The sequence below is a fragment of the Halopseudomonas sp. L-58 genome, from assembly GCF_056859475.1.
Genome location: NZ_JBSXON010000056.1, coordinates 56696 through 139186, shown reverse-complemented (window position 1 = coordinate 139186; position 82491 = coordinate 56696). Strand labels below are relative to the sequence as shown.

83 protein-coding genes and 2 tRNA genes (1 of these 85 running past the window's edge) are annotated in these 82491 nt (G+C 61.9%); 40 read left to right on the top strand and 45 right to left on the bottom strand.

The features are described from left to right. Positions 1–235: 235 nt before the first annotated feature. Positions 236–853 (top strand): class I SAM-dependent methyltransferase, encoded by a 618-nt coding sequence (locus AC13EY_RS08665; RefSeq protein WP_228246608.1) that lies wholly within the window; start codon positions 236–238, stop codon positions 851–853. Positions 854–923: 70 nt separating this feature from the next. On the opposite strand, the gene AC13EY_RS08660 is transcribed toward AC13EY_RS08665, so the two are convergent. Continuing rightward, positions 924–2585 carry a long-chain-fatty-acid--CoA ligase gene (locus AC13EY_RS08660; RefSeq protein ID WP_228246609.1) on the bottom strand — a complete coding sequence of 554 codons (1662 nt, stop codon included), beginning with the start codon at positions 2583–2585 and terminating at the stop codon, positions 924–926. A gap of 231 nt (positions 2586–2816) precedes the next feature. Between AC13EY_RS08660 and AC13EY_RS08655 the strand changes: the two genes are divergently transcribed. Genes AC13EY_RS08655 through AC13EY_RS08635 form a run of 5 tightly spaced genes read left to right on the top strand, consistent with a single transcriptional unit; the run spans position 2817 to position 7464 of the window. Then, entirely contained in the window at positions 2817–4358 is a 1542-nt protein-coding gene (locus AC13EY_RS08655) for a 2-isopropylmalate synthase (protein ID WP_228246610.1), read from the top strand. Further along, entirely contained in the window at positions 4358–5119 is a 762-nt protein-coding gene (locus AC13EY_RS08650; protein ID WP_233048347.1) for a hypothetical protein, read from the top strand. Before AC13EY_RS08655 ends, AC13EY_RS08650 begins: the two co-directional genes overlap by 1 nt. Next, positions 5116–5568, top strand: coding sequence for a ribosomal protein S18-alanine N-acetyltransferase (rimI, locus tag AC13EY_RS08645; protein WP_088273139.1), 453 nt, complete (start codon positions 5116–5118; stop codon positions 5566–5568). Before AC13EY_RS08650 ends, rimI begins: the two co-directional genes overlap by 4 nt. A gap of 4 nt (positions 5569–5572) precedes the next feature. Next, a complete protein-coding gene (locus AC13EY_RS08640) occupies positions 5573–6472 on the top strand; it encodes a DMT family transporter (protein WP_233048346.1) in 900 nt (299 codons plus the stop codon). After that, on the top strand, positions 6472–7464 hold the full coding sequence (locus AC13EY_RS08635) for an isocitrate/isopropylmalate family dehydrogenase (RefSeq protein WP_233048345.1): 993 nt from the start codon (positions 6472–6474) through the stop codon (positions 7462–7464). The genes AC13EY_RS08640 and AC13EY_RS08635 overlap by 1 nt, the downstream gene beginning before the upstream one ends. A gap of 66 nt (positions 7465–7530) precedes the next feature. Here the strand turns inward: AC13EY_RS08635 and AC13EY_RS08630 are convergent. The 10 genes from AC13EY_RS08630 to AC13EY_RS08585 all read right to left on the bottom strand — a co-directional run bounded on the left by AC13EY_RS08630 (position 7531) and on the right by AC13EY_RS08585 (position 17683). Beyond that, positions 7531–7607 (bottom strand) — tRNA-Met (locus tag AC13EY_RS08630). A gap of 123 nt (positions 7608–7730) precedes the next feature. Next, a complete protein-coding gene (locus AC13EY_RS08625) occupies positions 7731–10664 on the bottom strand; it encodes a DUF748 domain-containing protein (RefSeq protein WP_335600843.1) in 2934 nt (977 codons plus the stop codon). Between the two features lie 184 nt (positions 10665–10848). Then, a complete protein-coding gene (ychF, locus tag AC13EY_RS08620; protein ID WP_228246615.1) occupies positions 10849–11949 on the bottom strand; it encodes a redox-regulated ATPase YchF in 1101 nt (366 codons plus the stop codon). A gap of 37 nt (positions 11950–11986) precedes the next feature. Further along, on the bottom strand, positions 11987–12562 hold the full coding sequence (pth, locus tag AC13EY_RS08615) for an aminoacyl-tRNA hydrolase (RefSeq protein WP_088273889.1): 576 nt from the start codon (positions 12560–12562) through the stop codon (positions 11987–11989). A 44-nt stretch (positions 12563–12606) separates the two neighbouring features. Next, positions 12607–13227: a 50S ribosomal protein L25/general stress protein Ctc gene (locus AC13EY_RS08610; protein WP_088273143.1), complete on the bottom strand. Its 621-nt coding sequence runs from the start codon at positions 13225–13227 to the stop codon at positions 12607–12609. A 93-nt stretch (positions 13228–13320) separates the two neighbouring features. After that, positions 13321–14262: a ribose-phosphate pyrophosphokinase gene (locus tag AC13EY_RS08605; protein WP_088273144.1), complete on the bottom strand. Its 942-nt coding sequence runs from the start codon at positions 14260–14262 to the stop codon at positions 13321–13323. 120 nt (positions 14263–14382) lie between these two features. Then, positions 14383–14457: transfer RNA gene (locus AC13EY_RS08600), tRNA-Gln, on the bottom strand. A 29-nt stretch (positions 14458–14486) separates the two neighbouring features. Further along, complete coding sequence (gene ispE / locus AC13EY_RS08595; RefSeq protein ID WP_233048343.1) at positions 14487–15338, bottom strand: 4-(cytidine 5'-diphospho)-2-C-methyl-D-erythritol kinase; 852 nt, start codon at positions 15336–15338, stop codon at positions 14487–14489. Further along, positions 15335–15952, bottom strand: a complete 618-nt coding sequence (lolB, locus tag AC13EY_RS08590) for a lipoprotein insertase outer membrane protein LolB (RefSeq protein WP_233048342.1) — start codon at positions 15950–15952, stop codon at positions 15335–15337. The genes ispE and lolB overlap by 4 nt, the downstream gene beginning before the upstream one ends. Positions 15953–15955: 3 nt before the next feature. Further along, positions 15956–17683: a tetratricopeptide repeat protein gene (locus AC13EY_RS08585; protein WP_233048341.1), complete on the bottom strand. Its 1728-nt coding sequence runs from the start codon at positions 17681–17683 to the stop codon at positions 15956–15958. A gap of 237 nt (positions 17684–17920) precedes the next feature. On the opposite strand from AC13EY_RS08585, the gene hemA reads away from it, so the two are divergent. The 6 genes from hemA (at position 17921) to AC13EY_RS08555 (ending at position 23252) form a co-directional block, all read left to right on the top strand. Beyond that, positions 17921–19216 carry a glutamyl-tRNA reductase gene (hemA, locus tag AC13EY_RS08580; protein WP_233048340.1) on the top strand — a complete coding sequence of 432 codons (1296 nt, stop codon included), beginning with the start codon at positions 17921–17923 and terminating at the stop codon, positions 19214–19216. Continuing rightward, entirely contained in the window at positions 19213–20298 is a 1086-nt protein-coding gene (gene prfA, locus AC13EY_RS08575; protein WP_228246620.1) for a peptide chain release factor 1, read from the top strand. Before hemA ends, prfA begins: the two co-directional genes overlap by 4 nt. After that, positions 20295–21128, top strand: a complete 834-nt coding sequence (gene prmC, locus AC13EY_RS08570; RefSeq protein ID WP_233048339.1) for a peptide chain release factor N(5)-glutamine methyltransferase — start codon at positions 20295–20297, stop codon at positions 21126–21128. Before prfA ends, prmC begins: the two co-directional genes overlap by 4 nt. Next, positions 21121–21870: a molybdopterin-synthase adenylyltransferase MoeB gene (locus AC13EY_RS08565; protein WP_233048338.1), complete on the top strand. Its 750-nt coding sequence runs from the start codon at positions 21121–21123 to the stop codon at positions 21868–21870. Before prmC ends, AC13EY_RS08565 begins: the two co-directional genes overlap by 8 nt. Then, positions 21867–22652 (top strand): glutamate racemase, encoded by a 786-nt coding sequence (murI, locus tag AC13EY_RS08560; protein WP_233048337.1) that lies wholly within the window; start codon positions 21867–21869, stop codon positions 22650–22652. The genes AC13EY_RS08565 and murI overlap by 4 nt, the downstream gene beginning before the upstream one ends. A 75-nt stretch (positions 22653–22727) precedes the next feature. Continuing rightward, positions 22728–23252 carry an acyloxyacyl hydrolase gene (locus tag AC13EY_RS08555; protein ID WP_228246624.1) on the top strand — a complete coding sequence of 175 codons (525 nt, stop codon included), beginning with the start codon at positions 22728–22730 and terminating at the stop codon, positions 23250–23252. A gap of 9 nt (positions 23253–23261) precedes the next feature. Here the strand turns inward: AC13EY_RS08555 and AC13EY_RS08550 are convergent, their stop codons facing one another. The 9 genes from AC13EY_RS08550 to AC13EY_RS08510 form a co-directional block, all read right to left on the bottom strand. Further along, a complete protein-coding gene (locus AC13EY_RS08550) occupies positions 23262–23801 on the bottom strand; it encodes a DUF2878 domain-containing protein (protein ID WP_228246625.1) in 540 nt (179 codons plus the stop codon). Between the two features lies 1 nt (position 23802). Beyond that, positions 23803–25083, bottom strand: coding sequence for an SAM-dependent methyltransferase (locus tag AC13EY_RS08545; RefSeq protein ID WP_228246626.1), 1281 nt, complete (start codon positions 25081–25083; stop codon positions 23803–23805). Further along, positions 25064–25882, bottom strand: coding sequence for a DUF1365 domain-containing protein (locus AC13EY_RS08540; RefSeq protein WP_228246627.1), 819 nt, complete (start codon positions 25880–25882; stop codon positions 25064–25066). The genes AC13EY_RS08545 and AC13EY_RS08540 overlap by 20 nt, the downstream gene beginning before the upstream one ends. After that, the gene (locus AC13EY_RS08535) at positions 25882–27129 is read right to left on the bottom strand and encodes an NAD(P)/FAD-dependent oxidoreductase (RefSeq protein WP_228246628.1); all 1248 of its coding nucleotides are present in this window, start codon (positions 27127–27129) and stop codon (positions 25882–25884) included. Before AC13EY_RS08535 ends, AC13EY_RS08540 begins: the two co-directional genes overlap by 1 nt. Then, positions 27129–27905: an SDR family NAD(P)-dependent oxidoreductase gene (locus AC13EY_RS08530; RefSeq protein ID WP_228246629.1), complete on the bottom strand. Its 777-nt coding sequence runs from the start codon at positions 27903–27905 to the stop codon at positions 27129–27131. The genes AC13EY_RS08535 and AC13EY_RS08530 overlap by 1 nt, the downstream gene beginning before the upstream one ends. Next, complete coding sequence (locus tag AC13EY_RS08525; protein ID WP_228246630.1) at positions 27902–28333, bottom strand: nuclear transport factor 2 family protein; 432 nt, start codon at positions 28331–28333, stop codon at positions 27902–27904. Before AC13EY_RS08525 ends, AC13EY_RS08530 begins: the two co-directional genes overlap by 4 nt. Next, positions 28330–29751, bottom strand: coding sequence for a deoxyribodipyrimidine photo-lyase (phrB, locus tag AC13EY_RS08520; protein ID WP_228246692.1), 1422 nt, complete (start codon positions 29749–29751; stop codon positions 28330–28332). The genes AC13EY_RS08525 and phrB overlap by 4 nt, the downstream gene beginning before the upstream one ends. A 63-nt stretch (positions 29752–29814) precedes the next feature. After that, the gene (locus AC13EY_RS08515; protein WP_228246631.1) at positions 29815–30780 is read right to left on the bottom strand and encodes a YbgA family protein; all 966 of its coding nucleotides are present in this window, start codon (positions 30778–30780) and stop codon (positions 29815–29817) included. A 119-nt stretch (positions 30781–30899) separates the two neighbouring features. After that, a complete protein-coding gene (locus AC13EY_RS08510; RefSeq protein WP_228246632.1) occupies positions 30900–31886 on the bottom strand; it encodes an NAD(P)/FAD-dependent oxidoreductase in 987 nt (328 codons plus the stop codon). A gap of 196 nt (positions 31887–32082) precedes the next feature. Here AC13EY_RS08510 and AC13EY_RS08505 point away from each other — a divergent pair, with 196 nt between their 5' ends. Continuing rightward, positions 32083–32976, top strand: coding sequence for a TIGR01777 family oxidoreductase (locus AC13EY_RS08505; protein WP_228246633.1), 894 nt, complete (start codon positions 32083–32085; stop codon positions 32974–32976). A 42-nt stretch (positions 32977–33018) separates the two neighbouring features. Beyond that, positions 33019–34041, top strand: coding sequence for a ferrochelatase (gene hemH, locus AC13EY_RS08500; RefSeq protein WP_228246634.1), 1023 nt, complete (start codon positions 33019–33021; stop codon positions 34039–34041). Between the two features lie 42 nt (positions 34042–34083). On the opposite strand, the gene AC13EY_RS08495 is transcribed toward hemH, so the two are convergent. Continuing rightward, complete coding sequence (locus tag AC13EY_RS08495) at positions 34084–34716, bottom strand: LysE family translocator (protein ID WP_228246635.1); 633 nt, start codon at positions 34714–34716, stop codon at positions 34084–34086. A gap of 63 nt (positions 34717–34779) precedes the next feature. Between AC13EY_RS08495 and AC13EY_RS08490 the strand changes: the two genes are divergently transcribed. The 6 genes from AC13EY_RS08490 (at position 34780) to AC13EY_RS08465 (ending at position 40831) form a co-directional block, all read left to right on the top strand. Beyond that, entirely contained in the window at positions 34780–35745 is a 966-nt protein-coding gene (locus AC13EY_RS08490) for a 2-hydroxyacid dehydrogenase (RefSeq protein WP_228246636.1), read from the top strand. Between the two features lie 163 nt (positions 35746–35908). After that, positions 35909–36370: a type IV pilus modification protein PilV gene (gene pilV / locus AC13EY_RS08485; RefSeq protein ID WP_228246637.1), complete on the top strand. Its 462-nt coding sequence runs from the start codon at positions 35909–35911 to the stop codon at positions 36368–36370. Beyond that, complete coding sequence (locus AC13EY_RS08480; protein ID WP_228246638.1) at positions 36367–37140, top strand: PilW family protein; 774 nt, start codon at positions 36367–36369, stop codon at positions 37138–37140. The genes pilV and AC13EY_RS08480 overlap by 4 nt, the downstream gene beginning before the upstream one ends. Continuing rightward, on the top strand, positions 37133–37585 hold the full coding sequence (locus AC13EY_RS08475) for a pilus assembly PilX family protein (protein WP_482877628.1): 453 nt from the start codon (positions 37133–37135) through the stop codon (positions 37583–37585). Before AC13EY_RS08480 ends, AC13EY_RS08475 begins: the two co-directional genes overlap by 8 nt. Beyond that, positions 37566–40436 (top strand): pilus assembly protein, encoded by a 2871-nt coding sequence (locus tag AC13EY_RS08470; RefSeq protein WP_482877627.1) that lies wholly within the window; start codon positions 37566–37568, stop codon positions 40434–40436. The genes AC13EY_RS08475 and AC13EY_RS08470 overlap by 20 nt, the downstream gene beginning before the upstream one ends. After that, positions 40433–40831 carry a type IV pilin protein gene (locus AC13EY_RS08465; protein WP_228246641.1) on the top strand — a complete coding sequence of 133 codons (399 nt, stop codon included), beginning with the start codon at positions 40433–40435 and terminating at the stop codon, positions 40829–40831. The genes AC13EY_RS08470 and AC13EY_RS08465 overlap by 4 nt, the downstream gene beginning before the upstream one ends. 6 nt (positions 40832–40837) lie before the next feature. On the opposite strand, the gene AC13EY_RS08460 is transcribed toward AC13EY_RS08465, so the two are convergent. Together AC13EY_RS08460 and upp are read right to left on the bottom strand one after the other, a co-directional pair. Next, positions 40838–42085, bottom strand: a complete 1248-nt coding sequence (locus AC13EY_RS08460; RefSeq protein WP_228246642.1) for a uracil-xanthine permease family protein — start codon at positions 42083–42085, stop codon at positions 40838–40840. Continuing rightward, positions 42085–42726, bottom strand: a complete 642-nt coding sequence (gene upp, locus AC13EY_RS08455) for a uracil phosphoribosyltransferase (RefSeq protein ID WP_088273170.1) — start codon at positions 42724–42726, stop codon at positions 42085–42087. The genes AC13EY_RS08460 and upp overlap by 1 nt, the downstream gene beginning before the upstream one ends. 164 nt (positions 42727–42890) lie before the next feature. Between upp and AC13EY_RS08450 the strand changes: the two genes are divergently transcribed. The 3 genes from AC13EY_RS08450 (at position 42891) to AC13EY_RS08440 (ending at position 44301) form a co-directional block, all read left to right on the top strand. Beyond that, positions 42891–43448, top strand: coding sequence for a hypoxanthine-guanine phosphoribosyltransferase (locus AC13EY_RS08450; protein WP_088273171.1), 558 nt, complete (start codon positions 42891–42893; stop codon positions 43446–43448). A gap of 3 nt (positions 43449–43451) precedes the next feature. Further along, a complete protein-coding gene (locus AC13EY_RS08445) occupies positions 43452–43940 on the top strand; it encodes a hypothetical protein (protein WP_228246643.1) in 489 nt (162 codons plus the stop codon). Between the two features lie 67 nt (positions 43941–44007). Beyond that, a complete protein-coding gene (locus AC13EY_RS08440; protein WP_088273173.1) occupies positions 44008–44301 on the top strand; it encodes a PA4642 family protein in 294 nt (97 codons plus the stop codon). On the opposite strand, the gene AC13EY_RS08435 is transcribed toward AC13EY_RS08440, so the two are convergent. Further along, positions 44298–44513: a hypothetical protein gene (locus AC13EY_RS08435; RefSeq protein WP_228246644.1), complete on the bottom strand. Its 216-nt coding sequence runs from the start codon at positions 44511–44513 to the stop codon at positions 44298–44300. The two genes, AC13EY_RS08440 and AC13EY_RS08435, sit on opposite strands and share 4 nt — an antisense overlap. Before the next feature lie 175 nt (positions 44514–44688). Here AC13EY_RS08435 and AC13EY_RS08430 point away from each other — a divergent pair, with 175 nt between their 5' ends. After that, the gene (locus tag AC13EY_RS08430; RefSeq protein WP_088273175.1) at positions 44689–45273 is read left to right on the top strand and encodes a YajG family lipoprotein; all 585 of its coding nucleotides are present in this window, start codon (positions 44689–44691) and stop codon (positions 45271–45273) included. Between the two features lie 59 nt (positions 45274–45332). Here the strand turns inward: AC13EY_RS08430 and AC13EY_RS08425 are convergent, their stop codons facing one another. From AC13EY_RS08425 to gatC, 5 genes are all read right to left on the bottom strand, one after another. Continuing rightward, positions 45333–47381, bottom strand: a complete 2049-nt coding sequence (locus AC13EY_RS08425) for a BCCT family transporter (RefSeq protein ID WP_228246645.1) — start codon at positions 47379–47381, stop codon at positions 45333–45335. Positions 47382–47537: 156 nt separating this feature from the next. Continuing rightward, positions 47538–47930 carry a septal ring lytic transglycosylase RlpA family protein gene (locus tag AC13EY_RS08420; protein WP_228246646.1) on the bottom strand — a complete coding sequence of 131 codons (393 nt, stop codon included), beginning with the start codon at positions 47928–47930 and terminating at the stop codon, positions 47538–47540. A gap of 56 nt (positions 47931–47986) precedes the next feature. Continuing rightward, a complete protein-coding gene (gene gatB / locus AC13EY_RS08415; RefSeq protein WP_228246647.1) occupies positions 47987–49435 on the bottom strand; it encodes an Asp-tRNA(Asn)/Glu-tRNA(Gln) amidotransferase subunit GatB in 1449 nt (482 codons plus the stop codon). Positions 49436–49449: 14 nt separating this feature from the next. Next, positions 49450–50901: an Asp-tRNA(Asn)/Glu-tRNA(Gln) amidotransferase subunit GatA gene (gene gatA / locus AC13EY_RS08410; RefSeq protein ID WP_228246648.1), complete on the bottom strand. Its 1452-nt coding sequence runs from the start codon at positions 50899–50901 to the stop codon at positions 49450–49452. Positions 50902–50931: 30 nt separating this feature from the next. Beyond that, positions 50932–51219, bottom strand: coding sequence for an Asp-tRNA(Asn)/Glu-tRNA(Gln) amidotransferase subunit GatC (gene gatC / locus AC13EY_RS08405; protein WP_088273180.1), 288 nt, complete (start codon positions 51217–51219; stop codon positions 50932–50934). A gap of 306 nt (positions 51220–51525) precedes the next feature. Between gatC and AC13EY_RS08400 the strand changes: the two genes are divergently transcribed. The 8 genes from AC13EY_RS08400 (at position 51526) to tldD (ending at position 62352) form a co-directional block, all read left to right on the top strand. Next, positions 51526–52566, top strand: a complete 1041-nt coding sequence (locus tag AC13EY_RS08400; RefSeq protein ID WP_088273181.1) for a rod shape-determining protein — start codon at positions 51526–51528, stop codon at positions 52564–52566. Positions 52567–52706: 140 nt separating this feature from the next. Continuing rightward, positions 52707–53597, top strand: coding sequence for a rod shape-determining protein MreC (gene mreC, locus AC13EY_RS08395; RefSeq protein WP_269688620.1), 891 nt, complete (start codon positions 52707–52709; stop codon positions 53595–53597). After that, on the top strand, positions 53587–54060 hold the full coding sequence (mreD, locus tag AC13EY_RS08390) for a rod shape-determining protein MreD (protein WP_228246649.1): 474 nt from the start codon (positions 53587–53589) through the stop codon (positions 54058–54060). Before mreC ends, mreD begins: the two co-directional genes overlap by 11 nt. Beyond that, complete coding sequence (locus tag AC13EY_RS08385; RefSeq protein WP_228246650.1) at positions 54050–54631, top strand: Maf family protein; 582 nt, start codon at positions 54050–54052, stop codon at positions 54629–54631. The genes mreD and AC13EY_RS08385 overlap by 11 nt, the downstream gene beginning before the upstream one ends. A 62-nt stretch (positions 54632–54693) precedes the next feature. Continuing rightward, complete coding sequence (rng, locus tag AC13EY_RS08380) at positions 54694–56151, top strand: ribonuclease G (protein ID WP_228246651.1); 1458 nt, start codon at positions 54694–54696, stop codon at positions 56149–56151. A gap of 15 nt (positions 56152–56166) precedes the next feature. Further along, a complete protein-coding gene (locus tag AC13EY_RS08375; RefSeq protein ID WP_228246652.1) occupies positions 56167–60060 on the top strand; it encodes a YhdP family protein in 3894 nt (1297 codons plus the stop codon). Continuing rightward, entirely contained in the window at positions 60060–60917 is an 858-nt protein-coding gene (locus tag AC13EY_RS08370; protein ID WP_228246653.1) for a carbon-nitrogen hydrolase family protein, read from the top strand. Before AC13EY_RS08375 ends, AC13EY_RS08370 begins: the two co-directional genes overlap by 1 nt. Further along, complete coding sequence (gene tldD, locus AC13EY_RS08365; protein WP_228246654.1) at positions 60910–62352, top strand: metalloprotease TldD; 1443 nt, start codon at positions 60910–60912, stop codon at positions 62350–62352. Before AC13EY_RS08370 ends, tldD begins: the two co-directional genes overlap by 8 nt. A gap of 216 nt (positions 62353–62568) precedes the next feature. On the opposite strand, the gene AC13EY_RS08360 is transcribed toward tldD, so the two are convergent. Beyond that, positions 62569–63051 (bottom strand): asparaginase domain-containing protein, encoded by a 483-nt coding sequence (locus tag AC13EY_RS08360; protein ID WP_228246655.1) that lies wholly within the window; start codon positions 63049–63051, stop codon positions 62569–62571. A 31-nt stretch (positions 63052–63082) separates the two neighbouring features. Here AC13EY_RS08360 and AC13EY_RS08355 point away from each other — a divergent pair, with 31 nt between their 5' ends. Together AC13EY_RS08355 and AC13EY_RS08350 are read left to right on the top strand one after the other, a co-directional pair. After that, a complete protein-coding gene (locus AC13EY_RS08355; RefSeq protein WP_228246656.1) occupies positions 63083–63394 on the top strand; it encodes a GIY-YIG nuclease family protein in 312 nt (103 codons plus the stop codon). A gap of 54 nt (positions 63395–63448) precedes the next feature. Further along, positions 63449–64384, top strand: a complete 936-nt coding sequence (locus AC13EY_RS08350; protein WP_228246657.1) for a glutathione S-transferase family protein — start codon at positions 63449–63451, stop codon at positions 64382–64384. Between the two features lie 33 nt (positions 64385–64417). Here the strand turns inward: AC13EY_RS08350 and AC13EY_RS08345 are convergent, their stop codons facing one another. Further along, positions 64418–65158: a hypothetical protein gene (locus tag AC13EY_RS08345; protein WP_228246658.1), complete on the bottom strand. Its 741-nt coding sequence runs from the start codon at positions 65156–65158 to the stop codon at positions 64418–64420. Positions 65159–65359: 201 nt separating this feature from the next. Between AC13EY_RS08345 and AC13EY_RS08340 the strand changes: the two genes are divergently transcribed. Beyond that, a complete protein-coding gene (locus tag AC13EY_RS08340) occupies positions 65360–66319 on the top strand; it encodes an ABC transporter ATP-binding protein (protein WP_228246659.1) in 960 nt (319 codons plus the stop codon). Continuing rightward, entirely contained in the window at positions 66316–67077 is a 762-nt protein-coding gene (locus AC13EY_RS08335; RefSeq protein WP_088273194.1) for an ABC transporter permease, read from the top strand. Before AC13EY_RS08340 ends, AC13EY_RS08335 begins: the two co-directional genes overlap by 4 nt. 411 nt (positions 67078–67488) lie before the next feature. Here the strand turns inward: AC13EY_RS08335 and AC13EY_RS08330 are convergent, their stop codons facing one another. The 6 genes from AC13EY_RS08330 to AC13EY_RS08305 all read right to left on the bottom strand — a co-directional run bounded on the left by AC13EY_RS08330 (position 67489) and on the right by AC13EY_RS08305 (position 74541). Further along, positions 67489–67779, bottom strand: coding sequence for a carboxypeptidase regulatory-like domain-containing protein (locus tag AC13EY_RS08330; protein WP_482890407.1), 291 nt, complete (start codon positions 67777–67779; stop codon positions 67489–67491). A gap of 69 nt (positions 67780–67848) precedes the next feature. Continuing rightward, the gene (gene yejK / locus AC13EY_RS08325; protein WP_228246660.1) at positions 67849–68856 is read right to left on the bottom strand and encodes a nucleoid-associated protein YejK; all 1008 of its coding nucleotides are present in this window, start codon (positions 68854–68856) and stop codon (positions 67849–67851) included. A gap of 62 nt (positions 68857–68918) precedes the next feature. Beyond that, positions 68919–71837, bottom strand: a complete 2919-nt coding sequence (locus AC13EY_RS08320; protein WP_228246661.1) for a valine--tRNA ligase — start codon at positions 71835–71837, stop codon at positions 68919–68921. Positions 71838–72025: 188 nt separating this feature from the next. Continuing rightward, entirely contained in the window at positions 72026–72517 is a 492-nt protein-coding gene (locus AC13EY_RS08315; RefSeq protein ID WP_088273197.1) for a hypothetical protein, read from the bottom strand. A 3-nt stretch (positions 72518–72520) separates the two neighbouring features. After that, positions 72521–72952 (bottom strand): DNA polymerase III subunit chi, encoded by a 432-nt coding sequence (locus AC13EY_RS08310; protein ID WP_088273198.1) that lies wholly within the window; start codon positions 72950–72952, stop codon positions 72521–72523. A gap of 95 nt (positions 72953–73047) precedes the next feature. Then, positions 73048–74541, bottom strand: coding sequence for a leucyl aminopeptidase (locus tag AC13EY_RS08305; RefSeq protein ID WP_228246662.1), 1494 nt, complete (start codon positions 74539–74541; stop codon positions 73048–73050). A 151-nt stretch (positions 74542–74692) separates the two neighbouring features. Between AC13EY_RS08305 and lptF the strand changes: the two genes are divergently transcribed. Both lptF and lptG read left to right on the top strand, forming a co-directional pair. After that, positions 74693–75796 (top strand): LPS export ABC transporter permease LptF, encoded by a 1104-nt coding sequence (lptF, locus tag AC13EY_RS08300; RefSeq protein WP_228246663.1) that lies wholly within the window; start codon positions 74693–74695, stop codon positions 75794–75796. Then, complete coding sequence (gene lptG / locus AC13EY_RS08295) at positions 75783–76844, top strand: LPS export ABC transporter permease LptG (RefSeq protein ID WP_228246664.1); 1062 nt, start codon at positions 75783–75785, stop codon at positions 76842–76844. The genes lptF and lptG overlap by 14 nt, the downstream gene beginning before the upstream one ends. A 97-nt stretch (positions 76845–76941) precedes the next feature. On the opposite strand, the gene AC13EY_RS08290 is transcribed toward lptG, so the two are convergent. From AC13EY_RS08290 to folM, 6 genes are all read right to left on the bottom strand, one after another. Beyond that, on the bottom strand, positions 76942–77436 hold the full coding sequence (locus tag AC13EY_RS08290; RefSeq protein ID WP_228246665.1) for an RDD family protein: 495 nt from the start codon (positions 77434–77436) through the stop codon (positions 76942–76944). A 3-nt stretch (positions 77437–77439) separates the two neighbouring features. Further along, positions 77440–77781, bottom strand: coding sequence for a HopJ type III effector protein (locus AC13EY_RS08285; RefSeq protein WP_228246666.1), 342 nt, complete (start codon positions 77779–77781; stop codon positions 77440–77442). Then, positions 77778–78080 (bottom strand): DUF1244 domain-containing protein, encoded by a 303-nt coding sequence (locus AC13EY_RS08280; RefSeq protein WP_104739040.1) that lies wholly within the window; start codon positions 78078–78080, stop codon positions 77778–77780. Before AC13EY_RS08280 ends, AC13EY_RS08285 begins: the two co-directional genes overlap by 4 nt. Before the next feature lie 103 nt (positions 78081–78183). After that, the gene (gene folX / locus AC13EY_RS08275; protein ID WP_088273205.1) at positions 78184–78558 is read right to left on the bottom strand and encodes a dihydroneopterin triphosphate 2'-epimerase; all 375 of its coding nucleotides are present in this window, start codon (positions 78556–78558) and stop codon (positions 78184–78186) included. A gap of 2 nt (positions 78559–78560) precedes the next feature. Continuing rightward, positions 78561–79124: a GTP cyclohydrolase I FolE gene (gene folE / locus AC13EY_RS08270; RefSeq protein WP_088273206.1), complete on the bottom strand. Its 564-nt coding sequence runs from the start codon at positions 79122–79124 to the stop codon at positions 78561–78563. A 17-nt stretch (positions 79125–79141) separates the two neighbouring features. Next, complete coding sequence (gene folM, locus AC13EY_RS08265) at positions 79142–79855, bottom strand: dihydromonapterin reductase (RefSeq protein ID WP_228246667.1); 714 nt, start codon at positions 79853–79855, stop codon at positions 79142–79144. 198 nt (positions 79856–80053) lie between these two features. On the opposite strand from folM, the gene AC13EY_RS08260 reads away from it, so the two are divergent. Beyond that, positions 80054–80971, top strand: coding sequence for a MerR family transcriptional regulator (locus AC13EY_RS08260; RefSeq protein ID WP_228246668.1), 918 nt, complete (start codon positions 80054–80056; stop codon positions 80969–80971). 5 nt (positions 80972–80976) lie between these two features. Here AC13EY_RS08260 and AC13EY_RS08255 read toward each other — a convergent pair whose 3' ends face one another. Beyond that, positions 80977–81408 (bottom strand): PAS domain-containing protein, encoded by a 432-nt coding sequence (locus AC13EY_RS08255; RefSeq protein ID WP_228246669.1) that lies wholly within the window; start codon positions 81406–81408, stop codon positions 80977–80979. A 142-nt stretch (positions 81409–81550) separates the two neighbouring features. On the opposite strand from AC13EY_RS08255, the gene AC13EY_RS08250 reads away from it, so the two are divergent. After that, positions 81551–82003 (top strand): flavodoxin domain-containing protein, encoded by a 453-nt coding sequence (locus AC13EY_RS08250; protein WP_228246670.1) that lies wholly within the window; start codon positions 81551–81553, stop codon positions 82001–82003. Positions 82004–82006: 3 nt separating this feature from the next. Here AC13EY_RS08250 and AC13EY_RS08245 read toward each other — a convergent pair whose 3' ends face one another. After that, positions 82007–82491 carry the 3' portion of a Crp/Fnr family transcriptional regulator gene (locus tag AC13EY_RS08245; RefSeq protein ID WP_088273211.1) on the bottom strand. The gene runs 232 nt beyond the window's last position, so only the last 485 of its 717 coding nucleotides appear in the window; its start codon lies beyond the right edge, outside the window; its stop codon occupies positions 82007–82009.

The following is an 82491-nucleotide window of genomic DNA, read 5'->3' as shown; positions in this document are numbered from 1 at the left end:
ATACCTAGACCTAGAAATGCACATCCTTACCCTGAGGATCGCTTCGCGTCACATACCCGAGGCAGGAGCCGTATGCGGTAGTTCCGCACGTACGGATCTGTGCGGGGGGCGGCAGGTAACTGCCGTCCCTACCGCGACCCAAATACCAGCTTTTCCTCTCGCTGTCGTGACACCGTTCATCCTCTGATTTCGTCTGCCTGGTGCTAAACTGCAGCAGTGACACTTGGGAGGGGATATGGGCTTATACGATCGTTATGTTCTACCAAGATTGATCGATACCGCCTGCGGCATGGGGGATGTTATGGCACGGCGCGCGCGACTGGTGCCCCGAGCGCACGGCGAGGTGCTGGAGATCGGCATCGGTACCGGGCTAAATCTGCGCTACTACGACCCGGCCAGGGTTACGCGACTTATTGGTGTGGACCCGGCCGCACAGATGCAGGCGTTGGCGCAGCGACGCAGCGCTGACGTGGATTTCCCTGTCGACATGGTCGCTGTCGATGTACGGGGAATACACGCCGATGACCGTTGCTTCGACACTATCGTCATGACCTTCACGCTCTGCAGTATTGCCGATCCCTTGCCCGCGTTGCGGGAAATGCACCGCGTACTACGTGATGGTGGAAAACTGTTGTTTTGTGAACACGGTTTGGCTCCTGAGCCCGGTGTTCAGCGGTGGCAGCATCGTCTTACACCATGGTGGAAACCCTGGGCAGGCGGTTGTCATCTTGATAGGAATATCCCGGCATTGATACGTGACGCCGGGTTTTCAATCGAGGAAATGGGTGCCGGTTACATCAAGGGACCGCGGCCGATGACGTTCATATATGAAGGGGTCGCAAATAAGGATTGATAGACAGTTCAGTGACAACAAAAAAGCGCCCATGGGCGCTTTTTTGTTGTGGCATTTTCAAGGGCAATGCTCAGGCGCGTCCCCATTCCAGGTCCTGCAGGTGACGCCACATCAGCTTGCCTGTTGGTGACTTGGGGATGCTGTCGGCAAAAGAGACCATTTGTGGGCATTTGTACGCTGCCATATTCTCATGGCACCAACTGATGATGTCCTGCTCGCTGGTGTTTTCCTTGCCAGCCGCGAGTACCACGATGGCCTTGACTGTCTCCCCTCGGCGCTCGTGCGGCGCAGAGATGACACAGACTTCCTGGATTGCCGGATGGGCGTACATCAAGGATTCGACTTCCGCAGGCCATACCTTGAAGCCGGATGCGTTAATCATGCGTTTGACGCGGTCAACTAGGAAGAAGTAACCCTCTTCGTCGTAGTAACCCAGATCACCGGAGCGGAAGAAGCGATGACCGTCGAGTTCAATAAACGCCTCTTCGGTAGCGTCGGGGCGGTTCCAGTAGCCTTGGAATATCTGCTCTCCGCGCATGATGATCTCCCCGGTGACACCAGGCTCCACTTCCTTTAGCGTTTCCACGTCAATGACGCGTGAGTCGACACCGATGAAGGGAATGCCCAGGCACTGTGGCTTGCACGCCAACGGCGGGTTGACGTGCGTAGCAGCGATTGTTTCGGACAGGCCGTAACCTTCCATGTAGGTAAGGCCGGTTTTCTCTTTGAGTTTGGCCGCCACGGCTGCCGGCATGGCTGCACCACCACCACCAATGCCGGTGAGCGAGCTAATGTCGTACTTGTCGATATCAGGGTCAGACAGCATGTCGACGACCATGGTCGAGATGTTGCGCCAGGTATTGATCTTCAGTCGCTCGATCAGGGTGGCAGCGACCTTGCGGTCCCAGCGCGTCATGACAACCAGTGTGCCGCCGGCATACAGCGTCGAATTCATGCATGATTGCATGCCGGTCACATGGAACATCGGTACCGATACCAGGTGAATGCAGCTGTGCTGGGTGTTGACCCAGGCCGCACCATAAACGGTGGTGGCCATGACACTGTGATGGGTGTGCACGCAGCCCTTGGGGTTGCCGGTTGTGCCGGAACTGTAGGGAATGACGCACAGGTCCTGTGGCCCTGCTGTCAGTGGGCCGGGCTGCAGGCTTGCATTGAGCGCATCCTGCCATCGGGTTACACCTTCTTCGCCTGTAGCGGCCGCCGCCGGTTCTGCAACAGCTTCGGGCAGCGGCAGGTCAGTTGGCTTCCTGACGTACTCGCTGTAGGCGCTGACAATCACCTCGCGCAGACTGCTGTTGCCAATATGTGGCGCAACGAACTCGCTGAGTTCCTGGCCACACAGTGCGACCGGCGCCTGCGTGTCTTCGATCAGATAGGCCAGTTCGGCAGTACGGTTCATCGGATTGACGGGTACGACCACCGCGTTTGCCCGCAGGATGGCGAAAAACCCAATGATGTACTGTGGGCTGTTCTGCATATAGAGCAGCACCCGATCGCCAGCCTGCACGCCGGCCTTTTGCAGGTAACCGGCCAGGCGTTCGGTCTCGTCCTGAAGTTCGCGGTAGCTGATGTCGGTGCCGTAGTAATGAATGGCAGGGTGTTGCGGATAGCGCAGTGCCGAGACGGTGATGTTGTGATACAGGTTGGTTGCGGGTAGCTCCAGCTTGCGGGGTACCTGCTCCGGCCATACTGCAAAATGACGATCAAACATGCATCCAGTCTCCTGTTATTGTCGGTGCGTTATCCCGGGGAGCGCACCGACTGTTGTATTTGGGCATGTTCGCAGCATAGGTGGCGGCGGGTCCAAGGGGAATCAAACTGCACTCTCGTGTTAGCAGGCAATAAACAGCGCTTAGTCGGCGTCCCGCCGATGGGTGTGGATCGGGTATAGTTAGCGACTAAGGGTAACGCGATGACGTGACCACGGGAGAGGGCTGCAGGTATGACACAGAATCAGGTAATCATCTTCGATACCACACTGCGTGACGGGGAGCAGAGCCCCGGCGCGTCCATGACCAAGGACGAGAAGCTGCGCATTGCTCGTGCGCTGGAGAAGCTGCGCGTCGATGTCATCGAGGCCGGTTTTGCAATCGCGAGTCCCGGTGACTTTGAGGCGGTCAAACTGATCGCCGATACCATTCAGGACAGTGTCGTGTGCAGTCTGTCCCGAGCCATGGATGCCGATATCGACCGTGCGGCCGAGGCGCTGGCCGGCGCCAATGCAGGTCGTATCCATACCTTTATCGCTACCAGTCCGATTCACATGCAGCACAAGCTGCGTCTGCCGCCGGATCAGGTGGTTGAGCAGGCGGTGCGTGCGGTCAAGCGTGCGCGCAATCTCTGCCCGGATGTCGAGTTTTCCTGCGAGGATGCGGGTCGCTCGGAGATCGACTTCCTCTGCCGCATCATCGAGGCCGCCATCGACGCCGGCGCGCGCACCATCAATATCCCCGATACGGTTGGCTACGCCATCCCGCATCAGTTTGCCGACACTATCCGTCAGATCATTACCCGGGTGCCGAACGCCGACAAGGCGATCTTCTCTGTTCATTGTCACAATGATCTTGGCCTTGCGGTGGCCAACTCGCTGGCGGCGGTAACCGCGGGCGCGCGCCAGGTCGAATGCACCATCAACGGTCTTGGCGAGCGGGCCGGCAACGCTGCGCTGGAAGAGATCGTCATGGCGATCAAGACCCGTAAGGACCTGCTTAACGTTGAGACCCGCATCCAAACCGAGAACATCCTTGCGGCGTCGCGTCTGGTTTCGGGTATTACCGGCTTTCCGGTGCAGCCGAACAAGGCAATCGTAGGTGCCAACGCCTTTGCCCATGAGTCCGGCATCCATCAGGACGGGGTACTCAAGCATCGGGAAACCTACGAAATCATGAGTGCCCAGTCGGTTGGCTGGCATACCAACAAATTGTCACTTGGCAAATTGTCAGGCCGTAACGCGTTCCGTTCACGGCTTGAGGAGCTGGGTATTGAACTCAGTGGCGAGGCGCTGAACGCGGCTTTCGCCCGGTTCAAGCAACTGGCCGATCGCAAGCACGAAATCTTCGACGAAGATCTGCAGGCCCTGGTAACCGATACCCTGACCGAAGTGGAAGAGCACATTCGCCTGGTCCACCTGGAGGTTACCTCATGCATGGGCGAGATTCCGGTTGCGACGGTGCAGCTGACCGTGGATGGCGTAGAGAAGACCTCAAGTGCAGAAGGCTCCGGGCCGGTGGATGCGACGTTCAAGGCGATTGAGCAGATTGTCGGGTCGCAAGCCAGCCTGCAGCTGTATTCGGTTAATGCGATTACCCAGGGTACCGACTCTCAGGGCGAGGTAACGGTGCGGCTTGAAAAGGCCGGGCGAATCGTCAACGGTAACGGTGCTGACACTGATATCGTGGTCGCGTCGGCCAAGGCGTATATCAATGCGCTGAATCTCATGCGCGAAGGCGCTTACCGGGCTCATCCGCAAGCGGCAGACGTTTGATGTACGAAGCGACTCGCCTCGCTTACCTGGAGGCTCTGGGCGTTACCAACTGGATGCCGCGCAAACCGCTTGCGGCGGTGCCCGCGCGTGCGCCTGCACTGCTGCTGCCGGAGCCAGAGGTGTCCGCGGCGGAGGCTGAGGCTGCGCCTGCCGGGCAAAGCATCGCAGCGCCGCGCGTTGAGGTGCCAAGGCCAGTCAAACCGACAGTCGCGCCAGCTCCTGTTCCTGCTCCGCCGGCGCCGGTCCCCGAGCCGGTGAAAAAAGGCCCCGCGGCGGAGCCGGTCGCAGCGTTCTACCTGCAGCTCTGGCAATCCGGTCCGTGCATGTTGCTGATTGAAACACCCGAGCCAGGGCTGGAAAGCGCGATGCCCGGCTTTATCCTGATGCAGGACATTTTGCGTGCGGTGCAACTCCCGGACCGTCCGACACTGGTCGCTGATTTTCGCTGGCCGCTCAACCGTAACCCGCAGCTGGACCGCAGTGCTGCTGCGGCTAATCGCGGGTTGCTGGCCTTCTTGCAGGCTCGGCTGGAGTCACAGCAGATCGTTTCGGTCGGCTGCTTTGGTGTTATGAATACCCTGCTTGTTGAAACCGATCTGACCCAGGCTGATGCGTTGCTCGGCTGCGAAGAATCTGTCGACGGCTTGCCGCCCGTGTGGTTTGCGCCCAGCCTCGACAGCCTGCTCAAGCGCCCGCAGGAAAAAGCGGCGTTGTGGACGTTGTTACGCCGTGTGCGATCGCGCTGGCAGGAGAAGTCATGAGTACGTTGTCCTTTCGCCGCATGCAGGAGTCGGATCTGGATGCGGTGCTGGCGGTCGAGTTTGCCGCATTCAGTCATCCCTGGACACGCGGCATTTTTTTGGATTGCATCCGTTCGGGGCATGAGTGCTGGCTCGCCTTCAGCGGACAGCAGCAGGTCGGGCACGGCGTACTCTCGGCTGCTGCCGGCGAGTCGCATTTGCTCAACATTACCATCAAGCCCGAGAGTCAGGGCAACGGCTATGGTCTGGCGTTGCTTGATCACTTGATGCAGCAGGCCAAGGCGCGTGATGCCGAGGTTACGTTCCTCGAAGTGCGCGAATCCAACCAGAGTGCAGCGCGACTATACGAGCGTTACGGCTTTAACGAAATTGGTCGGCGCAAGAACTACTACCCGGCAGTGGGTGGGCGCGAAGACGCGCTGGTCATGGCCTGCTCGCTGATCGACTGAGCCCATGTCCAACGCACGTCGTAACGGCGCCATTGTCGGCCTGGTGATCTGCACGCTGGCTTGGGCGGGCAATGCATTGGTTGCAAGGGCCACTGCCGGTATGTTGCCGCCGATCGGCTTGTCCTTCTGGCGCTGGTTGACCGCGCTGCTGTTGTTGCTGCCATTCACCTTGCCGAGCCTGTATCGGCACCGCGATCTGCTCTCAGTGCATTGGAAACAGATCGCGATACTTGCGGCGCTGAGTATCTCCTCCTACAACACTCTCCTGTACCTGGCCGCGCAAAGCACCACCGCGATCAACATTACGCTGGTCAACACCGGCTTGCCGGTCGCTGCCTTTATCTGGTCTGTCGTATTACTGCGGCAGTGGCCGACACGGCTGACGCTGCTTGGCACATTACTGTCATTTCTCGGCTTGTTGCTGATTCTCAGCGCTGGCAAGCCATGGCAATTGCTGCAGATTGGCTTTAATCGGGGCGACCTGATAATGGTGCTGGCGGTGCTTGCCTGGGGCCTGTACTCGGTTCTGCTGCGGCGCTGGCCGGTTCCGGTGCCAGGGTTTACCTTGCTGGCGGCCATGCTGCTGTGCGGTGTACCACTGCTGTTGCCGTTCTATCTATGGGAGTTGAACGCGCACGGTAGCATGCCCTGGTCGCCTCAGGCATTCGGCGCGATTGGCTACACCGCCGTAATGGCGTCGCTGGTTGCCTACTCCGCCTGGAACCATGGCGTGCGCGTACTGGGGCCGGCAACAGCCTCACTGTTTAGTTATCTGATGCCGATATTCGCCTCGCTGCTCGGTATCTTGCTGCTGGGCGAGCAATTGCACGCCTATCACCTGGCTGGCGGTGCGCTGACGTTTGTCGGCCTGTTGCTTGCGACCTGGCAGGGACGGAAAGCCTGATGCAGCTGTGTGTTATTCCCGGTGACGGGATTGGTCACGAGGTCATACCGGTTGCCGTTTCTGCGCTCAGGCGACTGGTGCCCGGTCTGCAGACGCACGCGGCTGATGCTGGATGGGAGTGCTTTCAGCGTAGCGGCTCGTCTGTTCCGGAAGCCACGCTGGAGAGTCTGCGAGCGACCGGTGCCGGGCTGTTTGGCGCTGTCTCATCACCGGCGCGCAAGGTTGCCGGGTATCGCAGCGCCATTCTCACCCTGCGCCAACAGCTCGGCCTGAACTGCAACCTGCGCCCGGTGCGGAGCTGGCCAGTCATCTCGCCCCGCAGCGGTGTCGACATGCTTATTCTGCGGGAGAACAGCGAAGGGCTGTACGTTGGTCGCGAGCACATGGAGAGCGAAGGCATTGCGATTGCCGAGCGACAGATCAGCCGGGCGGCCTGCGAACAGTTCGCTGCGCGAATCGTCGAGGTGGCCGAACAGCGAAGCGCCCACAGGGTGACACTGGCCCACAAGGCCAATGTGCTGCCGCTAACCTGTGGGCTGTTTCGCGACACCTGTCGTCAGGTGCTCGCCGTGCACGGCTGGGAGGCTCAGGTAGACGAGCGACTGGTAGACGTTGCGGCACTGCAGCTGGTCGAGTCGCCGGAAAGCTTTGATGTGCTGGCCACCACCAATCTGTTTGGCGACATCCTGTCCGATCTGGCCTGTCACTGGTCAGGTGGGCTTGGCATGGCGCCGTCGCTCAACTGGGGACAGGGCATTGCCCTTGCCGAACCGGTACACGGCAGCGCACCGGATATCGTCGGAACCGGCCGGGCCAACCCTATTGCGGCCCTGCTGAGCGCGGCCTTACTGTTGAGATATCACTGGCAGCAACCAGAACTGGCCGCGCGACTGGATGCGGCGGTTGAGGGCTTTCTGGTCGAGGCGGGTGCAGTTGATTTTGCTGATCGCACCACAGAGATTATTGCCGACGGGGTGATCAGCAGGCTGTAGGACGACGACAGGCTATACGTGGAAACATAAAAAAAGGCCTAGCCGAAGCTAAGCCTTTGAAAAGGTTGGTGGCTACACCGGGACTTGAACCTGGGACACCAGCATTATGAATGCTGTGCTCTAACCAACTGAGCTATGTAGCCATCCGAGGCGCGCATTATTCATTTCTGCGCAAATGTTGTCAACCCTCTTTCCAAAACTTTTTTATCTGCCTTTTCAATTATTTAACCGACGCCAGTGCGCAGAGCGGATTGTGCTGTTCCGACTCAGTTGCTGTCGAGCTGCATGGGGACGCTGACGTTTTCTTCGCCGCTGTCTTCGGTAATGCTGACGTCGATCTGGAATACCCGTTCTGCCTGCATTCCCGCGCGCTCGGTCAGGTAGCCCTTGATATTGCTGGCTCGGAGCTGGGCCAGTCGACGCAGCATCAGTTGACTGGCTCGCCAGTGCGTGAGCACGGCCTGGCGCAGTCGGGTGGTGCGCTCTTCGGGTTCAAGTTCGGCCCAGTCGGTCGGCGGCTGTTGTTTCAGTTGGGTGCGGTAAATGGCTTCCAGCAGAATTGGCTTGTCCTCGTCTTCGACAACAAGCTCACTGGGGTCGGCGGGCAGTTTCTCGCCGCTGTTCTGCAGAATCTGGTACTGCAGCCGCTGATACTCGGTCTCCAGTCGCTCGGCTGCCAGAGGAGGGCCGTCCTGCTCGATGGCGCTGCGTCCCTGGACTTCGAGAATCAGGGCAGGGCGTTCCTGCAGGGCCTGAGCGAGGGTATCCAGAGCGCTTTGCGCGGTGCCATCGAGCTCGGTGCTGCCGGCCGCGAAGCTGATCTGGCTGATGTCCGCCTGGTCTCCGGATACCAGTCCGGCGATGAATTTGAACGGCGCCTGTGTTGCCCGCAATAGCAGGTTGCGCAGGGTTTGCCAGACCAGCGGCATAACGCTGAATTCGGGGTTGTTGAGATCGCCCGATACCGGGATCGACAGGTCAATGTTGCCCTTGGTGTCCTTCAGCAGGGCCACGGCCAGGCGCACCGGCAGGTCGACGGCGTCCGGGCTGTCGACTTTCTCTCCCAGTTGCAGGCCCTCCAGGAGCAGTTTGTTCTGGGCATTCAGCTGTCCTTGCTGGATGCGGTATTCCAGGTCCAGGTTCATGCGCCCCTTGCGGATGCGGTAGCCGGCGAACTTGCCGGAGTAGGGGGTCAGGGTCGTCAGCTCGACGTTGCGGAAGCGGGTAGCGATATCCAGGCTGTTGAGCGGATCAAAGGGTGTGAGCCCGCCCTTGATGGTGACGGGCGCATAGCGGTCTACGCGGCCGCTGATATCGACATTGGCAACCAGCGGACGCTGATTGTCGATGGTGCTGATCCGGCCGTTCAGCTGGCCCATTGCGGTGGCAAAGTTGGGGGTAAGGCTGAAGTCGGCAAAGTTGGCGGAGCCGTCATGGATATCGATACCGCCAATGCGCAGTGCCATTGGCGGCTTGTCGCTGGCCGGCGTGCTGGGTTCCGGCTGGCCGGGTTGCTTGACGATCAGGTCGCTGAAGTTGGTGGTCAGGTTCTCGTTGACGATGAAACGCACGTAGGGGCGTTGCAGGCTGATGCGTTCGATGCTCAGGCTGTCGCTCCGGTAGTTGATGCCGGTGACCTGCAGCTGTTGCCATTTCAGCAGATCCCGCTTGCGGTCAGAGTCCACCACATGCAGTTGGCTGACGCTGGCCTCGCCGGTGATGGCCAGGTCAAGGGGAGCGGTGCCCCGCAGCTGCAGCTTCAGGTCGCCATCCATCAGGCCGCTGCGCAACTGTATATCCACCAGTGGTTCCACGTAGGCGCGGGCGAGCTGGAGGTTGATATCTCGGCTGGCAATGTCGAGGTTGGCTGACAGCGGACGCAGATTTACCTCGCCGGCGGCACTCAGGTTGCCGTCGCCGTTCACGCCAGTCTGCAATTGGAGCCTGAAAGGTGTTGAGGCTGCGCTGTCAAAGTCGCTGATGCTGATGTTGAGCGGCGCGAGCTCCAGATTGACGTCGGTATCGGGCAGGCGGTCCTGCAGGTGCAGCTGGTAGCCGCTGAGGTCTGCCTGGGCAACCTGTAACTGCCATGCCGGTTGTGGTGCCTGTTGCGGCCTGGTTGCTTCGGTCTCTGCGTCTTCAGTGCTGGCGGAGGCGGCTGGCGCTGCGTCCTGGTCAGTTGACGGCGCGTCTTCGGTTGCCGGCTTGGGAAGCAGTGCAAGCAGATCAATCTGACCATTTTCCAGACGGGCAGCCCAGGCCTCCAGCCCCTGACTCTGGATGCTGCCAAGGCGGGCCTGGCGGGCCGCGATGTCGAGCGAGCCGTCGTTGATGCTCAATGACGGGACGCGCAGCAGGGGCTTGTCGTTGTGGTCGATGATCAGGCTGTCGAGATCAAGGCGTGCGTTGCTCAGGCGAACATCGGTGTGCTCGGACAGGTCGATGTGATAGTCGGTGCTGGCGCTGATTGCGCCGCTTTGCAGCAATAGCGGCAAGCGCTCATGCACGTAAGGCCAGACGGTCTGCAGTTTGGCAGCGTGCAAGCTGATGCGGCCGCTGGCGCGCAGAGGTGACAGGCTGAGCCGGCCATCCCAATCAAGGGTCGCGCCATAGGGGCCGGAGGCCGTCAGCCTGAGGTTGCCCTGGTTGTCGGGCAGCGTGCTGAGGTTGTGCAGCTCGAGCGAGATGGCGTCATAGGCAAACTCCACGGCCTCGGAGGGGCGCAGATCCTGGAAGTTTGCGCTGTTACTGATCAGTGCAATGCGGTCGACCAGGACCGGGAACGGTTGGGCGTTCGGGTCCTGTTCCCGGGGCTCCGATGCTGGCAGATCAAATAGCTGCAGAAGGTTCAGCCCACCCTCGGCATCAAGGCGGGCATCGACGTATGCGCGCTCCAGTTCAACGTCGGAAAGATGCAGGGCGCCATGCCAGAGGCTGTCGAGCTGCAGGTTGGCGTAGGCACGGCGGAAAGCGATCTGCGGCGCACCAGGCGCACCGATATGCAAATTCCAGAGGGTTGCTTCGAAGCTGAATGGGTTGAACTCGACGCGCTCCAGTTTGGCTGGCACCGTAGCGAACCGATTCAGCTGCTGGTTGGCGACGTGCAGGATGATCGCGGGCAGCAGCAGGGCGCCAATCAGGGTGTAGGCAAACAGGGCCGTCAGCAGTGAAACAAACAGCGTTTTCTTGCGTAAGCGCATGGGATTCTCGCAACAACATGGAGCACTGGGAGTATGGCACGGGAATCGTATGGGTGGGGCGTGAACGGGCTGCGGCTGACTGCATTGGTCTCGGTGTCAGTCCTTTGCACCGAACGAGGGGAGGTTGATCAAACAAAAAAGCCCCGGACGCGGTTGCGTGCGGGGCCTTCGACTGCCGGAGAGGTCAGACGTTGAAACGGAAGTGCATTACGTCGCCATCCTTGACGATGTATTCCTTGCCTTCCAGGCGCCATTTGCCGGCTTCCTTGGCACCGCTTTCGCCGTTGTACTGAATGAAGTCGTTATAGGCGACGACTTCGGCACGGATAAAGCCCTTCTCGAAGTCGGTGTGGATGACGGCGGCGGCCTGCGGTGCGGTGGCGCCGATCTTGACGGTCCAGGCGCGTACTTCCTTCACCCCGGCGGTGAAGTAGGTCTGCAGACCTAGCAGCTCGTAGCCGGCACGGATTACGCGGTTCAGGCCCGGTTCTTCCATGCCCATGGTTTCGAGGAACATCTGCTTTTCCTCGTCGTCATCCAGCTCGGCGATTTCCGCTTCGATCTTGTTGCAGACCGGAACCACGACCGCGCCTTCTTCCGCGGCTATCTCGCGCACCACGTCAAGATGCGGGTTGTTCTCGAAGCCTTCTTCGGAGACGTTGGCGATATACATCACCGGCTTGTTGGTCAGCAGGTGGAAACCCTTGGCCAGCTGGCGCTCTTCCGGGCTGAGGTTTTTCAGCAGCGAGCGGGCGGGCTTGCCTTCTTCAAAGTGCGGAATCAGCTGTTCCAGCAGCGCCTTCTGTGCGACTGCTTCCTTGTCGCCACCCTTGGCGTTGCGGGCAACGCGCTGCAACTGTTTCTCGCAGCTTTCCAGGTCGGCGAAGATCAGTTCCAGATCAATGGTTTCGATGTCGCGGCGCGGGTTGACGCTGTTGGAAACGTGGATGACGTTGTCGTCTTCAAAGCAGCGCACCACGTGGGCGATGGCGTCGGTCTCACGGATGTTGGCCAGGAACTTGTTGCCCAGGCCTTCACCTTTGGAGGCGCCTTCTACCAGGCCGGCGATATCGACGAACTCCATGCTGGTCGGGATGACGCGCTCGGGCTTGACGATGGCGGCCAGGGCGTCCAGGCGGGCATCGGGCATGGGGACCACGCCACTGTTCGGCTCGATGGTGCAGAAGGGGAAGTTCTCGGCACCGATACCGGCTTTGGTCAGTGCATTGAACAGGGTGGATTTGCCGACGTTGGGCAGTCCGACGATGCCGCAGTTAAAACCCATGGTGTTGTCCTCTGCCGTTGGTTCGGCGTAATGAGATTCAGGCCTTGAAGCTGTGCAGGCGTTGCATGACGGCGGTCCAGTTGCCTTCGACCATGCCCGGCAGTTCGCCGATGGCCTCGTCGATGCAGGCATCCAGCGCATCCTGCTCGGCGCGGGGCGCGCGGCCCAGTACAAAGCCGGTCACCTGTGAACTGTGGCCGGGGTGGCCGATACCCAGTCTCAGGCGGTGAAAGCCGTTGTTGTTGCCCAGTTTGGCGATGATGTCGCGCAGACCGTTGTGTCCGCCGTGTCCGCCACCTTTCTTGCACTTGACCACGCCCGGGGGTAAATCCAGCTCGTCGTGGGCAATGAGAATTTCTTCGGGTGCAATGCGATAGAAGCTCGCCAGCGCGGCGACGGCCTGACCGCTGCGGTTCATAAAGGTAGTGGGTATCAACAGGCGAACGTCCTGACCGTTCACGCTGATGCGTGCCGTCAGGCCAAAAAACTTGCTCTCCGGACGCAGGCTGGTGTTGTGCCGTGCGGCCAGACGCTCAATAAAAAGGGCGCCAGCGTTGTGGCGGGTCAGTTCGTATTCCGGGCCAGGATTTCCCAGTCCAGCGATCAACTTGATTCCCTGCGTCACAACGGGCGCCCTCTTCAGAGTCGTGCGGGAGATTACTCCGCGGACTCCTCGCCTTCAGCCGGCGCGTCAGCAGCAACGCGAGCAGCGTGGACGTTGGCAACCGGCAGGTTGTGATCAGCGCCCTGAGCCAGAGCAGTGATAGCAACGCCTTTCGGCAGCTTCAGGTCAGACAGGTGGACGATCTGATCCAGTTCAACGGCAGCCATGTCGACTTCGATGAACTCAGGCAGATCTTTCGGCAGGCAGTGAACTTCCACTTCAGTCATGGTGTGGGAGATAACGCCGCCTTTCTTGACGCCTGCACAGCTGTCTTCGTTAACGAAGTGCAGCGGAACGTTGACGGTCACTTCGTGGCCGGCAACAACGCGCAGGAAGTCAGCGTGCATGATTACCGGCTTGGCCGGGTGACGCTGCAGTGCTTTCAGCAGCACGTCTTCTTTCTTGCCGTCGATGGACAGGCTGATGACGTGGGAGTAGAAAGCTTCGTTTTCCAGGGCTTTTTTCAGTTCGCGTGCTTCCAGAGCAACGTTCTGAGGAGCCTTGTCACCACCGTAAACGATGGCGGGAACCAGATCAGCGTTACGACGCAGGCGGCGGCTCGCACCTTTCCCCAGGTCAGTACGCGCTTTCGCATTAAGAGTGAAGTCGACCATTGTAGTCTCCTTGCTAACTCACCCGGGCATTTGCGACCAACGCATCGGGTGATGGGTGATGCCCTTGCGGGCTGTTAAATCAGCGCTCGTACCTTAACGGAACATCGCGCTGATGGATTCTTCGTTGCTGATACGGCGCATGGCCTCGGCCACAATCGGGGCCATGTCCAGCTGGCGAATGCGCTCGCAGGCAGCAGCGGCCGGGGTCAGCGGGATGGTGTTGGTCACCACCAGCTCGTCCAGCACGGAATTGGTAATGTTCTCGATTGCCTTGCCGGACAGGATCGGGTGCGTGCAATAGGCAAATACCTGCGCGGCGCCGTGATCCTTCAGTGCCTTGGCGGCATGGCAGAGAGTCCCGGCGGTGTCGACCATGTCGTCGACCAGTACGCAGGTGCGGCCTTCTACATCGCCGATGATATGCATCACTTCGGACTGGTTGGCCTTGGGGCGACGCTTGTCGATGATGGCAAGATCGACACCGAGGCTCTTGGCTACGGCGCGTGCGCGCACGACGCCACCGATGTCCGGGGAGACGATCATCAGATTCTCGAAGCGCTGATCCTGGATATCGTCAATCAGCACCGGCGAACCGTAAATGTTGTCGACGGGGATGTCGAAGAAGCCCTGGATCTGGTCTGCGTGCAGGTCAACGGTCAGCAGGCGGTCAACGCCTACGGTGTCGAGCATGTCCGCGACCACCTTGGCGCTGATGGCAACGCGTGCCGAGCGCGGGCGGCGATCCTGGCGGGCATAACCGAAGTAGGGGACCACTGCGGTGATTCGCGAGGCTGAGGAACGACGCAGGGCATCAGCCATGACGATCAGTTCCATCAGATTGTCGTTGGTCGGGGCGCAGGTGGGCTGCAGGATGAAGACGTCCTTGCCGCGTACGTTTTCGTTCAGCTCGACGTTGACTTCACCGTCGCTGAATCGGCCGACGGTAGCGTCGCCCAACGGGATGTGCAGTTGACGCACGACGCGCCGTGCCAGATCGGGGTTGGCGTTCCCCGTGAAAACCATCATCTTGGACACGCAGCAATACCTTTTGTGGGTAGTGGCTAGGTGGAGAATTCAGGTCTGCGGGAATGCCGAAACGGCCTCAACCAGCCAGACTTGAACAATTCTGTAGTTGATTGCTGCCGGAGAGAAAAATGGCAGGGGCGGCTGGATTCGAACCAACGCATGGCAGGATCAAAACCTGCTGCCTTACCGCTTGGCGACGCCCCTGTATCTGTCCGGATGCACGGCTGCATCCGTCATGCTTGCTTTTGCAGTTCGCGGTGTAACGGAGAAACGTTACAACCTCTTGCTACAAAACTTCGCAGTGTGGCTGGCAACCGGGCGCGAACTTTATCAGCTTCGCGTTCGTTTGGGAAGGCCCCAAACAAGCAACTGCCAGTCCCGGTCATCTTAGCCTCACAATATTTGTTTAGCAAGATCAACGTGTTACGAATTTCAGGGTAACGCGTTGTAACGACCGGCAGACAGTCATTCCGACCACCGCCTGCGACGAAGGCCGCTAATGTAATGGGCGATGAGTTTCGCGTCAACCTCTCATCTGAAAAAATTTCAGCGGTGCTGACAGGGCAGTCCGGCGCCACTACCAGGAACCAGGGCTCTTCCAGTTCTACCGGGGTCAATTGCTCGCCCACTCCTTCGGCCCAGGCGGCATGCCCTCGGACAAAGACGGGGACGTCAGCGCCCAAGCGGATGCCCAGCTCGGCCAGTTGGTCGATGCTCAAGCCGGTTTGCCACAGGTGGTTGAGGCCAAGCAGGGTGGTAGCCGCGTCTGAACTGCCGCCACCGATACCGCCACCCATGGGCAGAATCTTGTCCAGTTTGATGTCGGCACCCAGTGGTGTACTGCTGGCCTCTTTCAGCAGGCGCGCGGCGCGGACGATCAGGTTGTCCTCCGCATCCACGCCCGGCAGGTCACTCAGCAAGGCAATTTTGCCGTCGCTGCGGCTGCTGAAATGCAGGGTGTCTCCGTAGTCGAGAAACTGAAACAGGGTTTGCAGTGTGTGGTAGCCGTCGTCGCGCTGGCCGGTAACATGCAGGAACAGATTCAGTTTGGCCGGTGCGGGCAGGCTGAGTGTCGCGGTGTTCATTCGGTGATGCCGGGTTTCCAGTCGGTGATGACCAGCGTCAGCAGCAGATCGTGACCTGATATCTGCAGACGTTGGGGAAGTTCCAGTCCGTCAACTTGCTGGTAACGGCTGTATTCGACTGTCCAGCCGCTCTGGCTGAGACGGCCCAGCCGGCTTTGGCTATCCAGCTGCAGGCGGCTGGCTGAATCCGGTGCGGGCAGGCCGCGCACCCACCAGAGCAACTGGTCGACCGGCAAGTGCCAGCCTATCTGTTCGGCGACCAGGTCTTCAGCCGAGCTGGCGGAGACGGTCGGCCGGCCGGCTACCTCCAGCGTGGTGCTGTTGCGGTCGCCCTGAATGCGGGTAGCTCCGCGCCCCAGAGGGCCTGACAGGCGGATATCGTAGTAGGCTCGGCGCTGCAGCCAGAACAGCGTGCCGCTGCCCGACTCTTGCGGGCTGCGGATGCCGATCTTGCCTTGCAGGATCCAGCGGTCCAACGGCTCCAGTTGTGCTCGGTGGGTTTTCCAGGCGTTCTGGTCGCCGCCAAACTCGATGGTTTCGCGTTGATGCAGGCTGCCGCAGGCGGCCAGGGTTAACAGCAGGCAGAACAAAAGAGGCAGGCGCAGCATGGACATGTCTTATTCGGCTTCCAGGCGTTTGCGGGTTTCAGGAATGAGTGGGCTTTGCGGGTCCAGCTTGAGGGCATCTCGCCAGATCCTGCGTGCTTGGCGTTCTTTGCCTTGGCGCCAGAGCACTTCGCCCAGGTGGGCCGCTACTTCCTGGTCAGGGAAGGCGTCGTAGGCTTCACGCAGCAGCGTCTCGGCCAGCTCCAGATTGCCCAGGCGGTAGTGAACCCAGCCCAGACTATCCTTGATTGCAGGGTCGTCCGGTGCCAGTTCGGCGGCGCGGGTGATCAGCGACAGGGCACGATCCAGCTCGATATTGTGGTCGGCGAGCGTGTAGCCCAGGGCGTTGAGCGCCATCGCGTTGTTCGGTTCCTGTTCGATGATGCTGCCAAGGTCCTCTTGCAGGCCGCGCAGGTTGCCCAGCTGCTCGTGCAGCATGGCGCGACTGTAGAGCAGGCCGCTGTCCTGCGGGTAGGCCTGCAGGGCTGCGTTAACCTGTGCCATTGCCAGTTCGGGATGGTCCGGCATCAAGGCTTCTATTTCTATCTGGAACAGTGTCAGACCGTGTTGCGGATGCTGGTCCCTGTCCTGCTGAAATTGCGCCTGCAGTGCCTTCATGCGGTTTTGCTCAAGCAGCAGGCGGGCGATTTGCACGCGGGATGTCAGCAGTTCATTGCCACTGTCGATGCTTTGCCAGGTGAGCAGTGCATCATCCGTGCGGCCGGCCGCCAGATAGGCATTACCCAGGTGATAGCGCGCAGTATTGTTGCCGGGTGCAAGCTGAAGCGTGTGCTGCAGGTGAATGACGGCGTCTTGCGCCTGCTCTAGTTCCAGTTCGATCAGGCCGAGTGATAACTGCAGGTCGGCGTCGTCCGGGTTGTCGGCAGCAAGCTTCATATACTGCACGCGGGCATCCCTGAAATTACCCTTGCTGACGAGCAGTCGAGCCAGCATCAGACGCAATCGAACCTCGTCGGGAAAGCGCTCAAGGCTGTCGTACAGCAACGCCTCTGCCCGATCCGGGTCCTGCTCGGCGAGTAGTCGGCTGTGCAGCAGGATGATTGGTGGTACCTCATTACCTCGCGGTTGTTCCTCCAGCAGTTGCAGGGCGTCTTCGGGGCGGTCTGCCTGCTGCAGAAGCAGGGCACGGGCAAATACCAGTTGCGCGTTGTCCGGGTGGCGTTCCTGCATTTGGCGGAGGCTGGTCAGCAGGGCGTTGCGGGTCTGGGGGTCGGTTTGGGCGGCCGCCAGCGCGAGAAAATCAAAATGGGTTTCGCCATGCAGGTCCAGCGCGCGCTGCATCATGTCCATGGCCTGCTCATGTCGGCCGGCACGGGCCAGGTGAATGGCGGCCGAGCGCAGGGCTTCCGGATCCTGCGGAGCGATCTCGACCCAGAGTTGGGTCAGTTCGTTGGCGGCCTGCTCATTGCCCAGAAACTCTGCAACGCGGACGGCACGCTCGGTCACCCCGGGATCACGGGTGCTGCGTGCCTGTTTCAGATAGTTGTCGAGTGCGATATCGAAGCGGTTGCGCTGGCCCGCGATTTCGGCGGTCAGCAGATCAAACAGAGTGTCCTGGCGGAACTGGCCGTAGACCGTTGGCTCCGGCTGGCTTGCCGTCTCCGGCTTCTGGGGCGTGCTGTCGGCAGGCGCGCCGGCCTGATCCAGTGTGCTGCAGCCACCGAGCAGCAGGCCTGCGAACAGCAGTGCTGGCAAGGACGGAATGAGTGTAGCCTTCATATCGGATCTCGTGCGAAACGGTGGGCCGATCCGGGCGGAGGACGGCGTCCGGCGCGGCATTGGGGAATCATGACACAGGCGTGGGGACAAACCCAGTGGGCGCCATGAAAGGTGCCTGTGCGGCATCCTGCCACTGAGCGTCGAGTAACCGTTCGCCATGCCGTGATTGATTGGCTTGACTTAACATAGGACAATCGCACGTTTGGCAGCAGCTCCGTTCTCGCAATACGAGGCATCATGGGTTTTATCGCACTGGGCATCAATCATCGGACCGCAGGGGTTGAAGTACGCGAGCGCGTGTCCTTCTCACCCGAGCAATTGCCCGATGCACTGCAGCGTCTGCGTGCCGAGGCCGGTGCTGACGAGGTTGCCATTCTTTCTACCTGCAATCGCACCGAGCTTTACTGTGCTCAGGAGGAGCTCGACGCGGATCGTCTGGTCGAGTGGGTCGCCCGCTTTCATGGTATGACCGTAGAAGAGCTGCGCCGTTCCAGCTACCTGCATCAGGATGCCGGTGCGGTTAACCATATGATGCGGGTAGCCGCCGGGCTTGACTCGATGGTACTGGGCGAGCCGCAGATTCTCGGCCAGATGAAGGATGCCTGGCAGGCCGCGCGTACTGCCGGCACGCTTGGCCCGTATCTGGATCGCTTGTTCCAGAGCACCTTCAACATGGCCAAACAGGTGCGAACGGACACCGCAATTGGCGAGAATCCGGTGTCGGTGGCCTTTGCCGCAGTCAGTCTTGCCCGTCAGATCTTTGCCGACCTGCGCCGCAGTACCGCGCTGCTGATCGGTGCTGGCGAGACCATCGCGCTGGTTGCCCGTCACCTGTTTGAACAGGGCGTTGGCCGGATTATCGTTGCGAACCGAACGCTGCAGCGGGCTGAACTGCTGAGTGAGCCGCTGGGTGGCCAGGCCATCGTGCTGACCCAGATTCCGGATATTCTCGCCGAATGTGACGTGGTGATCAGCTCAACCGCCAGCCCGCTGCCGATCCTCGGTAAAGGCGCGGTCGAGCGTGCGCTCAAGCAGCGTCGGCACAAACCCATGTTCATGGTCGATATTGCCGTGCCGCGCGACATCGAACCGGAAGTTGGCAGTTTGGCCGACGTGTACCTCTATACCGTCGACGACCTGCATGAAGTGATCGAAGAGAACATGCGCTCGCGTCAGGGCGCAGCCGAGGCGGCCGAACGGCTGATCGAGCTGGGCACTGGCGAGTTCATGCAGCGTCTGCGGGCGCTGGCGGCGGTGGATGTGGTGCGCAGCTACCGGCAGAAGGCCGAGCAGGCGCGCGATCAGGAACTGCAGAAAGCGCTGGCCAAGTTGCAGCGCGGTGCCGATCCCGAGCAGGTGATGACCGAAATGGCTCGTCTGCTGACCAACAAGCTGCTGCACGAACCCAGTGTGCAGCTCAAGCAGATGACAGCGCAGGGGCGGATCGAAGCGCTGGCGCTGGCGCAAGAACTCTTTGCCCTGGGTGACAGCGCCCCGGGCAACCGCAATACCACGGTACAAGGCGACTCATGAAAGCATCCCTGTTGAATCGGCTGGACTCCCTTGGCGAACGCTTCGAGGAGCTGTCTGCGCTGCTCAGCGACGCCGAGGTCATCAGCGATCAGACCCGCTTCCGGGCTTACTCCAAGGAGTACGCCGAACTTGAGGGTACGGTCAAATGCTACGAGCAGTGGCGTCGGGTGCAGGGTGACATCGAAGAGGCGCGTGGCCTGCTCAAGGACAGCGACCCGGACCTGCGGGCCATGGCCGAAGAGGACCTGGAGAGCAGCAGCGCGCAACTGGCCGAGCTGGAAGAAGAGCTCAATCGCCTGCTGCTGCCGAAGGACCCTAACGACGATCGCAACGTATTCCTCGAAATTCGCGCCGGAACCGGTGGCGACGAGGCGGCGATCTTCTCCGGTGACCTGTTTCGCATGTACAGCCGATACGCCGAGCGTCAGGGCTGGCGGGTAGAGGTGCTGTCGGAAAACCCCGGTGAGCATGGTGGCTACAAGGAAGTGATCGCCCGTGTCGAAGGCCAGTCGGTCTACGCCAAACTCAAGTTCGAGTCCGGCGCGCATCGCGTGCAACGTGTACCGGAAACCGAATCCCAGGGCCGGATTCATACCTCTGCCTGTACCGTTGCCATCCTGCCGGAGATGGACGAGCAAGCCGCAATCGAGATCAACCCCGCGGATCTGCGGGTCGATACCTACCGCGCCTCCGGTGCTGGCGGTCAGCACGTCAACAAGACCGATTCGGCCATCCGCCTGACCCACCTGCCGACCGGCATCGTGGTCGAGTGTCAGGATGAGCGTTCACAGCACAAGAACCGCGCCCGCGCCATGAGCCTGCTGCAGGCCAAACTGGTCAACCAGCAGCGCGAAGCGCAGGAAAAGGAGCTGTCCGACACCCGCCGTTCGCTGGTCGGCTCCGGGGACCGCTCCGAGCGCATTCGCACCTATAATTTTCCGCAGGGCCGGGTGACCGATCACCGTATCAACCTGACGCTCTACAGTCTGGATGAGATCATCGCCGGTAACCTCGACAACGTCATCGAGCCGCTGCTGCGCGAATATCAGGCCGACCAACTGGCGGCGCTGGAGACGGCATGACGCCGACCCTGGCCGAGGTGCTGGCCAGCGCCGAACTGCCAGACTCGGACACCGCTCGGCTGGATGCCGAGCTGCTGCTCTGTCATGCCATCGGCAAGCCCCGTACCTATCTGCGCACCTGGCCTGAACGCCGACCCGATGCCGAGCAACTGCGCCGCTTCGAACAGCTGCTGAGCCAGCGGCGCAGCGGTGTGCCGATTGCCTATCTGCTCGGTGAACAGGGCTTCTGGAGTCTGCAGCTGGAGGTCAGCGAAAGCACCCTGATTCCGCGCCCGGATACCGAGCGGCTGGTTGAGGTTGCGCTGGAACTGGGGCCGCAGGGGGCTGCCGAGGTTCTGGATCTCGGCACCGGCACCGGTGCGATCGCGCTGGCGCTGGCGGCCGAGCGCCCTGACTGGCAACTGACCGGGGTGGACCGGGTCGCCGAGGCCGTCGCGCTGGCCCGGCGCAACGCCGAGCGTCTGCGGATCGGTAATGCCTGTTTTGAACAGAGTGACTGGTTCACTGCACTGGCGGGCCGGCGCTTTGATCTGATTGTCTCCAACCCGCCGTACATTGCTGCCGATGACCCTCATCTGCAGCAGGGCGATGTGCGTTTTGAGCCGGGTAGTGCGCTGGTCAGCGGTGCCGACGGGCTGGATGATATTCGCACGTTGGTGCAGCTCGCGCCGGCGCATCTGCAGGCCACTGGCTGGTTGCTGTTTGAGCACGGCTGGCAGCAGGCCGACGCGGTCGCGCAACTGCTGCGCGAGCAGGGTTTTGAGCAGGTACAGAGCTGGCGCGACCTGGGTGGACAGCTGAGGGTAACCGGAGGGCAATGGCGTGGATGACCAGCAACTGCTGCGTTACAGCCGGCAGATACTGCTGCCACAGATCGATATCGACGGTCAGCAACGGCTGCTGGACAGTCGGGTTCTGATCGTTGGGGTCGGCGGCTTGGGCTCGCCGGTCGCGTTGTACCTTGCCGCCGCGGGCGTTGGCCAAGTGGTGCTGGCCGACCCGGATCAGGTTGATTTGACCAATCTGCAGCGGCAGATCATTCATCACGCCGTCGATATCGGCCGTGACAAGGTCGCCTCTGCGGCCGAGCGCGTCGCCGCGATCAACCCTCAGGTCAGGTGCCGCACGCTGCCCGTCGCGCTGGCGGATGATGCGTTGCTGGCTGCGGTGGCTGAGGTCGACCTGGTGCTGGATTGTTCCGACAATTTCGCCACCCGTCACGCGGTCAATGCTGCCTGTGTCAGGCTCGGCAAGCCGCTGGTGTCGGGCGCGGCGATTCGGCTGGAAGGCCAGCTCAGTGTATTTGATCCGCGCCGTGACGACAGCCCCTGCTATCAGTGCCTCTACGGTGATGGCGACGAGCAGGCGCTCAGTTGCAGCGAAGCCGGTGTAGTCGGTCCGCTGGTTGGCCTGGTCGGTAGCCTGCAGGCGCTGGAGGCGCTCAAGCTGCTGGCCGGGTTTGGCGAGCCGCTGGTTGGACGCCTGTTGCTGATTGATGCCCTCGACAGTCGCTTCCGAGAGCTGCGTGTGCGCCGGGACCCGGGTTGCAGTTGCTGCGGAGCGGCGGCATGAGTGCGCCCATTGGTGTGTTCGACTCCGGTGTGGGAGGGCTGTCGGTATTGCGCGAAATTCGCCGTCTGATGCCCCGCGAGAATCTGCTGTATGTCGCCGACAGTGGCTACGTGCCCTATGGTGAAAAGCCGCCGGAGATGATTCGTGAGCGGAGCCTGCGGATTGCCGAGTTTCTGATCGAACAGGGTGCCCGTGCTCTGGTGCTGGCTTGCAATACGGCCACCGCCGCTGCGGTCAACGAATTGCGCAGCACCTTCGACATGCCGATTATCGGCATGGAGCCTGCGGTCAAACCGGCAGCAGCGGCTACCCGCAACGGCAAGGTCGGCGTGCTGGCGACCACCGGTACATTGCAGAGCGCCAAGTTCGCCGCCTTGCTGGACCGCTTTGCCCGCGATGTACAGGTGTTGACTCAGCCCTGCCCGGGGCTTGTCGAGTGCGTCGAGCGGGGCGAGCTTAAGGGGCCGGAGGTGCGCGCGCTGCTGACGCGCTATGTCGATCCCCTGCTGCGGGCCGGGTGCGACACTCTGATCCTCGGTTGTACCCATTATCCCTTTCTCAAGCCGCTGTTGCGGGAGTGTCTGCCGGCGGGCGTGCAACTGGTCGACACCGGTGAGGCGGTAGCGCGTCAGCTGCAGGCCAGACTCAACGAAAGCGGCCGCCAGGCCTCTGATGGTACAGGCGATGTAGGCTTCTGGAGCAGTGGTGATCCACAGCTGATGGCAGCAGTGCTGCCGGTGTTGTGGGGCAGCGCCGGTGCCGTGTCCAGGCTGCCGGTTTGAGGCGTGGTGGCGAACTATCAGCTATAAATCTGTCTATCAGACGGTACGTGTTGAAGACATAAGGAAGAAAACGCCATGAGACGTTCAGGTTTGATCATCGGTACCGTATTTACGGCCATGACCCTCAGCCCTTCAGTGTTTGCGCTGGATGGCATCACCGTAGAAGGCGGTGACAGCAGTGAGTCGACCAATGTGTGGCGCGTGGGAGTGCAGTTCGATTTCGGGCGCACCCTGTGGCAGAGCGATGGTGGCGGCGCGGTGCTGACCGGTTTCTGGGATGCCGGCTACACCCACTGGAGTGGTCTGGACGCCGAAACCATCAGTCTGGCTCCGGTATTCACGCTGAATTTCCCCGGTAACGGCGCGGTGACGCCGTTTATTGAAGGCGGGATCGGGCCTGCGGTCTTTACCGAGACCAATCTGGCTGATCGCCGAGATCTGGGTTCCAAGTTCCAGTTCGAAGACCGTATCGGCGCCGGCCTGCGCTTTGCCTCCGGTGCCGAGCTGGGCGTGCGCTGGTATCACTACTCCAACGCGGGTATCAAACAGCCCAACTCGGGCATCAATAAATCGGCGGTGTATTTCCGCTACCCGCTGTAGGTCTGCGGCTCAGGCGCCGGAGCGGCGTCTGGCCAACTGCTGTACGCGATATTGTTCCCGGTACAGATGGGCAAAGCCGTGCAGCAGTGGCATGACCAGCGCCCAGATGGCGGCCAGCAGCAGTGCGCTGTTGCGCTCGCCCAATGGCAGGCCGACGCCCGCCAGCTCGGCACCGGCCACGTAGCTCAGCGGACCGCCGATTGCGCCCAGCAGGGCGGCCCGCCAGATCGGGCGGGCGGTCCAGCCCAGGCTGTGATTGAGCGTTGTGGCCAGCATCGCCCAGAGCATGGCCAGCCAGAGCGGCGCCAGCAGCTCCTGGCCGACAAAGGTGAATACCCCCAGCTGCAGCAGGAAGGAGTCGAGCGCAGCCCCTGCCAGCATCACTGATACCACCAGCTTGCCTTCGGCTGCCCAGCTGCTGACCCAGAAAAAGTGGATCAGCAATGCGACCGCCGGCACTGCCAGCCAGTAGCTGTTGCCGCCCAGTACGCAGGCAAGCCAGCTGAGCTGGAACAGCACGGCGTTGGCGATCAGGCGGCGGTCAGGCATGTCAGGCTCCTATGACGCAGGTGCTCCCGGCGGGGCGGGCGTCGGGCTTGGCGAGCAGAATCTGTGCTGTGCCGATACCGCGCTCGCGGAAGCCACCCTCGCAGTAGCAGAGGTAGAACTCCCAGAGCCGGAAAAAGACGTCATCATACCCGAGTTGCGCCAGCTCTCCACGGTAGCGCTGCAGGTTATGGTGCCAGTGGCGCAGGGTACGGGCATAGTGCAGGCCGATGTCCTCCAGATGCAGCATCGCCAGGTCGGTGTGGCGGCGGGTCAGTTCCCCGATCAGGCTCACCGACGGCAGCGAACCGCCCGGGAAGATATAACGCTGGATAAAGTCGACGCTGCGACGTGCCTGCTCGTAGCGCTGGTCGCGCATGGTGATGGCTTGCAGCAGCATCAGCCCGTCGGGTTTGAGCAACGCGGCGCAGGCCTTGAAGTAGGTGGCAAAGTATTCGTGACCGACCGCCTCGATCATTTCGATCGAAACGAGTTTGTCGTACTGACCCTCCAGCTCGCGATAGTCCTTGAGCAGCAGGGTAATGCGGTCCTGCAGGCCGGCATCGCGGATACGCTGCTCGGTATGGTTGAACTGCTCCTGCGACAGCGTGGTGGTCGTTACCCGGCAGCCATAGTGCTGGGCGGCGTAGATTGCCATGCTGCCCCAGCCAGTGCCGATTTCCAGCAGGTGATCGTCTGGGCTCAGCTCCAGCTTGCGGCAGATCCGATCCAGCTTGTTGAGTTGGGCGTGGTGCAGATCGTCGCTGTCCGGCGGGAAGATTGCCGCCGAGTACATCATGCTGTCGTCCAGCAGGCGCGAGAACAGCTCGTTGCCCAGATCGTAGTGGGCGCTGATGTTGCGGCGTGATCCCTTGAGGCTGTTGCGGTTAAGACGGTGCAGCCACTTCAGGGCAGGTTGTCCAAGCCGGGCCAGCCCGGTCTCCATGGCATCCAGGACGTCCAGGTTGCGGACAAACAGACGGGTCACGGCGGTAAGATCCGGGCTGCTCCAGTAGCCGTTGAAGTAGGCTTCACCGGCACCTACGCTGCCGTTGCAGGCGATTTGGGTCCAGGCGGTCGGGTCATGCAGACGAATTTCTGCGTGCAGCCCGTCACTGTCAGGTTGGCCAAAGCTGAGCTCCTCATCATCGGTCTGCAGACGCAATGTGCCGCGCTTGATGGCCTGCAGCTGGCGCAGCACTGCCTGACGGCAAAGGCGTTGCAGCCAGCCGCTGCGCTCGCGGTAGTCGCTGTTGCAGGTAAGTTCAGATCTGCTCGGTTTCATTTCGGGACTCCTTGACGGGGCGCAATGGGTGCGCTGCGACCGATTGACTGGTGGGCGAATGGTCAAACAGCGGAATACGTTTGATCAGCAGGCGCAGGGCCTGCCAGTAGATGCCGGTCAGGGTACGCAGCACCATAAACGGAAACGAAAGGGCCTCGCGGCGCAGCAGGGCAGTGCTCAGCGGCTTGCGCTGCAGGCTGAGGGTGGCATCGAACAGGCGCTGATCGCCCTGCTGGTGGGCAATCTGCACCTGCACCCGCTCTCCGGGCCGGTTGAAGCGCATGTGATAGTCGGCCTGCAGCGGCAGAAACGGCGATACGTGGAAGCGTTTGTGCAGGGTAAATTGCTGCTGCTGTTGGCTCGGATCGGCTTCCATGACGTAGCAGAAGTGTTCGCCCCAGGGCGTGTTGGTCACTTCGCAGATGATGGCGCGCAGTGCGCCCTGTTGGTCGTAGCAATAGAAGAACGAGGCGGGATTGAACAGCATGCCGAAGCTGCGAACCTGGGTCAGCAGTTGCACGGCACCGTTGAGCTCCAGTTGCAGGTGATCCCTGATCAGACGCTGGGCACAGGCTTTCAGGGATTCTCCCGGCTGGCGTTCGGCGCGCAGGTAGTCGCCTTCACGAAAACGCATGGGTGACCACCAGCGGCCCGACCAGAGCTGGCTGAGGCCGAATACCTGCTGCTGCTCGTCGAGATCAAGCAACAGCAGGCTGCTGCGATAACGGAATTGATGCGCGCGCGGCTGATGCCGTCGATGCTGGAGCAACCCGCTGTACAGAGCACTTTGCAGTGCCATCAGAGTACCTCGCCAAAGTGCGACGCCACGCGCAGTGCGCTGACGACGCCATCCTCGTGAAAACCGTTGGCCCACCAGGCGCCACAGAAGAATGTGTGCTGCTTGCCCAGCAGCGTCTGCCACTGCTGTTGCGCCGCGCTGGCGGCCACGCTGAACTGCGGGTGCGCGTAGGTAAAGCGGCCGAGTATCTGTGCAGGGTCAATCTGATCGGTCTGGTTAAGGCTGACGCAGAAGGTGCGCGAGGCATCAAGACCCTGCAGGATATTCATATTGTAGGTCAGCGCTGCAGGTTGCTCCGGGTCGCCGCCAAGTCGATAGTTCCAGCTGGCCCAGGCCAGCCTGCGGCTGGGCAGCAGGCGGGTGTCGGTGTGCAGCACGACGTCGTTGTCGGCATAGCGAATGTCGCCGAGAATCGCCTGTTCCTCGGGGCTGGGTTGCTCCAGCAACTTCAGGGCCTGATCGCTGTGGCAGGCCAGTACAATCCGGTCGAAGCGTTCCTCTCCCTGGCGGCTGAGCACGGTAACGCCGGTCTCGTCACGGCGAATGCGCTGCACCGGGCAATCAAGCCGAATGTTGTCGGCAAAGGGCTTGCTCAGAGCCGGGATGTAGCTGCGTGAGCCGCCCTTGATAACCCGCCATTGCGGGCGATCATTCACCGACAGCAGGCCGTGGTTGTGAAAGAAACGGATGAAGAAGGCGAGTGGGAAATTCAGCATCTCCTTCAGCGACATCGACCAGATCGCCGAGCCCATGGGCACGATGTAATGGTCAATGAAGCGTTGGCTGTAGCGCTGCTGCTGCAGGTAGTCGCCGAGCGTCATCTGGCCATGCAGGCCGCCTGCCTCGAGGTCCGCGATGGCTTCACGGTTGAAGCGCAGGATATCCATCAGCATGCGCAGAAAACCGGGTGACAGCAGGTTGCTGCGCTGGGCGAACAGGGTGTTGAGATTGTTGCCGTTGTATTCCAGGCCGCTGCGCGGATCGCAGACGGAGAAGCTCATTTCCGTCGGCTGGGACTCAACACCAAGCTGCTCAAGCAGGCGGATGAAGTTGGGATAGGTCCAGTCGTTGAAGACGATGAACCCGGTATCGATGGCGTGACGCTGCTGGTCGATTTCGACATCGACGGTGTGGGTATGGCCGCCGATCCAGTCGCCGGCCTCAAACACCGTGACTTCGTGACGCCGGGACAGCAAATAGGCCGATACCAGGCCGGCAATACCGCTGCCGACAATTGCAATGCGCATTAGTTGGTCTCCTGACGTTGTGAGGCTGCTCCGGTCTTGCGTTTGGTCAGCGCAACGCGCAGCCAGCCTGGCAGCGCTGCCACTAGGCGAAGAATGGCAATAAAAGGACCGGGGAAGCGGATTTCGCGTTTGCCCCGTTCCAGCCCGATCAGGATGCGCTGGGCGGCCTGGGCGCTGGTCAGTTGCATGGGCATCGGGAAATCGTTGTTGGCTGTCATGGGCGTCTCGACGAATCCGGGGCTGACCAGGGTGGTGGCGATCCCTTCGTCGACCAGATCGAGCTCCAGCGATTGCATCAGGTAGCGCAGAGCGGCCTTGGACGCACCATAGGCTTCGGCGCGGGGCAGCGGCAGATAGGTGACGCTGCTGCCAACCGCAACCAGACGTGGCTGGGTTCCACGGCGCAGCAGGGGCAGGGCGGCTTCGATGCAGTTGGCGGTCGCCAGCACGTTAACCTGCATGACCCGCTCGACCAGGCTGGCGGAAAACGCGGGCAGCTCCATGTATTCACAGGCCCCCGCATTGAGAATGGCCCAGTCCAGAGCGCCCCAGGCCGCGTCGATCTGTTCTGCGATCTCTCCAATCGCATCGCGGTCGGTCAGGTCGGCCGTGATGACCAGTATTTGTCCCGGGTAACGGGCTGCCAGTTCGAGCAAGGGTTCACGTCGGCGTGCGGTCAAGGCCAGACGGTGGCCCTCGGCGGCCAGCAGTTCCGCCAGTGCCAGGCCGATACCGCTGGACGCGCCGGTGAGCCAGATTCTGCGTTGCAGGTTCATGTCATTCGCCTCTTCATCCAGCGGATCAGTGTGCCAAGCACCGGCACATGCTCGTACAGCAGGGTGCCGGCATCGTAGTGGTCGATATGTCGGTAGGCCTTGCCCTCGCGAAACCAGACCTGACTGACGCCGGGCACCTGGATGGGACGGCCGCCGGCCAGCCTGGGGTGGCGATAGGTCATGGTCCAGCACAGCAGCGCCTGCTCGTCGTCGATCGGGCTCAGCTGGGTGAAATCGAAGTGCAGGGCGCTGACGTTTTCATAGAGATTGGCGCAGTAGCCTTGCAAGGCGGCGAGCCCGAAGACGTCGTGGATCGGGTCGCTGAAGTGGACGTCCGAGTGATAAATCTGCTCCAGAATATCCAGGTTGTCGCGGTCGATGGCGGCAAACCGTTGAGCAAAACTGGCGATCAGGCTGCGGTCAATCATGCCATCTCTCCTGCATTGCGGAAGGCGTCGATTGCGCGCTGGCGGCTGCTGCGCAGGTCCACAATCGGACGCGGATAGGCAGTGGCGGAAAACAGGTCAGCGGCGGGTGGCAGGTGGATCTGGCTGGCTGGCAGGTGCGCCAGCTCCGGGACCCATTCACGGATGAAGCTGCCATCGGGATCGAACTTCTCGGACTGGCTGACCGGATTGAACACCCTGAAGTAGGGGGCCGCGTCGGTGCCGGTCGATGCGCTCCACTGCCAGCCGCCGTTATTGGCGGCGAGGTCGCCGTCGATCAGGTGCTGCATGAACCAGCGCTCGCCTTCGCGCCAGTCGATCAGCAGATTCTTGGTCAGGAACATGGCGCTGACCATGCGCAGTCGGTTGTGCATCCAGCCGGTGGCAAGCAACTGGCGCATGGCCGCATCGACCAGCGGAATACCGGTTCGGCCTTCTTTCCAAGCGGCCAGGCCGTGCGGATCGTCGCGCCAGGCGACGTTTTCGGTCTCCGGCTTGAACGCGCGGTGGCGCGAAACGTGCGGATAGCACACCAGAATGTGTTTGTAGAACTCACGCCAGAGCAGTTCGTTGATCCAGCTCACGGCACCACTGCTGCCTGTGTCGAACTCGCCTCCGTTGGCCTGCAGCGCAGCGTGCAGGCACTGACGGGGCGACAGTACGCCAGCGACCAGATAGGGCGACAACCGGCTGGTGGCGTCCAGATCGGGACGGTTGCGATCTTCTGCGTAGTCGTCGATGAGCTGATTGCAGAACAGCTGCAGGCGCTCTGCTGCAGCCCGCTCGCCAGCCGGCCAGCGTTGCTGCAGTGCGGGTTCGGCAGGGGCAAAGTCGCCGAATTGTTCGGGAACAGACGAAGCCCGCAACGCCAGCTGCGCTTGCTTGGCGGGTGCCGGCAGCAGGCTGGGCAGTTGCTGGTGCAGTCGGGTGTAGGCCTGACGACGGAACTGGCTGTAGACCTTGTACATGCCGCCACTTTGAGTGGTCAGACTGCCCGGCGCGAACAGCAGTTGGTCGGTATAGCGCTGACAGGTCAGGCCGGCAGCGGCAAAGGCCTCGCTGACGGCGTCGTCACGCCGCTGTTCGTGAATACCGTACTCATCATTGAAGTGCAGGGCGCTGGCACCGGTCTTGCGGGCCAGCTCCAGCAGCAGTGTCGGGCAGTCGCTCCAGGCGTCGGCATGCAGAATCTGCAGTGGTATGTGCCGTTGTGACAGCTCATCGGTCAGCGCCTGCAGGTTGCGGCGCCAGAAGTCGATCTTGACGGGTGCATCATCGTGGGCTCGCCAGTCGTTGGCGGTGACGATAAAAACCGCCACTGCCGGTCCGCTCTGACTGGCATGCCAGAGCGCCTGGTTGTCGGTAATGCGCAAGTCGGCGCGGAGCCAGCACAGTTGCAGGTTGTTGCTCAAATCACTCTCCCGTCGGGCGGGCGGGACCTCCGCTCCGCTTTACTGGTTTTACTAAATGGCGTTACGCAGGCTCAGCTCAGGTGGGTGCGGCTGCAGATAGGCCTGTTGCAGCAGATAGGGGTCCGGGTGACGCAGCAAATGGTGTTGCAGCAGGGTCATGGGCACTACCAGCGGCACCACGCCGTTGCGATAACGCCCAATCAGTTGCTGCAGCTCGGCTTTTTCCGGCGGGTTGAGCACCCGCTTGAAGTGGCCGGCAACGTGCTGCAGCACGTTGCTGTGGCCGCGACGACTGGCCGGGCGACGCAGCGCCGTCATCAATTCGCTGAAGTACGCTGTTGCAGTCTGTTCCAATTGCTCGCCCTTCCCCGGATTGGCCAGCAGTTGACCCATGCGCTTGTAGCCGGGTGCCTGGTGGGCCATCAGCAGGTATTTGTGTTTGGCGTGAAAAGCCAGCAGGTTGCTGGCGCTAAGGCCGTCGCGAAGCAACTGTTGCCAGTCAGCGTAGACGATTACGCGGTTGACGAAGTTCTCGCGCAGTACCGGGTCGTGGAGGCGGCCTTCCTCTTCCACCGGGAGCAGCGGGTTGTGCTGCATGAGGCGAGCGGTGAAAACGCCCTGGCCGGTCGCTGATGCGGGGTGGCCGCTTTCTTCATAGACCTTGACCCGCTCCATGCCGCAGCTGGGGGATTTCTGCATGACGATAAAGCCGCACAGGTCATTGCTGCCCGCGTGAACTTCGTCGGCGTAGTGTTGCAGTGCCTCGGTCACATCCATGTCACGGTTCACCGTGCCAACAGCACGGGGAGCGGTCGGGTCGCCGACCAGCCTGATAGGCTTGCGCGGTGTGCCCAGACCGATGGCCACTTCCGGGCAAACCGGTCGCAGATCGAAGAGGGCGCCCAGTTGATCAGTGCACAGGCGTGAATGCTTGTGGCCGGCGTTGAAGCGGACGGGATCGCCAATCAGGCACTGGCTGATACCGACTGGAATGCGTGCACTGGATCTGGGTTGCATGGCTGCTCTCCTGTACAACAATTTTCTGTTTGTACAAGGATAAGCCCGATTCAAGTATTTTTGTACAAGTTTATTGACCGTCCGTCAGTGGATTCTGCTGACGAACGGTCTGCCACTGATCAGTGGTGGCCCAATACCGCTTGAGCCGCATGGCGACCGCTGAGCCACGCACCCTCCAACCGTCCTGCCAGACACCAGTCGCCGCAGGCGTAAAGCCCGAGATCGGGCGCCGCCAGCGCGCCCCAGTCGCAATCCTCGGCGGGTCGCGCGTATAGCCAGCGGTGGGCCTGCAGCAGTTGCGCTGGGGGCAACGGCGTCTGCAAAGCTTCGCCCAGTGCGTGCAGCAACAGGCCGGCAACTTCGGCCGGAGGCGTATCGAGATGCTGCTGCGCCCATTGCGGCGTGGACTGCAATACCCAGTTACAGTTTTCGGCGCGTCCGGGCTTACTGTGGTTGGCACAAATCCAGTCGAGCGGGCCGGTGCGCACAAAGGCGGCATCCACATCGGTGTCCAGCGGTTGGGCGAAGCCGACTGAGACTGCCCAGCCCGGTTCCATGGCCATCTGTTCGGCGGCGCGGGCCAACTGCGGTGCGGCGGCCAGCAGCGGCGCGGCCTGCGGTGCCGGGGTTGCGACTATGACCCGGTCGAACGGCCCATATTGGCCCTCTTCGCTGTCAACCAGTATCCAGCCCTGATCGTGCTGCTCAAGCCTGGTAATGCGCACCGAACCGCGCAGCGTCAGGTTGCCCAGCAACCCGCGGCTGAGGGCGGTCATCCGCGGGCTGCCAACGTAGCGGTCCTGCTCGTCGTCGGAGGGGTGGATGCCGTGTTCATCGATGCGACACAGGCGGGGCTGCCAGCGTGCTACCCATCCCTGTTCGTACCAGGACTCAACCTCGGCGCGGAATGCATGGTGGCGTGCGGTGAAATACTGGGTGCCGATGTCGAACTCGCCATGATCGGTTCGCTTGCTGGTCATGCGGCCGCCGGTACCGCGGCTTTTGTCGAACAGCTCAACGGCGATGCCGGCTTCGTCGAGTACACGGGCGGCACTGATACCGGCCATGCCGGCGCCGATTATGGCTACGCTGGTAGGTAGGGACATACTGGATCCTGATTTGGGTTTTGTGGTCGATGATAGGCAAACTTGTGCAAAAGGCTATACAAGTTTTTTCATTTGTATAGCATTGTGGGCCGTTCGAGGATAGCGTGTGTCATGCTGTTTTCGTCGAGAGTAGCCCTGCCGTGCGGATGTCCGTGCCGGGGTACCAACTGAGCCGGGTGCGGCGGGGAGGTCGAAGATGAAGGTATTGCTGACTGGAGCGACAGGGCTGATCGGTCGCCGGTTGTGCCGCCAGTTGCTTGAGGCTGGACACGAACTGGTGGTGTGGAGCCGGCGTCCGGCCCAGGTCCCGGCCCTGTGTGGCGAGGCAGTGCGTGGCATCGCGAGCCTGGATCAGCTGGACCAGGAGGCGCTGGATGCGGTGATCAATCTGGCCGGTGCACCCGTTGCCGACCGGCCCTGGACCCAGGCGCGCAAGGCCTTGCTCTGGGAAAGCCGGGTGTCTCTGACTGAGGAGCTGGTGCGCTGGCTGGGCGCGCGGAGCCAGCGGCCGCAGGTGCTGGTCAGTGCATCGGCCATTGGCTGGTTTGGGGATGGCGCAGATCAATTGCTGACGGAAGCCAGTGCGCCGCAGGTAGAATATACCCACACGTTGTGTGATGCCTGGGAGCAGGCTGCCAAGCGCGCGGGCTCATACGGTATTCGTGTGTGTGTGCTGCGCATTGGTCTTGTCGTTGCACCGGATGGCGGGTTTTTGCAGCGCATGCGCTTGCCTTTCAGCCTGGGACTGGGTGGTCGGCTTGGTTCGGGGGAGCAGTACATGTCCTGGATTCACCATCAGGATATCGAGGCGATGCTGCAGTGGCTGATGGAATCGCCGGACTGCCGCGGCGTCTATAACGGCACTGCGCCCAACCCGGTGAGTAACCTGGAGTTCACCAAAACGCTGGGTAAGGTGCTCGGGCGGCCGACGATTCTGCCCGTGCCGGGAGTGGCTCTGAAGCTGGTGCTGGGGGAAATGTCGCGGCTGTTGCTGACTGGTCAGCGCGTGGTGCCGGCGCGGGCGCAGGAAGCCGGGTTCTGTTTCAGGTTCCGTCATCTGGAGACCGCTCTGGCGGATGTCCTGCAGTGAGCGGAGTGTCCCTTTTTTGTTTTTGTCTGCTGGAGTGAATTGATGTCTGATCGTGGGGTACTGCTGGTTAACCTGGGCTCGCCGAGCAGCACGCAGGTCGCCGATGTGAAGCGTTATCTGAACCAGTTTCTGATGGATCCCTATGTCGTTGACCTGCCCTGGCCGCTGCGGCGCCTGTTGGTCAGCCTGATTCTGGCTACCCGGCCCAAGGCATCTGCGCATGCCTATGCCTCCATCTGGTGGGATGAGGGTTCACCGCTGGTGGTCATCAGCCGTCGGGTACAGCAGGCTCTGCAGCAGCGGCTCGACATGCCGGTCGAACTGGCGATGCGCTATGGTGAGCCCTCGATTGAGCAGGGGCTGCTGGCGCTGGCACAGCGGCCAGGCGTGCGCGAGGTGCTGTTCATGCCGCAGTATCCGCAACATGCCGACAGCACCATCACCACCTCGGTTGAAGAGGCCAAGCGGGTGATCGCCAAACACGGTCTGGACCTCAAGCTCAATGTGGTACCGGCGTTCTATAACCGGCCGGAGTATATCGCCGCGCTGGCGCAGTCGGTGCAGCCTTATCTGGCAGAGGGATTTGACCATCTGTTGCTCAGCTATCACGGACTGCCGGAGCGGCACCTGCGCAAGGCTGATCCGACCGGCTCCCATTGTCTGGCCAGCGGCGATTGCTGCGAACGGGCGTCTGCAGCCACGGCAACCTGCTATCGGGCCCACTGCAGCCATGTCAGTCGGGAACTGGCGGCTGCCTTGGGGCTGGAATCGGCGCAGTGGTCACAGGCCTTCCAGTCCAGACTGGGCCGTGACAAGTGGATTGAGCCCTACACTGAAGCGCGTATCGACGAGTTGGCCGCACAGGGCGTCAAGCGCCTGCTGGTGGCCTGCCCGGCCTTTGTTGCCGACTGCATCGAAACTCTGGAGGAGATCGGTGATCGTGCCCGCGAGCAATTTATTGCAGCGGGTGGCGAGGAGCTGGTACTGATTCCCTGTCTGAACGATCAGCCGCAGTGGATCGACGTGCTGGCCGCTTGGGCGCGCGAGACGCCTGCGCTGGCCTGAGCTGGCGATGGCCCCAGCCCAGTCTGGCAGTGGCGAGGCGCGCTAGTCGCGCTTCAGCCACTGTGACAGGGCTAGATGCAGTCCAAGCCCGATCAGCACACCTCCCATCAGCCGGTCGAACCAGTGGCCCAACCGATTGAAGGTACGGCGTACGACCTCCCGACTGAACAGCATGGCGACCAGACAGAACCAGGCTCCGGTCGCGAACGCCAGATAAACCCCGTAGCCGGCCTGCACCAGCAACGGCGTGTCATGGCTGATGACTGCCGTGAACAGTGACAGGAAGAACAGGGTGGCCTTGGGGTTCAAGCCGTTGGTAATGAAACCCTGTACGAATGCCTGTCGTGCCGATAAACGGCTGGTCTCGGACAATGCGCTATCCGCTGAAGCAGGCTGGGCCTGCAGGGCGCGAAAGCCGATATAGAGCAGGTACGCCGCCGCCAGCAGCTTCATCAGATTGAACAGCCACACCGACTGCGACACAATCAGGCCAATGCCCAGCAGCGAATAGGCTACGTGCACAAAGATGCCCAGACCAATGCCTATTGCCGTATACAGACCAACGCGGTGGCCTGCGCTGACGCTGTTGCGGATGACGACGGCAAAGTCAGGGCCGGGGCTGATCACCGCCAGCAGGTGGACCAGAGCCACCAGCAGAAACTCATTCAGGTACATGGGCGTTCTCCTTGGAGCGGTGAGTTTACCCGTCCAACGCGCCAGCAGACAGGTACAGTCAAGATGCAACACGAACTCTCTACAGTCTTTCTCGACCGCGCTACGCTGGATCTGGGCGATCTTGATCTGACAGCACTGGAGCAAGCCTGCGCCTCCTTCACCAGCTATCCCCGGACCAGCCCGCAGCAGACGGCCGAACGGCTTGCGGGGAGGCAGGTCGTCATCACCAACAAGGTGGTGATTGACCGGGCAATGATGCAGGCCAACCCGCACCTGAAGCTGATCCTGATCGCCGCAACCGGCACCAATAATGTCGACCTGCAGGCGGCGCGGGAGCTGGATATCGTGGTCTGCAATTGCCAGGCTTACGGCACGCCGGCGGTAGCTCAGCACACATTGATGCTGATGCTGGTACTGATCACCCGGTTCGAGTCCTACCGTCATGCAGTGCGTGACGGTGAGTGGCAGCGCAGCGAGCAGTTCTGTCTGCTGGATTACCCGATTGGCGAACTGGCAGGGCGAACGCTGGGCATTCTGGGTTACGGCGAACTGGGGCAGGCGGTCGCTCGTTTGGCCGAGGCCTTTGGCATGAAGGTACTGGTTGGCTCCCTGCCGGGACGTGAACGCAGCGGACGTCCTGCAATCACCGATTTGCTGCCGCAGATCGATGTGCTGAGCCTGCATTGTCCGCTGACCGAGCAAACCCGTGATCTGATAGGTGAAGCTGAACTTGCCCTGATGAAGCCCGGCAGCTTGCTGATCAACACCGGACGCGGAGGACTGGTCAACGAGAAGGCGCTTGCCGCCGCCTTGCGCGATGGCCATCTGGCCGGCGCCGCCTGTGATGTCCTGACGGTTGAGCCGCCGGTAAACGGAAATCCGTTGCTGGATAACAGCATACCGAATCTGGTCGTCACCCCGCACAGCGCCTGGGGCAGTCGGGAGGCCCGTCAACGTATCGTCGGGCAGCTGGAAGCCAACCTGCACAGCTTTGTGTCCGGTCGGCCACAACGTCAGGTCAATCCCTGACGGGATGTTATCGCGATCACATCAGGCGGGCCTGGCTCACCCATAGGGGTGAGGTTGCCGCGGGCTGATCACCCTAGGATGGGGCCGTCAACGGATGACGTTCGCCGCGTAGCTGCAGTCCGGCAGATCCGCCAAATGGATTTGGCTCAAGGATTCAGCCGTCATGGCTTACCACTCTCGCGCTGCCGCGGCCGGCGGCCAGCGCGGCTTCTCTCTCATTGAAGTCCTGATTGCCCTGCTGCTGGTTGCTCTGGGCGTGCTTGGGGCTGCGGCGCTTCAGCTCAACGCCCTGCGCTACACCCAGGACAGCGCCTATCGTGCCCAGGCGGCCCTGCTGGTAACCGATCTGCTGGAGCGCATGCGTGCCAATCCCGATCAGCGCGCGCTTTACGCCGGCAGCATCGCTGGCGAGTGCACAGAGGAATTCGACCCGCCGCTGTCGGTGCTGGAACAGGATCGGATCGACTTCGCCAGTGGCGTGACCTGTCAGTTGCCGCAGGGACGCGCGCGGATAACGGTGGATGGCAAGGCCGTGAGCGTGCGTGTCAGTTGGTCACAGGCGCGCATCGAGGGCAGCACGGACGACGAACTGGTGCTCGCCGTGCAGCTGGGCGGTGGGGCATGACGGGATCTTTGCGCGGGTTCGGTCTGGTTGAACTGATGGTCGCGATGCTGCTCGGTTTGACGCTGGTGCTGGCGCTGGTCCAGTACCTTGCAAGCAGCCGGCAAACCTGGTTGTGGCAGCAGCAGAGTGCACGGATGCAGGAGGACGCACGCTATGTGCTGGGGCGCCTGTCCCGTGACCTGCGGGCCAGTGGCAGTTACGGCTGTCTGGATCTGGAGCAGGCGTTACCGGGAGGACTGCCGGAGGTGCTGGCCCGGCCGGTGCGTTTTGAGCAGGGAGTGCTGACGCTGATTACCGGTTTACCTGTGCAGCCTGTCTTTGAGACACCACAAACGATTCGAGCCGCCGATTATGGCGCACGCTGGCTGCTGGCGGGCGACTGCCGGCAGCGGGTCAGTCTGGGCGAGGAGCATACCCTGATGGTGCTGCCGGGCGACTGGCTGGTGCCGCTGCGTCAGATCGACTACCGGCAACAGGGAGGGCGAATTCAGGTTCGGGTCAATGGTGTCGGCAACTTTGAAACGCTGATCGAGCACGTTGCACGCTTCGAGCCCGGGTTCGCACTGGCGGAGAATATCGGCAACGTTGGGGTATCCGGGAGCTATCAGGCTACCCTGAGCAGCGCTGAGCAGGCACGTCTGCGCAGTGTGCGTATCGAGCTGGCGCTGGAGCCTGGCGCGTCTGGTGTGAGTGTGGGCTCTGGGCGTGGGCAGGTATTTCGCCAGGTCACGCGTCTGCGCAATCGGCCGGATGGGTTCGTCAATGAATAGCCGGCAGTCGGGCAGTGTGCTGCCCATTACTCTGATCTGTCTGCTGGCCCTGACAATCGGTGCGTTGGCGGCGAGCAGCTCGGCCCGTATTCAGCAGCAACAGGCGGCCAATCTGATGTTGGCGACGCGCTGCTTTCAGGCGGCGGAAAGCGCCATGCGTGAGCTTGAGAGCGAGCTGGCTACAGGTGAACTTGGGGTCCCTGCGCAGCCCTGTGACGGAATGCAGTGTTCCGCCGTGCCGAGTCCGGACGAGGATGGCTGGCGCCGGCGGCAGTCTGCCGGTGCGGTAGATGTTCGTTACCGAATTGAGTGGGTGGGTACCAGCCGCATGCCTGCTCAGCTGGAGGTAAGCGGCGAAAGTCGTGTTTACCGGCTTCAGGTCGACGCAAGGCTGGGGCGCAGCCGCCGGCAACTGGAGGCGATCTATGCCTATACCTTACGCTAGCAGCAGCTTTGCCGGAGTTGCTTTCGGCCTGTTGCTGAGTGCCCCTGCTGCCGGCTTTGAGCCTATGAGTCGGGCGTACAGGTCGCAAGCGGCAGTCCCGGCCAACGTGGTTATCCTGCTCGACAGCTCCAGCAGCATGGCGATGACCATGATGGGTGAACAGAGCCGTTTGCAGGTTGCCCGCGAGGCGGTGTGGCGATTGCTGCATCAGCAGCGCAACACGCGCTTTGGTCTGTTTGCGTTCAATTCGTCCAGCGGTATCGGTACTTCACGGGAAACGGCGGGCGGCCGGTTGCTGGTTGAGGTGGCTGGTATCTCGCCCGGCATTGCCGGTGAGGAGCATCTGCGCCGGCTGGAGCAGGCACTGGACGCTCTGGCGCCTGACACCGGTACCAATCCCGATCTTTATACCTGGACGCCACTGGCGGAAACCCATTACGAAATCAGCCGCTACCTGCGTGGCATGGATTCGTTTTACAACCCCGCACAGGCCACCTACAGCAGCCCCCTGCAGTGGCGCTGCCAGCCAAGCGCTGCGCTGCTGATTACCGATGGCTTGCCCACCTACGACAGCCAGTTCCCTACCTCGGGGGATCAGGATCCGGCCGGCCTGCTGTCTGCTTCGGGTGGCCACTACGGGTTGCCCGACTGGGACGGCAATGCCGATAACGATGCAAATGGTGAGCCGCTGCATCAGCCTGGCAGCACCTTCTACCTCGATGATGTGGCTGCCTTTGCCCGCGATCTGGATCTGCGCAGCGGCGGCCAGGATGCCGCCGGTGCGAGTTGGGATGACCCGCTTCACCCGCGTCAGTCTCTACGTACCCATGTGCTGGGGTTTGCCATCGACGACGTAAGATTGCGCTCTGCAGCACTGGCTGGCGGTGGGTTGTATCGGACGGTTAAGGACACAGGCGAACTCGGGGTCGCGTTGACCCAGATGATCAGCGAATCGTCGGAGCCGCGTCTGCTGTTGAGTCAGAGACTGGATCTGACGTCTTCCGATAGCGAGGTTGATGAGGCGCTGCTGCTGCAAATTTACCAGTCAGCGGACGGTGTCGGTGGTGAGGTCCAGCTCCGAACCCTTGATGCTGTCGGAGCGCCAGCGCAGCTCCACTGGAGCACTGAGCAGGCCTACGCCCGCGACGCTCCGCGCGGCCGACTTCAGACCTGGTGGCGGGCGGCCGGCTCGGCGGGTGTGCTGGCGCTGGATGGGGCAACCTATGCTGCTCTGGGAAGAGAACAGCGGCAGCTGCTGGAGGAGATGGCGACGGATTTGCTTGGCGAGTCGGCAGACGGAGGCCAGCAAATGCTGAACTGGTTGCGTGGGGAGCCGGTTGCCGGCCTGCGCCAGCGGCAGAACCTGCTTGGCGATCCCGGACGCTACGGGCCGGTCCTGCTGCCGGCCGGGGCGCCCTTGAACACCTCAGCGGATGGCGGCTACGCGGACTATTTAGGTGAGCGGGCACAGCTTGGCGATCTGCTGCTGTTGGGCAGCAACGACGGCTTCCTGCACGTGGTAGGGGTTGGTGGCGAGCGCCTCTACAGCTATTTCGTGGCCGCGTTATTGCCCTCACTGCGAGCCTGGGCTGCAGTGGATTATTCTGCGTCACACTCCCATCGCGCAGGTGTTGACGGACGCATTGCGCTGGCTGATCTGCGCCATGATGGTGACTGGCACACGCTCGCTGCTGCGGGGCTTGGCGCCGGTGGTCGGGGGCTGATCATGTTGCGACTGTTTGCTGAGGCGCCGGGGCAAACATACCCTGAGGCGCTTTGGGAGCATGATGCCAGCGAGCCGGAGTGGGCCGCGTTGGGGCACGTCTACGCTGCGCCCCTGTTCATGGAGCGGGCAGGCCGCGATCTGTTGTTGACCGGAAACGGGTATGGCAGCGCTGCCGGCCAGGCCGCACTGCTGGTGATCGATGCGCTGAGCGGCGAGCTGGTTCGCCAGCTTGATCTGCCCGCCCGTCCCGGCCTTGGCAGTGACAATGGTCTGTCGGCGCTGATGCTGGAACGTGACAGTCGGGGACGTCCTGTTGCCGCTTATGGTGGCGACCTGCATGGCCAGCTCTGGCAGTTCGATCTCTCGGCGGATGATCCGACTGACTGGCAGATCGGCAATCAGGGCGCCCCCCTGTTTCGTGCGGAGCCCGGCCAGCCGCTCACGGCGGCGCCGGTCCTGTCCTACAGCGCAGCGGCCCGGGCCGATCTGCTGTTGATAGGGAGCGGCCGACTGCTGGATGTAAGTGATCCCGGCAGCACCGAGGAGCAGGCATTTTATGCGGTGCGCCGCCAGCCCACCGAGCTGGGGCAAACCCTGTCCCCCCGCGATTTGCATGCTCAGCGGCTGCTGGGCGGTTCGCAGTCCGGCATGCGGCAGGCCTCCGGCGAGTCCGTGGACTGGCGTTTCAAGGCAGGCTGGTATCTGCCTCTGTCGGTGGGAGAACGCTCGGCGGAGCGGGTTACATCGCCGGCGATGGTGCAGGGCGGTCGGGTGGTGTTTACCACGGTGACACCGCAAGGGCAGGATCCCGATCCCTGTGTCTCGACGGCGGGCGGCTGGTTGATGATGCTGACCCTGGATGACGGTGCCATGCCGCCCCATGCCACCCTGGACACTAATCGTGACCGGCGAGTGGATGACAGCGACCCGCTTGCCGCCGGCCAGGTTCTGGATATCGGTCTGCCGCTTGGGCTGCAGATGACGCGCGGGCATACCACAGAGCCGCTGCCGCCGGCCGGGTGTGAGGGCGAGCACTATCGGGTGGCGGGCAGTGCCGGTGTGACCGAGCTGCTGGCGCAGGGGCAGTGCCAGTTGACCCGCATCCATTGGTGGCAGCTGCAATGAAGGCTCCGCGCGGCTTCAGTCTGCTTGAGCTTCTGATCACGCTGGTTGTGGCCGGCCTGTTGGCCAGCCTCGCCTATCCGTCCTATCTCAATCACGTACGCAACGCCCAGCGCGTCGAGGTGAGCGCGTTACTGATGGAGAATGCGCAGCGGCTGGAGCGTCTTTACGCCAGTAGCGGGCGCTATGATCAGGGGGATGTGGCAGGGCTGCATGGGCAGAGTCCGGCTCGCGGGCGCGCCGTATACCGGTTGGCGGTGCAACGGCAGGCGCAAACCTTTGTGCTGACGGCAGTGGCAGAGGCGGAGGGGATCATGGCCGCAGACGTGTGCGCTGCGTACAGCCTCAATCAGGCGGGGCAACGGACGCCAGCAGATGCGCTCTGCTGGCGTCGTTGAGGTCGATCAGTGAGCAGCAGGGGCTTCTTCGTCGGCCTTGGGCAGGATCAGGTTGAGCAGGATGGCAACCACGCCGCACAGGCTGATGCCTTGCAGGCTGAAGCTGTCATTGCCGATCACCATGCCACCGATACCGAAGACCAGTGTCACCGAGACGATGCACAGGTTGCGGGCCTGGGACAGGTCGACCTGATGGCGCACCAGAGTGTTCAGGCCGACCACCGCGATGGAGCCGAACAGCAGGCAAAGGATCCCGCCCATGACCGGCACCGGCATGCCCAGCAGGACGGCGCCGAACTTGTCGATAAAGGCCAGAACGATGGCAAACACCGCCGCCCAGATCATTACGTTGGGGTTGAAGTTGCGGGTCAGCATGACTGCGCCGGTGACTTCCGAGTAGGTGGTGTTGGGCGGGCCACCGAAGAACGCTGCTGCCGAGGTAGCAATACCGTCGCCGAGCAGCGTGTTCTGCAGGCCGGGCTTTTCCAGATAGTTCTTGCCAGTCACGCCGCCAATCGCAAGCACATCGCCGATGTGTTCGATGGCGGGTGCAATTGCCACAGGGATCATGAACAGGATCGCCGCCAGCTGGAATTCGGGGGTAACAAAATCCGGCACCGCCAGCCAGGGCGCTGCGGCAACCTGGGTGAAGTCGGTGACGCCCAGCAGCCAGGACAGGGCATAGCCGACCAATACGCCGGCCAGAATGGGTACCAGACGGAAAATGCCCTTGGCGAACACGGCCACGATGATGGTGGTGATCAGCGATGCGCCGGCAATCAGAATGGCGGTGTTGTATTCGACCAGCTGGGCGCTGCCGTCTCCGGCCTTGCCCATGGCCATGTTGACGGCGACCGAGGCCAGACCGAGACCAATGACCATGATCACCGGTCCTACCACAACCGGTGGCAGCAGGCGCTGAATGAAGCCTGGGCCCCACAGGCGTACCAGCAGGCTGAGCAGGATATAGACCACGCCGGCGGCGACCAGACCGCCGAGTGTGGCGGGCAGGCCCCAGGTCTGGTTGCTGTACATGATCGGGGCGATGAAGGCGAAGCTGGAGGCCAGGAAGATTGGAATCTGCCGGCGGGTGGTGAACTGGAACAACAGGGTGCCGATACCGGCGGTAAACAGGGCAACGCTGGGGTTCATGCCGGTAATAAGCGGCATCAGTACCAGTGCGCCGAAAGCCACAAACAGCATCTGGGAACCGGCCAGCGCAGTGCGCCAGCCGTGGGTCTGAACGCCTTCCATCAAACGATATCCTTCTGCTTGGTGCCAAAAATCTTGTCGCCGGCATCGCCCAGGCCCGGGATGATGTAGCCGTGCTCGTTCAGACGCTGATCAACTGATGCGGTGTAGATCTGCACGTCGGGATGGGCATCGTTGACGCGCTGGATTCCCTCGGGCGCTGCTACCAGCACCAGGGCACGAATCTCGCGCGCGCCGGCCTTCTTCAGCATGTCGATGGTAGCCACCATGGAGCCGCCGGTGGCCAGCATCGGGTCGATGATCAGCGCCATACGCTGGTTCAGTTCACCAACCAGTTTTTCCAGATAGGTGTCGGCTTCGAGGGTTTCCTCGTTGCGGGCCAGGCCGATGACGCTGACCTTGGCGCTCGGCACCAGGCTGAGTACGCCGTCCAGCATACCGAGACCGGCACGCAGAATCGGCACCACGGTTACTTTCTTGCCGCTCAGTTTTTCCACTTCCACATCGCCACACCAGCCTTGTATGGTGTGGGTCTCGACCGCCATGTCCTGGGTTGCTTCGTAGGTCAGCAGCGCAGCAACTTCCTGCGCAAGCTCACGAAAATTCTTGGTGCTGATGTCACTGCGGCGCATCAGGCCCAGTTTGTGTCGTATCAAAGGATGGCGGATTTCTTTCACGTTCATGCTGGAACTTCTCTCTTGCGTGGAAGGGCGCGGCAATTATGGCACAGCATTGGCGTTGACAGCAGGGGCTCGTCTGTCGGAAAACCGTCTCTATACTTGTGCTTTCGTGGCGACATGGGTATTTTTCGCCCCTTTTTCCATACCGGGACCGGCGGAGGTCATGCATGGCGGTAGAACTGGATCACATCAAGCAGGTTATGGCAGAGGCTGATTGCCTGTTTACCGAGGCCGATGTTGAGGGTGCGCTGGACAACATGGCAGCCGAGATCAGGGCGCGTCTGAGCGACAGCAACCCGATTGTTTACAGTGTCATGAACGGTGGCCTGATCATCAGTGGCAAGCTGCTGCCGAAGCTGCCGTTCCCGATGGAAGTGGGTTATCTGCACGCGACTCGCTATCGCAACAAACTGTCCGGTGGTGAACTGTTCTGGAAGGCGCGTGCAGAGCATTCACTGGTCGGCCGTACTGTGCTGATCATCGATGACATTCTGGATGAAGGTCATACCCTGGCCGCCATCGTCGAGTACTGCCGGGATGCCGGTGCCGAGAATGTTTATACGGCTGTGCTGCTCGACAAACAGCACGACCGCAAGGCCTATCCGGGCATGCGTGCCGACTTTACCGGGCTGGATGTCGAGGATCGCTACATCTTCGGTTACGGTCTGGATTACAAGGGTTACTGGCGCAACGCCGCCGGCATTTTTGCCCTCAAGGGGCACTGAGGCATGATGCGTCGGGCGGTTGCGCTGACCCTGGGGGCGTTGCTGGTGCAGTCGCTTGCCGCTGCCCCGGTGGCGCTGCCGCACGATGAATATCTGCCGGAAGATCTCTACGGTCAGCGTCAGGATAAGCCCGAGCAGGTGTTATTCGAGGTGCAACGCTACAGTCTGACGGTTGCCAGCGAGTTGCGCCCGGGGGCTCGCCCGAATGATGCGCAGGCCAGCGTCTCGCTTCTGCTGGAGGGGCGCAGCGTATTGCCCGGTTCGCCGGTGCAGCGGGCGCGCCTGCAGTTTGTCGATGGCGCCGGTGGGCAGCGCGGCGCACGCCTTGCCGATGACGGTGCTCTGCTCGTCATCAACTATCCGCTGGCCCTGCTGCCCGCTATCCGGCAAATGCTCGATAGCCCCGGCACGGATTACGTGCAGGGGCGGTTCTACGGTAACGGTCTGATCTGGGCCGATCTCCATTCTGCGCCGGTCCCGGCTGCGGACTGAGTTCCGAACTGGTGGGACGCTCGGGGGATGGTTACAATGCCGGCCCTGAACTCTCTGAGGACGTTTCATGCGTAAAGACAAGCAGAAGGTGATCGGTGAGCCGATGACCGACGAACAGGTTGCGGTATTTCTGAACGCACGCCCCTACAACAGCGACGAGTCGGTTGAGTTGCATCTGCTGGTGCGCGCCTATCGCGGCCTGCGTGTGGAAGATTTCGAGCGCTTTCTGGTGATGTTCAAGGCCGCCGGGCACGACCTGAATGCAGTGGGTGCCGATGGCCGTACCTTCCTGGCCATCGTGCGTGAACACGCGCAGGCCGAAGACTACGTCGCGGCCCTGGAAGCAGCAGGCGCCCGTTAAGCCGGCAGCATTCTCCAGCTGGCGCGGGTCTCGCGCCGGCTGATACGGGCAGCTGCCGGTAGCGGCTTGCCGATCCAGCGGGGTTGCAGCTCGTTGATCTCGACCCAGCAGCCCTGCTGCGGCTGTTGCGACAGCGCCCACACGGCAACGCAGACACCCTGGGCGTCAAGCTGGGCGTAGTAGCGGCGGCGCGCGAACAGATTGGCGAACATGACAATTTTTCCTCTGCGACTTTGCGCGCAGCATCGCCCATCGAGATGTCAGCCTGATGACAGTTCACCTGGCCCTCTGTTGGCGCTTTCGGAACCGGAGTATGCTGCGCCTGTCCAAGGTGGCGCCGACCACTTTTCTTTTTTAATCCCGACAGACGGCAGGAGTAAGGTTCTTATGCTCAAGCGTTCAGGCATGTTGCTGCTGGCTCTTATGGCCGCGGTGCTGGTGGGCTGTGCCCACAGTCCTCAGCAGTTGACAGTGCAGCCCCAGATCAACAAGCCGCTCAGCCCGGTTGCCCGCCAGCAGCCGGTCAGTGTGCAGGTGCAGGACACCCGGCAGAACAAGGTGCTGGGAACCCGCGGCGGTATTTACCCCGACTCCAGCAACATCACTATCAGCGACAGTGCGCTGCCGGTGATTCGTCAGCAGGTTGAGCAGGCGCTGCGGCAACTGGGCTTCAGTGTCGTGCCGGAGGGCACGCCAAATGCGAACCGCTTGACGCTGAATCTGGCAGATTTGCGCTATCAGTCGCCGAAGAGCTCGGTCTATGTGACCCAGGCGGATATCAGCGCGACCTTCGTTGCCGAAGCCAGCAATATGAACCGTAATTATCAGGGACGTTTCAGCTCCTCGTTGCAGCAGCGTTTTGGCTACGCGCCTAACCAGGAAACCAATACCAAGCTGGTTACCGACGTGATGAGTGATGCCCTGACTCGGGTGTTCCAGGACCCGATGATTCTTCAGGTGCTGCAGCAGTAAGGCTTGTGCGACTGAACAAAAAAACCGGCCATGTGCCGGTTTTTTTGCCTTCGGCCCACTCAGGTGGGTGGTTGTTGCAGCATCTCGTCGTGCTCGGCCATGTTCCAGGGCAGGACGCCCGGCGAGATGTGCAGAAAATGCAGGTATTTTTCGAAGTGGTCGAGGATGTCGCCAATGATTTCCTGCTCATCATAGCCATAAACATCATAGGTTTGCCCGCCGCGGCGCAGGAAGACCTCAGCCCGATAGTAATGCTGCTGAGCATCATCGTCGGTGCGGCGCATTTCCGGGTAGGCGAAGTCCGGTCGCAGGTATTCGCGCAGACGTATTTCGTAGACGAAATCCAGCTGGTCGGGCTTGCTGATCTGCAGATAGGCGCGGCCGTTATCGGCATCCAGGGCCGCTTCTGCCGGCAAGCCCTGGGCAACCAGTGCCTGGCTCAGGCGCTGCATGGCGGGCATGGCTGTGTTGTGGATAAAGCCCTCCACCGCCGCGCGATCGGGAAAGTTGACGATACTGACCAGACGTTTCTTCCAGTTGGCTGCCAGACTGTTGTCGCTGTAGCGGCTGACCTGCATGTGATGCAGCAGACTGATGTCACGGTGGCCTTCGATGACCAGCGCGCGCCACATGCCGAGCATGGCAATGATCATGATGATGGCGAAGGGCAGGGCGGTGACGATGGTCATGGTCTGCAGGGCACTCAGGCCACCGGCGATCAGCAATACCGCGGCAACTACCCCCTCCAGGATCGCCCAAAAGGCGCGTTGCCATACCGGTGTCTGCAGCACGCCGCCGGAGGCCAGCGAGTCGATCACCAGCGAACCGGAGTCCGATGAGGTGACGAAAAAGGTGACGATCAGTACCACGGTCACGAACGACACGATGCTGGTCAGTGGCAGATGCTCGAACAGCTTGAACAGCGCAATCGCCTTGTCTGCCTGCACTTCGCTGATCAACGTGGTGTAGCCCTCGTTCATGATCAGGTGCAAGGCGGTATCGCCAAACACCGAGAACCAGAGGAAGGTGAAGATGGTTGGCACCAGCATGACGCCGAAGACGAACTGTCGGATGGTGCGGCCGCGGCTGATCTTGGCGATAAATAGTCCGACAAAGGGCGCCCAGGCGATGGTCCAGCCGAAGATGAACAGCGTCCAGTTGCCGATCCAGTCACTGTGGGTGTAGGCCTGCAGGTTGAAGGTGCGCTCAACAATGTTGTTCAGGTAGCTACCGGTGTTCTGCAGGAAGGCTTCGAGGATGAAGATGGAAGGGCCGACCAGAAAGACGAACAGCATCAGCGTCACCGCCAGCACCATGTTCAGGATCGACAGGTTCTTTACCCCCTTGTCCAGCCCGGCCACCACTGAAAACAGGGCGAGCGCGGTCACGGCCGCAATGGTAATCACCTGCACGCTGCTGGCTACCGGAATGCTCGGCCACAGGTAGTTCAGCCCGGCGTTGATCTGCGCGACCGACAGGCCCAGGGTGGTGGCGATACCAAACAGGGTGCCGAGGATGGCGACCACGTCGACGGCGTGCCCGATGGGGCCGTGAATGCGCTCGCCAATCAGCGGGTAGAGGGCCGAGCGCATGGACAGGGGCAGGCCGTGCCGAAAGGCAAAGTAGGCCAGTACCAGACCGACCAGGCCGTAGATCGCCCAGATATGAAAACCCCAGTGAAAGAAGGCGATCTGCATGGCCTGCTTGGCCGCGTCCAGCGTTTCCGGGGCGCCGGCAGGCGGGCTGGCGAAGTGGGTCACCGGCTCGGCGACGCCGAAGAACAGCAGGGCGATCCCGTAGCCGGCCGAGAACAGCATCGCGAACCAGGCCGGGAAGCTGTATTGCGGCTCGGCGTGATCCGGCCCCAGCCGGATATTGCCCCAGCTGCTGCAGGCGACCAGCACCACAAACAGCAGAAAGCTGGCGACGGCCAGCATATAGAACCAGCCAAAGGTGGTGGTGATGTAGCTCAGCGTGCTGGAGAACAGGCTGCCGGCCAGCGCCGGATTGCTGATGGTGCCGATCACCAGAAGCAGGGTAACGATAACGGCAGGGGCAAAGACCGGAACCAGAACGGTTGATTGCCAGCCACGCTTGACGTCAGTCATGCAGATCTCCTTGTCCTGCGTACGCCGGTCCTATGCACCGGCTGCTCCAATGGGGCGCTGAACAGGCCGCGCTGAGCGCGCCACAGGCCGGACGTTCGGCGAGCGTGTTCAGTCGTTGACTGTCAGTGGAGGGTAGCTCAGGGAGAAAAGTTCCGCTCAGTCGCTAGGCTGATCCGGGTCTGGCAACTCGATGCGCACGCGGGCGCTGCCGGCGCGAATCATGCCCAGCTGCTCTGCGGCGCGCTGGGAGACATCGATGATGCGGTGGCCGACAAAGGGGCCGCGATCATTGATTCGCACGACCACGCTGCGGCCGTTGTAGGTATTGGTGACCTTGATCAGGGTGCCGAATGGCAGTGCCGGATGGGCTGCGGTCAGGTCGGTTTCATCATAGGGTTCGCCGCTGGCGGTGCGCTTGCCGTGCAGGCGGGACGAGTAGTAGGAGGCTTTGCCAGTCTGGCTCCAGCCCGGATCGCCGAGCGATAGCGCATCGGCCCTGGCGTTCAGCGCTATCAGTGCAGTCAGTACGGTCAACAGAAAGCGCAGCATGGGGTGACGTCCGGTTAGGCGGCGGAGCCTGTATGACCGCGCCGCCGCCTTCCGGTTCAGCCTTCCAGCTTCTTGCGCAGCAGTTCGTTGACCTGCTGCGGATTGGCCTTGCCCTTGGAGGCCTTCATCGCCTGACCGACGAAGAAGCCGAACATCTTGCCGCGCTTGGCTTCGTCGCTGGCGCGGTACTGTTCGACCTGTGCTGCGTTGGCGGCCAGTACCTCGTCCAGCATGGCCTCGATGGCGCCGCTGTCGGTGACCTGCTTGAGCCCCTTGGCTTCGATGATCGCATCGGCAGAGTCCCCTTCGCCGGCGGCCAGCGCCTCGAATACCATCTTGGCGATCTTGCCGCTGATGGTGTTGTCCTTGATGCGCAGGATCATGCCGCCGAGTTGCGCAGCGCTGACCGGCGATTGCTCGATCTCCAGGCCTTCCTTGTTGAGCAGGCTGGACAGCTCGCCCATCACCCAGTTGGCCGCCAGCTTGGCGTCACCGCAGGTTTGCTGCACCTGCTCGAAGTAGTCGGCCAGTTCGCGGCTGGCGCTCAAGACGCTGGCGTCGTAGGTTGACAGGCCGAACTGGCTTTCGAAACGCTCGCGTTTTTGCTGCGGCAGTTCCGGCAGCTCGCCACGGACTTCTTCGATAAAGCTCGGTTCCAGCACCACGGGCAGCAGGTCAGGGCAGGGGAAGTAGCGGTAGTCGTTAGCTTCTTCCTTGCTGCGCATGGACCGGGTTTCGTCCTTGTTTGGATCGTACAGGCGGGTTTCCTGGACCACCTTGCCGCCATCCTCGATCAGCTCGATCTGGCGCTGGACTTCGGTGTTGATTGCCTTCTCGATAAAGCGGAACGAGTTGACGTTCTTGATCTCGCAGCGGGTGCCGAACTCGGTCTGGCCCTTGGGGCGCACCGAGACGTTGCAGTCGCAGCGCAAGGATCCTTCGGCCATGTTGCCGTCGCAGATGCCCAGATAACGCACCAGCGAGTGGATGGTCTTGGCGTAGGCGACCGCTTCCTTGGCGCTGCGCATGTCCGGCTCGGAAACGATTTCCAGCAGCGGGGTGCCAGCGCGGTTGAGGTCGATGCCGCTCATGCCATGGAAGTCTTCGTGCAGGCTCTTGCCGGCATCTTCTTCCAGGTGCGCGCGGGTAACACCGACGCGTTTGACCGTGCCATCTTCCAGGGTGATGTCCAGGTAGCCCTTGCCGACGATGGGATGATCCATCTGGCTGGTCTGGTAGCCCTTGGGCAGGTCAGGGTAGAAGTAGTTCTTGCGCGCGAAGACGTTGGTCATGCCGATCTCGGCGTCGATCGCCAGGCCGAACTTGACCGCGTTGCGCACGGCCTGAGCGTTGAGCACCGGCAGGGTGCCCGGCATGCCCAGGTCAACCAGGCTGGCCTGGGTGTTGGGTTCGGCGCCGAAGGTGGTGGCGCTGCCGGAGAAGATCTTCGACGCGGTGGTGAGCTGGGCGTGGATTTCCAGCCCGATGACGATTTCCCATTGCATTGCTGTCAATCCTCTCAGTAGCCGGCCGGAGCGCGCTGGTGCCAGTCGGTAACCTGCTGGTACTGGTGCGCGATGTTGAGCAGGCGGGCTTCGCTGAAGTAGGGCCCCAGCAGTTGCATGCCCAGCGGCAGACCGTTGGCAAACCCGGCGGGCAGGGCGACGCCCGGAACCCCGGCCAGGTTGGCGGTAATGGTGTAGATGTCGGTCAGGTACAGGCTGACCGGGTCGTCGATCTTCTCGCCGATCTTGAACGCCGGGGTCGGCGAGGTCGGGCAGAGGATCACATCGACCTGTTCGTAGGCGGCCATGAAGTCGTTCTTGATCAGGCGACGGATCTTCTGGGCTTTCAGGTAATAGGCATCGTAGTAACCGGCCGACAGCGCGTAGGTGCCGACCATGATGCGGCGCTTGACCTCGGCGCCGAAACCTTCGGCACGTGAGCGCTTGTACAGGTCGGTCAGGTCGGCCGGGTGGTCGCAGCGGTAGCCGAAGCGCACGCCGTCAAAGCGGGACAGGTTGGAGGAGGCTTCAGCCGGGGCGATGACGTAGTAGGCCGGAATCGCCAGCTCGGCGTTCGGCAGGCTGATTTCCCTGACTTCGGCGCCGAGCGCCTGAAATTGCTTGACCGCGGCGCTGATGGCGTCGCTGGTCGCAGCGTCCAGGCCGGCGGCGAAGTATTCCTTTGGCAGGCCGATGCGCAGGCCCTTGAGCGAGTCGTTCAGGCTGGCGCTGTAGTCCGGCACCGGCTGGTCGACGCTGGTGGAATCCTTGGCGTCGAAACCGGCCATGACCTGCAGCATCAGCGCGCAGTCTTCGGCGGTGCGGGCCATCGGGCCGCCCTGATCCAGGCTCGAAGCGTAGGCCACCATGCCCCAGCGCGAAACCCGACCATAGGTCGGCTTCAGGCCGGTCAGAGCCGTGAAGCCGGCGGGCTGGCGGATCGAGCCGCCTGTGTCGGTGCCCGTAGCCGCAGCGCACAGGCGGCCGGCTACAGCGGCAGCAGAGCCGCCGGAGGAGCCGCCGGGTACCCGGTCGGTGTCCCAAGGGTTGCGGGTCGGGCCGTAGAAACTGGACTCGGTGGACGAACCCATGGCGAATTCGTCGAGGTTGGTCTTGCCGAGGCTTACCGCGCCGGCGTCGAGGAAGCGCTGGGTGACGGTCGATTCGTACGGCGAAATGAAGTTGTCGAGCATCTTCGAGCCGCAGCTGGTGCGCTGGCCCTGGGTGCAGAACAGGTCCTTGTGCGCCAGCGGAATACCGGTGAGCGCAGTGGCGTTGCCGGCGGCGATGCGGGCATCCGCTGCGGCGGCCTGCTCAAGGGCCGATTCGGCGGTAACGGTGATATAGCTGTTGAGGCTGCCATCAAGCTGTTCGATTCGCTTGAGGTAGTGTTGGGTCAGCTCGACGCTCGAGAGCGTCTTGTTCTGCAAGGCCTGTGACAGTTCGGCCAGAGTTTTCTCGTGCATGGGTGGGTCTCTTGTCTCGGCGCGGCAGGATTATTCGATGACCTTGGGAACCAGATACAGGCCGGCTTCGGTAGCCGGTGCAATGGCCTGGTAGGCCTCGCGCTGGTTGCTTTCGGTGACCTCGTCGGCGCGCAGTCGCTGGGTGGTTTCCAGCGGGTGTGCCAGTGGTGCGACGGCGCTGGTATCCACCGCCTGCATCTTGTCGATCAGCTCAAGAATGCCGGACAGTTTGGCGGTGGTTGCGGGGATGTCGTCTTCGCTGAGGGCAATTCGGGCCAGATGCGCGATCTTTTCCACATCGGTGCGGTCCAGGGACATGTACGTATGCTCCATGTTGCCGGTGATTTCCGGTCGTATGCTGGCGACAGGCGCCGTTTGGTGGTTCGCCACGGAAAATGCGGGCAAAGGCGCGAATTTACCACAGTCGCGCCTTGCCCAAAAACCCCGCCATTGTTAGAGTTGCGACACTTCTGAAAGTACCGATCAGTCACCTGCACGCACTGCGCAGAAGGCCGTCAGTCAAGGCCTTTGGCCACCAGTTCCCGTTTTTGCAGCGTCAGGGTCAGGTGGCTTATCCGTGCTTTTTTCCAATTAACCCACGCGTCTTCGGGGTCTAGTCAACGCATGTTCAAGAAAATTCGTGGCATGTTCTCCAGTGATCTGTCCATCGATCTGGGTACAGCCAACACGCTTATTTACGTCCGGGATCGCGGTATTGTACTGGACGAGCCGTCTGTGGTCGCGATTCGTACCACAGCGGGCAATCAGAAAAGTGTCGTCGCCGTCGGTACCGACGCCAAGCGCATGCTTGGTCGTACACCCGGTAACATTCAGGCCATTCGTCCGATGAAGGACGGCGTCATCGCCGACTTCAGCGTCTGTGAAAAGATGCTGCAGTACTTCATCAACAAGGTGCATGAAAATAGCTTTATTCAGCCCAGCCCCCGCGTGCTGATCTGCGTTCCGTGCAAATCGACCCAGGTCGAGCGTCGTGCCATTCGTGAGTCGGCTCTGGGCGCGGGTGCCCGCGAAGTCTATCTGATCGAGGAGCCGATGGCCGCGGCGATCGGCGCCGGCCTGCCGGTGGAAGAGGCGCGTGGCTCCATGGTGGTCGATATCGGTGGCGGTACGACTGAAATCGCGTTGATTTCCCTCAATGGTGTGGTTTACGCCGAGTCTGTCCGAGTTGGTGGTGACCGCTTCGATGAAGCCATTGTGACCTATGTACGTCGCAACTATGGCAGCCTGATCGGTGAATCCACTGCCGAGCGTATCAAGCAGGAAATTGGTGTGGCTTTCCCCGGCGGTGAAACGCTGGAAGTGGATGTGCGTGGCCGTAACCTGGCCGAGGGTGTGCCGCGCAGCTTTACCCTGAACTCAACCGAAGTGCTTGAGGCGCTGCAGGAGTCGCTGGCGACCATCGTTCAGGCGGTCAAGAGCGCGCTGGAACAGTCGCCGCCGGAATTGGCTTCCGATATCGCCGAGCGTGGCCTGATTCTGACCGGCGGCGGCGCGCTGCTACGTGATCTGGACAAGCTGCTGACTCAGGAAACCGGTCTGCCGGTGATTGTCGCCGAAGATCCGCTGACCTGCGTTGCCCGTGGTGGCGGCAAGGCGCTGGAAATGATGGACCAGCACACCATGGATCTGCTGTCGACCGAGTGATCAGGCTGGTGGCAAGCCGCGCGGGACGGGAGTGCCGGCTCTGTCCGGCTTGCCGCTGACGGCAACTAACCTGTGGCTGCGAGGAGCCTGCCATCAAACCGCTATTCATCAAGGGGCCGTCGCTTGGCGTTCGCCTGGTTGTGCTGACGGTGCTGTCCATCGCCCTGATGGTGGTGGACGCCCGCTTCGACGCCCTCAAACCGCTGCGTGCCCAGCTGGGTCTGCTGGTCGCACCGCTGTATTCCGCTGCCGAGATGCCGGTGCGCGCCTGGCAGATGGCGGCTGAACTGACGACCAGCCGAGCTCAGCTGATTGCCGAGAACGAGCGCCTGCGCGCCGAAGCGCTGCTGACCCAGCGCAAGCTGCAGAAGTTGGCAACGCTGACGGAGCAGAACGTGCGGCTGCGCGAATTGCTCAATTCCTCCTCTCTGGTCGACGAGCGGGTGCTGGTCTCCGAGCTGATCGGCGTCGATCCCAACCCCTTTACCCAGCGGATTCTGATTGACAAGGGCGAGGTTGATGGTGTCTTCCTCGGTCAGCCGGTGCTCGATGCAACCGGTCTGATGGGACAGGTTGTCGAGGTGCTGCCGCACAGTGCCCGGGTACTGCTTATTACGGACGCCTCCCACAGCCTGCCGGTGCAAATCAATCGCAATGGTCTGCGCGCCCTGGCTGCCGGGACCGGGCGTAACGAATGGCTTGAGCTGCGCTTTGTGGGTGATACCGCCGATGTGCGCGAGGGCGATATTGTGGTCAGCTCCGGGCTGGGGCAACGCTTTCCGGCGGGCTACCCGGTTGGTCGGGTGCATTCGGTGATTCGTCACCCGGCCCAGTCCTTTGCCGAAGTCCGGGTGACGCCCTCGGCCCAGCTTAACCGCAGCCGTTACCTGTTGCTGGTGTTCAGCCCGGAAAGTGGCTACGGCGACGTGTTGCCGGCGCTGGAGCTGTTGCCTGATGACGCCCCGGACGCTGCCGAGGACGTCGAATCTGCGGCGGATGCTGAAGCGGAGGAGGCAGGCAATGCAGACTAGTCTGGCCATTATCCTGAGTATTCTGGCAGCGCTGTTGCTGAGTGTCATGCCGATGCCTGATCCGGTCAGCCTGGGGCGCCCCATGTGGCTGGCAATGGTGCTGGCCTACTGGGTCATGGCGCTGCCGCACCGGGTTGGTCTGCTGACTGCGTGGCTGGCCGGGCTGGTGTCGGACGTGCTTTTCGGTCAGCTATTCGGCCAGAATGCGCTGGTCATGACGCTGGTGGTCTGGATGGTTTTGCTGCTGTACCAGCGCATCCGGCGCTTCCCGCTATGGCAGCAGAGCCTGGTGATGCTGCCGGTGTTTGGCATCGCCCAGATGGTTCTGCTGTGGCTCAACAGCCTCAGCGGCAATCGCCCGCCGACGCTGCTGTTTTTGCTCCCGGCCGTGGTCAGCGCAGTGCTGTGGCCCTGGGTTTTCTCCCTGTTACGCGGGGTAAGGCGGCGATTCCATGTCAACTGAACTGTTGCTGGCCTCCGGTTCCCCGCGCCGGCGCGAGCTGCTCGAACAGATTGGGGTGCCAACAGCACGCCTGCTCTGCAGCGTTGATGAACAGGTCCGACCGGGCGAGGCTCCGGTGGACTATGTTGAACGCGTGACCCGTGACAAGATCCGCGCCGCGATTCAGGCCGCGCCGGGGCGGGTGGTCCTGGCGGCCGACACGGCGGTGGTGCTGGGCGATCGGATTCTCGGCAAACCGGTTGATCGCGCCGATGCACTGCAGATGCTCAGCGCCCTGTCCGCCGCCGAGCACGTGGTCATGACTGCGGTCGCCGTTGGTTGCGATCAACGCATCGAGCTGGTTCGGGTGGATACCCGGGTCCGCTTCCGGGCGTTGCAGGCTGATGAGATTGCTGCCTACTGGGATACCGGCGAGCCGGCTGATAAGGCAGGCAGTTATGGCATTCAGGGATTGGGCGCGATTTTCGTCGAGCGTATCGAGGGCAGCTACAGCGCCGTGGTGGGTTTGCCGCTGCAGGAAACCGCGACGTTACTCAAATCCTTTGGCATCCCCTGCTGGCAGCGCTTCTGACGCGGCTGTTCCAGGGCTCGGATCACCGGTATTCTGGTGACAGAACAGGAGTGGTAGAGCCCATGAGTGAAGAAATTCTGATCAATATCACGCCGATGGAGACCCGCGTTGCGCTGGTCGAGAACGGCGTGCTGCAGGAAGTCCACATCGAGCGCACCCAGCGCCGCGGTATTGTCGGCAATATCTACAAGGGCAAGGTGGTTCGTGTGCTGCCTGGCATGCAGGCAGCGTTCGTCGATATTGGCCTTGAGCGTGCCGCATTTATCCACGCCTCGGAAATTTCCGACCGTGAGGGCCAGGCGGTCGAGCCGATCAGTGCACTCGTGCATGAGGGTAAGGCGCTGGTGGTGCAGGTTACCAAGGATCCGATCGGTACCAAGGGTGCACGCTTGACCACCCATCTGTCGGTGCCCTCGCGCTATCTGGTCTATATGCCGCGGACACCGCATGTCGGTATCTCCCTGAAAATCGAGGACGAGGCCGAGCGTGAAAGGCTCAAGCAGGTGGTTGCCGACTCGCTTGAGCAGGAGGGGATTCAGGAAGCCGGTGGCTATATTTTGCGCACCGCCGCCGAAGGCGCCCGGCAGGAAGATATCCTGGTCGATATCCGCTACGTGCGCCGCCTGTGGCAGCAGATAAGCCAGCAGATGGGCTCCGCGCCTGCCCCTTCGGTTATCTACGAAGACTTGCCGCTGGCCCTGCGCACCCTGCGCGATCTGGCCAACCCCAGGCTGGAAAAGATTCGCATCGACTCGCGGGAGACCTTTCAGAAGGTCGAGCAGTTCGTCCGTGAGCTGATGCCTGGGGTCGAAGAATTGCTGGAGCACTACCCGGGCGAGCGACCGATCTTCGACCTCTACAGTGTCGAGGATGAAATTCAGCGGGCCATGGAGCGCCGGGTGATGCTCAAGTCCGGCGGGCATCTGGTGATCGATCAGACTGAAGCGATGACCACCATCGATGTCAACACCGGTGCCTTCGTGGGTCACCGCAACCTTGAGGAAACCATCTTCAAGACCAATCTGGAGGCGGCGACAGCCATTGCCCGTCAGCTGCGGCTGCGTAACCTCGGCGGCATCATCATCATCGACTTCATCGATATGGAAGACGAGGAGCATCAGCGCCAGGTTCAGCGCACGCTGGAAAAGCAGCTGGAGCGCGATCACGCCAAGACCAATATCATCGGCATCACCGAGCTGGGGCTGGTGCAGATGACCCGCAAGCGCACCCGCGAGAGTCTCGAGCAGGTGCTGTGCGAGCCCTGCCCCAGCTGCCAGGGCCGGGGCATTCAGAAGACCCCGGAAACCGTGTGCTACGAAATCTTCCGGGAAATCCTGCGTGAGGCGCGTGCCTATCAGGCGGGAGCCTATATGGTACTGGCCTCACAGTCGGTGGTGGATCGGCTGCTTGACGAGGAGTCCGGGAACGTCGCTGACCTTGAGTTGTTCATTGAGCGCCCGATCAAGTTCCAGGTGGAAACCATGTACACCCAGGAGCAGTATGACGTGGTGCTGATGTAATGGGACGTTGATCCGGTGCTCTGGCAACGCTGGCTTACCCGTGGTCTGAATGGCCTGATCTGGCTGCTGGTCGCCTGGCTGCTGGCGGCGGCCGCCTATGTCAGCCTTGGCCGCCAACTGGTGCCGGTGGTCGCCGACTATCAGGCTGAGCTGGTGGCCAAGGCCGAGTCGTTGTCTGGCCGGCACATCGAGCTGCGCTCGCTCAGTGGCGAGATGCAGGGCAGCCAGCCGGTGCTGACGTTGCGGGGGCTGCGGGTTCACGAAAATGCCGCCCCCGATAGCCCGGTGTTGTTCGATCTGGACGATGTGACGGCGCGGCTGGATGTCTGGCGCAGCCTCTGGCTGCGCAGGCCGGTGATGGATGCCCTGCAGATTCGTGGTCTGGCGCTGGCGCTGAGCCAGGACGAGCAGGGACGCTGGCACCTGCAGGGGCTGGGCGAGCGCACCCGTCAGGTGGGCGGGCTGGAGCAGGCGCTGGCCGCCCTGCGCGAGCATCACCGGATCACCCTGCTCGATACGAGCGTGCAGGTCAGCCCCTTTGGTGAACCCCAGTGGCGGTTTGACCGTGGCGAGATGACGCTGCTCAATGGCCAGGGCTGGCAGCGACTGGATGGTCGTCTGAGTCTGCCTGATGGCGAGCGGCTGCGCTGGCAGATCAGTGCCCTGGTGCCCGGAGGCAATCTAGACGCGGCGTCATTCGGCTTCTTCCTCGAGCTGCCTGCAAGCGACTGGAGCCGTTGGCTGCCAGCGGCCTGGCTTGAGCGCGCCCATCTGCGCGAGCTGACGCTGGGCGGGCGTTTCTGGGGCAACTGGCAGGATGCCCGTCTCCAGCTGCTTCAGGGCACGCTGGTTGCGCCCGAAATCGGGCTGCAGACGGCGACTGATGAGCCGGTTCTGAATGACCTGTTTGCCCGGTTTCAATATCGCGATGACGGCGATTTGCAGCAGTTGGCAGTGCAGGATCTGAGCATGCACCTTGGCGAAGAGGTCTGGCCGACAACCAACCTGCAAGGTCAGCATCAGCGCAGCTCTGGCAACTGGTCTCTGGCGCTGGACCGGCTGAGGCTGGATCGCGCGGCACTCTGGGTGACTACGCTGGCGCCTGACCAGCCGGTTGCCGAACTGGTGTCGGAGCTGGCGCCGCAAGGCACACTGCGTCAACTGTCGGCCAGCGGTCAGGGGGCGGTTACCGATTTGCAGTCACTGCAGTTCAGCGCGGCGCTGGAGCAGGTCGGTGTGCAGGCGTTTCACAACGCACCGGCGATCAGCGGCGTCACTGGCACCATCAGCGGCAGCCCGGCAGCGGGTGAGCTGCGCGTCGACAGTCAGAGCTGGAGCATGCAGCTGCCCAATCTGTTCCCCCAGCCCTGGGAGTATGCTCGGGCGCAGGGGGCGCTGAATTGGCGCTGGTCGCGTGAGCAGGGCCTGCAGCTGAATGCACCGGGCATGGCAGTCAGCGGACCACAGGGGCAGGCCAGCGCGGCGCTTGATCTGCACCTGCCGCCAAAGGGCCAGACACCGACCATGGATCTGCGGATGGCCTTGCGCAACTCAAGTGCAGAGCACCACCAACCCTATCTGCCGCTGCGTGCTCCGGCTTTCAGCCCGGCGCTGGCCAAATGGCTGGCCGCAAGTGAGGCCAAGGGTCGGGTACCATTGGCCATCTTTGAATACACCGGCTCGCTGCTCAAGGGCGCGACACCCGAGGAGCGGCAGCTTGGCCTGTATATCCAGCTGCGTGACGGTCAACTGCACTTTCAGCCTGGCTGGCCGGCGTTGACCGAACTGGATGGCGACATGCTGCTGTACGACGGGCTGCTCAGTGTACGCAGCCGCCACGCCCGGTTGCTGGATTCGATTTCGACCGATGCCCGAGCCCAGGCGCAGCTGCTGCATCGCAGCGGTCCGCCTGTGCTGACGGTTGACGCGGGCTTCAGAGGGCCGTTGAGCGATGGGCTGAAATTGATGCAGGACGGTCCGCTGGCGGAGCTGACCGGTAATCCGCTGGCCGGCTGGCGTGCTGACGGCGAGATAGGTGGTGAGCTGAATCTGGCCATCCCGCTGCAGCGCAGCGAGCCCTCTGCGCCGGGGCTGGCGATTGAGCTTAGCGCGGATGTGCAGGCCAGTCGGCTGGATATTCCGGTGCTGCAGGCGCCCATCGAGGATGCCAGTGGGCAGCTGCATTTTTCCCGTGAGCAGGGCATTCGCGCCGACAATTTGAGTGGCCGCTTTCTGGGGGGCGCTGTCAGCGGCAGCATGTCGCCTTTGGGGCCGCGTGGCCAGCGTCTTGAGCTTAGCGGGCGCCATCAGGTTGAGACTCTGCGTCAATGGAGCCTGCTGCCAACCGTCCCATCGGGTGTTGCCAAGGGCCGGGTGGACTGGCAGGCCGTCATGGATATCCGCAGCGGGCAGCAGGACCTGACGATCACCAGCGACCTCAAGGGCGTTGAGTTGACGGTGCCGGCGCCCTTTGCCAAGCGGGCTGCCCCGGCGCGAACACTCAGGCTGCAGATGACGCTTGCCGGTGGCGAGCAGCAGTGGCAACTGGCGATGGGCGACAGCCTCAAGGGGCTGTTACGTTACCGCCGGGGCGAGCTGTCCGGTGACCTGCGTTACGCCAGCGGGTCGCCCCAGCCGCCAACCGGGCGGGCGTTGAGCATTCAGGCGCAGCTGCCTGCACTGGACTGGGATAGCTGGCGCGAGTGGGCCGGGCGTCTGGGTGGCAGCCGGGACAGAGGAGGCGCTGCAGCCGCAGCCGGTGGCGCATTGGCTAAGCTGGTACGTCAGCTGGAGGTACGCACTGATACCTTCACCGGCTTTGGTCTGACCCTTGAAGATACTCATGCGATCATCGCCCGTGAGGCTGCGCACTGGCGGGTGACGGTCGACCAGGCCGATGTCGAGGGTCGTATTCTGGTGCCTGACGACTCGACCCAGCCGATCGACATTGCCCTGCAGCGGCTGCGTCTCAACGCCGTCGATGAGGATATCAGTCAACTGCCGGTTGTGCTGCCGAGCGACCAGGCGGTGCAGGAAGAACAGCCCGATCCGCTGGCCGACTTCCGACCCTCGACTCTGCCGCCGCTGGATGTGCGCATTGACCAGCTGTCCTGGGGCGGTAAGCCGATTGGTCTGGCGCGCTTCCGGCTGCGTCCCGATGCGACCGGCGCCACCTTGCCGGAGCTGGAGCTTAATTTGCGCGGGCTGCGACTCACGGGCAATATGGATTGGCGCGAGCAGCCGGCGCACAGTGTTTTCGAAGGTAGCCTGGAGGCTGCAGATATCGGCCAGGTACTGCAGGCCTGGGGATACGCGCCGACCATTACCAGCGAGCGCTTTGTGACCAACGCCGCGTTGAATTGGCCAGGCTCCCCTGCTGCATTCAAGCTGCGCCGGGCCTCGGGTACTCTGGGTATCGAAGCCCGTGATGGCATGCTCCAGAGCGGTGAGACCAGCGCAGAGGCATTGCGGGTATTCGGTCTGCTCAACTTCAACGCCCTGACCCGGCGCCTGCGGCTCGACTTCTCCGACCTGTTCAGCAAGGGAACGGCCTATGACACTCTGGATGGGGGGCTGTATGTCGACAACGGTGTGCTGCACAGCGAGCAGCCGGTTGTGCTCGAGGGGCCCGGCGTCAAGATTCAGAGTGACGGCAGTCTGAATCTGCGCACCAACGAGGTTGATATGGGCATGCTGGTGACCCTGCCGGTGACCAACAACCTGCCGTTGGCTGCCCTGATCGCCGGCGCTCCGCAGATTGGCGGTGTGCTATTTCTGGCGGACAAGATTCTCGGTGACAAGGTCGCCCGTTTTGCCTCGGTCAAGTACAAGATCAGTGGCGACTGGCAGCAACCGACAGTCGAGTTTGATCGTGCCTTTGACAACAAGGCAGCACTGGAGGAGGACTGATGTCCAGAGTAGCGGCCATTCAGATGACCAGTGGTCCGGTGGTAGCTGACAACCTGCAGCGCGCCGGCGAACTGATTGCTCAGGCAGCCGAGCAGGGCGCCGAGCTGGTGCTGTTGCCCGAGTGCTTCGCCGCCTTCGGTAATCGTTCGCTGCAAGCCATTGCCGATGCTGAATGGGGCAGTGAACGACCGATCCGCCGGTTTCTTGCGGCGCAGGCCAGAGCGCACGGACTCTGGGTAATAGGCGGCAGCCTGCCGTTGCCGGGCTGTGCCGGCGGCAAGCCGCTGGCCTGTCAGCTGGTGGTCGATGAGCAGGGGCGCGAGGTGGCCCGCTACGACAAGTTGCACCTGTTTGATGTGGATGTCGCAGACAGTCATGGCAGTTACCGCGAATCGAATGACTATGGCTTCGGCGATCAGGTGCTCTGCGTCGATAGTCCGGTCGGGCGGGTTGGCCTGAGTATCTGCTACGATGTGCGCTTTCCCGAGCTCTATCAGGCTTTGCGTGCCGATGGTGCCGAACTGATCGTGGTGCCGGCTGCGTTTACCGCGGTAACGGGTGCTGCCCATTGGGAAGTGCTGCTGCGTGCCAGGGCGGTCGAGACCCAGTGTTGGGTGCTGGCCGCCAACCAGACCGGAGAGCACCCCAGTGGCCGTCAGACCTTCGGTCACAGCTGTCTGATTGATCCCTGGGGCGTGGTGCAAGCCAGCCTGCCAGGCGGTGAAGGTGTCGTTGTCGGCGCACTGGATCAAACGCAGCTTGCATCAGTGCGTGCGCGCATGCCTATCCTCAGCCACCGTCGTTTTGCCCTTGCAGCCCAGCCGCTGCCCGTGGCCAAGGAGTCCGAACATGAGTGACCTTATTTCCCGTGCCGAGCAGGCGCTGCTGCAGCCTGCCGACCTGACTGCCGATGCCGTCGCTGGCGTCCTCGGCACCCTGTTGCAGGCCCCGGGTGTGGATGCCGCTGATCTGTATTTTCAGCATCAGCTGAGCGAGTCCTGGGTGCTGGAAGATGGCATCGTCAAGGACGGCAGCTTCCATGTTGATCAGGGCGTCGGCGTGCGCGCCCTTTCCGGTGAGAAGACCGGCTTTGCCTACAGCAACGATATCCGCCTGCCGGCTTTGACTCAGGCTGCCGGTGCTGCGCGTTCAATCGCGCGGGCCGGACAGACCGGCAGTGTGCAGGCCTGGCAGCGCCCGGACTGCACGCCGCTGTATCCGTCAGTCAATCCGCTGGACGTGATACCTCAAGCTGACAAGGTCGGGTTTCTGCAGCGAATCGATGCCTTTACCCGTAGCCTGGACCCACGCATTACCCAGGTCAGCGTCAGTCTCAGCGGTGTGCATGACACCGTTCTTGTTGCTGCCAGTGACGGTACCTGGTCAGGTGATGTCCGACCGCTGGTGCGCATGAATGTCAGCGTGATCATGGAGCAGAACGGTCGTCGCGAGCGCGGCAGCAGCGGTGGCGGCGGGCGTACCGATTACCTCTATTTCGAAGCCGAGGAACGCGCTCTGGGGTACGCCCGCGAGGCGGTCCGCCAGGCCTCGATCAATCTTGAAGCGATCGCGGCCCCTGCTGGCAGCATGCCGGTGGTAATGGGGCCCGGCTGGTCCGGTGTGCTGTTGCACGAGGCGGTCGGCCACGGTCTTGAAGGCGATTTCAACCGCAAGGGCAGCTCAGCCTACAGCGGTCGTGTTGGCGAAAAAGTTGCGTCAAGTCTCTGCACCATCGTTGATGACGGCACCCTGCCCGGTCGTCGCGGCTCTCTGACCGTGGATGACGAAGGAGTTCCGACCAACTGCACCACGCTGATCGAGAACGGCGTGCTCAAGGGCTACATGCAGGACAAGCTCAATGCCCGTCTGATGGGCGTGGCCGCGACGGGCAACGGTCGCCGCGAATCCTACGCACATTTGCCCATGCCGCGCATGACCAACACCTATATGCTGGCAGGCGAGAGTGATCCGGAAGAAATCATTGCGTCGGTCAAGAAGGGTATCTACTGCGCCAACCTGGGCGGTGGTCAGGTGGATATCACCAGCGGCAAGTTTGTGTTCTCCACCAGTGAGGCCTATTTGATCGAGGACGGCAAGATCACCGCGCCGGTGAAGGGCGCAACGCTGATTGGCAATGGTCCGGAGGCGATGAGCCGGGTGTCGATGGTCGGCCACGACCTCAAGCTCGATACTGGCGTCGGTGTGTGCGGCAAGGATGGACAGTCGGTGCCGGTCGGCGTCGGCCAGCCAACGCTGAAGATTGATCAGATTACGGTGGGCGGGACCGGCTGAAGCCGGGCCCGCAGCCACAGCAAAAGCTTCAAGCTGCAAGTAAAACCCGCGTGGTTCGGAATGGCGCGGCTTTTACTTGGGGCGCCGCACCGAAGCAGATAGCGTATAGAAATACTTGATGGCCCAGTCGTCTGCATCACCCTGATTACGCTTGCAGCTTGCAGCTTGCAGCTTGCAGCTTGCAGCTTGCAGCTTGCAGCTTGCAGCTTGCAGCTATCAGTGCCCCTCAAACCGCCCGGCCAGCCGGTTCTTGCGCACCTGATCGACCGGGAACACCTTGCCGCTCATGGCGACGTAGACGCCGTGGGGCAGGCAGTTTAGGGCGCCGATGGCGAGGCCGAGGTTGAAGCTGGCGTCGGTATCGCGAAAACGGGCCGGCTGCATTGCGCCGGTCAGGACGATGACCTTGCTGTCGATATCGGCCAGCGCCGCTCCGGTTACGGTCATGGTGTCGGTGCCGTGGGTGATGAGGATGTGCTCGTAGGGGCAGGCGGCGACCTTGGCGTGAATCAGGTCTCGATCGGCGTCGGTCAGCTCAAGGCTGTCCTTGCGGGTGAGGGATTCAATTGCGTACTCGAAACCCACCCGTGCCTGCTGCAGAATATCCTCCGCCATAGGGTCGCCGATCTGAAAGTCGCTCAGGGCGTCGAAGTAGACCTTGTCGATGGTGCCACCGGTAGAGAAAATCTGAATGAACATCCTGTTTCCTTGCTGATGAGTCTGTCTGCACATGTCTGCTGATATTGAACAGTGTACCGCGCCGACGCGCACCTGGTGGGTGTATATGGTGCGCGCCGAGAACGGTCATCTGTATACCGGCATCAGTGTTGATCCGCAGCGCCGTTTTGAGCAGCACCAGCGCGGCAAGGGCGCGCGGTTTTTCAATCGCAGCCCGGCGGCAGCGCTGGTGTGGCGACGTGAGTGCGTCGATCAGGGCGACGCCCTGCGGCAGGAAATCGCCATAAAGGCGCTGACACGCAAGGCCAAGGAGCAGCTCATCAGTCAGCTGGATGAGATCTCATCAGTCGCGCCGAGAGACTAGTCAGCGCTGCTTTCAACGGTCTAAAGTGGCTGCTCAATTTGCCGGAGAGCTGTCATGACTGATCTGATTCTGCACCATTACCCGCAATCTCCCTTTGCCGAAAAGGCGCGTCTGATGCTCGGTTTCAAAGGCCTGTCGTGGCATTCGGTCATGATTCCGCCAGTCATGCCAAAGCCTGATCTGACCGCATTGACCGGTGGCTATCGACGCACTCCGGTGCTGCAGATCGGCGCCGACATTTACTGTGATACGGCGTTGATCGCACGTCGACTTGAGCAGGAAAAGGCCGCTCCTGCGCTGTTTCCCGAGGGCCAGGAAGCGGCCGCTGCCGGCCTCGCCCAATTGGCTGATCAGGTGTTGTTTCAGCATGCGGTTGCCATCAACTTCCAGCCACAGGGGCTGGCCGAACGCTTTGCCGGCATGCCCGAGCAGGTGGTCAAGGGCTTTGTTGCCGACCGTCAGAAGCTGTTTAGCGGGGGCAGCGCCAGCCGCCTCGAGACCGATGTGGCACTGAGCCAGTGGCCGGCTCTGCTGTCGCGTCTGGAGTTGCAGTTGGAGCGCGATGGCGACTTCCTGCTGGGTGAGCACCCCAGCGTGGCTGATTTTGCCCACTACCATGCGCTCTGGTTTGTCGCCAGCAACCGTGCGGTGGCCGCAGCGCTGGACCCGTATCCGGCGGTGCGTGCCTGGATGCAACGGGTTGCTGACTTCGGTCACGGCTCCCATACCCAGATGAGTGGCGAACAGGCCATTGCCATTGCCCGCGACAGCGCGCCCGCTGCGCTGCCAGCTGATGCCATTGCCAGCCCGGGTGGCTTTGAGACTGGTCAGGCGGTGACCGTCAGTGCAGTTGATTACGGCACCGACGAAGTGGCAGGTACCCTGCTGTTCGAGGGGGCGGAAGAGATCATCATTGCCCGCGAGGACGAACGCGCGGGGCTGGTACACGTTCACTTTCCACGCTTCGGTTTCCGCATTCGCGCGGCCTGAGCTCTGCCGGCGGCGGGCTTCCCCCGCCGCCGGTTACGGGGCTGAGCTCGTCAGCAAGAGTCGGGTGTGACGTTGCTCAAGCAGGTTGAAAACCAGCCTGCCGGGCCAGGCGTTTTTCCAGGTCAGCAGCAGTGCGCCTTTCAACGTCAGTCCGCGTCTTCCCTGGCTGTCTATGTCTGGAGTGCAGTACCCCTGAGCGACCAGTTCGTCGGACTCGCGCGCCAGGAATCGTTCGATTGGAGCAAAGCCCTGATCTTTCGGGTAGGCGATGGCCGCTGCCGAATTCGGCAGGCATGCGCGCAGGTGTTGCAGGGTGCTGAACAGGCGCTTCAGGTTGTTCACGCCGGTCATGCGCACGCCGATGCGGCAGGGCATGGAGGGATAGGAGGAGAGGCTGGGGGCGTTGTGGACATCCAGCAGGCTGCCGTCTGCATACAGCTGGGTAAACTCGGCGTAGGTCACCCGGCGCTTGCCAGTGGTCATGGTTACCAGCATTGCGGCGGCCTGATCGCGTGGATGAACGTACAGCGAAAAGTGGCTTGTGGTGTGGCTGGAAGGCAAAACCGAGGAGCCAACATGGGCGAACTCCAGTGCCTGGAGCTGCTCATCAAGCCGCCGGAAGACCTCCCCGCGATCAGCGAGGAAGCGCGCGTGATCGGTGTTGTTGAAGCGTACTCTGGCCGGAATCCGCTGGGTGCGCAGAACCAGCCAGGGGCCGATCACGTTGATCGCAACTACCGGTAACAGCAAAACAGCCAGCAACAGGTTCAGCATGGCCTGTGCCTCCCATTTATTATTCTTTTGATGATGGGGCGACGGATTACCATCTCTGTGAAAAAGGTTTAGTTCAGGATCGGCGGCAGGTCAACGGCGGGCGGCTGCGTGGACCGCCGGATGGGCGTATGCTGACTGACCGCTGGCTGGGCTGCGAAGGCTGCACAGCGATCCATTCGAGTCATGATTGTTGGGGGGAGTGTGGACAGCATCATCGTTGTAGACAACCTGACCAAAACCTACGAGACCGGGTTCCGGGCGCTCAAGGGCGTCAGCCTGAGCATTCGACGTGGCGAGATCTTCGCCCTGCTGGGCCCCAATGGCGCCGGTAAGACCACCATGATCAGCATCATCTGCGGGTTGGTCAACGCCAGCAGCGGCCGGGTGCTGGTCGACGGCTACGACAACGTGCGCGAGTACCGCAAGGCGCGCAGTCGGATCGGCCTGGTGCCGCAGGAGCTGACCAACAACATGTTCGACAGCGTCTGGGCTACGGTGCGCCTGAGTCGTGGCCTGTTCGGCAAGCCGCGCAACGACGCGCTGCTGGAGCAGATCCTGCGCGAGCTTTCGTTGTGGGACAAGCGCCATGAGCGAATCATGGCGCTGTCCGGTGGCATGAAGCGCCGGGTGCTGATTGCCAAGGCGCTGGCGCACGAGCCCGAGGTACTGTTCCTTGATGAACCCACTGCGGGCGTTGACGTCGAGTTGCGCCGTGACATGTGGAACATGGTGCGACGGCTGCAGCAGCGCGGCGTCACTATCATCCTCACGACTCACTACATCGAAGAGGCCGAGGAAATGGCCGACCGCATTGGTGTGATTCGCCAGGGGGAGCTGATTCTTACCGAAGACAAGAACACCCTGATGCAGCAGTTGGGCACCCGCCAGCTTACCTTGCAGTTGCAGCAGCCGCTGGAGGCGGTGCCCGAGGCGCTCGCCGGCTACCCTTTGGTGCTGGCAGAGCAGGGGCATGCACTGGTGTATACGTTTGATGCCAAGGCGGAGCAGAGTGGCATCGCGGAACTGCTCAAGCGCATCGATCAGCTCGGCATCGAGGTACGTGACCTGCACTCCAGTCAGAGCTCGCTGGAGGACATTTTCGTCGGGTTGGTGCATAGCCGGGCGCAGACAGACGAACAGGCAACGGGGAGCGCCGCATGAATCTTTACGGAGTAAAGGCGATCTATTTGTCGGAAATGGCGCGCATGATGCGCACCCGGCTGCAGAGTATCGCCTCGCCGGTAATCTCGACCTCGCTGTATTTCATCGTGTTCGGTGCTGCAATCGGCACCCGCATGACCGAGGTGGACGGGGTCAGCTACGGTGCCTTTATCATTCCGGGCCTGATCATGCTCATGCTGCTGAACGAGAGTATCTCCAATGCGTCGTTCGGCATCTACATGCCGCGTTTTACCGGCACCATCTACGAAGTACTGTCGGCACCGGTGTCGCCGGTAGAAATAGTTGTCGGTTATGTCGGCGCGGCTGCGACCAAATCGGTGCTGCTCGGCTTGCTCGTGCTGCTTACAGCACGTTTGTTTGTCGATTACGAAATCCAGCACCCGGTCTGGATGCTCGGCTTTCTGATCCTGACGGCGGTGACCTTCAGCCTGTTCGGTTTCATCATCGGCGTCTGGGCGGATGGTTTCGAGAAGCTGCAGATCATCCCGCTGATGATTGTCACGCCGTTGGCGTTTCTGGGCGGCAGCTTTTACTCGATCACCATGCTGCCACCATTCTGGCAGACGGTGACGCTGTTCAACCCGGTGGTCTATCTGATCAGCGGGTTCCGCTGGAGCTTCTACGGCGCCGCCGATGTGCACATTGGCGTAAGTGTGGGAATGACGCTGGTGTTTCTGACCCTGTGCACCACTGCGGTCTGGTGGATCTTCCGCACCGGGTATCGGATCAAGCCCTGAAGCAGGTAGCCGGCGGCGCCATGGCGAGTTCCAGTGGCCTTGAGCTTAGGGGGGGCACCGCTGGACTTGCAAGATGGCATCCCATTCCCTGAATTGTTAGCTATTGCGAGGTTAGCCTTTCGCCTTCACGGCGAGCCAAGAGGGGCCGCTTGCCCGGCCCCCCTTGGCGATCCCCCCGGGCACCCGACTACGCGGCCCTGCGGGTTCGCTGCGTTGCTCGGGCTGGCGGGGGCCGGCAGAACTCGTCGCTACGCGCCTCAAACAGGCTGCCGTCCTTCTTCCCGCCCGCCCTGTGCTACTCGCCCGCGTAAACGGGGCAACCCCGAGTGCACACTCCGCCAGCAGGCAATTGGCAGAAGTCCGTTGCATGAAGTCGTTGATGTGGCTCCCGCGGATGCAGCGTTAGGCTTGTTATTTGGGGATCAGGTCAATGTCATGTATTGCATTGGGCGCACCAACTGTGAGTGTTTGGAGGTGATAGCCCGGCGCATTGATGATCATCGTATCTTGGGGTAGCCAGGAACCTTGCAGTGAATAGGAGCCGAATGCGTTAGTGGTGGTGCTTGCTCGTCCAACGGTGACCGTGGCTGACGATATCGGGCTACCTGTGGGCTTGTCCCGAACAACGCCTTGAACGGTGCTACAAGCTGTAAGAGTCATTACTATGGATACGGTAAAAATAGTGCGAGCGAGTGCTTTCATTAGCATTCCTTTGCGTGGTTGATGGCGAAATAATGTCTCGAATTTTGCATCCTTGCAATCGCTAAGGTTTTAGCGCCGCTTGTTGCGCAGTTGCTGTACCAGCCCCTTGGGCGGGTGGCGGATAACCAGGGCGTCTTCGCTTTCGTCGTATTCCACCCGCTCGCCAAGCAGATGTGACTCAAAGCTGATCGACAGGCCATCGGCCTTGCCGTAATAGCGCATGAAATTGTTGATTGCGCGCTTGTCGGCGGGCATCTCCGGATTCAGGCCGTAGTCCTTGTTGCGGATGTAGTCGTAGAAGGCGCGGGGATGCTCTTCGTCGATCACGCCCGACAGTTCTTCCAGTGCGACCTGCTCACCGGCACGGCTCTGGCTGTTGACGTAGCTGCTCATCGCCTTGGCCTTGTCCTTGACCAGCTCGGGCTCAAGGGAGGCTTCGCCGACGTAGTCGCTGAAGGCCTGCAGCAGGGTGTTGGTGTCTTCCTCCGGGTTGGAGCCTTCCACGCAGCCGATGAAGTCGCGGAAGTAGTCCGACACCCTCTTGCCGCTGCGCCCGCGAATAAACGAGATATAGTTTTTCGCGCTGGCGTTCTGCTTCCACTCGGTCAGGTTGATGCGCGCCGCCATGTTCAGGCTGGAGAGATCCAGATGGCGGGCAGCGGCCACATCCAGCTCGTCGGTTACGGTCACGCCTTCGGTGTGGTGCAGCAGAGCGATGACCAGAAACGCGGTCATGCCCTGACGATAGCGGATGAACAGCACGTGCCCGCCGAGCGCCAGGTTGGAGCCTTCCATCAGGGTCTTGAGGTGCTCGGTCGCCTGACTGGAAAAGCGTACGAAGTCCTGCTCCTGATCCACCAGTTGCTGCAGCCAGCCGCTGAACGGGTAGGCGCCACTTTCTTCGTGGAAGTAGCCCCAGGCCTTGTTGGGCTTGCTGTTGTAGGCCTCGATCAGGCCGGCCAGCAGTTGCTCCAGTGCTTCGGAGCTGGCCAGCTCGGCGTCACGCAGGGTCAGGCTGGCCGGGTGGCCGTCGGGCTTTTTGTGAATCTGATGAACGATGCTGTTGTCGATGGGCATGGGACGATCCGCAATCACTCAGGGCGACCCTGCCGCCCGGTGAGCGGCAGGGTCAGGTGGGGTTACAGGCTGGCGATACGGGCGCGCTGTTCGCTCAGCTGAGCCAGGGCCTGCTCGGCGTCGGCCAGCTTGGCGCGCTCCTTGTCGATCACCGCAGCGGGCGCCTTGTCGACGAAGCCAGCGTTGGACAGCTTGCCGCCAATCCGTTTGACCTCGCCGTCGAGACGGCCGATTTCCTTGTCCAAACGTGCCAGCTCGGCGGTCTTGTCGATCAGCCCGGCCATTGGCACCAGCACTTCCAGCTCGCCAACCAGTGCGGTCGCGGCCAGCGGCGCTTCCTCGTTTTCGGCCAGCACCTGCACGCTGGACAGCTTGGCCAGTTTCTTCAGGAAGGCTTCGTTTTCCGTCAGGCGGCGAATGTCTTCGTCGCTGGCCTTGCGCAGCATGACTTCCAGCTCCTTGCCGGGGGCCACGTTCATCTCGCCGCGGATGTTGCGCACACCCAGAATCAGCGATTTCAGCCACTCGGCATCGCCTTCGGCACCGGCGTCGATGCGGCTGTTGTCCGCTTCCGGCCAGGGCTGCAGCATGATGGTCGGACCGCTCTTGCCTGCCATCGGCGCGATGCGTTGCCAGATTTCTTCGGTGATGAAGGGCATGAACGGGTGGGCCAGACGCAGGGCCGTTTCCAGTACCCGGACCAGAGTGCGACGGGTGCCACGCTGGCGCTCGGCCGGGGCGTTTTCGTCCCACAGGACCGGCTTGGACAGCTCCAGATACCAGTCGCAGTACTGGTTCCAGATGAACTCGTAGAGCGCGTTGGAGGCCAGGTCGAAGCGGAACTGATCCAGCTGGCGGGTCACTTCGGCTTCGGTGCGTTGCAGCTGGGAGATGATCCAGCGGTCGGCCAGGGTCAGCTCAACGGCTTCACCGTTGACGCCGGTGTCCTTGTCTTCGCACTGCATCATCACGTAACGGGCGGCGTTCCAGATCTTGTTGCAGAAGTTGCGGTAGCCTTCGACGCGGCCCATGTCGAACTTGATGTCGCGGCCGGTGGAGGCCAGCGAGCAGTTGGTGAAGCGCAGCGCGTCGGTGCCGTAGGCGGCGATACCATCGGGGAATTCGGCGCGGGTTTGCTTCTCGATCTTGGCCGCCAGCTTCGGCTGCATCATACCGCTGGTGCGTTTCTTGACCAGCGATTCGAGGTCGATGCCGTCGATGATGTCCAGCGGGTCGAGTACGTTGCCCTTGGACTTGGACATCTTCTGGCCCTGACCGTCGCGCACCAGACCGTGCACGTAGACGGTCTTGAACGGGATCTGCGCCGTGCCGTCGTCATGCTTCATCAGGTGCATGGTCAGCATGATCATGCGGGCGACCCAGAAGAAGATGATGTCGAAGCCGGTGACCAGCACGTCGGTCGGGTGGAAGGTTTTCAGCGCTTCGGTCTGTTCCGGCCAGCCAAGGGTGGAGAAGGTCCACAGGCCCGAGCTGAACCAGGTGTCGAGCACGTCTTCATCCTGACGCAGCACGCCCAGGCCGCAGGCGATGGCAGCATTTTTGAGTTCGTCCAGGGTTGGCAGCTCTGCTTCCGCTTCACGGTCGTTGCTTTCCAGCGCCTTGCGATAGGCTTCTTCTTCGTCACGGCCAACGTAGACGTTACCGGCTTCGTCGTACCAGGCCGGGATGCGGTGACCCCACCACAGCTGACGGGAGATGCACCAGTCCTGAATGTCGCGCATCCAGCTGAAGTACATGTTCTCGTACTGTTTGGGCACGAACTGGATGCGGCCGTCTTCAACGGCGGCAATGGCGGGCTCGGCCAGCGGCTTGGTGGAGACGTACCACTGGTCGGTCAGCCACGGCTCGATGACCACGCCCGAGCGGTCGCCCTTGGGCACCTTGAGCGCATGGGGTTCGATCTTTTCGAGCAGGCCGAGGGCGTCGAAGTCTTCGACGATCTTCTTGCGCGCCTCGAAGCGATCCAGACCGGCGTAGGCTTCCGGCAGGGTAGCGTCGATGTCGCTGTTGACGCTGCCGTCGATGTTGAACACCTGGGCGCGGGCCAGGACGGCGGCGTCCTTGTCCAGCACGTTGATCAGCGGCAGGCTGTGGCGCTTGCCGACTTCGTAGTCGTTGAAGTCGTGGGCCGGGGTCATCTTCACGCAGCCGGTACCGAATTCCGGGTCGCAGTAGTCGTCGGCGATGATCGGGATGCGGCGACCCACCAGTGGCAGCTCGACAAACTTGCCGATCAGCGCCTGATAGCGTTCGTCTTCCGGGTTAACCGCAACTGCGCTGTCACCCAGCATGGTTTCCGGGCGAGTGGTGGCGACGATCAGATAGGTCTTGCCGTCGGCGGTAGTGGCGCCATCAGCCAGCGGGTAGCGCAGGTTCCACAGCGAGCCCTGCTCGTCGTGGTTTTCCACTTCCAGATCGGAAATCGCGGTGTGCAGTTTCGGGTCCCAATTGACCAGGCGCTTGCCGCGGTAGATCAGGCCGTCCTCATGCAGGCGCACGAAGGCTTCCTTGACCGCCTCGGACAGGCCATCGTCCATGGTGAAGCGTTCGCGGCTCCAGTCTACCGAACTGCCAAGGCGACGAATCTGGCGAGTGATGTTGCCGCCAGACTCTTCCTTCCATTCCCAGACCTTTTCGAGGAATTTCTCGCGGCCCAGGTCGTGGCGGCTGACGCCCTGTGCAGCGAGCTGGCGCTCAACCACCATCTGGGTGGCGATACCGGCATGGTCGGTGCCCGGTTGCCACAGGGTGTTGCGGCCCTGCATACGGCGGAAGCGGATCAGCGCGTCCATGATCGCATTGTTGAAGCCGTGACCCATGTGCAGGCTACCAGTCACGTTCGGCGGCGGCAGGGCAATGGTGTAGGACTCGCCCGAGCCCTGAGGGGCAAAGTAGTTGTTTTGCTCCCAGGTCTGGTACCAGGAAGTTTCGATGGCGTGGGGCTGGTAAGTCTTGTCCATGGGTGTCGTGGCTATCCGGCTGTTCAGGAGTGGCGAGCGCTGGTGACGCGGCAGGCGTCGAGCGCGCAGGAAAAGCCGTCATTATAGCGGGCGGAGGCGATCAAGGCCCAGCCCGTCGGGCGAGACTGGACGGAATAATTGTATTGCCGGCGGTTTTGGTGCTCGCCCTTTGCAATAACGCTGGCGGGCTACTTGAGCTGCTCGCGAACAATCTGCTGCAGCCGGCTCTGCATGCGCTTGCGCAGCTCTGCTTCTATGGTTGGAATCAGGTCGTCGATCACTCCTTGCAACAGCAGCTGGGCCTCTGACTGCAATCTCGCCTCCAGGCGCATCTCGCGGGCACTGCTGGTGGCGGGCAACGGCTGGCTTTGGGTCTGCTGGGTCAGCAACTGGTCCAGCTGCATGCGCTCTTCAGCCAGTCGTGCCAGGGAGGCGTAGGGCAGAAACGGATTATGCGACTTGCTGATCGGCGCCTGGGGTATCGGCGGTTCTGCAGGGTCGACAGCACTCAGTGGTGGCTCGTTTGGATTGAGGATGACATCCCGCAGCAACGGAATATCCATCTGGCCATCGACCGCTGCGGCGTCCGCTGCTGCCTCGGGATGTTCATCCAGCAGCGTGCGGATCGACTCCAGATCTTCCAGCAGCCGTGACGGCTCCGAGGGATCGCGCTGCTTCATGGTTCATCCTGCTGTCCGAATGGGGTGGGAATTCAGAGGATAGCCCCGTTCACGGTACAAACGGAAGCGGTCGCGCGCGGGCAGGCGCACCGGGTCGTGCTCGATGACAATTTCTGCCAGCCGCTGGAAACGGCTGAAGAAGGGTGGCGGTTGGTCCGAGAGGTTGATCAGCAGGTCGTTATAGCTGCCTGGCTGGTCTGCCCAGCCACAGGCGACCGGCTCTTCCGGACCTTCGCCGAGTACGACATGGGGCACAAAAGCGTCGCGTCGGAACGACCACAGCAAGTCGTCGACCGTGCGCGTGGTCGCTTCGTCCGGACAGTGCAGGTATACCTTGTGGCCCTTGTGCCAGGCCTTGTGGGCCAGGCGGCAGGCGTACGCCAGCCGGGTGTCCGGCTGGTCGCTGGAAAGCAGATAGAAATCGATGCGGGTCATGGGGGTAGCTTCAAGCTTCAAGCCGCAAGCTGCAAGCTAAAACCGCAACACCGGCTCGGTTTGAGGCTTGTCGCTTGCAGCTTGTGGCTGCTGTATCAGGCGCCAGCCTGAGAAAGCAGGTATTGCATCAGCAGCGGAACCGGTCGGCCGGTGGCGCCCTTGTCTTTGCCGCCGCTGATCCAGGCGGTGCCGGCGATATCCAGGTGCGCCCACGGGTAGGCCTTGGTGTAACGCGACAGGAAGCAGCCAGCGGTGATGGTGCCGGCCTTGGGGCCGCCGATGTTGGCCATGTCGGCAAACGGGCTGTCGAGCTGCTCCTGATATTCCTCGAACAGCGGCAGTTGCCAGGCGCGGTCACCGGCGCGGGTGCCGGCATCCAGCAACTGCGCGATCAGCTCGTCGTTGTTGCCCATCAGGCCGGAGGCGTTGCTGCCCAGGGCGACAATGCAGGCACCGGTCAGGGTGGCGATATCGATCACGCTGGCAGGCTTGAAGCGTTCGGCGTAGGTCAGTGCGTCGCACAGCACCAGGCGGCCTTCGGCATCGGTGTTGAGAATTTCAATGGTCTGGCCGGACATGCTGGTGACGATGTCGCCTGGGCGGGTCGCGGTGCCGCTCGGCATGTTCTCGGCCGAGGCAATCAAACCAACCAGATTGATTGGCAGCTGCAGGCTGGCGACTGCCTTGACCACGCCGAGTACGGTTGCGGCGCCGCACATGTCGTATTTCATTTCGTCCATGGTGGCAGCCGGCTTGATGCTGATGCCGCCGGTGTCGAAGGTGATGCCCTTGCCGACCAGAACATGCGGCTTGTCCTTGGCCTTGCCGCCGTTGTAGCTGATGCGGATCAGCTTGGCCGGCTCGGCGCTGCCGGCGCTGACCGCCAGCAGGGCGCCCATGCCGAGGGCCTTCATGGCTTTCTCGTCGAGCACTTCGACTTCGAGTGTCTTGTGGTCCTTGGCGAGCGCCTTGGCCTGGTTGGCCAGGTAAGTGGGAGTGCAGACGTTGCCCGGCAGATTGCCCAGGTCGCGGGTCAGGGCCATGCCTTCGCTGATGGCGGCGCCTTCGGCAATTGCCTGTTTGAGTGCGTCAGCGTCGGCCTTGTCGGCGGTCCACAGGCTGAGCTTTTTCAGCTTCGGTTTGTCGGCCTTCTTGCTCTTGAACTGGTCAAAGCCATATAGGTTGTCGTAGCAGGCCTCGACCAGCAGGCGGGTTTGCTCGGCGGCGGTGCGGTTCTTCACGCCGCTGGTGTTGAGCGCAAACACGGCGTCGCTCGCCGGACCTGCCTTGACTGCCGTCAGAGCCTGCTGCACCAGCTTGCGCCAGGCGCGGTCGCTCAGCGCCTCATCCTTGCCGCTGCCGAGCAGCAGCACACGCTGGGCAGCGATGCCGGGGAGGGCGAACAGCATCAGGCTGCTGCCGCTCTTGCCACTGAGGTCGCCGTTTTTCAGCGCGGTGCTCAATTGCCCGCCGCAGGCCTTGTCCAGATCCGCCGCCGGCCCACTCAGCGTCTTGCCTTCGTTGACCGCGACAACCAGACAGCCGCATTTGATGGTTTCCAGTGCGCCGTGCTTTACGTTGAACTCCATGGTGCTCCCCAAGACAAATCGAGATGATTGGCTGATAATACGGGCAAATTCCCGTGGGTGTCTGTCGGGCTGCTGCTGGCAGACATGTCAGTCCTGCATTCTGGCCTATTCGTGCAGCCCCTTAAAGACCCCGGAGCCAAGGACCTTATCCGTGATTGTTTTTCGTTATCTGAGTCGCGAGGTGCTGCTGACCCTGACGGCGGTCAGCGGCGTGCTGCTGCTGATCATTGTCAGCGGGCGCTTCATCAAGTACCTGGCGCAGGCGGCTGCCGGTCAGCTTGACGCGGCGGTGCTGTTTTCCATCATGGCCTACCGGATGCCGGGCTTTCTGGTGCTGATCCTGCCGCTGGGGCTGTTTCTCGGCATTCTGCTGGCCTACGGGCGTTTGTACCTCGACAGCGAGATGACCGTGCTGTCGGCCACCGGAATGAGTGACCGCAAACTGCTGGCCTATACCCAGGGGCCGGCGCTGCTGGTTGCGCTGCTGGTCGCGTTGCTGAGTTTTTGGGGTGCACCGGCGGGTGTGCTCAAGACCCAGCAACTGCTCAATCAGCAGGATGCCCTGACCGAATTCGACACGCTCTCTGCCGGCCGGTTTCAGGCGCTGGGCAGCGGCCAGCGGGTAACCTACGCCGGCGGCTTGTCGGATGACCGTACCGAATTGCAGGACGTTTTCATTACCGAGCGCCGCGGCCAGGGCGAAGACGCGGTGCTGGGGGTGCTGGTGGCCGAGTCCGGTACCCAGGAGCTTAATCCGGATGGCAGTCGCTATCTGGTGCTGAAAAACGGTTTCCGTTACGAAGGTCAGCCCGGTGCGGCCAATTTCCGCAGTATTTCCTATGACACCTACGGTGTGTTGCTGCCCAAGCCGGAAGTGCAGACCGAGATCAGTGATCGTGAAGCGATGAGTACTGCCCAGCTACTTAGCGAGGACGGGCTGGATGAGCGTGCCGAGCTGCAGTGGCGCATCGCTATTCCGTTGCTGGTGCCGATCGTCGCCTTCTTTGCTGTACCGTTGGCGCGGGTCAATCCGCGGCAGGGACGGTTCCTCAAGCTGCTGCCGGCAATTCTGCTGTATATGGCCTATCTGGCACTGCTGATCAGTGCCCGCGGCTGGATCGAGTCCGGCAAGTTGCCACCGGCGCTTGGCCTGTGGTGGGTACATGGGTTGTTCCTGCTGATAGGGCTTGGGTTCAACTGGCGTACGTTAACGGCGCCCAATCGTGCCCAGGGAGGTGCGCATGCGGCGGCTTGATCGGCATATTGGCAGTGCTGTACTGCTCAGCATTCTGGTAGTACTGGCCGTGATTCTCGGGCTGGATCTGCTGTTTGCCTATATTAACGAGCTGGACGAGCTCAAGGGCGGCTACGGGGCAGCGCAGGCGCTGAACTTCACGCTGCTGTCGTTGCCACGCAGACTGCACGATCTGCTGCCGCTGGCAGCGCTGGTTGGCTGTCTGGTCGGGCTGGGGACGCTGGCGAGCAACTCCGAGTTGACTATCATGCGGGCGGCCGGGGTCTCTATCGCCCGTATTACCCTTGCGGTGATGAAGCCCTTGCTGGTGCTGATGCTGCTGGGTGTGCTGGTCGGCGAGTACGTGGCGCCCTACAGCGAAAACATGGCAGTCAGCCGCAAGGCAATCGCCGTCGGCAGTAACGAGGCGCTGCGGTCCAAGGGACTCTGGCACCGCGAGGGCAACGATTTTCTGCATATCAACGCGGTGCAACCCAACGGGGTGCTGTATGGCGTGACCCGTTACCGCTTTGATGATCAGCGTCATCTGCTCGAAGCCAGTTTCGCCAGTCGTGCAACCGTGCAGGAACATGACTGGCTGATGGAGGATGTGCGTGCCACCCGTTTTGCCGAGTCCGGTGAAAGCACGGTGACCGCCAATCTTGAGGAGCGCTGGAATATCCATCTGTCCCCCGAATTGCTGCGCGTTGTGGTGCTGGATGCGGATGCGTTGCCGTTGACCGGGATCTGGCAATATCAGAAGTATCTGGCAGACCAGGGGCTGGACAATCAGCCGTACTGGCTGGCGTTCTGGAAAAAACTGTTCCAGCCGCTGGCGACGGCAGCACTGGTGTTTGTGGCGGTGTCCTTCGTATTCGGTCCGCTGCGATCGGTGACCATGGGGCAGCGTCTGTTCACCGGGGTGCTGGTCGGCTTCGTCTTTCAGATTGGTCAGGACCTGTTGGGGCCGTCCAGTCTGGTGTTTGGTTTTTCGCCGTTGATCGCCGTGTTGCTGCCGATTGGCCTGCTGGTGGTGCTCGGGAGTTACCTGCTGCGGCGGGCCGGTTGATACCGGCTTGCCGAGCTGCCGGGTTACCGCGCCAACCAGCGCGCGGCTGAGTTAGCGGCGGGATCGGCTTGGTGTAGCTGCTGCAAGGACTGACGAATCAGTCCTTGAAGGTGCCCTTGGGCAGGGTAACCAGTCGGGTTCCTGAGGCGATGTCATGCCAGCTGCGCGACTCGCCGTCCCACAATTGCCAGAGAAATCCGAGCCCGCCGCAGAGCCATGACAGCTGGGCTACGGCGAGACGAATCAGGGCCTGACGCCCGGTGATGGACCTGCCGTCGGGCTGCTGCAGGCGAATACGCCAGGCCTGCATGCCGAGCGACTGGCCCTTCTTGGTCCAGAACCAGCTGTAAAAGCCGATGGTGATGACAATCACGATCAAGGTAAGAACAGGATCGCCGACGTAGGCGCCCTGTTCGGCTTCGGCGTGGGCGGCTGCTTCGCCGCTGATCCAGATGTGGGCACTGAGATAGACCAGTGTGGCGACCATCAAGGCTGCCAGCAGCAGCAACAGGTCGTAGCCTGCGGCGAACAGTCGGCGGAAAATGCCGGTCGGCGGGAAGTCGCCGACCGGCTGCAGCTGTTTGACGGCCATAGCTCAGCTCTGCCGGCGGGTCAGTGGCGTACCGTCGAAGCGCACGGCGGCGAGGCCGCCTCGCTGCAGGGCGCGGATGTTGGCGTGATCACTGCCGTCCGGTGTCTGCAGTACCGAACGGTAATGCTCGGCAAAGCAATGCAGTGCCTGCTCATCACTCAACCCACGGTCAAGCGCCATTGCCAGCACTTTGCAGGAGCCCTGATTCTGCTCTGCGCTGTTGTGCACCGGGCCGTTATCGAACGCGGTCGGTTGATGCTCGTAGTGGGCATCGATAAAGGCCAGAGTCTCGGCGAACTGGTGTTCAGGCGTGCCCAGGCGGGCGATAAACTGCTCGGGGGTCATGCTTTGTCCTGTTTCTGCGCCTTGTCAAAGGCGGCTTTCTGTTCCGGGGAGGCTTCGGTCTGATACTTGGCCTTCCACTCGGCATAGGGCATGCCATAGACGGCTTCGCGCGCCTCATCCATGCTAAGTTCGATATCCATGTCGTCGGCGGCCGCCTTGTACCATTTGGACAGGCAGTTGCGGCAGAAACCGGCGAGGGTCATCAGGTCGATATTCTGCACGTCCTTGCGGTTGCGCAGATGGCTGACGAGGTTGCGGAAGGCAGCGGCTTCCAGTTCGAGACGCTCCTGCTTGGTCATGGTCGGGGTTCCTTCATGCAGCGATGGCGGAAGATGGCGCGCCTTAATGGCACGCCGACTCTGAGCGCAAGGATAATTGCCAGCCGGGTATTGTCAATCAGCCTCAGTCGCGCGCGGCGCTGAGGGTGATGGAAACCGACTCGGCAAAACGCAGCGCATGTGGCTTGTCTACTTCAACCTCGGCGTAACGCACCTGCTCGTGCTGCATGACGATGTCGAGCAGTTCCTGGGTCAGGCGTTCAAGCAGCGCAAAGCGATTGTCTTCGACATGCCGAATCATCGCCTTGGTGATGGTGCGATAATTCAGCGCCTGCTCGATCTGATTGACGCTGACCGCATTGGCGGCCGGATAGAGGATGGTGGCGTTGATGAGGATATCCTGCTGATTGAGGATTTCCTCTTCCTTGATGCCGATATAGGTGCGCAGGCGCAGATCCTTGATGCGGATACGGGCCATGCCCGGCGCGAGCTGGCTCATGGTCAGTTGCTCCGGCTGATCAGTTGCAGAAATTCCTGGCGGGTATTGACCGACTCCCGGAAGGCGCCCAGCATCACCGAGCTGTGCATCGACGAGTTCTGCTTCTCGACGCCGCGCATCATCATGCACATGTGCTTGGCCTCGATCACCACCGCAACGCCCTTGGCATTGGTGACCTGTTGAACAGCCTCGGCGATCTGGCGAGTCAGGTTTTCCTGAATCTGCAGACGACGGGCGAACATGTCGACGATGCGCGCGACCTTGGACAGACCGATTACCTTGCCGGTCGGGATGTAGGCAACATGGGCCTTGCCGATGAACGGCAGCATATGGTGCTCGCACAGCGAGTACAGCTCGATGTCCTTGACGATCACCATCTCGTCGTTGTCGGAGTCGAACAGTGCGCCGTTGACGATCTCGTCCAGCGACTGGTTATAGCCGTGGCAGAGAAACTGCATGGCCTTGGCGGCGCGCTCCGGTGTGCCCTTGAGGCCATCACGCTCCGGCTGCTCTCCCAGGTTGGTGAGGACGTCGAGGTAGTTTTTCGTCAGTTTTTCCAGGCTCATGTCGTGGTCTCTTCGGCTTACTTGAGATGCCGGCCGCCGTTCAGTGGCAGGCAGCTTCCGGTGATATAGGGGTTATCCATCAGAAAGCGGATGGACTGGTAGACGACATCCGGTCCGGGCTCGATGCCCAATGCCGATTTGTTCAGCGCGCGCGCGCGGTAGTCGGCATCGTCCTCGGGGTTGAACATGATCAGCGCCGGGGTAATGGCGTTGACCTTGACTGCAGGGGCCAGGCTGGCGGCAAAGGAGCGGGTCAGCCCCTCCAGGCCGGTCTTGGTGGCGCAATACCCGATATGGCGTGCGCTGCCCTTGCGGGTAACATCATCACCAAGATGGATGATGTCAGCGGCTGCGCCGGGTACAAACAGATTGCGGCATTGCTGGTTGATCAGGTAGGGCGCCTGCATGTGCACCATGAACATCTGCTGCAGGGCGCTGGCACCCTCGCTGTCGTCCATCCACAACGACGCGTTGTGGATGATGGCGCGCAGTCGCGGGGCGCGATCCTGCAGCTCGTCGATGAAGCGCTGTATGCCGTCGGCCGTCGAAAAGTCTGCCAGCATCACCTCAAGGGCTTCGGGCAAAGCCGAGCGCGGCTGGCGACAGGTAATGATGACCCGGTAGCCGTCGGCGACAAAGCGTTCGGCACAATGCAGACCAATTCGCCGGGCGCCACCGGTGATCAGGATGGTATCGGGCGCCTGCGGTGTGTTCGGCAAACGGCTCTGCATGGGTTAGGATCCTCGGTGCGCAGTGAGTAAGGCGCATCTGGTTCGATTCGAGGAGGGGATCTTAGCACGCTCTTGTGCGTTGGTCGTACAACTTGATGTAACAATTCGGTACCTGGTGGCTGTTCGTGTACAATACTGGTACAAGTTGTCCTACCAGACCCTCGGATCGCGATGGCGATCTCCCATGGACATGACGCGATGAATGAAGCAGCTGACGGCGAACAGCCAATGGCCCTCGAAACCCTCTACCCGATCCGTGAAGTTGCGCGGCTGACGGGTGTCAATCCTATCACGCTGCGAGCCTGGGAGCGCCGCTACGGGCTGCTGGTGCCGCACCGTACCGACAGCGGCCATCGGCTTTACTCGCAAAGAGACATTGAGCGTGTCCGCGCTATCACCAATTGGATAGCCAAGGGCGTTGCGGTCAGCAAGGTCGGCTCGATCATTGACCGCGGGGAAGCGGATGCGCCAGGCCCGGAGGTGACGCCGTCGGTATCGACAGCGCTGGAGCAGTGGCAGGAACGCCTTGAGGAGACGCTGCAGGCTTTCGATCTGACCCTGCTCGAACGCCGCTATGAGCAGCTGCTGGCCGCCATGCCGATGGCGTCAGCGCTCAACGGTGTGCTGTTGCCGCTGCAGCAGCGACAGCGCCGGGGCAGTGCCGAGGCAGTGCTGCTTGACGGGTTGTTGCGTGGGCGGCTGTTGCAGAGGTGCGCCTATCGGGAGCCGGGGCGGTCGCTGGTGCTGCTGGTCAACCTGCAGGGTGCCGAGGTCGAAATGGAGGCCCTGGCGATGGCCGCTCTGCTTGTCGAGGCACAGGTAAATCTGGGTTTTCTCCCGACGCTGCCGGACACCGCCAGTCTGTTGCAGGCAACAGAGCGTGCGGGTTGCAGGCTCCTGGTGCTGTTCAGCGAGGCCCCGCTGGACTCTGCATTGCTGCAGCGTCAGCTGTTATTGCTGAATCAGCATCTGGAGTGCGAGATGGCGCTGGCGGGTGGGTGTTGCGCGCTGCAGGCCGAGGCGTTCGCCGCAGCCGGTATGCACAGTCTGGGAGGGATGGATCGGGAGTTGGTTAGCCGTCTGCAGCTGCTGCTGTCGGGACACTTTGACAGCTGACCGGCTCAGGTTGCCGCGCGCAGGGCGTCAAGTTCCTGTTCCAGCTCCTTGACCCGGCGCTCCGCTTCTACCCTTGCCGTCACGTCCTTCTGGATGCCGATGAAGTAGGTCAACTGATCGGCGTCATTGAGCACGGGGGTCACGGACAGTTCATTCCAGAACAGGCTTCCGTCCTTACGGTAGTTGCGCAATGTCACCCGGCACGGACGCCCCGCGCTGATGGCGTCGCGCATCTGCTGCAGAGCCTCCTGATCGCGATCATCACCCTGCAGAAACCGGCAGTCCTGGTAGAGGATCTCGTCGGCACTGTAGCCGGTGAGCGCCTCAAAGGCCGGATTCACGTAGATAAGGATGTTGTCGTCTCCTTCCTTCTCGGCAACGACGATGCCGTCGTTGGAGGCGTTGACGACGAGCTGCAGTAGCTTCGCGTTGATCATGCGGTATCCGTCCGGGTTGCGTGTTGGCCCATTCTATAGCAAGGTCCGGGGCTGTCCAGCGGCAGCATAAGGCTGCCACGACGCTGGTTGCCCGTTTCGGGCATAATGCGGCATCGAAATAATGGTTGGGGGATTGGGATTCATGCATCTGGTGATCATCAGCGGTTCGGTATTCGGGACCGCGAACCTGGTAGCGGACGAAGCGCAGACTCTGCTGGGCAATGCCGGTGTGCAAGTCACTCGCCTGCAGCCGCTGACATTGGGCGCCCTGCAGGCGCTGGCCCCGGATGCACTGCTGGTATGCACCTCAACCACGGGAATGGGTGAGCTGCCTGACGCCCTGGTGCCGCTGTTTCATGAAATGCGTGACCGCTTCCCGCTGCTGACCGGCAAGCCGTTTGGCGTGATTGCGCTCGGTGATTCGGCTTATGGCGATACCTTCTGTATGGCTGGTGAGCAGTTCCGCGAGCTGCTGCTGGAGCTGCAGGCCAGCGAGGCGCTGGCGATGTTGCAGCTGGATGCCAGCGAAACCGTGACCCCGGAAACCGACGCCGAGCCCTGGCTGCAGGAGTTTGCCGCGTTGTTGCGTGGCTGAGCGTCAGTCCTCACTGGGCAGCGGAGCGCCGCTGGCCAGCTGCGTCAGTGCGTCCTCGTCCAGCAGAATGATCTGACCGTACTGAATCTTCAGCCAGCCAAGGCTTTCCAGTCGCTTGAGCAGCTTATTGATGCTCTGGCGTGAGCTGTTGAGCATCTGGCCGAGCGACTCCTGTGACAGCTGCACACAGGGGCGCCGCCCTTCGTCGTCAGTCTGTCCATAGTTGTGCGCGTGCATCAGCAGGCGCTTGGCCAGCCGTGAGGACAGGGGCAGCAGGGCGCTATCCTCAAGCATGGCAAAGGAAATGCGGATGCGCCGGCAGAGAATGCGCATGAACATCGGATACAGTTCCGGCCGCCGCTCCAGCATTTGATGAAAAGCCGGGCGGGGAATCATCAGCAGCTCGGTCGGGCCGATGGCGACGGTATCATGTGAGCGCGGCAGGCCATCGAACAGCGAGATTTCTCCGAACCAGCTGCCGGGGCTGA

Excerpts from the sequence above, each read along its gene's own strand:
- AC13EY_RS08665 (WP_228246608.1), top strand. The coding sequence starts at position 236 with ATGGGCTTATACGATCGTTATGTTCTACCAAGATTGATCGATACCGCC.
- AC13EY_RS08660 (WP_228246609.1), bottom strand. The coding sequence starts at position 2,585 with ATGTTTGATCGTCATTTTGCAGTATGGCCGGAGCAGGTACCCCGCAAG.
- AC13EY_RS08655 (WP_228246610.1), top strand. The coding sequence starts at position 2,817 with ATGACACAGAATCAGGTAATCATCTTCGATACCACACTGCGTGACGGG.
- AC13EY_RS08650 (WP_233048347.1), top strand. The coding sequence starts at position 4,358 with ATGTACGAAGCGACTCGCCTCGCTTACCTGGAGGCTCTGGGCGTTACC.
- rimI (WP_088273139.1), top strand. The coding sequence starts at position 5,116 with ATGAGTACGTTGTCCTTTCGCCGCATGCAGGAGTCGGATCTGGATGCG.
- AC13EY_RS08640 (WP_233048346.1), top strand. The coding sequence starts at position 5,573 with ATGTCCAACGCACGTCGTAACGGCGCCATTGTCGGCCTGGTGATCTGC.
- AC13EY_RS08635 (WP_233048345.1), top strand. The coding sequence starts at position 6,472 with ATGCAGCTGTGTGTTATTCCCGGTGACGGGATTGGTCACGAGGTCATA.
- AC13EY_RS08625 (WP_335600843.1), bottom strand. The coding sequence starts at position 10,664 with ATGCGCTTACGCAAGAAAACGCTGTTTGTTTCACTGCTGACGGCCCTG.
- ychF (WP_228246615.1), bottom strand. The coding sequence starts at position 11,949 with ATGGGTTTTAACTGCGGCATCGTCGGACTGCCCAACGTCGGCAAATCC.
- AC13EY_RS08610 (WP_088273143.1), bottom strand. The coding sequence starts at position 13,227 with ATGGTCGACTTCACTCTTAATGCGAAAGCGCGTACTGACCTGGGGAAA.
- ispE (WP_233048343.1), bottom strand. The coding sequence starts at position 15,338 with ATGAACACCGCGACACTCAGCCTGCCCGCACCGGCCAAACTGAATCTG.
- lolB (WP_233048342.1), bottom strand. The coding sequence starts at position 15,952 with ATGTCCATGCTGCGCCTGCCTCTTTTGTTCTGCCTGCTGTTAACCCTG.
- AC13EY_RS08585 (WP_233048341.1), bottom strand. The coding sequence starts at position 17,683 with ATGAAGGCTACACTCATTCCGTCCTTGCCAGCACTGCTGTTCGCAGGC.
- hemA (WP_233048340.1), top strand. The coding sequence starts at position 17,921 with ATGGGTTTTATCGCACTGGGCATCAATCATCGGACCGCAGGGGTTGAA.
- prfA (WP_228246620.1), top strand. The coding sequence starts at position 19,213 with ATGAAAGCATCCCTGTTGAATCGGCTGGACTCCCTTGGCGAACGCTTC.
- prmC (WP_233048339.1), top strand. The coding sequence starts at position 20,295 with ATGACGCCGACCCTGGCCGAGGTGCTGGCCAGCGCCGAACTGCCAGAC.
- murI (WP_233048337.1), top strand. The coding sequence starts at position 21,867 with ATGAGTGCGCCCATTGGTGTGTTCGACTCCGGTGTGGGAGGGCTGTCG.
- AC13EY_RS08555 (WP_228246624.1), top strand. The coding sequence starts at position 22,728 with ATGAGACGTTCAGGTTTGATCATCGGTACCGTATTTACGGCCATGACC.
- AC13EY_RS08550 (WP_228246625.1), bottom strand. The coding sequence starts at position 23,801 with ATGCCTGACCGCCGCCTGATCGCCAACGCCGTGCTGTTCCAGCTCAGC.
- AC13EY_RS08545 (WP_228246626.1), bottom strand. The coding sequence starts at position 25,083 with ATGAAACCGAGCAGATCTGAACTTACCTGCAACAGCGACTACCGCGAG.
- AC13EY_RS08540 (WP_228246627.1), bottom strand. The coding sequence starts at position 25,882 with ATGGCACTGCAAAGTGCTCTGTACAGCGGGTTGCTCCAGCATCGACGG.
- AC13EY_RS08535 (WP_228246628.1), bottom strand. The coding sequence starts at position 27,129 with ATGCGCATTGCAATTGTCGGCAGCGGTATTGCCGGCCTGGTATCGGCC.
- AC13EY_RS08530 (WP_228246629.1), bottom strand. The coding sequence starts at position 27,905 with ATGAACCTGCAACGCAGAATCTGGCTCACCGGCGCGTCCAGCGGTATC.
- AC13EY_RS08525 (WP_228246630.1), bottom strand. The coding sequence starts at position 28,333 with ATGATTGACCGCAGCCTGATCGCCAGTTTTGCTCAACGGTTTGCCGCC.
- AC13EY_RS08515 (WP_228246631.1), bottom strand. The coding sequence starts at position 30,780 with ATGCAACCCAGATCCAGTGCACGCATTCCAGTCGGTATCAGCCAGTGC.
- AC13EY_RS08510 (WP_228246632.1), bottom strand. The coding sequence starts at position 31,886 with ATGTCCCTACCTACCAGCGTAGCCATAATCGGCGCCGGCATGGCCGGT.
- AC13EY_RS08505 (WP_228246633.1), top strand. The coding sequence starts at position 32,083 with ATGAAGGTATTGCTGACTGGAGCGACAGGGCTGATCGGTCGCCGGTTG.
- hemH (WP_228246634.1), top strand. The coding sequence starts at position 33,019 with ATGTCTGATCGTGGGGTACTGCTGGTTAACCTGGGCTCGCCGAGCAGC.
- AC13EY_RS08495 (WP_228246635.1), bottom strand. The coding sequence starts at position 34,716 with ATGTACCTGAATGAGTTTCTGCTGGTGGCTCTGGTCCACCTGCTGGCG.
- AC13EY_RS08490 (WP_228246636.1), top strand. The coding sequence starts at position 34,780 with ATGCAACACGAACTCTCTACAGTCTTTCTCGACCGCGCTACGCTGGAT.
- pilV (WP_228246637.1), top strand. The coding sequence starts at position 35,909 with ATGGCTTACCACTCTCGCGCTGCCGCGGCCGGCGGCCAGCGCGGCTTC.
- AC13EY_RS08480 (WP_228246638.1), top strand. The coding sequence starts at position 36,367 with ATGACGGGATCTTTGCGCGGGTTCGGTCTGGTTGAACTGATGGTCGCG.
- AC13EY_RS08475 (WP_482877628.1), top strand. The coding sequence starts at position 37,133 with ATGAATAGCCGGCAGTCGGGCAGTGTGCTGCCCATTACTCTGATCTGT.
- AC13EY_RS08470 (WP_482877627.1), top strand. The coding sequence starts at position 37,566 with ATGCCTATACCTTACGCTAGCAGCAGCTTTGCCGGAGTTGCTTTCGGC.
- AC13EY_RS08465 (WP_228246641.1), top strand. The coding sequence starts at position 40,433 with ATGAAGGCTCCGCGCGGCTTCAGTCTGCTTGAGCTTCTGATCACGCTG.
- AC13EY_RS08460 (WP_228246642.1), bottom strand. The coding sequence starts at position 42,085 with ATGGAAGGCGTTCAGACCCACGGCTGGCGCACTGCGCTGGCCGGTTCC.
- upp (WP_088273170.1), bottom strand. The coding sequence starts at position 42,726 with ATGAACGTGAAAGAAATCCGCCATCCTTTGATACGACACAAACTGGGC.
- AC13EY_RS08450 (WP_088273171.1), top strand. The coding sequence starts at position 42,891 with ATGGCGGTAGAACTGGATCACATCAAGCAGGTTATGGCAGAGGCTGAT.
- AC13EY_RS08445 (WP_228246643.1), top strand. The coding sequence starts at position 43,452 with ATGATGCGTCGGGCGGTTGCGCTGACCCTGGGGGCGTTGCTGGTGCAG.
- AC13EY_RS08440 (WP_088273173.1), top strand. The coding sequence starts at position 44,008 with ATGCGTAAAGACAAGCAGAAGGTGATCGGTGAGCCGATGACCGACGAA.
- AC13EY_RS08435 (WP_228246644.1), bottom strand. The coding sequence starts at position 44,513 with ATGTTCGCCAATCTGTTCGCGCGCCGCCGCTACTACGCCCAGCTTGAC.
- AC13EY_RS08430 (WP_088273175.1), top strand. The coding sequence starts at position 44,689 with ATGCTCAAGCGTTCAGGCATGTTGCTGCTGGCTCTTATGGCCGCGGTG.
- AC13EY_RS08425 (WP_228246645.1), bottom strand. The coding sequence starts at position 47,381 with ATGACTGACGTCAAGCGTGGCTGGCAATCAACCGTTCTGGTTCCGGTC.
- AC13EY_RS08420 (WP_228246646.1), bottom strand. The coding sequence starts at position 47,930 with ATGCTGCGCTTTCTGTTGACCGTACTGACTGCACTGATAGCGCTGAAC.
- gatB (WP_228246647.1), bottom strand. The coding sequence starts at position 49,435 with ATGCAATGGGAAATCGTCATCGGGCTGGAAATCCACGCCCAGCTCACC.
- gatA (WP_228246648.1), bottom strand. The coding sequence starts at position 50,901 with ATGCACGAGAAAACTCTGGCCGAACTGTCACAGGCCTTGCAGAACAAG.
- gatC (WP_088273180.1), bottom strand. The coding sequence starts at position 51,219 with ATGTCCCTGGACCGCACCGATGTGGAAAAGATCGCGCATCTGGCCCGA.
- AC13EY_RS08400 (WP_088273181.1), top strand. The coding sequence starts at position 51,526 with ATGTTCAAGAAAATTCGTGGCATGTTCTCCAGTGATCTGTCCATCGAT.
- mreD (WP_228246649.1), top strand. The coding sequence starts at position 53,587 with ATGCAGACTAGTCTGGCCATTATCCTGAGTATTCTGGCAGCGCTGTTG.
- AC13EY_RS08385 (WP_228246650.1), top strand. The coding sequence starts at position 54,050 with ATGTCAACTGAACTGTTGCTGGCCTCCGGTTCCCCGCGCCGGCGCGAG.
- rng (WP_228246651.1), top strand. The coding sequence starts at position 54,694 with ATGAGTGAAGAAATTCTGATCAATATCACGCCGATGGAGACCCGCGTT.
- AC13EY_RS08370 (WP_228246653.1), top strand. The coding sequence starts at position 60,060 with ATGTCCAGAGTAGCGGCCATTCAGATGACCAGTGGTCCGGTGGTAGCT.
- tldD (WP_228246654.1), top strand. The coding sequence starts at position 60,910 with ATGAGTGACCTTATTTCCCGTGCCGAGCAGGCGCTGCTGCAGCCTGCC.
- AC13EY_RS08360 (WP_228246655.1), bottom strand. The coding sequence starts at position 63,051 with ATGTTCATTCAGATTTTCTCTACCGGTGGCACCATCGACAAGGTCTAC.
- AC13EY_RS08355 (WP_228246656.1), top strand. The coding sequence starts at position 63,083 with ATGTCTGCTGATATTGAACAGTGTACCGCGCCGACGCGCACCTGGTGG.
- AC13EY_RS08350 (WP_228246657.1), top strand. The coding sequence starts at position 63,449 with ATGACTGATCTGATTCTGCACCATTACCCGCAATCTCCCTTTGCCGAA.
- AC13EY_RS08345 (WP_228246658.1), bottom strand. The coding sequence starts at position 65,158 with ATGCTGAACCTGTTGCTGGCTGTTTTGCTGTTACCGGTAGTTGCGATC.
- AC13EY_RS08335 (WP_088273194.1), top strand. The coding sequence starts at position 66,316 with ATGAATCTTTACGGAGTAAAGGCGATCTATTTGTCGGAAATGGCGCGC.
- AC13EY_RS08330 (WP_482890407.1), bottom strand. The coding sequence starts at position 67,779 with ATGAAAGCACTCGCTCGCACTATTTTTACCGTATCCATAGTAATGACT.
- yejK (WP_228246660.1), bottom strand. The coding sequence starts at position 68,856 with ATGCCCATCGACAACAGCATCGTTCATCAGATTCACAAAAAGCCCGAC.
- AC13EY_RS08320 (WP_228246661.1), bottom strand. The coding sequence starts at position 71,837 with ATGGACAAGACTTACCAGCCCCACGCCATCGAAACTTCCTGGTACCAG.
- AC13EY_RS08315 (WP_088273197.1), bottom strand. The coding sequence starts at position 72,517 with ATGAAGCAGCGCGATCCCTCGGAGCCGTCACGGCTGCTGGAAGATCTG.
- AC13EY_RS08310 (WP_088273198.1), bottom strand. The coding sequence starts at position 72,952 with ATGACCCGCATCGATTTCTATCTGCTTTCCAGCGACCAGCCGGACACC.
- AC13EY_RS08305 (WP_228246662.1), bottom strand. The coding sequence starts at position 74,541 with ATGGAGTTCAACGTAAAGCACGGCGCACTGGAAACCATCAAATGCGGC.
- lptG (WP_228246664.1), top strand. The coding sequence starts at position 75,783 with ATGCGGCGGCTTGATCGGCATATTGGCAGTGCTGTACTGCTCAGCATT.
- AC13EY_RS08290 (WP_228246665.1), bottom strand. The coding sequence starts at position 77,436 with ATGGCCGTCAAACAGCTGCAGCCGGTCGGCGACTTCCCGCCGACCGGC.
- AC13EY_RS08285 (WP_228246666.1), bottom strand. The coding sequence starts at position 77,781 with ATGACCCCCGAGCAGTTTATCGCCCGCCTGGGCACGCCTGAACACCAG.
- AC13EY_RS08280 (WP_104739040.1), bottom strand. The coding sequence starts at position 78,080 with ATGACCAAGCAGGAGCGTCTCGAACTGGAAGCCGCTGCCTTCCGCAAC.
- folX (WP_088273205.1), bottom strand. The coding sequence starts at position 78,558 with ATGAGCCAGCTCGCGCCGGGCATGGCCCGTATCCGCATCAAGGATCTG.
- folE (WP_088273206.1), bottom strand. The coding sequence starts at position 79,124 with ATGAGCCTGGAAAAACTGACGAAAAACTACCTCGACGTCCTCACCAAC.
- folM (WP_228246667.1), bottom strand. The coding sequence starts at position 79,855 with ATGCAGAGCCGTTTGCCGAACACACCGCAGGCGCCCGATACCATCCTG.
- AC13EY_RS08260 (WP_228246668.1), top strand. The coding sequence starts at position 80,054 with ATGAATGAAGCAGCTGACGGCGAACAGCCAATGGCCCTCGAAACCCTC.
- AC13EY_RS08255 (WP_228246669.1), bottom strand. The coding sequence starts at position 81,408 with ATGATCAACGCGAAGCTACTGCAGCTCGTCGTCAACGCCTCCAACGAC.
- AC13EY_RS08250 (WP_228246670.1), top strand. The coding sequence starts at position 81,551 with ATGCATCTGGTGATCATCAGCGGTTCGGTATTCGGGACCGCGAACCTG.